General features: G+C 70.8%; 103 protein-coding genes, 4 tRNA genes and 1 other RNA gene (1 of these 108 running past the window's edge). 30 read left to right on the top strand and 78 right to left on the bottom strand.

Features of this window, described 5'->3' with window-relative positions; all coding sequences use genetic code 11:
* From FFA01_RS03950 to FFA01_RS03845, 22 genes are all read right to left on the bottom strand, one after another.
* Nucleotides 1-477: the 5' end (the start) of a primosomal protein N' family DNA-binding protein gene (locus FFA01_RS03950; RefSeq protein WP_146853217.1), read on the bottom strand. It extends 1,569 nt beyond the left edge of the window; only the first 477 of its 2,046 coding nucleotides appear in the window; its start codon is at nt 475-477; its stop codon lies beyond the left edge, outside the window.
* 32 nt (nt 478-509) lie between these two features.
* Entirely contained in the window at nt 510-1,736 is a 1,227-nt protein-coding gene (gene metK / locus FFA01_RS03945; RefSeq protein ID WP_146853273.1) for a methionine adenosyltransferase, read from the bottom strand.
* Between the two features lie 162 nt (nt 1,737-1,898).
* Nucleotides 1,899-2,165: a DNA-directed RNA polymerase subunit omega gene (gene rpoZ, locus FFA01_RS03940; protein WP_146853215.1), complete on the bottom strand. Its 267-nt coding sequence runs from the start codon at nt 2,163-2,165 to the stop codon at nt 1,899-1,901.
* A 73-nt stretch (nt 2,166-2,238) separates the two neighbouring features.
* Nucleotides 2,239-3,153: a guanylate kinase gene (gmk, locus tag FFA01_RS03935; protein WP_146853213.1), complete on the bottom strand. Its 915-nt coding sequence runs from the start codon at nt 3,151-3,153 to the stop codon at nt 2,239-2,241.
* Nucleotides 3,141-4,013: an orotidine-5'-phosphate decarboxylase gene (pyrF, locus tag FFA01_RS03930; RefSeq protein WP_146853211.1), complete on the bottom strand. Its 873-nt coding sequence runs from the start codon at nt 4,011-4,013 to the stop codon at nt 3,141-3,143. The genes gmk and pyrF overlap by 13 nt, the downstream gene beginning before the upstream one ends.
* Nucleotides 4,010-7,285, bottom strand: a complete 3,276-nt coding sequence (carB, locus tag FFA01_RS03925) for a carbamoyl-phosphate synthase large subunit (protein WP_146853209.1) — start codon at nt 7,283-7,285, stop codon at nt 4,010-4,012. Before carB ends, pyrF begins: the two co-directional genes overlap by 4 nt.
* Nucleotides 7,285-8,454 carry a glutamine-hydrolyzing carbamoyl-phosphate synthase small subunit gene (gene carA, locus FFA01_RS03920; RefSeq protein WP_146853207.1) on the bottom strand — a complete coding sequence of 390 codons (1,170 nt, stop codon included), beginning with the start codon at nt 8,452-8,454 and terminating at the stop codon, nt 7,285-7,287. Before carA ends, carB begins: the two co-directional genes overlap by 1 nt.
* Entirely contained in the window at nt 8,451-8,969 is a 519-nt protein-coding gene (locus FFA01_RS03915; protein WP_146853204.1) for a PH-like domain-containing protein, read from the bottom strand. Before FFA01_RS03915 ends, carA begins: the two co-directional genes overlap by 4 nt.
* A complete protein-coding gene (locus tag FFA01_RS03910; RefSeq protein WP_146853202.1) occupies nt 8,966-10,333 on the bottom strand; it encodes a dihydroorotase in 1,368 nt (455 codons plus the stop codon). The genes FFA01_RS03915 and FFA01_RS03910 overlap by 4 nt, the downstream gene beginning before the upstream one ends.
* On the bottom strand, nt 10,330-11,286 hold the full coding sequence (locus FFA01_RS03905; RefSeq protein WP_146853200.1) for an aspartate carbamoyltransferase catalytic subunit: 957 nt from the start codon (nt 11,284-11,286) through the stop codon (nt 10,330-10,332). The genes FFA01_RS03910 and FFA01_RS03905 overlap by 4 nt, the downstream gene beginning before the upstream one ends.
* Nucleotides 11,283-11,855 (bottom strand): bifunctional pyr operon transcriptional regulator/uracil phosphoribosyltransferase PyrR, encoded by a 573-nt coding sequence (gene pyrR, locus FFA01_RS03900; RefSeq protein ID WP_146853198.1) that lies wholly within the window; start codon nt 11,853-11,855, stop codon nt 11,283-11,285. Before pyrR ends, FFA01_RS03905 begins: the two co-directional genes overlap by 4 nt.
* Before the next feature lie 104 nt (nt 11,856-11,959).
* Entirely contained in the window at nt 11,960-12,370 is a 411-nt protein-coding gene (gene nusB, locus FFA01_RS03895; protein WP_146853196.1) for a transcription antitermination factor NusB, read from the bottom strand.
* An 18-nt stretch (nt 12,371-12,388) separates the two neighbouring features.
* The gene (efp, locus tag FFA01_RS03890) at nt 12,389-12,949 is read right to left on the bottom strand and encodes an elongation factor P (protein ID WP_146853194.1); all 561 of its coding nucleotides are present in this window, start codon (nt 12,947-12,949) and stop codon (nt 12,389-12,391) included.
* Nucleotides 12,950-13,034: 85 nt separating this feature from the next.
* Nucleotides 13,035-14,123, bottom strand: a complete 1,089-nt coding sequence (aroB, locus tag FFA01_RS03885; RefSeq protein WP_146853192.1) for a 3-dehydroquinate synthase — start codon at nt 14,121-14,123, stop codon at nt 13,035-13,037.
* On the bottom strand, nt 14,120-14,635 hold the full coding sequence (locus FFA01_RS03880; RefSeq protein ID WP_146853190.1) for a shikimate kinase: 516 nt from the start codon (nt 14,633-14,635) through the stop codon (nt 14,120-14,122). The genes aroB and FFA01_RS03880 overlap by 4 nt, the downstream gene beginning before the upstream one ends.
* The gene (gene aroC, locus FFA01_RS03875; protein ID WP_146853188.1) at nt 14,632-15,837 is read right to left on the bottom strand and encodes a chorismate synthase; all 1,206 of its coding nucleotides are present in this window, start codon (nt 15,835-15,837) and stop codon (nt 14,632-14,634) included. The genes FFA01_RS03880 and aroC overlap by 4 nt, the downstream gene beginning before the upstream one ends.
* 73 nt (nt 15,838-15,910) lie before the next feature.
* Entirely contained in the window at nt 15,911-17,203 is a 1,293-nt protein-coding gene (gene mltG, locus FFA01_RS03870; protein ID WP_146853186.1) for an endolytic transglycosylase MltG, read from the bottom strand.
* 3 nt (nt 17,204-17,206) lie between these two features.
* Nucleotides 17,207-17,716: a Holliday junction resolvase RuvX gene (gene ruvX / locus FFA01_RS03865; RefSeq protein ID WP_146853184.1), complete on the bottom strand. Its 510-nt coding sequence runs from the start codon at nt 17,714-17,716 to the stop codon at nt 17,207-17,209.
* 7 nt (nt 17,717-17,723) lie between these two features.
* On the bottom strand, nt 17,724-20,393 hold the full coding sequence (gene alaS / locus FFA01_RS03860; protein WP_146853182.1) for an alanine--tRNA ligase: 2,670 nt from the start codon (nt 20,391-20,393) through the stop codon (nt 17,724-17,726).
* Between the two features lie 61 nt (nt 20,394-20,454).
* Nucleotides 20,455-20,643 (bottom strand): hypothetical protein, encoded by a 189-nt coding sequence (locus FFA01_RS03855; RefSeq protein WP_146853180.1) that lies wholly within the window; start codon nt 20,641-20,643, stop codon nt 20,455-20,457.
* A 141-nt stretch (nt 20,644-20,784) separates the two neighbouring features.
* Nucleotides 20,785-21,414, bottom strand: coding sequence for a 30S ribosomal protein S4 (gene rpsD, locus FFA01_RS03850; RefSeq protein WP_146853178.1), 630 nt, complete (start codon nt 21,412-21,414; stop codon nt 20,785-20,787).
* A 231-nt stretch (nt 21,415-21,645) separates the two neighbouring features.
* Nucleotides 21,646-23,040, bottom strand: a complete 1,395-nt coding sequence (locus FFA01_RS03845; RefSeq protein ID WP_146853176.1) for a replication-associated recombination protein A — start codon at nt 23,038-23,040, stop codon at nt 21,646-21,648.
* A gap of 91 nt (nt 23,041-23,131) precedes the next feature.
* Between FFA01_RS03845 and FFA01_RS03840 the strand changes: the two genes are divergently transcribed.
* The 3 genes from FFA01_RS03840 (at nt 23,132) to FFA01_RS03830 (ending at nt 25,882) form a co-directional block, all read left to right on the top strand.
* A complete protein-coding gene (locus tag FFA01_RS03840) occupies nt 23,132-23,920 on the top strand; it encodes a peptidylprolyl isomerase (protein WP_146853174.1) in 789 nt (262 codons plus the stop codon).
* 90 nt (nt 23,921-24,010) lie between these two features.
* Nucleotides 24,011-25,243, top strand: coding sequence for a DUF349 domain-containing protein (locus FFA01_RS03835; protein ID WP_146853172.1), 1,233 nt, complete (start codon nt 24,011-24,013; stop codon nt 25,241-25,243).
* Nucleotides 25,244-25,327: 84 nt separating this feature from the next.
* The gene (locus FFA01_RS03830) at nt 25,328-25,882 is read left to right on the top strand and encodes a type IV toxin-antitoxin system AbiEi family antitoxin (protein ID WP_146853170.1); all 555 of its coding nucleotides are present in this window, start codon (nt 25,328-25,330) and stop codon (nt 25,880-25,882) included.
* 57 nt (nt 25,883-25,939) lie between these two features.
* Here the strand turns inward: FFA01_RS03830 and FFA01_RS03825 are convergent, their stop codons facing one another.
* From FFA01_RS03825 to FFA01_RS03755, 15 genes are all read right to left on the bottom strand, one after another.
* Nucleotides 25,940-28,087, bottom strand: a complete 2,148-nt coding sequence (locus FFA01_RS03825) for a RelA/SpoT family protein (RefSeq protein WP_244289685.1) — start codon at nt 28,085-28,087, stop codon at nt 25,940-25,942.
* A 237-nt stretch (nt 28,088-28,324) separates the two neighbouring features.
* On the bottom strand, nt 28,325-28,672 hold the full coding sequence (locus tag FFA01_RS03820; RefSeq protein ID WP_208720841.1) for a rhodanese-like domain-containing protein: 348 nt from the start codon (nt 28,670-28,672) through the stop codon (nt 28,325-28,327).
* Nucleotides 28,669-29,664, bottom strand: coding sequence for a protein translocase subunit SecF (gene secF, locus FFA01_RS03815; RefSeq protein ID WP_146853168.1), 996 nt, complete (start codon nt 29,662-29,664; stop codon nt 28,669-28,671). Before secF ends, FFA01_RS03820 begins: the two co-directional genes overlap by 4 nt.
* Entirely contained in the window at nt 29,664-31,427 is a 1,764-nt protein-coding gene (gene secD, locus FFA01_RS03810; protein WP_146853166.1) for a protein translocase subunit SecD, read from the bottom strand. The genes secF and secD overlap by 1 nt, the downstream gene beginning before the upstream one ends.
* Before the next feature lie 93 nt (nt 31,428-31,520).
* Nucleotides 31,521-31,940 (bottom strand): preprotein translocase subunit YajC, encoded by a 420-nt coding sequence (locus FFA01_RS03805; RefSeq protein WP_146853163.1) that lies wholly within the window; start codon nt 31,938-31,940, stop codon nt 31,521-31,523.
* 79 nt (nt 31,941-32,019) lie between these two features.
* Entirely contained in the window at nt 32,020-33,045 is a 1,026-nt protein-coding gene (gene ruvB / locus FFA01_RS03800) for a Holliday junction branch migration DNA helicase RuvB (protein WP_146853161.1), read from the bottom strand.
* Nucleotides 33,042-33,656, bottom strand: coding sequence for a Holliday junction branch migration protein RuvA (ruvA, locus tag FFA01_RS03795; protein WP_146853159.1), 615 nt, complete (start codon nt 33,654-33,656; stop codon nt 33,042-33,044). The genes ruvB and ruvA overlap by 4 nt, the downstream gene beginning before the upstream one ends.
* Nucleotides 33,653-34,243 carry a crossover junction endodeoxyribonuclease RuvC gene (gene ruvC, locus FFA01_RS03790; RefSeq protein ID WP_146853157.1) on the bottom strand — a complete coding sequence of 197 codons (591 nt, stop codon included), beginning with the start codon at nt 34,241-34,243 and terminating at the stop codon, nt 33,653-33,655. The genes ruvA and ruvC overlap by 4 nt, the downstream gene beginning before the upstream one ends.
* A gap of 9 nt (nt 34,244-34,252) precedes the next feature.
* Nucleotides 34,253-35,017: a YebC/PmpR family DNA-binding transcriptional regulator gene (locus FFA01_RS03785; RefSeq protein WP_146853155.1), complete on the bottom strand. Its 765-nt coding sequence runs from the start codon at nt 35,015-35,017 to the stop codon at nt 34,253-34,255.
* 37 nt (nt 35,018-35,054) lie between these two features.
* Nucleotides 35,055-35,681, bottom strand: a complete 627-nt coding sequence (gene pdxT / locus FFA01_RS03780) for a pyridoxal 5'-phosphate synthase glutaminase subunit PdxT (RefSeq protein WP_146853154.1) — start codon at nt 35,679-35,681, stop codon at nt 35,055-35,057.
* Nucleotides 35,671-36,585 (bottom strand): pyridoxal 5'-phosphate synthase lyase subunit PdxS, encoded by a 915-nt coding sequence (gene pdxS, locus FFA01_RS03775; RefSeq protein WP_146853152.1) that lies wholly within the window; start codon nt 36,583-36,585, stop codon nt 35,671-35,673. Before pdxS ends, pdxT begins: the two co-directional genes overlap by 11 nt.
* 24 nt (nt 36,586-36,609) lie before the next feature.
* Entirely contained in the window at nt 36,610-37,188 is a 579-nt protein-coding gene (locus FFA01_RS03770; protein ID WP_146853150.1) for an HIT family protein, read from the bottom strand.
* A 2-nt stretch (nt 37,189-37,190) separates the two neighbouring features.
* The gene (gene thrS / locus FFA01_RS03765; RefSeq protein ID WP_146853148.1) at nt 37,191-39,215 is read right to left on the bottom strand and encodes a threonine--tRNA ligase; all 2,025 of its coding nucleotides are present in this window, start codon (nt 39,213-39,215) and stop codon (nt 37,191-37,193) included.
* Nucleotides 39,216-39,317: 102 nt separating this feature from the next.
* Complete coding sequence (sufU, locus tag FFA01_RS03760; RefSeq protein ID WP_146853146.1) at nt 39,318-39,767, bottom strand: Fe-S cluster assembly sulfur transfer protein SufU; 450 nt, start codon at nt 39,765-39,767, stop codon at nt 39,318-39,320.
* Nucleotides 39,764-41,080: an aminotransferase class V-fold PLP-dependent enzyme gene (locus tag FFA01_RS03755; protein ID WP_244289681.1), complete on the bottom strand. Its 1,317-nt coding sequence runs from the start codon at nt 41,078-41,080 to the stop codon at nt 39,764-39,766. Before FFA01_RS03755 ends, sufU begins: the two co-directional genes overlap by 4 nt.
* Before the next feature lie 166 nt (nt 41,081-41,246).
* Here FFA01_RS03755 and FFA01_RS03750 point away from each other — a divergent pair, with 166 nt between their 5' ends.
* The gene (locus FFA01_RS03750; RefSeq protein WP_146853141.1) at nt 41,247-42,467 is read left to right on the top strand and encodes a cobalamin-independent methionine synthase II family protein; all 1,221 of its coding nucleotides are present in this window, start codon (nt 41,247-41,249) and stop codon (nt 42,465-42,467) included.
* 79 nt (nt 42,468-42,546) lie between these two features.
* Here FFA01_RS03750 and FFA01_RS03745 read toward each other — a convergent pair whose 3' ends face one another.
* The 4 genes from FFA01_RS03745 to FFA01_RS16070 form a co-directional block, all read right to left on the bottom strand.
* Nucleotides 42,547-43,350: an amino acid ABC transporter ATP-binding protein gene (locus FFA01_RS03745; protein WP_146853139.1), complete on the bottom strand. Its 804-nt coding sequence runs from the start codon at nt 43,348-43,350 to the stop codon at nt 42,547-42,549.
* A complete protein-coding gene (locus FFA01_RS16080; RefSeq protein WP_146853137.1) occupies nt 43,340-44,005 on the bottom strand; it encodes an amino acid ABC transporter permease in 666 nt (221 codons plus the stop codon). The genes FFA01_RS03745 and FFA01_RS16080 overlap by 11 nt, the downstream gene beginning before the upstream one ends.
* A gap of 2 nt (nt 44,006-44,007) precedes the next feature.
* Nucleotides 44,008-44,865: an amino acid ABC transporter substrate-binding protein gene (locus FFA01_RS16075; protein WP_146853267.1), complete on the bottom strand. Its 858-nt coding sequence runs from the start codon at nt 44,863-44,865 to the stop codon at nt 44,008-44,010.
* 134 nt (nt 44,866-44,999) lie between these two features.
* Nucleotides 45,000-45,746: an NRDE family protein gene (locus FFA01_RS16070; protein ID WP_146853135.1), complete on the bottom strand. Its 747-nt coding sequence runs from the start codon at nt 45,744-45,746 to the stop codon at nt 45,000-45,002.
* A gap of 195 nt (nt 45,747-45,941) precedes the next feature.
* Here FFA01_RS16070 and coaBC point away from each other — a divergent pair, with 195 nt between their 5' ends.
* Nucleotides 45,942-47,195: a bifunctional phosphopantothenoylcysteine decarboxylase/phosphopantothenate--cysteine ligase CoaBC gene (coaBC, locus tag FFA01_RS03725; protein WP_146853265.1), complete on the top strand. Its 1,254-nt coding sequence runs from the start codon at nt 45,942-45,944 to the stop codon at nt 47,193-47,195.
* 158 nt (nt 47,196-47,353) lie between these two features.
* Here coaBC and FFA01_RS03720 read toward each other — a convergent pair.
* The 3 genes from FFA01_RS03720 to FFA01_RS03710 all read right to left on the bottom strand — a co-directional run bounded on the left by FFA01_RS03720 (nt 47,354) and on the right by FFA01_RS03710 (nt 47,692).
* Nucleotides 47,354-47,425 (bottom strand) — tRNA-Val (locus FFA01_RS03720).
* Between the two features lie 56 nt (nt 47,426-47,481).
* A tRNA-Cys gene (locus FFA01_RS03715) sits at nt 47,482-47,555 on the bottom strand.
* A 65-nt stretch (nt 47,556-47,620) separates the two neighbouring features.
* Nucleotides 47,621-47,692, bottom strand: a tRNA-Gly gene (locus FFA01_RS03710).
* A gap of 174 nt (nt 47,693-47,866) precedes the next feature.
* Here FFA01_RS03710 and FFA01_RS03705 point away from each other — a divergent pair.
* Nucleotides 47,867-47,942 (top strand) — tRNA-Val (locus tag FFA01_RS03705).
* A gap of 54 nt (nt 47,943-47,996) precedes the next feature.
* On the opposite strand, the gene eat is transcribed toward FFA01_RS03705, so the two are convergent.
* Both eat and FFA01_RS03695 read right to left on the bottom strand, forming a co-directional pair.
* Complete coding sequence (gene eat / locus FFA01_RS03700) at nt 47,997-49,445, bottom strand: ethanolamine permease (RefSeq protein ID WP_146853133.1); 1,449 nt, start codon at nt 49,443-49,445, stop codon at nt 47,997-47,999.
* A 74-nt stretch (nt 49,446-49,519) separates the two neighbouring features.
* A complete protein-coding gene (locus tag FFA01_RS03695) occupies nt 49,520-50,620 on the bottom strand; it encodes a phosphotransferase enzyme family protein (RefSeq protein ID WP_167627277.1) in 1,101 nt (366 codons plus the stop codon).
* Nucleotides 50,621-50,954: 334 nt separating this feature from the next.
* Between FFA01_RS03695 and FFA01_RS03690 the strand changes: the two genes are divergently transcribed.
* The gene (locus FFA01_RS03690; protein WP_146853129.1) at nt 50,955-52,295 is read left to right on the top strand and encodes an aspartate aminotransferase family protein; all 1,341 of its coding nucleotides are present in this window, start codon (nt 50,955-50,957) and stop codon (nt 52,293-52,295) included.
* A 13-nt stretch (nt 52,296-52,308) separates the two neighbouring features.
* Nucleotides 52,309-53,112 (top strand): GntR family transcriptional regulator, encoded by an 804-nt coding sequence (locus FFA01_RS03685; protein WP_146853127.1) that lies wholly within the window; start codon nt 52,309-52,311, stop codon nt 53,110-53,112.
* Nucleotides 53,113-53,169: 57 nt separating this feature from the next.
* Here the strand turns inward: FFA01_RS03685 and FFA01_RS03680 are convergent, their stop codons facing one another.
* Nucleotides 53,170-54,453, bottom strand: a complete 1,284-nt coding sequence (locus FFA01_RS03680; protein WP_146853125.1) for an ammonium transporter — start codon at nt 54,451-54,453, stop codon at nt 53,170-53,172.
* 245 nt (nt 54,454-54,698) lie between these two features.
* Nucleotides 54,699-55,715: a cell division protein ZapE gene (gene zapE, locus FFA01_RS03675; protein ID WP_146853123.1), complete on the bottom strand. Its 1,017-nt coding sequence runs from the start codon at nt 55,713-55,715 to the stop codon at nt 54,699-54,701.
* Nucleotides 55,716-55,938: 223 nt separating this feature from the next.
* On the opposite strand from zapE, the gene FFA01_RS03670 reads away from it, so the two are divergent.
* Genes FFA01_RS03670 through FFA01_RS03660 form a run of 3 tightly spaced genes read left to right on the top strand, consistent with a single transcriptional unit; the run spans nt 55,939 to nt 58,033 of the window.
* Nucleotides 55,939-56,838, top strand: a complete 900-nt coding sequence (locus tag FFA01_RS03670; RefSeq protein ID WP_146853121.1) for a sulfurtransferase — start codon at nt 55,939-55,941, stop codon at nt 56,836-56,838.
* Complete coding sequence (locus tag FFA01_RS03665) at nt 56,835-57,278, top strand: SufE family protein (RefSeq protein WP_146853119.1); 444 nt, start codon at nt 56,835-56,837, stop codon at nt 57,276-57,278. Before FFA01_RS03670 ends, FFA01_RS03665 begins: the two co-directional genes overlap by 4 nt.
* A complete protein-coding gene (locus FFA01_RS03660; protein WP_146853117.1) occupies nt 57,275-58,033 on the top strand; it encodes a dihydrofolate reductase family protein in 759 nt (252 codons plus the stop codon). Before FFA01_RS03665 ends, FFA01_RS03660 begins: the two co-directional genes overlap by 4 nt.
* Here FFA01_RS03660 and FFA01_RS03655 read toward each other — a convergent pair.
* Nucleotides 57,948-59,192, bottom strand: coding sequence for an alpha/beta hydrolase family protein (locus FFA01_RS03655; protein WP_146853115.1), 1,245 nt, complete (start codon nt 59,190-59,192; stop codon nt 57,948-57,950). The genes FFA01_RS03660 and FFA01_RS03655 overlap by 86 nt on opposite strands.
* 121 nt (nt 59,193-59,313) lie before the next feature.
* Between FFA01_RS03655 and FFA01_RS03650 the strand changes: the two genes are divergently transcribed.
* The 4 genes from FFA01_RS03650 (at nt 59,314) to FFA01_RS03635 (ending at nt 64,622) form a co-directional block, all read left to right on the top strand.
* Nucleotides 59,314-59,910: a DUF3000 domain-containing protein gene (locus FFA01_RS03650; protein WP_146853113.1), complete on the top strand. Its 597-nt coding sequence runs from the start codon at nt 59,314-59,316 to the stop codon at nt 59,908-59,910.
* A 14-nt stretch (nt 59,911-59,924) separates the two neighbouring features.
* Entirely contained in the window at nt 59,925-61,220 is a 1,296-nt protein-coding gene (locus FFA01_RS03645) for an HRDC domain-containing protein (RefSeq protein ID WP_146853111.1), read from the top strand.
* Nucleotides 61,221-61,293: 73 nt separating this feature from the next.
* On the top strand, nt 61,294-62,499 hold the full coding sequence (locus FFA01_RS03640; protein WP_146853109.1) for a thiolase family protein: 1,206 nt from the start codon (nt 61,294-61,296) through the stop codon (nt 62,497-62,499).
* A complete protein-coding gene (locus tag FFA01_RS03635; protein ID WP_146853107.1) occupies nt 62,496-64,622 on the top strand; it encodes a 3-hydroxyacyl-CoA dehydrogenase NAD-binding domain-containing protein in 2,127 nt (708 codons plus the stop codon). The genes FFA01_RS03640 and FFA01_RS03635 overlap by 4 nt, the downstream gene beginning before the upstream one ends.
* An 84-nt stretch (nt 64,623-64,706) precedes the next feature.
* On the opposite strand, the gene dxs is transcribed toward FFA01_RS03635, so the two are convergent.
* From dxs to dut, 5 genes are all read right to left on the bottom strand, one after another.
* The gene (dxs, locus tag FFA01_RS03630) at nt 64,707-66,656 is read right to left on the bottom strand and encodes a 1-deoxy-D-xylulose-5-phosphate synthase (protein WP_146853105.1); all 1,950 of its coding nucleotides are present in this window, start codon (nt 66,654-66,656) and stop codon (nt 64,707-64,709) included.
* Nucleotides 66,657-66,776: 120 nt separating this feature from the next.
* On the bottom strand, nt 66,777-69,608 hold the full coding sequence (gene acnA / locus FFA01_RS03625; RefSeq protein WP_146853103.1) for an aconitate hydratase AcnA: 2,832 nt from the start codon (nt 69,606-69,608) through the stop codon (nt 66,777-66,779).
* A 156-nt stretch (nt 69,609-69,764) separates the two neighbouring features.
* On the bottom strand, nt 69,765-70,532 hold the full coding sequence (locus tag FFA01_RS03620; protein WP_146853101.1) for a DUF3159 domain-containing protein: 768 nt from the start codon (nt 70,530-70,532) through the stop codon (nt 69,765-69,767).
* Nucleotides 70,533-70,539: 7 nt separating this feature from the next.
* Complete coding sequence (locus FFA01_RS03615) at nt 70,540-71,256, bottom strand: DUF3710 domain-containing protein (protein WP_146853099.1); 717 nt, start codon at nt 71,254-71,256, stop codon at nt 70,540-70,542.
* Nucleotides 71,253-71,729 carry a dUTP diphosphatase gene (gene dut, locus FFA01_RS03610; RefSeq protein ID WP_146853097.1) on the bottom strand — a complete coding sequence of 159 codons (477 nt, stop codon included), beginning with the start codon at nt 71,727-71,729 and terminating at the stop codon, nt 71,253-71,255. Before dut ends, FFA01_RS03615 begins: the two co-directional genes overlap by 4 nt.
* A gap of 38 nt (nt 71,730-71,767) precedes the next feature.
* Between dut and FFA01_RS03605 the strand changes: the two genes are divergently transcribed.
* Nucleotides 71,768-72,223: a DUF3093 domain-containing protein gene (locus tag FFA01_RS03605; protein WP_146853095.1), complete on the top strand. Its 456-nt coding sequence runs from the start codon at nt 71,768-71,770 to the stop codon at nt 72,221-72,223.
* Here the strand turns inward: FFA01_RS03605 and FFA01_RS03600 are convergent.
* Entirely contained in the window at nt 72,198-72,488 is a 291-nt protein-coding gene (locus tag FFA01_RS03600) for a DUF4193 domain-containing protein (RefSeq protein WP_055798422.1), read from the bottom strand. The genes FFA01_RS03605 and FFA01_RS03600 overlap by 26 nt on opposite strands.
* Nucleotides 72,489-72,685: 197 nt before the next feature.
* Between FFA01_RS03600 and sepH the strand changes: the two genes are divergently transcribed.
* Entirely contained in the window at nt 72,686-73,849 is a 1,164-nt protein-coding gene (gene sepH, locus FFA01_RS03595) for a septation protein SepH (RefSeq protein WP_146853093.1), read from the top strand.
* Between the two features lie 38 nt (nt 73,850-73,887).
* Here the strand turns inward: sepH and FFA01_RS03590 are convergent, their stop codons facing one another.
* Complete coding sequence (locus FFA01_RS03590) at nt 73,888-75,024, bottom strand: alkaline phosphatase family protein (protein WP_146853091.1); 1,137 nt, start codon at nt 75,022-75,024, stop codon at nt 73,888-73,890.
* A 155-nt stretch (nt 75,025-75,179) separates the two neighbouring features.
* Between FFA01_RS03590 and FFA01_RS03585 the strand changes: the two genes are divergently transcribed.
* Nucleotides 75,180-77,726 (top strand): DNA gyrase/topoisomerase IV subunit A, encoded by a 2,547-nt coding sequence (locus tag FFA01_RS03585; protein WP_146853089.1) that lies wholly within the window; start codon nt 75,180-75,182, stop codon nt 77,724-77,726.
* Nucleotides 77,727-77,789: 63 nt separating this feature from the next.
* Here the strand turns inward: FFA01_RS03585 and FFA01_RS03580 are convergent, their stop codons facing one another.
* Nucleotides 77,790-79,886 (bottom strand): DNA gyrase/topoisomerase IV subunit B, encoded by a 2,097-nt coding sequence (locus FFA01_RS03580; RefSeq protein ID WP_146853087.1) that lies wholly within the window; start codon nt 79,884-79,886, stop codon nt 77,790-77,792.
* Nucleotides 79,887-80,112: 226 nt separating this feature from the next.
* On the opposite strand from FFA01_RS03580, the gene FFA01_RS03575 reads away from it, so the two are divergent.
* Complete coding sequence (locus tag FFA01_RS03575; protein WP_146853085.1) at nt 80,113-80,340, top strand: DUF7455 domain-containing protein; 228 nt, start codon at nt 80,113-80,115, stop codon at nt 80,338-80,340.
* Nucleotides 80,341-80,431: 91 nt separating this feature from the next.
* On the opposite strand, the gene FFA01_RS03570 is transcribed toward FFA01_RS03575, so the two are convergent.
* The 5 genes from FFA01_RS03570 to FFA01_RS03550 all read right to left on the bottom strand — a co-directional run bounded on the left by FFA01_RS03570 (nt 80,432) and on the right by FFA01_RS03550 (nt 86,230).
* Nucleotides 80,432-81,187 carry a type 1 glutamine amidotransferase gene (locus FFA01_RS03570; protein WP_146853083.1) on the bottom strand — a complete coding sequence of 252 codons (756 nt, stop codon included), beginning with the start codon at nt 81,185-81,187 and terminating at the stop codon, nt 80,432-80,434.
* Nucleotides 81,184-82,443, bottom strand: a complete 1,260-nt coding sequence (locus FFA01_RS03565; protein ID WP_146853081.1) for a MurT ligase domain-containing protein — start codon at nt 82,441-82,443, stop codon at nt 81,184-81,186. The genes FFA01_RS03570 and FFA01_RS03565 overlap by 4 nt, the downstream gene beginning before the upstream one ends.
* A gap of 4 nt (nt 82,444-82,447) precedes the next feature.
* Entirely contained in the window at nt 82,448-83,671 is a 1,224-nt protein-coding gene (locus FFA01_RS03560; RefSeq protein ID WP_146853079.1) for an RNA polymerase sigma factor, read from the bottom strand.
* A gap of 248 nt (nt 83,672-83,919) precedes the next feature.
* Nucleotides 83,920-85,260, bottom strand: coding sequence for an MFS transporter (locus tag FFA01_RS03555; protein ID WP_146853077.1), 1,341 nt, complete (start codon nt 85,258-85,260; stop codon nt 83,920-83,922).
* Between the two features lie 52 nt (nt 85,261-85,312).
* The gene (locus tag FFA01_RS03550) at nt 85,313-86,230 is read right to left on the bottom strand and encodes a proteasome assembly chaperone family protein (RefSeq protein ID WP_146853075.1); all 918 of its coding nucleotides are present in this window, start codon (nt 86,228-86,230) and stop codon (nt 85,313-85,315) included.
* Between the two features lie 86 nt (nt 86,231-86,316).
* Here FFA01_RS03550 and FFA01_RS03545 point away from each other — a divergent pair, with 86 nt between their 5' ends.
* The 3 genes from FFA01_RS03545 (at nt 86,317) to sucB (ending at nt 90,844) form a co-directional block, all read left to right on the top strand.
* Nucleotides 86,317-87,795 (top strand): leucyl aminopeptidase, encoded by a 1,479-nt coding sequence (locus FFA01_RS03545; protein ID WP_146853073.1) that lies wholly within the window; start codon nt 86,317-86,319, stop codon nt 87,793-87,795.
* 158 nt (nt 87,796-87,953) lie between these two features.
* Nucleotides 87,954-89,327, top strand: a complete 1,374-nt coding sequence (lpdA, locus tag FFA01_RS03540) for a dihydrolipoyl dehydrogenase (RefSeq protein WP_146853071.1) — start codon at nt 87,954-87,956, stop codon at nt 89,325-89,327.
* Nucleotides 89,328-89,383: 56 nt separating this feature from the next.
* Nucleotides 89,384-90,844, top strand: a complete 1,461-nt coding sequence (sucB, locus tag FFA01_RS03535; RefSeq protein WP_146853069.1) for a 2-oxoglutarate dehydrogenase, E2 component, dihydrolipoamide succinyltransferase — start codon at nt 89,384-89,386, stop codon at nt 90,842-90,844.
* An 11-nt stretch (nt 90,845-90,855) separates the two neighbouring features.
* On the opposite strand, the gene FFA01_RS03530 is transcribed toward sucB, so the two are convergent.
* Nucleotides 90,856-92,178, bottom strand: a complete 1,323-nt coding sequence (locus FFA01_RS03530; protein WP_146853067.1) for a protein kinase family protein — start codon at nt 92,176-92,178, stop codon at nt 90,856-90,858.
* 121 nt (nt 92,179-92,299) lie between these two features.
* Here FFA01_RS03530 and FFA01_RS03525 point away from each other — a divergent pair, with 121 nt between their 5' ends.
* A complete protein-coding gene (locus tag FFA01_RS03525; RefSeq protein ID WP_146853065.1) occupies nt 92,300-93,022 on the top strand; it encodes a DUF4191 domain-containing protein in 723 nt (240 codons plus the stop codon).
* A 98-nt stretch (nt 93,023-93,120) separates the two neighbouring features.
* Here the strand turns inward: FFA01_RS03525 and FFA01_RS03520 are convergent, their stop codons facing one another.
* The gene (locus tag FFA01_RS03520) at nt 93,121-93,567 is read right to left on the bottom strand and encodes an RDD family protein (protein WP_146853063.1); all 447 of its coding nucleotides are present in this window, start codon (nt 93,565-93,567) and stop codon (nt 93,121-93,123) included.
* 142 nt (nt 93,568-93,709) lie between these two features.
* On the opposite strand from FFA01_RS03520, the gene glnA reads away from it, so the two are divergent.
* Nucleotides 93,710-95,134, top strand: a complete 1,425-nt coding sequence (gene glnA, locus FFA01_RS03515; RefSeq protein ID WP_146853061.1) for a type I glutamate--ammonia ligase — start codon at nt 93,710-93,712, stop codon at nt 95,132-95,134.
* Between the two features lie 90 nt (nt 95,135-95,224).
* On the opposite strand, the gene FFA01_RS03510 is transcribed toward glnA, so the two are convergent.
* The 4 genes from FFA01_RS03510 to FFA01_RS15865 all read right to left on the bottom strand — a co-directional run bounded on the left by FFA01_RS03510 (nt 95,225) and on the right by FFA01_RS15865 (nt 99,951).
* Nucleotides 95,225-98,170, bottom strand: coding sequence for a bifunctional [glutamine synthetase] adenylyltransferase/[glutamine synthetase]-adenylyl-L-tyrosine phosphorylase (locus FFA01_RS03510; protein ID WP_146853059.1), 2,946 nt, complete (start codon nt 98,168-98,170; stop codon nt 95,225-95,227).
* Between the two features lie 12 nt (nt 98,171-98,182).
* Nucleotides 98,183-99,520 (bottom strand): glutamine synthetase family protein, encoded by a 1,338-nt coding sequence (locus tag FFA01_RS03505; protein ID WP_146853057.1) that lies wholly within the window; start codon nt 99,518-99,520, stop codon nt 98,183-98,185.
* Nucleotides 99,521-99,593: 73 nt separating this feature from the next.
* Nucleotides 99,594-99,764, bottom strand: a complete 171-nt coding sequence (locus FFA01_RS03500; protein ID WP_146853055.1) for an SPOR domain-containing protein — start codon at nt 99,762-99,764, stop codon at nt 99,594-99,596.
* Nucleotides 99,765-99,798: 34 nt separating this feature from the next.
* A complete protein-coding gene (locus tag FFA01_RS15865; RefSeq protein ID WP_167627276.1) occupies nt 99,799-99,951 on the bottom strand; it encodes a hypothetical protein in 153 nt (50 codons plus the stop codon).
* Nucleotides 99,952-100,074: 123 nt separating this feature from the next.
* Between FFA01_RS15865 and map the strand changes: the two genes are divergently transcribed.
* Together map and ppgK are read left to right on the top strand one after the other, a co-directional pair.
* Nucleotides 100,075-100,938, top strand: a complete 864-nt coding sequence (gene map, locus FFA01_RS03495; protein ID WP_146853053.1) for a type I methionyl aminopeptidase — start codon at nt 100,075-100,077, stop codon at nt 100,936-100,938.
* 34 nt (nt 100,939-100,972) lie between these two features.
* Nucleotides 100,973-101,734 carry a polyphosphate--glucose phosphotransferase gene (gene ppgK / locus FFA01_RS03490; protein ID WP_146853051.1) on the top strand — a complete coding sequence of 254 codons (762 nt, stop codon included), beginning with the start codon at nt 100,973-100,975 and terminating at the stop codon, nt 101,732-101,734.
* Between the two features lie 250 nt (nt 101,735-101,984).
* On the opposite strand, the gene rnpB is transcribed toward ppgK, so the two are convergent.
* The 7 genes from rnpB to FFA01_RS03455 all read right to left on the bottom strand — a co-directional run bounded on the left by rnpB (nt 101,985) and on the right by FFA01_RS03455 (nt 109,792).
* Nucleotides 101,985-102,366, bottom strand: an RNA gene (gene rnpB / locus FFA01_RS03485) — RNase P RNA component class A.
* A 72-nt stretch (nt 102,367-102,438) separates the two neighbouring features.
* Nucleotides 102,439-103,179, bottom strand: a complete 741-nt coding sequence (locus FFA01_RS03480; protein WP_244289680.1) for a zinc ribbon domain-containing protein — start codon at nt 103,177-103,179, stop codon at nt 102,439-102,441.
* 79 nt (nt 103,180-103,258) lie between these two features.
* Nucleotides 103,259-104,074 (bottom strand): Nif3-like dinuclear metal center hexameric protein, encoded by an 816-nt coding sequence (locus tag FFA01_RS03475; RefSeq protein ID WP_146853049.1) that lies wholly within the window; start codon nt 104,072-104,074, stop codon nt 103,259-103,261.
* A 9-nt stretch (nt 104,075-104,083) separates the two neighbouring features.
* Nucleotides 104,084-105,493: a hypothetical protein gene (locus FFA01_RS03470; RefSeq protein WP_146853047.1), complete on the bottom strand. Its 1,410-nt coding sequence runs from the start codon at nt 105,491-105,493 to the stop codon at nt 104,084-104,086.
* A 143-nt stretch (nt 105,494-105,636) separates the two neighbouring features.
* Entirely contained in the window at nt 105,637-106,314 is a 678-nt protein-coding gene (locus tag FFA01_RS03465; RefSeq protein ID WP_146853045.1) for an alpha/beta hydrolase, read from the bottom strand.
* A 108-nt stretch (nt 106,315-106,422) separates the two neighbouring features.
* The gene (locus tag FFA01_RS03460) at nt 106,423-108,915 is read right to left on the bottom strand and encodes an ATP-binding cassette domain-containing protein (RefSeq protein WP_146853043.1); all 2,493 of its coding nucleotides are present in this window, start codon (nt 108,913-108,915) and stop codon (nt 106,423-106,425) included.
* Nucleotides 108,916-109,042: 127 nt separating this feature from the next.
* Complete coding sequence (locus FFA01_RS03455) at nt 109,043-109,792, bottom strand: ABC transporter permease (RefSeq protein WP_146853041.1); 750 nt, start codon at nt 109,790-109,792, stop codon at nt 109,043-109,045.
* Between the two features lie 201 nt (nt 109,793-109,993).
* Here FFA01_RS03455 and FFA01_RS03450 point away from each other — a divergent pair, with 201 nt between their 5' ends.
* The gene (locus FFA01_RS03450) at nt 109,994-111,013 is read left to right on the top strand and encodes a putative endonuclease domain-containing protein (RefSeq protein ID WP_146853039.1); all 1,020 of its coding nucleotides are present in this window, start codon (nt 109,994-109,996) and stop codon (nt 111,011-111,013) included.
* Between the two features lie 24 nt (nt 111,014-111,037).
* On the opposite strand, the gene FFA01_RS03445 is transcribed toward FFA01_RS03450, so the two are convergent.
* The 3 genes from FFA01_RS03445 to FFA01_RS03435 form a co-directional block, all read right to left on the bottom strand.
* Nucleotides 111,038-111,640 (bottom strand): GIY-YIG nuclease family protein, encoded by a 603-nt coding sequence (locus tag FFA01_RS03445; RefSeq protein WP_244289679.1) that lies wholly within the window; start codon nt 111,638-111,640, stop codon nt 111,038-111,040.
* A gap of 127 nt (nt 111,641-111,767) precedes the next feature.
* Nucleotides 111,768-112,001 (bottom strand): PLDc N-terminal domain-containing protein, encoded by a 234-nt coding sequence (locus FFA01_RS03440; RefSeq protein WP_146853037.1) that lies wholly within the window; start codon nt 111,999-112,001, stop codon nt 111,768-111,770.
* A 65-nt stretch (nt 112,002-112,066) separates the two neighbouring features.
* Nucleotides 112,067-112,813: an SDR family oxidoreductase gene (locus tag FFA01_RS03435; RefSeq protein WP_146853035.1), complete on the bottom strand. Its 747-nt coding sequence runs from the start codon at nt 112,811-112,813 to the stop codon at nt 112,067-112,069.
* Nucleotides 112,814-112,938: 125 nt separating this feature from the next.
* On the opposite strand from FFA01_RS03435, the gene FFA01_RS03430 reads away from it, so the two are divergent.
* The 3 genes from FFA01_RS03430 to FFA01_RS03420 form a co-directional block, all read left to right on the top strand.
* Complete coding sequence (locus FFA01_RS03430; RefSeq protein WP_146853033.1) at nt 112,939-113,778, top strand: helix-turn-helix transcriptional regulator; 840 nt, start codon at nt 112,939-112,941, stop codon at nt 113,776-113,778.
* A 61-nt stretch (nt 113,779-113,839) separates the two neighbouring features.
* Nucleotides 113,840-114,862 (top strand): Gfo/Idh/MocA family protein, encoded by a 1,023-nt coding sequence (locus tag FFA01_RS03425; RefSeq protein WP_146853030.1) that lies wholly within the window; start codon nt 113,840-113,842, stop codon nt 114,860-114,862.
* Nucleotides 114,863-114,953: 91 nt separating this feature from the next.
* Nucleotides 114,954-115,343: Pr6Pr family membrane protein (locus FFA01_RS03420; protein WP_167627275.1), on the top strand; the 390-nt coding region annotated here is incomplete at its 3' end.

The raw sequence follows: 115,343 nt of genomic DNA, 5'->3' as shown, positions 1-115,343 counted from the left end.
CGCTTCGACGCGAGGCCGCTCCGTCTCGGCGGGGGCGTCGTCTCGAGCGGTCTCACCCGCCGACGTCTCGGACGGAGCAGCGGCCGCGGAACGGGCGAGCCAGGCCTTCTCGACGCGCACCTGCCGAGGAGGGACGGCGAGGCGGAGCACATCGCTGGCCGAGCCTCCGGCGCGATCGGCCACGGCGCGGGCGAGACGCCACACCTCGGGTGCGAGCACGGGGACCTTCGACACGACGTCGTCGACGTCGCTCAGCTCGCCGACGTGGTCGGAGTGCTCGACCACCTCGACGACGAAGCCGTCGGCGATGCGCCCGGCGGAGCGCAACGGCACCCGGACCCGGATGCCGGGTCGGACGAGCGCGACGAGGCGCGGTGGTACCGCGTAGTCGAAGAGGCGGTCGAGCTGGGGCAGCGGCGATTCGACGAGAACGCGGACGACGACCCTCGCCGCTCCGTTCGACTCCGTGATGCTCATCGCGACACCCGACCCCGACAGCGGGACACCGGTCAGAGCCCGGCGGCGGCCCGCAGCGCGTCGACGCGGTCGAGGGCCTCCCACGTGAAGTCGGGCAGATCGCGACCGAAGTGTCCGTAGGTCGACGTCGCGGCGTAGATCGGCCGCAGGAGATCGAGGTCGCGGATGATGGCCGCCGGACGGAGGTCGAAGACCGTGCCGATGGCGTCGATGATCGTCGCGTCGGAGACCCGACCCGTGCCGAAGGTCTCGACGTAGAGGCCGACCGGAGCGGCACGACCGATCGCGTAGGCGACCTGGAGCTCCAGACGGTCGGCCAGTCCCGCCGCCACGGCGTTCTTCGCGACCCAGCGCATCGCGTAGGCGGCCGAGCGGTCGACCTTCGACGGGTCCTTGCCCGAGAACGCGCCGCCGCCGTGGCGGCTCGCTCCCCCGTAGGTGTCGACGATGATCTTGCGCCCGGTCAGACCGGCGTCGCCCTGCGGGCCCCCGATCTCGAAACGACCGGTGGGGTTGATGATGAAGCGGGTGGCGGACGAGTCGAGCCCGGCCTCGTCGAGGACGGGGCGGATCACCTGGGCGATGACGTCGCTCTCGAGCTGGGCGCTCGAGACGCTCGGCGAGTGCTGGGTCGACAGGACGACGGTGTCGACGGTGACGGGGACCACGCCGTCGTAGCCGACGGTGACCTGGGTCTTGCCGTCGGGGCGCAGGTAGTCGAGCTGCCCCGATTTGCGGACGGACGCGAGTCGCTCGGCGAGACGGTGGGCCAGCCACACGGGCAGGGGCATGTACTGCGGGGTCTCGTTCGTGGCGTAGCCGAACATGATCCCCTGGTCGCCGGCACCCTGACGATTGAGGGCGTCGTCGTCGCCGCCCCGAGCCTCGAGCGCGGAGTCGACGCCCTGGGCGATGTCCGGCGACTGCGCGCCGATCGACACCTCGACGCCGCACGTGCGGCCGTCGAAGCTGACCGCCGAGGAGTCGTAGCCGATGCCGACGATGAGATCGCGCACGATCGTCGGGATGTCGACGTAGCCCTTGGTCGTGACCTCGCCGGCGACGTGGACGAGACCGGTCGTCACCATGGTCTCGACCGCGACCCGGCTGGCCGGGTCGACCGCCAGGAGAGCGTCGAGGATGCCGTCGGAGATCTGATCGCAGATCTTGTCGGGGTGCCCCTCGGTGACGGACTCGGAGGTGAACAGCCGGAGGCCGGTCGGAGTCGCGGTGCTCGTGCTGGCGGTGGCGTCGGTCAAGGTCAAGGGGATCCCCTCGTGAGCGGTGGGCGGTGCGACGGGTGCGTCGTGCCGATGGACGTGACGAGGCCCCGCGGGATGTCCTCCCGGGGGCCTCGTCGAGTCTATGACCGGCCACTGACAGTGGGTCGGTCTGTGACATGCCGCCTCGGCGGCGGGCGATCAGTCGGCCGGGGTCGCCAGCGGCTTGACCTCGAGCTTGTCCTCGTTGATCTCGTGCATCGCGACCGACAGCGGCTTGTCGTCGATCGTGCTGTCGACCAGGGGGCCGACGTTGTCGAACAGGCTGCCCTCGTGGAGGTCGGCGTAGTAGTCGTTGATCTGGCGGGCGCGCTTGGAGGCGAAGATGACGAGCGCGTACTTCGACTCGACCTTCGAGAGCAGCTCGTCGATGGGGGGATCGATGATGCCCTGGTTCTTGTCGGCCATGGTTACTCCTCGTTCGTGGGGCTGTGTCTCCGCGCGCCGACCGGGCGTGTGGAGGGGGAAGTCGTGGCGTCGATCAGTCGCGCGGACGCGCGTCGTCGGACGCAGTCATCAATTCTACGACCTCGCGGGCCGCTTCGGCCACGTCGTGGTTGACGACCTTGACGTCGAACTCGTCCTGGGCCGCGAGTTCGACCTTCGCGGTCTCGAGTCGACGCTGCTGTTCGGCCGCGTCCTCGGTGCCGCGACCGATCAGCCGACGCACGAGCTCGTCCCACGTCGGGGGCAGGAGGAACACGAGGACCGCTTCGGGCATGGCGACTCGCACGAGGCGCGCGCCCTGCAGGTCGATCTCGAGCAGGACGCTCCGGCCCTCGTGGAGAGCCGCGTCGATCGGCGGACGCGGGGTGCCGTAACGGTACGAGTTGTGCACCGTCGCGTACTCGAGGAGCTCGCGGTCGCGGATCATGCGGTCGAACTCGGCGTCGTCGACGAAGTAGTAGTGCACGCCGTCGACCTCCCCGGGGCGGGGCGACCGGGTCGTGGCGGAGATCGAGAGATGCACGTCGGGGTAGTTGTCGCGGATGTGGGCCGACACCGTCCCCTTGCCGACGGCCGTCGGACCGGCGAGGACGACCAGGCGCGAGCGGAGCCGTCCGCGGGCCTCGCGGTGCGCCAGCCAGTCCCCCAGCGTGCGCCGCTGACGGACGCCGAGGCCGCCGACCCGCTTGGACTCGGCGATGCCGAGGTCGGACATGACCCGCGCGGCACGGGTCGGGCCGATGCCGGGGATGCTCGTCAGGAGCTCGCGGACCCGCAGGGTGGCCTCGGGTGCCGTGGGTTCGCCCGCCCAGGCGCTCTCGGCGACGTCGAGAGCCTGGCGGCTCCGGTCGGCCACGGCGGACTTGACGGCAGCGCGGGCCCGGCGGGCCGCCACGGCCGCTCGTGCGGCGGCGGCCCGGTCGACCGGCGGCGGGGTCAGACGAGGCATCGACGCACCTCGTCGACGTCGCGGCGGACGGCCTCGGCGAGACCCGGTCCGCCGTGCGCCAGCAGCGCGCGGGAGGCCGAGACGATGACCGAACGCGAGGCCGGGCCGAAGACGGCGCGGATGTCGGCGTAGCGAGCGCCCTGGTGCCCGAAGCCGGGAGCGAGGACGGGAGTCGTGGTCAGACGGTCGAGGTCGACCCCGGCGTCGGCCAGGTCGACGGTCGCGCCGAGCACCAGCCCCACCGAGCCGAACCGGGAGTCCCCGGCGATCTGGTTGTCGTGCAGCACGTCGTCGACGATACCGCCCGCGACCGTCGACACCGTGCCGTCGTCCGAGGTGCGGCGTGCGGACTGCGTGACCCGTGCCTCGGGGTTCGACGTCGCGCCGAGCACGAAGACGCCGGCTCCGGCGGCCCGGGCCCGGGCGATGAGACCCGTCATGGAGCCGAGCCCGAGATACGGCGAGACCGTCAGGGCGTCGACGCGGAGGGCCGAGTCGGCGGCGAACCAGGCGTCGCCGTAGGCGTCCATCGTGCTGCCGATGTCGCCGCGCTTCGCGTCGCCGACCACGAGCAGGCCCGCCGCGCGCGCGGCCGCGAGGACGTCCTCGAGCGCGGCGAACCCGGCCGAGCCCCACCGCTCGTAGAAGGCGACCTGCGGCTTCACGATGCCCGCCCCTCCTCGGACCGTCTGCTCGACGACCCGGAGCCCGAAGTCGCGGACGCCGGACGCGCCCGCCGTCAGGCGCCACTCGTCGAGCAGATAGGGGTGCGGGTCGATGCCCACGCAGAGCGGCCCGAGCCGGTCGAAGGTCTCGCCGAGCCGTTCGCCGAAGGGACGCGTCGTCGACGGGTCGGTCACCGGCGGGCCGCCCGGGCGAGCCCGTAGTCCTGGAGGCTCGTGACCTCGAGCTCGCTCTGCACCGCCTCGATGGAGGCGACGGCGGCGCCCAGCTGCGCGATCGTGGTGAAGAGGGCCTTGTCGGCCGCCACGGTGGCCGCGCGGATCTCGTACCCGTCGGCGCGCGCGGTCGAGCCGCTCGGCGTGTTGATCACGATGTCGACCTCGTCGGCGTTGATCAGGTCGACGACCGAGTGGCCGCCGGCGCTGAACTTGGCGACGGTGTCGGCCTTGATCCCGTTGCGGACGAGGATCGTCGCGGTGCCCTCGGTCGCGAGGATGCGGAAGCCGAGCTGCTGGAGACGCAGCACCGGGAGGACGATGGCCCGCTTGTCGCGATCGGCCACGCTGACGAAGACCGTGCCCGAGGTGGGCAGTCCGCCGTACGCGGCCGTCTGGCTCTTGGCGAATGCGCGCGGGAAGTCCCGGTCGATGCCCATGACCTCGCCGGTGGAGCGCATCTCGGGGCTGAGCACGCTGTCGACGACCTGGCCCTCCTTCGTGCGGAAGCGCTTGAAGGGCAGCACGGCCTCCTTCACCGAGATGGGCGAGTCGAGGGGCACGTCGGAGCCGTCCTGCGCCGGCAGCAGACCGCTGTCGACGAGGTCGCGCACGCTCTGCCCGACCATGATCAGCGACGCCGCCTTGGCCAGCGGGATGCCGAGCGCCTTCGACACGAACGGCACCGTGCGGCTGGCGCGGGGGTTCGCCTCGATGACGTAGAGCACGCCGGCGGCGATGGCGAACTGGACGTTCAGCAGGCCGGACACGCCGATGCCGCGCGCGATGGCGAGCGTCGCCTCGCGCACGCGGTCGATCTCGCCTCTGCCCAGGGTGACGGGGGGAAGCGTGCAGCTCGAGTCACCCGAGTGGATGCCCGCCTCCTCGATGTGCTCCATGATGCCGCCGACGTAGAGCTCGGTGCCGTCGTAGAGCGCATCGACGTCGATCTCGACCGCGTCGTCCAGGAAGCGGTCCACGAGCAGCGGGGCGTCCGGGCCGATGATGGCCTGGTCGCTCACCCGGACGAAGTAGTCGGCCAGCGAGGGGCTGTCGTAGACGATCTCCATGCCGCGGCCGCCGAGGACGTACGACGGGCGGACGAGCACCGGGTAGCCGATCTCCTCCGCGACGGCGACGGCGCTCTCGTAGTCGGTCGCGGTGCCGTTGCGCGGTGCCAGCAGCCCCGCCTCGTCGAGGATGCCCTGGAAGAGCCCCCGCTCCTCGGCGGAGTCGATGGCGTCGGGAGTCGTGCCGAGGATCGGGACGCCGGCGGCCTCGAGGCCCTTCGACAGACCGAGGGCCGTCTGGCCGCCGAGCTGCACGACGACGCCGACCAGCTCGCCGCTGGCGCTCTCCGCGTGCACGACCTCGAGGACGTCCTCGAGGGTGAGCGGCTCGAAGTAGAGACGGTCGCTCGTGTCGTAGTCGGTCGAGACCGTCTCGGGGTTGCAGTTGATCATGATGGTCTCGAAGCCGGCGTCGCTCAGGGCGAAGCTGGCGTGCACGCACGAGTAGTCGAACTCGACGCCCTGACCGATGCGGTTCGGACCGGAGCCGAGGATGATGACCTTGCGGCGGTCGCTCGCGACGACCTCGGTCTCGGTGTCGTAGCTCGAGTAGTGGTAGGGCGTCAGGGCCGGGAACTCCCCCGCGCAGGTGTCGACGGTCTTGAACACCGGGCGCACGTCGAGCTCGTGGCGGCGATCACGCACCTGCTGCTCGGTGAGAGCGCGGAGCTCGCCGATCTGGGCGTCGCTGAAGCCGTGGTCCTTCGCGAGCCGGAGGACGTCGGCGTCGAGCTCGGCGGCGGCGGCGACCTCGTCGGCGACCTCGTTGATCAGCACGATCTGATCGATGAACCACGGGTCGATCTTCGTCGAGTCGAACACCTGCTCGGCGGTCGCGCCGGCACGGAGGGCCTGCTGGACGGTGACGATGCGGCCGTCGGTCGGCGTGTGCGCCAACGCGAGGAGCGCCTCCTGGTCTCCGGGCTCGCCCTGCCAGTGGAAGCTCGACCCGCGCTTCTCGAGCGAACGGAGCGACTTCTGCAGGGCCTGGGTGAAGTTGCGGCCGAGGGCCATCGCCTCGCCGACGCTCTTCATGGTGGTGGTCAGCGTCGTGTCCGCCGCCGGGAACTTCTCGAACGCGAAGCGCGGCACCTTGACGACGACGTAGTCGAGGGTGGGCTCGAAGGAGGCGGGGGTCACCTTCGTGATGTCGTTCGGGATCTCGTCGAGGCGGTACCCGAGGGCGAGCTTCGCGGCGATCTTGGCGATCGGGAAGCCCGTGGCCTTGGAGGCCAGGGCGCTCGAGCGGGAGACGCGCGGGTTCATCTCGATGACGATCACCCGGCCGTCCGCCGGGTCGATCGCGAACTGGATGTTGCACCCGCCGGTGTCGACGCCCACCCGGCGGATGATGTCGATGCTGATGTCGCGCAGGTTCTGGTACTCGCGGTCCGTCAGGGTCAGCGCCGGGGCGACGGTGATCGAGTCGCCGGTGTGCACGCCGACCGGGTCGACGTTCTCGATCGAGCAGACGACGACCGTGTTGTCGGCCGTGTCGCGCATCATCTCGAGCTCGTACTCCTTCCAGCCGAGGATGCTCTCCTCGAGCAGGACCTCGGTGGTGGGGCTCTGGTGCAGGCCGTCCGTGACCATGCGGACCAGCTCGTCGCGGGTGTAGGCGAAGCCGGACCCGAGTCCGCCCATGGTGAACGAGGGGCGGATGACGAGCGGGTACCCGAGGTCCTCGGCGTACTCGACGGCCTGGTCGACGGTCGTGGCGATGTACGACTTGGCGACGTCGGCGCCGGACTCGAGGACGAGCTTCTTGAAGAGCTGGCGGTCCTCGCCCTTCTGGATCGCCTCGACCTTCGCGCCGATCAGCTCGACGCCGTGCTTGGCGAGGATCCCCTCCTCGTCGAGGGCGATGGCGGCGTTGAGCGCCGTCTGCCCGCCGAGCGTCGGCAGGATCGCGTCGGGGCGCTCCTTGACGATGATGGCCTCGAGCACCGCCGACGTGATCGGCTCGATGTAGGTGGCGTCGGCGAAGTCGGGGTCGGTCATGATCGTCGCCGGGTTCGGGTTGACGAGGATGACGCGGACGCCCTCCTCACGCAGCACGCGGCAGGCCTGGGTGCCCGAGTAGTCGAATTCGGCCGCCTGGCCGATGACGATCGGACCGGAGCCGATCACGAGGACGGAGTTGATGTCGGGGCGCTTGGGCATCAGTTGCTGCTTTCGATGTCGGAGCCGAAGTCGACGGCCTGGCCGTTCGTGCGGGCGACGACCGCCTCGCGGAAGCGGTCGAAGAGGTGGTTGCTGTCGTGCGGGCCGGCGGCGGCCTCGGGGTGGTACTGCACCGAGAAGGCCGGGATGTCGAGAGCGCGGAGACCCTCGACCACGTGGTCGTTCAGGCTGTAGTGGCTGACCTCGACGCGGCCGAAGCCGGCGGGCGAGTCGAGCACGCCCTCGATGGGGGCGTCGACGGCGAAGCCGTGGTTCTGACTGGTGATCTCGACGCGGTTGGTCGTCTTGTCGAGCACCGGCTGGTTGATCCCGCGGTGTCCGAAGGGCAGCTTGTAGGTGCCGAACCCGAGGGCCCGACCGAAGAGCTGGTTGCCGAAGCAGATGCCGAAGTACGGCAGGCCGTCGCGCAGCGCCCCCTGCAGCAGCTCGACCTGGGCGTCGCTCGCCGCGGGGTCGCCGGGGCCGTTCGAGTAGAACAGGGCGTCGGGGGCGAGCGCACGGAGCTCGTCGAGCGTCGTGGCCTGGGGCAGCACGTGCACCTCGAAGCCCCGCTGGGCGAGGTAGCGGAGGGTCGACGTCTTCACGCCGAGGTCGAGCACGGCGACCGAGCCGATGCGCTCGCCTTCGGCCGGCAGCACGTACGGCTCGACCGTCGACACCCGGCTCGAGAGGTTCAGGCCGCGCATGTCGTCCCCCGCGGTGACGAGGGCGAGCTGCTCGGCCGGGTCGAGATCGGCGTCGGGGCCGCTGAACACGCCGCCCTTCATCGAGCCGGCCTCTCGGAGGCGGCGGGTCACGGCGCGCGTGTCGATGCCGCGGATGCCGACGATGCCGTCGGCGACCAGCTGATCGTCGAGGCTGCCCTGGGCCCGGTGGTTCGACACGACGCGGCTGGCGTCGCGGACGACGTAGCCGGCGACCCAGATGCGGCGCGACTCGGGGTCGGTGTCGTTCACCCCCGTGTTCCCGATGTGGGGTGCGGTCATGACGACGATCTGCCCGGCGTACGAGGGGTCGGTGAGGGTCTCCTGGTAGCCGGTCATGCCGGTGGCGAAGACCGCCTCGCCGAGGGTGCGTCCGACCGCGCCGTAGGCGAGGCCGGTGTAGCGGGATCCGTCTGCGAGGACGAGGACGGCTTTTTCGGTCACGGGTTCTCTCCTGTGCTGGTTGCGGCCCGAGGGGCCGCGGGCATGAGTGCGCGGATCTGGTCGACGACGGCGGTGGGGTCGTCGGTGATGCGCAGGTAGGTGTCGACGTCGGTGTCGCCGAGGGACCAGGCGACGAGCACCAGCCCGCCCTCTTCGACGACGCGGTCGATGGTCCAGGTCGCCCGCCCGACGTCTCGGATCGAGGAGGCGCGGATCAGCTTGGCCGGTTCGCCCGCGATCTCGAGACGGACGCCCTCGGCGTGCACCGACACGACGGCGCGACCTCGGAAGCCGAGCCCGCCGATGACGATGCGGTCGAGCGGGTCGTCGGCGCGACTCGTGGCGACGTAGAAGCCGTCGGTCTCGACGAGGGCCGGGCCCAGGTCGTCCGGTGCGGCCTCGGGGAGTGCGATGTCGGCCTGACGGCGGCCGCGAGCCCGCCAGGACCGGGCCATCTGCCAGATCAGCAGCGCGAGCAGGACGAGGATGCCGAGTCCGATCCACCAGTAGATCACCGGCTCGTCGCCTCCGCCTGGTCGAGCGACCGGTGCGCCTGCACGGAGGCGGCCGCTCGTCCGATCGTCTCGGTGTCGACGACGGCGCCGTCGAGGACGGTCGCGTAGCCCTGATGGAACGTCGCCTGGACACGGCCCGGGAGCGTGCGCCCGAAGAAGGGCGAGTTCCGGCTCTTGCCCGCGAGGTGGTCGGGCGAGAAGGTGCGGGTCACATCTCGATCGTAGAGGGTGAGCTCGGCCGGCTCCCCCACGGCGAGCGGGCGCCCCTGGCCGGAGACCTGACCGATGGCGGCGGGGCCGCTCGACATGACGCGGGCGACGTCGTCCCAGCCGATGAGACCCGTCTCGACCATCGTGTGGTGCACGATCGACAGCGCCGATTCGAGACCCACCATGCCGTTGGCGGCGGCGTCCCATTCGCAGCACTTCGCCTCGGACGTGTGCGGGGCGTGGTCGGTCGCGACGATGTCGATGGTGCCGTCGGCCAGCGCCGCCCGCAGGGCGTCGACGTCGTCTCCGCCGCGCAGCGGCGGATTGACCTTGTACAGCGAGTCGTAGGTGGCGACGAGGTCGTCGGTGAGGAGCAGGTGGTGCGGGGTGACCTCGGCCGTCACGGCGATGCCGCGGGACTTGGCCCAGCGGATCACCTCGACGCTGCCCGCCGTCGAGACGTGGCAGACGTGCAGACGTGCCCCGACGTGGTCGGCGAGCAGGACGTCCCGGGCGATGATCGCCTCCTCGGCGACGGCGGGCCAGCCGGCGAGTCCGAGCTCGGCCGAGAGGGCGCCCTCGTTCATCTGGGCGCCGATGGTCAGGCGCGGCTCCTGGGCGTGCTGGGCGACGACTCCGCCGAAGCCCTTCACGTACTCGAGGGCACGGCGCATGAGCAGCGGATCGCTGACGCAGTGGCCGTCGTCGGAGAAGACCCGCACCGCCGCCCGCGACCGGGCCATGGCGCCGATCTCGGACAGGTGGGTGCCCTCGAGGCCACGGGAGACGGCGCCGATCGGGCGGACCGTCACGTACCCGGCGCGGTCGCCGAGGGCCTGGACCTGCTCGACGACCCCCGCCGTGTCGGCCACGGGAGAGGAGTTCGCCATGGCGTTGACCGCCGTGTAGCCCCCTGCCGCCGCCGCCCGGGACCCGGTGAGGACGGTCTCGCTGCCCTCGCCGCCGGGTTCGCGGAGGTGGGTGTGCAGGTCGACGAGCCCGGGGAGCGCCAGCAGCCCGTCGGCGTCGTGCACGGTGGCGCCGACCGCGCTGAGGCCGGAGCCGAGCTCGGTCACGATCCCGTCGCGGACGACGACGTCGGTGCGCCGGCCGTCGATCGTCTCGACGGCGCGGATCAGATGAGTGGTGGTCACAGGGAGTCCTCCCGGTCGCCGGCGAGTGTGAGGTAGAGCACGGCCATCCGCACGGCGACGCCGTTGGCGACCTGCTCTCGGACGGTGGACCGCGGCGAGTCCGCGGCCTCGTCGCTGATCTCGAGCCCGCGGTTCATCGGGCCCGGGTGCATGACGACGGTCGACTCGGGCAGCGCCCGGAAGCGCGCCGCGCTCAGCCCCCAGGACCGCGCGTACTCGCGGGCGTTGGGGAAGAACGCCTCGTTCATGCGCTCCTGCTGGATGCGCAGCATCATGACGACGTCGGGCCGGACCCGGGCGAGGGCCTCGTCGAGATCGAAGTGGACGTCGACGCCGAAGCGGCTGATGTCGACGGGGAGCAGCGTGGGAGGTGCGACGACGGTGACCTGCGCACCGAGCGTCCGCAGCAGCCAGGCGTTCGACCGGGCCACCCGCGAGTGCAGGATGTCGCCGACGACGACCACGCGCAGCCCGTCGAGGTCGCGGCCCCGACTGGCCGGCCCGTGGATGCGGCGGCGCATCGTGAAGGCGTCGAGCAGAGCCTGCGTCGGGTGCTCGTGCGTCCCGTCGCCGGCGTTCACGATGCCCGCCTCGACCCAGCCGCTGTCGGCGAGCACCTTGGGCGCACCGGAGGACGGGTGCCGGATGACGATGCCGTCGGCGCCCATGGCGGCGAGGGTCTGGGCGGTGTCCTTGAGCGACTCGCCCTTCGAGACGCTCGAGCCCTTGGCCGCGAAGTTGATCACGTCGGCGCTGAGCCGCTTCGCGGCGGCCTCGAACGAGATGCGGGTGCGGGTGCTGTCCTCGTAGAAGAGGTTGACGACGGTCGTCCCCCGGAGGGTGGGAAGCTTCCTGACCTCACGGGTGGAGACGTCGGCCATGTCCTCGGCGATGTCGAGGATGCGGAGGGCGTCCTCGCGTGAAAGGTCGGCCGCGCTGAGCAGGTGCCTCATGCGACGCCTCCGTCCGCCGACCCGTCGACCGGGTCCGCGCCTCCTTCGATGGCCACGAGCTCGTCGGCGTCCACTCCGGCGACGCGCACGAAGATGCGCTCGGAGGTCGACGTCGGCAGGTTCTTGCCCACGAAGTCGGCCCGGATCGGCAGCTCGCGGTGCCCGCGGTCGACGAGGACGGCGAGCCGGACGGCCCGGGGCCGGCCGAGGGAGCTCAGGGCGTCGAGCGCAGCCCGGATCGTGCGGCCCGAGTAGAGGACGTCGTCGACCAGGACGACCGTCTTGCCGTCGATCCCGTCGGCGGGCAGCGAGGTCGGGCGGGAGGCGCGGGTGGGCTGCCGACGCAGGTCGTCCCGGTACATGGTCACGTCGACCGACCCGAGCGGGACCGCCGTGCCCGAGATCGCCGTCAACGTCGCGGCGATGCGTTCGGCGAGGACGACGCCGCGGGTCGGGATGCCAAGGACGACGAGGTCGTCGGCCCCGCGGTTCGACTCGAGGATCTCGTGCGAGATGCGCGTCAGAGCGCGCGTGATGTCAGCCTGACTCAGCACGGTGCGGGTGCTCAATCGGACCCCCTTCCCCGCCTCTCTGGACGGAATTTAAAGGATGTCGGATGTCATGTCGTGCGAGGTCGGGCCCGATGGGCGACGGCCACGCGACGGGCCTCAGCCTAGCTGCTCGCGGCGATGCGACCGAGCAGACCGTTGACGAAGGTCGCCGAGTCGTCGGTGCTGAGCGACTGGGCCAGCTCGACCGCCTCGCTGATCGCGACGTGGTCGGGGATCTCGTCGTTGTGTCCGAGCTCCCAGATGCCGATGCGCAGGATGGCGCGATCGAGCGTGGGCATGCGGTTCAACGACCAGCCCTGGGAGTAGGTCTCGATCAGCTCGTCGATCTCGGACCGGTGGTCGATGACGCCCTGGACGATGTCGCGGGCGTAGCCCCAGCTCGAGTTGCGTTCCGGCTGGGCCATCGCTCGCGTCGTCTCCATGACGAGGGCGTCGGTCATGCTGATCTCGCGGATGTCGGCGACGTAGAGGACGTCGAGGGCGCGCTTACGCGCTTTGGTGCGGGCACTCACTGCGGTCGACGACCCCGACTAGCTGACGCGGCCGAGGTAGCTGCCGTCGCGCGTGTCGACCTTCACCTTGGTGCCGTTCTCGAGGAAGAGGGGCACCTGGATCTCGTAGCCGGTCTCGACCGTCGCGGGCTTCGTGCCGCCCGTCGAGCGGTCGCCCTGGAGGCCGGGCTCGGTGTACGTGACCTCGAGGATGACCGAGGCGGGGAGCTCGATGTAGAGCGGCGTGCCGTCGTGGAGCGCCATCTGCACGTTCTGGTTCTCGAGCATGAAGTTCTTGGCGTCGCCGACCACCGTGGCGGGCACGTTGATCTGGTCGTAGTCGCTGGTGTCCATGAAGACGTACCCGTCGGCCTCGGCGTAGAGGTACGTGTACTCGCGGCGGTCGACGTTCGCGAAGTCGATCTTCGTGCCGGCGTTGAAGGTCTTGTCGACGACCTTGCCCGACATGACGTTCTTCATCTTCGTGCGGACGAACGCGCCACCCTTGCCCGGCTTGACGTGCTGGAACTCGATCACGTTCCAGAGCTGGCCGTCGAGGTTGAGGACGGCACCGTTCTTGATGTCGTTGGTAGTCGCCATGCGCGCGTGATCCGTTCGGAGTCAGGAAGTGGACGGCCCGAAAGAGGCCATCGTCGAGTGTAGCGGACGCCCCGACGGGGTCGACCTAGGAGCCGATCTCCTGGTAGGCGGCGAAGAGGAGGCTCTGATCGGGCCCCTGGAGCACGACCGGCTTCCCGATCTCGTCGAGCACGATGAACCGCAGCATGCCGGCCCGCGCCTTCTTGTCGCGCTGCATGGTCGCGAGGAGGGTGTTCCAGCGGCCGAGCGGGTAGCTGACCGGCAGCGTGAGCGATTCGAGGATGCGACGGTGCCGGTCGACCGCCTCGTCGGAGAGGCGCCCCGTGAGGCGCGCGAGCTCGGCGGCGAACACCATGCCGACGGACACGGCCGCGCCGTGCCGCCACTGGTAGCGCTCGGCGTGTTCGACGGCATGACCGAGGGTGTGACCGTAGTTGAGGATCTCGCGCAGACCCTGCTCGGTGAGGTCCTCGCCGACCACCCGGGCCTTGAGGGCGATCGACAGCTCGACGACGCGGCGGAACTCCGCCGTCGCGGGGTCGGTGGCGCGGTCGACGTCGGCCTCGATGATGTCGAGGATCTCGGGTTCGGCGATGAACCCCGCCTTCACGATCTCGGCGAAGCCCGCGAGGATCTCGTTCTTCGACAGCGTGTCGAGGTGGTCGAGATCGGCCAGCACGGCGATCGGCGGGTGGAACGCGCCGACGAGGTTCTTGCCCTCGGCGGTGTTGATGCCCGTCTTGCCGCCGACGCTGGCATCGACCATGCCGAGCACGCTCGTCGGGATCTGCACCAGGGCGACCCCGCGCAGCCAGGTCGCCGCCACGAAGCCGGCGAGGTCCGTGATGGCTCCCCCGCCGAGGCCGAGCACGACGTCGGTGCGGGTGAAGTCGGCCTGACCCAGCACCTGCCAGCAGAACGCGGCGACCTCGACGCGCTTGGCGTCCTCGGCGTCGGGCACCTCGGCGATGATCGCCTCGTACCCCGCCTCGATCAGGGTCTCGCGGACGTCGTTCGCCTTGCGCCCGAGCGTCGGCGCGTGCACGATGAGCACCTTCTTCGCCTGCGGAGGCAGGAGCCCGGGGAGCTCGCGCACGAGACCGCGCCCGACGAGGACGTCGTAGGGGGCGTCGCCGCCGACCCGGATGGTCGTGGTGGGGGTCGCGTCGGTCATGCGGTGCCTCTTTCGGTGTCGAGCCAGGTGACGATGTCGTCGACGACGGCCGAGACCGGCCGGTGGGACGTGTCGACGACGACCGAGGCGAGCTCTCGGTAGACGGGGTCGCGGTCGGCGGCGATCGCGCGCCACGCGTCGATCCCGCCGCGCTGGAGGAGCGGACGGGAGCTGCCGGCCAGGCGCGCCTCCACGGCCTCGGGCGAGACCGTGAGGAGCACGACCGGGAGAGGAGCCAGGGAGGCGCGGGTCGTCTCGTCGAGGACCGCTCCCCCGCCCAGCGACACGACGCCGTCGGAGGCGAGGGCGTCGGCGACGGCGTCGCGTTCGAGTTCGCGGAAGTGCTCCTCGCCGTGGCCGGCGAAGAGATCGGCGATGGGCCCGTGGCGCTGCACCACGATGCGATCGCTGTCGCGGAACGCGACGCCGAGACGTCGGGAGAGCTTCTTGCCGATGCTCGTCTTGCCCGCGCCCATCGGGCCGATCAGGACGACCGGGCCCGGGGAGGTCACTGGTCGGCGGACGCCGGCTGAGTCCGCAGGTTCTCGGGGATCGCGGCGAGGTAGCCCTGCAGGTTGCGTCGGGTCTCGCCGAGCGAGTCGCCGCCGAACTTCTCGAGCACGGAGTTGGCGAGCACGAGCGCGACCATCGCCTCGGCGACGACGCCCGCCGCCGGGACGGCGCAGACGTCGGAACGCTGATGATGCGCCTTGGACTCCTCGCCGCTGGTGACGTCGATGGTGGCCAGGGCACGGGGGACGGTGGCGATCGGCTTCATTCCGGCGCGGACGCGGAGCACGGTACCCGTGCTCATGCCGCCCTCGGTGCCGCCGGCACGGTCGGTGTCGCGTGAGATGACCCCGCCGGTGCGGTGGAGCTCGTCGTGGGCGACGGACCCGCGCCTCCTGGTGGTCTCGAAGCCGTCGCCGACCTCGACCCCCTTGATGGCCTGGATGCCCATGAGCGCCGCCGCGAGCTGCGAGTCGAGTCGGCGGTCCCAGTGGACGTGCGATCCGAGCCCCGGGGGGACGCCGTAGGCCAGCACCTCGACGACGCCGCCGAGCGTGTCGCCGTCCTTCTTGGCCGACTCGACCTCGTCGACCATGCGCGCGCTGGTGGCCTCGTCGAAGCAGCGCAGCGGATCGTCATCCAGCCGGTCGACGTCGGAGGGGACGGGGACGGGCGCGCCCTCGGGCACGCGGACCGGCCCGATCGACAGGGTGTGGCTGACCAGCTCGATGCCGAGCTCGGCGAGGAACGACCGGGCGACGGCGCCGAGGGCGACGCGCGCGGCGGTCTCTCTGGCGCTGGCGCGCTCGAGGATCGGCCTGGCCTCGTCGAAGTCGTACTTCTGCATGCCCACGAGGTCCGCGTGACCCGGACGCGGGCGCGTGAGGGGCGCGCTGCGCCCCCGCGACGCCTCGCTGACCTCGACGGGCTCGGGGTTCATGACCTCGACCCACTTCGGCCACTCGGTGTTGCCCACCCGGATGGCCACGGGGCTGCCCATCGTGAGTCCGTGACGGACGCCGCCGGACAGGTGCAGCTCGTCCTGCTCGAACTTCATGCGGGAGCCGCGACCGTAGCCGAGCTTGCGGCGCGCGAGATCCGCGCGGAGGGCGTCGATCGAGACGGGCACCCCCGAGGGCAGCCCCTCGAGGACGGCGATGAGCTCGGGGCCGTGCGATTCCCCTGCGGTCAACCAACGAAGCATGGGGACAATCCTCCCACAGCGTGAGCGCGCCCCCGGTCGTCGACCGGGGGCGCGCTCACGGCGGTGCGATCGCCTACTGGTACTCGGGGTGCTCGCGCATCCAGGCCTGCCACTGGGCGACGGCCACCTGATGCTCGGCGAAGGTCGTCGAGAACGTGGTCTCGCCCGAGTCGAGGTTCACCGTGACGAAGTACAGCCAGGTGCCGTCGGCGGGGTTGACGGCCGCGTTGAGCGCCAGGTCGCCGGGGTTCGAGATCGGCCCGACGGGCAGCCCCTCGTGCACGTAGGTGTTGTAGAGGTTCGAGGCGTCGCCGCGCTCCTCGTCGGTCGTGGTGACCCGATGGGTGTTGCCCGTCCCGTACGCGACCGTCGCGTCCGACTGCAGGAGCATCCCGTCGTCGAGGCGGTTCTGGAAGACCCGGGCCACCTTGGGGTAGTCGGCGGCGAGTCCGGCCTCCCGCTGGACGATGGAGGCGAGGGTGATGACCTTCTCGTAGTCGGCCGGCTGGACGCCGAGTGCCGTCAGTCGTGCCACCTGGGTGTCGACCATCAGCTGCAGGTATCCGTGCGCGTCGAGCGTCGGGTCGAGGTCGTAGGTGGCGGGGAACAGGTACCCCTCGAGGGAGGTGGCGGACGCCGGCAGCCCGAACGAGGCGGGATCCTGCGCTGCGGCGGTGATCTGGTCGACGGGGATGTCGGTCGCCTGGGAGAGCAGACTGTAGATGTCGACCGCAGCCGTCCCCTCGGGGATGACGAGGCGGTTGACGATCCGATTCGCGTCGTCCTGCAGGGCGTCGATCGCGGACTGCGCGCTCATCTCCTGCTGCAGGGAGTAGGTGCCGGGCTGGAACGTCAGGGTGGTGTCGGCGAGGAGGATCGCGTACGCCGCCTCGTAGCTCTTGGTGACGCCGCTGTCGGCGAGGTTCGCCGCGATGTCGGAGCCGACCTGGCCGTCGACGATCGCGAAGTCGACCTCCGTGCCGTTGCCGCCACCGGTGAAGTCGGCGGGGGCGTCGTCGCCCGTGATCTTGGCGACGAGGGGCGCGACGGCGCCCCAGGCGGCCACGACGCCGGCCGTCCCGCCGGCGAGGACGACCACCAGGATCGACACGAGGATGATCGTGCCCCGGTGACGGCCCTTCGGACGGGGCTCGTCGGATCCGCGTCCACGGCGGGTGCGCGGCTCGCGCTCCGCTCGGGGAGCGGGCGTCCGCTCGCGCTCACGCTGCTCGCGCCGGGTCGAGGCGACCTGCCGGTCGACGGGCGGCGCCTCGTCCGTCGGAGGATCCGCGTCCGCGGAGCGTCTCGGCGGGTCGGTGCTCGGCTGGGACGAGAAGATGTCGTCCCATTGGGGGTCGTCGGCCACGAATCAACGTCCTTCGTCGGTGTCGGGTTCGGCTCCGCCGCCCTCATCGGCGTCGGGGGCGCTCACGAGCTGACCGGGTGGGCGACCACTCGATCGCTCGAGGTCGAGCGCATGCTGGACGATGATAACAGCGGCCACTTGATCGATGACGGATCGTTGTCTCCTGCCCTTGCGTCCGGAGGCGCGGAGTGCACCCTGGGCGCTGACGGTAGACAGGCGCTCGTCCACCAGGCGGACGGGGACGGACGAGGCCGCGGCCAGGGCGTCGGCGAAGTGCCGGGCGTCCGCCGTCGACGGCGTGTCGCGTCCCGACAACGACAGCGGGAGCCCGACCACGATCTCGACGGCCGCGAGCTCGACGGCGTGGCCGACGATCGTCGCGACGTCGTCGGATCCCGAGGAGGCGCGGGGCACGGTCTCGACGGGCGTCGCGATCATCCCGTGCGGGTCGGTCCGGGCGACGCCGATGCGGGCCCTGCCCACGTCGACGCCGATCCGGACGCCTTCTCGCATGCGGGACTCAGCCCCGCAGGGCGGCGACGATGCCGGCCAGCGCCTGCGGGATGGCTCCGACGTCCGAACCGCCGCCCTGGGCGAGGTCGTCCTTTCCGCCTCCGCCCCCGCCGAGCACGGCGGCCGCGCCCTTGGCGAGCTGACCGGCGCGAGCGCCGGCACCTCGTGCGGACTCCGTCGTGGCCACGATCACCGCGGGCTTGCCCGAGACGTCGGCGGCCAGCGCGACGACCGACGCGGAGTGGGAGCCGAGTCGCTCACGGACCGACGTCACGAGGGAGCGGAGGTCGTCGGTGGAGCGGAGGGCCCCGACGGTCTGCGCCACGACCGTGAGGTCGCCGATCGTCGTGGCGGTCTCGAGGAGGGCGGGCACGCGGGTGGACAGCTGGGCGCGCTCGAACTCGGCGATCCGCTTCTCGGCCGACTTGAGGTTGGCGACGAGGTCCCCGACGCGATCGGCGAGCTGCTCGCGCGGCGCCCGCAGCGATGACGTCAGCTGCGCCACGATGGCCCGCTCGCTGGCGAACTCCCGGAAGGCGTCGAGCCCGACCAGCGACTCGACGCGACGGTTGGTCGAGCCGACCGACGTCTCGCTGATGAGGTTGATGAGTCCGACCTGCGAGCTCGAGCCGACGTGGGTCCCGGCGCAGAGCTCGCGAGACCAGGGGCCGCCGATGTCGACCATGCGGACGGTCTCGCCGTACTTCTCGCCGAAGAGCGCCATGGCGCCCATCGACCGCGCCTCGTCGAGGGCCAGTTCCCGGGTCACCACGGGCAGGTCGTCGCGGATGGCGTTGTTCGCGATCTCCTCGATCTCTCCGCGCGTGGCCGGGCTGAGCGCCTGGTTCCAGTTGAAGTCGAGGCGCATGTAACCGGCCTTGTTGTACGAGCCGGCCTGGTGCGCCTCCGGTCCGAGGACCTCGCGGAGCGCGGCGTGGATGAGGTGGGTCGCGGAGTGCGCCTGCGTCGCTCCTCGTCGGTAGACGGGGTCGACCACGCTGGTGGCGGAGTCGCCCACCCCCACCTCGCCGGAACGGACCTGGACCCGGTGGCTGATCAGCCCCTTGACCGGCTTCTGCACGTCGAGCACCTCGAGGTCGAAGCCGGCCCCGACGATGGTGCCGGCGTCGGCGTCCTGGCCGCCGGACTCGGCGTACAGCGAGGTCTCGGCGAGGATGACCTCGGCGATGTCGCCCGCGACGGCACGATCGGCGGAGACGCCGTCGACGATGATGCCGAGCACCCGGGTGGGCGTGTCGAGCACGTCGTAGCCGGTGAAGACCGTCTCACCCTTGGCGCGGAAGTCGCTGTAGACGCTGAGATCGGCCAGCGCCACCTTGCGCGACTTGGCGTCGGCCTTGGCGCGGGCCCGCTGCTCGGACATGAGCGAGTCGAACGCCGAACGGTCGACGTCGAGTCCGTTCTCCGCGGCGATCTCGAGGGTGAGGTCGATCGGGAAGCCGAACGTGTCGTGCAGCAGGAACGCGGTGTCCCCCGCCAGGCGCGGTGTCGCCCCCGTGGACGACGCACGGGTCGTCACGACCGCCTCGTCGAGGATGGTCGTCCCGGCGGCGAGCGTCCGGAGGAAGGTCTCCTCCTCGGCGTAGGCGAGACGGGAGATGCGGTCGAAGTCGGTCTCGACCTCGGGGTACGCCGACTTCATCGCGTCACGCGACTCGGGGAACAGCTGCGGGAACGTCGCCCCTTCGACTCCGAGCAGGCGCATGGAGCGCACGGTGCGACGGAGGAGCCGGCGCAGGATGTAGCCGCGACCCTCGTTGGACGGTCGGACGCCGTCGGACATCAGCATGAGGGAGCTGCGGACGTGGTCGGCGATGACGCGCATCCGCACGTCGTCGTCGTGGACCGCTCCGTACCGGCGACCGGAGAGCTCGGCCGCCTTGTCGAGCACCGGCCGGACCTGGTCGATCTCGTACATGTTGTCGACGCCCTGCTTGAGGAACGCGACGCGCTCGAGGCCCATCCCGGTGTCGATGTTCTTGTTCGGGAGCTCGCGGACGATGTCGAAGTCGACCTTCGATCGCACGTTCTCGATCTGGTACTGCATGAACACGAGGTTCCAGATCTCGACGTAGCGGTCGTCGTCGGTCGCCGGTCCCCCGTCGGCGCCGAACGCCGGACCGCGGTCGAAGAAGATCTCGGAGCACGGGCCGGCCGGGCCCGGCTGCCCGGTGTGCCAGTAGTTGGTGTCCTTGCCGAGCCGCTGGATCCTCTCGTCGGGCAGGCCCGCGATCTTCTTCCAGAGGGCGATGGCCTCGTCGTCCTCCTCGTAGACGGTCACCCAGAGGTCGGCGGGGTCGAAGGCCAGCCCCCCGGCCTCCTCGCTCGACGTCAGGAGCTCCCAGGCGTACCCGATCGCCTCCTCCTTGAAGTAGTCGCCGAACGAGAAGTTGCCGTTCATCTGGAAGAACGTGCCGTGGCGGGGCGTCTTGCCGACCTCTTCGATGTCGTTGGTGCGGATGCACTTCTGGACGCTGGTCGCTCGGGGGTACGGGGTCGGGACGAGACCGGTGAGGTACGGGATGAACGGGACCATGCCCGCGACCGTGAAGAGCAGGCTGGGGTCGTCGCTGACGAGGGAGGCGGAGGGGACCACGGTGTGGCCTCGGTCTCCGAAGTAGTCGAGCCAACGGCGGCGGATCTCGGCGGTCTGCATGGTTCTCCGGGTGGGTGATCGAGGTGGTGGGGCGACGAGGAGGCGCGGAGCGAGCGGGCGGTCAGCTCGCGTCGTCGGAACGCAGCTCGGCCTCCCGGGCGCGGTACCCGTCGACGACGGCGGCGCGGAACGAGGTGAGGCTGCCGTCGAGCCCGCCGAAGAAGCGGCGGCCGCTGGGCGTCTTGTTGTACTGGTGCGCCAGGGCGAAGCCGGCGACGACGCCGACGGTCAGCAGGATCAGGCTCTTCACGGGGACTCCTCACGGATGTCGTGCGGACGGCGCACGGGACGACACGTCAGCTTACCCGCCTGCGCGGCACGGTCCGCCGACGACGAAGGGAGCGCGCCACGGATCGTGGCGCGCTCCCTCGGAGTGCTGTCGTGCGGGTGACTAGCGGGCGGCGTAGTACTCGACGACGAGCTGGACCTCGCAGGTGACGGGGACTTCGACGCGCTTCGGGCGTCGCACGAGGCGGGCCTGCAGCTTGTCGATCTCGACCTCGAGGTAGCCGGGGACCTTGGGCAGGACGTCGACGTGACCGCCGGCGGCTGCGACCTGGAAGGGCTCCATCTTCTCGCTCTTGGCCGCGACGTGGATCATCTGACCGGGCTTGACGCGGAACGAGGGACGGTCAACGAGCTTGCCGTCGACGAGGATGTGACGGTGCACGACCATCTGGCGGGCCTGGGCCGTGGTGCGGGCGAAACCGGCACGCAGGACCAGCGCGTCGAGACGCGTCTCGAGGAGCTCGACCAGGTTCTCACCGGTCAGGCCGGAGGCCTTGCGAGCCTCGTTGAAGACGATCTTGAGCTGAGCCTCGCGGATGCCGTACTGGGCGCGCAGGCGCTGCTTCTCACGCAGACGGACGGCGTAGTCGCTGTCCGCCTTGCGCTTGGTGCGACCGTGCTCGCCCGGAGCGTACGGACGCTTCTCGAGGTAGCGTGCGGCCTTCGGGGTCAGGGCGATGCCGAGGGCACGCGACAGACGGGTCTTGCTGCGGGTACGTGACTTGGTGGACACTTGTTCCTTTTTCTTGTCGGAGGTTCGTCATGGACCGCCCCAGCGCGCGAGCGCCGAGCGGCGTAACAAGAGGGGTGAGTGCCGCGGTGGCGACCGGCTACAGGTCGGCTCACCTTGATCGGGTCGTCGTCAGCAGCCGCGCGTCGACGCCCGAGAACAGGCAACCCCACGAGCATACAGGACGAACCGGGCCCATGCGAAGCGCCTGGAGGACGCGTGTCGCGACCGGGATCAGTGGCCGCGGGTGATGCGTCGGAGCTTCTCGAGTCGGGCGGCGACGTCGCGCTCGTTCCCGTTCGCGGTGGGATCGTAGTACTCGTGCCCGACGAGCTCGTCGGGCAGGTACTGCTGCTCGACCACGCCGAACTCCGAGTCGTGCGCGTAGCGGTAGCCCTTGCCGTGCCCGAGGCGCTTCGCCCCCGGGTAGTGCGCGTCTCTCAGGTGCTTCGGCACCCGGCCGGCCTTCCCGGCCCGGACGTCGGCGATCGCGGCGTCGAGCGCGGAGTACGCCCGGTTCGACTTGGGGGCGGTCGCGAGGTAGACGACCGCCTCGGCGAGCGGGATGCGGCCTTCGGGCATCCCGATCATCTGGACGGCCGTCGCGGCGGAGACGGCGACCGTCAGGGCGTTCGGATCGGCCATGCCGATGTCCTCTCCGGCCGAGACGATGACCCGTCGACAGATGAAGCGCGGGTCCTCCCCCGCCTCGATCATGCGGGCGAGGTAATGGAGAGCGGCGTCGACGTCGGAGCCCCGGATCGACTTGATGAACGCGCTGATGACGTCGTAGTGCTCGTCGCCGTTCCGGTCGTAGCGCAGCAGCGCCCGGTCGACCGATTGCGCGACCGTCTCGGCGGTGATGATCGGGCGGGCGTCGTCGGGATCGTCGTCGTACTCGGCGTCGGGATCGTAGTCGGCCCCGGCGTCCGCCCCCTGCTCGGACGGAGGTCGCAGGCTCGCGGCCGCCGCCGACTGGGCGGAGGCCTCGAGGGCCGTCAGCGCACGGCGCGCGTCGCCCGAGGCGAGTCGCACGATCGTCGCGAGGGCCTCGTCGTCCAGGACGACGGTGTCTCCGAGCCCGCGCGGGTCGTGCACGGCTCGTCGCACCAGGTCGCCGAGATCGTCGTCGCTGAGCTGCTCGAGGGTCAGCAGCAGCGACCGGGACAGCAGAGGCGTGATGACCGAGAACGAGGGGTTCTCGGTGGTCGCGGCGATGAGGATCACCCAGCCGTTCTCGACGCCGGGCAGCAGGGCGTCCTGCTGCGCCTTGGTGAACCGGTGGATCTCGTCGAGGAAGAGGACGGTGGTGGTGCCGTAGAGGTCGCGGTTGGTCAGCGCCTTCTCCATCACCTGACGGACGTCCTTCACCCCGGCCGTGACCGCGGAGAGCTCGATGAACTGCCGGCCCGAGCTGTGCGCGATGGCCTGGGCGAGGGTGGTCTTGCCGGTGCCCGGAGGCCCCCACAGGATGACGGAGACCGCACCCTGCTCGCCCGAGACGTCGGAGGCCAGGGTGACGAGGGGCGATCCCGGGCGGAGGAGGTGCCGCTGCCCGGCGACCTCGTCGAGGCTGGTGGGGCGCATGCGGACCGCGAGTGGGGTCGAGCTCTGCGGGAGCGGGCTCATGGGGACCCATGCTAGACCGGGCCACCGACGACGACCCCCGTCGAGGCTCCGATACAGTTCGGTTCGAGATCGATACGGGCATGGAGGACACGTGGCACCGAGCAGAGACGACCGTGAGGCACGCGACAGGCTTCGGCGGTACAACGCCCGACAGAAGGTCCACTCCGCGCAGGTGGGCCGCCGCCGCCGGGACAACGTGATCGCCTCCGCGGCGGTCCTCGTCGTGATCGCGCTGGCCGTCGTCACCCAGGTCGTCTACACGACCTCCGGGCCGGGCGCCCCCGAGGCGTCCTCCTCGCCCACCCCCTCCCCCAGCGCGTCGGCGACCTCGACGGGAGACGTCCCCAGCTCGGACATCGCGGAGGATCGCGTCTGGACGGGCGAGCTCGACCTCAACGACGACGTCGAGCTCGCCATCAGCCTCGACGGCGAGAAGGCCCCGCAGGCCGCCTCCGTCGTCATCGATCTGATCCAGCAAGGCTTCTACGACGGCACCGCCTGCCACCGGCTGAGCGACGCCGACTCGGCCGAGTTCCTCCAGTGCGGGTCGGCGAACGGCGACGGCACGGGCGACGCCGGGTTCACCTTCGGGCCCCTCGAGAACGTGCCGAGCGACGGCCTCTATCCCGCCGGGACTATCGCCATGGCCCGGGGCAGCGACCCGAACTCGCAGTCCACCCAGTTCTTCATCACCTACGGCGACACGTATCTCGACGCCTCGACCGGCGGCTACACGATCGTCGGCTCGGTGACGGACGGACTCGACCAGCTCGTGGCGAACGTCGCCGACGCCGGGGTGGTGCAGCCCGAGGGCGCCTCGCAGACCACCGACGGAGCACCCGTCGTCGACACGACCATCACGGCGGCGTCCATCGAGTAGGCCGCGGTCGTCGACCGTGCAATAGGCTGGGGACCCATCGCCGAGACCCGTCCTGGGCTCTGTGACGAGCACATCCAGCAAGGGACAACAGTGGCTACTGACGATCAGGCACCCTGGGGCCGCGTCGACGACGACGGCACCGTCTACGTCCGCGAGTCCGACGGCGAACGCGCCGTCGGTCAATACCCCGACGCGACGCCCGCCGAGGCGCTCGCCTACTACGAACGCAAGTACACCGAGCTGAACGGGCAGGTCACGCTGCTCGAGCAGCGCGTGGCGCGCGGCGCCTCCGCGTCCGACGTCAGCAAGACGGTGAAGCACCTGAAGGAGCTCCTCATCGAGCCCAGCGCCGTCGGCGACCTCGAGAAGCTGCGGACACGCGTCGGCGCGCTCGACTCGACGGTGGGCGAGCTGACGCAGAAGCAGAGCGCCGAGGCCCAGGAGGCGCTGGCCGAGGCCGTCGCCGTGCGCACGGCCCTGGTCGTCGAGGCCGAGACGCTCGCCGCCCAGGACCCGGCCCGGGTGCAGTGGAAGCAGGTCACCGCGACCATCGACGACATCTTCTCGCGGTGGCAGAAGCATCAGCAGGACGGCCCTCGCATCCCGAAGGGCGAGGGCAACGAGCTCTGGAAGCGCTTCCGTGCCGCACGGTCGACCATCGATCAGAACCGCAAGGCCTTCTACGCCGAGCTCGACTCGACGCACCGTGAGGCGCGTCAGCGCAAGCAGGCCCTCGTCGACTCCGCCGACGCCCTCGCCGGCAAGGGCGCCGACGGCATCCCCGAGTACCGCCGCCTCCTCGACGACTGGAAGCGCGCGGGACGCGCCGGCAAGAAGTACGACGACGCCCTCTGGGCGCGCTTCAAGCGCGCCGGAGACGTCCTCTACGCCGCGAAGAGCGAGGTCGCCGCGCAGGACAACGTCGAGTACGAGGCGAACCTCGCCCAGAAGCTCGAGCTCCTCGACGAGGCCGAGAAGATCCTCGCCGTGACCGACCGGGTCCCCGCTCGCGAGGCCCTCACCTCCATCCAGCTCCGCTGGGACGAGATCGGCCGGGTTCCGCGCGAGCAGCTGCGCTCGGTCGAGGACCGACTGCGCAAGGTGGAGTCGCACGTGCGCGTCCTCGACGAAGAGCACTGGCAGAAGAACAACCCGGAGCGCAAGGCCCGCTCCGAGGGCCTCGCCAGCCAGCTGCAGGACGCCATCACCAAGCTCGAGGACGAGCTCGCCGCCGCCGAGGCGACGGGTGACGCCCGCAAGGTCAAGGACGCCCGCGAGGCGCTCGACGCCCGCAAGGTCTGGCTCGACGCCCTCGGCGCCTGACCCGCGATCGACCGGACCGCCCGTCTCTCCACAAGGAGAGGCGGGCGGTTCGTCGTCGCGGTGACCGTCGGCCAGGCTGTCAGCGTGCATCCGTCTCCTCTCCGGCTCCTGACCACCGCCGACCTGCCCGAGGTCGATCTCCGCGCCGCGACCCTCGACGGCGACCTCTACGCCGTCGGGGACGCCTGGGCCGAGATCGCGACCGTCGACGACCCCCGCATCCGCGCCTCCTCGGTGACGGTGCTGTTCGAGCGGCACGTCGTGGCGGCCCGTGACACCGCGGCGTGGATCTGGATGGCGTCAGGCACGGCACCGTGGCGCCATCACGGGATCGTGCCCCCTGACGCACGACACCGGGACAGGACCTCGAGGGTCGCGATCAGCGAGATGGTCATCGCGGACGACGAGGTCGTCGACCTGGCGGGCATCCGCGTCACGACCCCCTGCCGCACGGCGCTCGACATCGCGAGGTCGTCGACCTGGACTCCCCTCGACGAGCGTCGCGTGCGTCATCTGATCCGGGCCCACGCGATCAGCGCACCGCAGCTCAGGCGGCTCATCGACCGCCATGCACGGCTGCCGAACAGGGTGCGCGCGTGGGCACGACTGCGGTCGGTCGTCGATCCCCTCGGACCGTGACGATCCGGGCCGCCGGGCCGTGACGAGACGTCCCGGTGGCACCACGGAGCGTCCGCGTCAGCCCGCGCTCACCCGGTAGACGTCGTAGACGGCATCGATGCGACGCACGGCGTTCAGCACCCGGTCGAGGTGGGTGGTGTCGCCCATCTCGAACACGAAGCGGCTGAGGGCCAGCCGCTCGTCGGAGGTGGAGACGCTCGCGGACAGGATGTTCACGTGGTGCTCGCTCAGCACGCGCGTGACGTCCGAGAGGAGTCCGCTGCGGTCGAGGGCCTCGATCTGGATCTGCACGAGGAAGACGCTCTTGGACGAGGGCGCCCATTCGACGTCGATCATGCGCTCGGGTTCGTTCATCAGGCTCTGGACGTTGTGACACGTCGCCTGGTGCACGCTGACACCCTGTCCGCGTGTGACGAAGCCGACGATCTGGTCGCCGGGAACGGGCGTGCAGCACTTCGCGAGCTTGACGAGGATGTCCGGTGCGCCGCGGACCAGCACGCCGGAGTCGCTGTTGCGGAGCGGCCGAGTGGCGCCCTTGCTCGGGAACTCGAACTCGCCCTCCTCGACCTCCGTCTGCTGCTGGACGGCCGACAGGATCTTCTCGATGACCGACTGCGTCGACAGGTGCCCCTCGCCGACCGCCGCGTAGAGGCTCGACACGTCGTCGTACCTCAGGAGGGCGGCCACCTCGGCGATGCTGTCCTGGTTCATCAGCTTCTGCAGCGGGAGATTCTGCTTCCGCATGGCCCGCGCGATGGCGTCCTTGCCCTGCTCGATCGCCTCGTCGCGACGCTCCTTGGTGAACCACTGACGGATCTTGTTCCGCGCGCGCGGGCTCTTGACGAACGTGAGCCAGTCCTGGCTCGGACCGGAGTCCGGGTTCTTCGAGGTGAACACCTCGACCACGTCGCCGCTCGAGAGAGCGCTCTCGAGCGGGACGAGGCGGCCGTTCACCTTCGCGCCCATGGTCCGGTGACCGACCTCCGTGTGCACGGCGTAGGCGAAGTCGACGGGTGTCGCTCCCGACGGCAGGCCGATGACCTTGCCCTGCGGGGTGAAGACGTAGACCTCCTTCGCACCGATCTCGAAGCGCAGGCTGTCGAGGAACTCGCCCGGGTCGGCCGTCTCGGCCTGCCAGTCCGAGATGTGGGCGAGCCAGGCCATGTCGGTCTCGGTCCGAGCGCCCGGTGCCGAGTCGTCCCGACCGCCGTTCATCCGCTGCTTGTACTTCCAGTGCGCCGCGACGCCGAACTCGGCTCGCTGATGCATCTCGTGCGTCCGGATCTGGATCTCGACCGGGCGCCCCTTCGGACCGATGACCGTCGTGTGCAGCGACTGGTACAGGTTGAACTTCGGCGTCGCGATGTAGTCCTTGAACCGGCCGGGGATGGGGTTCCATCGGGCGTGGATCGACCCGAGAACGGCATAGCAGTCACGGAGGGAGTTCACCAGGACGCGGATGCCCACCAGGTCGTAGATCTCGTCGAACTCGCGCCCTCGGACGATCATCTTCTGGTAGATCGAGTAGTACTGCTTCGGGCGGCCGACGACGTCGCCGCGGATCTTCGTCGACTTCAGGTCCGACTTCACGGCGTTGATGACGTTCTGGACGAACTGCTCGCGCTGAGGCGTGCGCTGCTTGACCAGATTGTCGATCTCGACGTAGAGCTTCGGGTGCAGCACCGCGAAGGAGAGGTCCTCCAGCTCCCACTTGATGGTCTGGATGCCGAGCCGGTGGGCGAGGGGCGCGTAGATCTCGAGCGTCTCGGTCGCCTTGCGCGTGGCCGAAGCGCTCTCGACGAAGCCCCAGGTGCGGGCGTTGTGGAGGCGGTCGGCCAGTTTGATGACCAGCACGCGGATGTCCTTCGACATCGCGACGACCATCTTGCGGACGGTCTCGGCCTGGGCGCTGTCGCCGTACTTCAGCTTGTCGAGCTTGGTGACGCCGTCGACGAGCATCGTGATCTCGTCGCCGAAATCGTTCTGCAGCATGGCGAGCGTGTAGTCGGTGTCCTCGACGGTGTCGTGGAGCAGCGCGGCCGCGATGGTCTTCGAGCCGATCCCGAGGTCGGCCAGGATCTGGGCCACGGCGACCGGGTGGGTGATGTACGGCTCCCCGCTCTTGCGGAGCTGACCGCGATGGGCCTTCTCGGCCACCGAGTACGCGCGCTCGATGACGACGAGGTCGGCCTTCGGGTGATGCATCCTCACCGTCTTGACCAGGCGGTCGACCGCACCGGCGGGTTGGCTGCGCGAGAACAGCCGGGGCAGGAGCGTGCGGAGAGTGGCGGTGTTGCCGGCGGGCTCCGGCGAGGCGGCGTTCTTGCTCGTGGTGATCTCGGTCACAACCGACCCTCGCTCTCGTGCTGACGGACTGCTCCCCCGGACGTTCGGCTGCACCGTGCCCGGCGGGGTCGCCCGGGCAACGCTACTCGCTCTGGATCAGTCGACCGACGCGGGGGCGCCGGTCTCGCTGACCAGCTCCCCCTCGGCGTCGCGCCAGGCCAGCATGCCGCCCTCGACGTTGACCGCGTCGATGCCGGCCCGTCGGAGTGCGGCCGTGGCGCGAAGAGAGCGCATCCCGGCGTGACACACGATCAGCACCTGTTCGTCGGTGGGGACGTCGTCGACGCGGTCGCCCAGTTCGGAGAGCGGGATCAGCTGCGCAGCGGGTGCGTGTCCGGCGTCCCATTCGGACTGCTCCCGGACGTCGATGAGGCGGGCGCCGGAAGCGACGCGGCTCACGGCTTCGGCGGCGGAGATCCCGGGGAGGTCGTCGCGGGCGTTCACGATGCGTCCACGAGGGCGTTCTCGGCCGCTTCGCGCTTGCGGGCGTCCCGCTTGGCGATGTCCGGCTCCCGCAGACGCAGGGTCGCGTAGAGGGGCGACGCGATGAAGATCGTCGAGTACGTGCCGACGAGGATGCCGATGAACAGGGCCAGGGAGATGTCACGCAGGGTGCCGGCCCCGAGGACGAAGGCTCCGATGAACAGGATCGCCGCGACCGGGAGGAGCGCGACCACCGACGTGTTGATCGAGCGGACGAGCGTCTGATTGATCGCGAGGTTGATGGACTGACCGAACGTCCGCCGGGACCCCTCGCCGTCCTCGGCGGTGTTCTCCCGGATCTTGTCGAACACCACGACGGTGTCGTAGAGGGAGTAACCGAGGATCGTCAGGAACCCGATGACGGCGGCCGGTGTGACCTCGAAGCCGACGATGCCGTAGATGCCGGCGGTCAGCACGAGGTCGTGGAGCAGTGCGGCCATGGCGGCGAGCGACATCTTCCAGGTCCGGAAGTAGAGGGTCATGCCGATGGCGGCGAGGATCAGGAAGATCACGAGACCCTTGATCGCCTGACCGGTGATGTCCGCACCCCACGACGCGCCGATGAACGACGAGGTGACGCGGTCGTCGGGGACGTCGTAGGCCGTGGCCAGCGCCGCCGCGACGTCGTTCGTCTGCGACGCCTCGAGCTGAGACGTCTGCACCCGGATCGTGTCGGTGCCGACCTGGGTCACCCGCGGGTTGGAGTTCGGGACCACCTCGTCGACGGTCTGAGCTGCGAGGTCCTGGTCGAGCTCGGCGGGCTGGGCGATCTGGAACTCCGAGCCGCCGGTGAACTCGATGCCGAAGTGGAAGCCGCCCCGGAGGAACGGCACGGTGACCGAGATGAGGATCACGAGAGCAGCGATCCAGTACCAGGTCCTGCGTCGACCGACGATGTCGTAGGACCGCGCCCCCGTGTAGAGGTCGTTGCCGAATTTCGAGAAACTGGCCATCAGGAGTTCTTCCCTTCGTCGCGAGTCGACTCGTCGACCGGGCGGGTGTTCTTCTCGGCGGCCTTGCGCTCGGCGATCGTCTGCCTGATGACCGCCTCGCGTCCGCCGGCTCTCTTCCGACCGGAGGCGACCACCGGCTCGCGGAACTGGGCGCGACCTCGGTAGACGGCTCCGAGGGCCTTGGGGTTCAGACCGCTGAAGGAGTGGCCCTCCCCGAAGAACCGGGTCCGCGCGATGAGCTGCAGCATCGGGTGGGTGAACAGCGACACGACGATCAGGTCGATCACCGTCGTGATGCCCAGCGTGAGGGCGAAGCCCTTGACGTTGCCGACGGCGAGGATGAAGAGCGTGATGGCGGCGAGGAAGTTGACCGTGTCGGAGGCGACGATCGTTCGGATCGCGCGCTTCCAGCCGGACTCGACCGCGTTCTCCAGGATCCGCCCGTCACGGAGCTCGTCGCGTATTCGTTCGAAGTAGACGATGAACGAGTCGGCGGTGATGCCGATGGCGACGATCAGACCCGTGACCCCGGCCAGCGAGAGCCGGTAACCCTCTCGCCACGAGAGGATCGCGATCACCAGATAGGTGAGGACCGCCGCGATGACGAGGGAGAGCACCGTGACGAACGCGAGGGCGCGGTACTGGATCAACGAGTAGACGACGACCAGGATGAGCCCGATGAGGCCGGCGATGAGCCCGCTGACCAGCTGCGTCTGACCGAGGGTGGCGGTGATGGTCTCATTGCTCTGAACCGAGAAGCTGAGGGGCAGGGCGCCGAACTTCAGCTGGTCGGCGAGGGACTTCGAGCTGTCCTGAGTGAACTGACCGGTGATCTGGGCGCGACCGTCGGTGATCGCGGCGTTGGCGGACGGAGCCGTGATGACCTGGTTGTCGAGCGTCACGGCGAACTGGTTCTGCGGAGCCTGGAGCGACACCAGCCGCGACGTGACCTCGGCGAACTGATCGCTGCCCTGACCGTTGAATTCGAGGTTGACGGCCCAGGTGTTCGTCGAGTTGCCCTGGGAGTCGGTGGCGAGGCCGTTCGTGGCGTCGCTGATGTCGCTGCCCTGGACCTCGACCGGGCCGAGGATGTACTTCGAGGTGCCGTCGGTCGAGCAGGTGACGAGCGGCTCGTCGTCGGGGGCCGTGGCGAGGTCGTTGTCGGCCGCGCAGTCGTAGTTCTCGTAGACGTCGGCCAGCTGAGGCGTGATGTAGGCGAGGTCGGACCCGTTCGTGGGCGACGTCGTCGGCGTGCTCTCGAGGTCGGGGTTCGGGGTGTACGGCGTCGCGCTGGGGCTGGCCGTCGCACCGTCGCCCTCGCCTCCGACCGCCGCGGTCGATGCCGCGCCCGTGAACAGGACCGGGCGGAACGAGAGCTTCGCCGAGGCCTCGATGCGCTCGAGCGTCGCGTTGTCGGGACGGCCCGGGATCGACACGACGATGTTCTGGGTGCCCTGCTTCGTGATCTCGGACTCCGAGACCCCGGCCGAGTCGATGCGCTGACGGATGATCGTGACGGCCTGGTCGAGTTGCTGGCTGGACACCGTCTCGCCGCTCTGCAATTGAGCGGCGAGGGTGATCTGCGTCCCGCCCTGGAGGTCGAGGGCCAACTCGGGCACCCAGCTCGCGCCGTTCCACCAGCCCTCACGGCCCGAGTCGTTCAGCAGGGTCGCCGTGCCGTTCAGCGCGGTCAGTCCGGCGATGATGACCAGAAGCCAGGTCAGCGAGCGGATGGCTTTCTTCACCGGGGTCGAACGTGCCACGGAGGAACTCAGCTTTCTCATGGGAACGCGCGCCCGGGAGGAGCGCGCGCGGGGTCGAGCCCGATCGTCAGATCACGATCGGGCGGACGGACATCAGGCGGTGGGCTTGTCGGACTCTTTGGAGGGCGTGGTGTCGATGCGGGGCTCGTCGACGCGTTCGCCGTAGGCCGGCGAGACGTCGGCGGCGTCGGCGGACGTCGCCACCGGTGCGTCGAGGGCGTCGTCGCGCTCGGAGTCGGCCGACTCGTCGACGACGGGGTCGACGACCCGACCGAGGGTCTGACGGTGGACCTTCACGATGGTGCCGGGGGCGACCTCGACCTCGGCCACGTTGCTCTCGTCGTCGATCGAGACCACGGTCCCGTAGAGGCCGAAGGTCAGCATGACCTCGACGCCGGGCACCATCTTGCGCTGGAGGTCGGCCTGCTGGCTGTCGCGCTTGCGCTTGTTGCGGAACATGAAGAAGACGAGGACCACCAGAAGGAGGACCATGATGATTGTTGTGGCGTCCATGCGGAACTGCCTTTCGAAACTCGTGGGGTGTGGGCGGCGGCGGCCTCGTTACTGCCTCGCGCCGACTGGCCTGCAGGAATTATAGGTCATCGCCGAACAGGGCCCCTGAATCCCGTGTCAGGCCGAAGTGCCGCCAGGCCTCGGGCGTCGCGATGCGTCCGCGGGGCGTGCGAGTGACCAGCCCGACCCGGACGAGGAACGGCTCGACGACGGACTCGATGGTGTCGGACTCCTCGCCGACCGAGACGGCCAGCGTGTTGAGGCCCACGGGTCCGCCGTCGAAGCGGCGCAGGATGGTCGACAGCACCTCGCGGTCGAGGCGGTCGAGACCGAGGTCGTCCACGTCGTAGAGGGCCAGCGCCTCACGCACGGTCCCGAGATCGGCCTCTCGACCGTGGACGAGAGCGAAGTCGCGCACCCGACGGAGGAGCCGGTTGGCGATGCGCGGCGTGCCGCGGCACCGGCCGGCGATCTCGGCGAGTGCCGCGCCGTCGATCCGGACGCCGAGAAGCGCCGCCGCGCGTCGGAGGACCTCGGTGAGCTCCGCCTCGTCGTAGAACTCGAGGTGGGCCGTGAACCCGAAGCGGTCGCGCAGCGGGTTGGGGAGCATGCCGCTGCGGGTCGTCGCGCCGACGAGCGTGAAGGGGGACAGCTCGAGCGGGATGCTCGTGGCTCCGGCCCCCTTGCCGACCATGATGTCGATGCGGTAGTCCTCCATCGCGAGATAGAGCATCTCCTCCGCCGAGCGCGCCATGCGGTGGATCTCGTCGATGAAGAGCACCTCGCCGGGGACGAGGGCCGACAGCACGGCCGCCAGATCGCCGGCGTGCTGGATGGCCGGACCGGAGGACATCCGCAGCGGGCGCGAGCTCTCGTGCGCGACGATCATCGCCAACGTGGTCTTGCCGAGCCCGGGAGGGCCGGCGAGGAGGATGTGGTCGGGGGTCCGACCCTGGATCGCGGCGGCCTTGAGCAGGAGCTCGAGCTGACCTCGGACCTTCTTCTGACCGACGAACTCGGCCAGCGACGCCGGTCGGAGGGCGCCTTCGAAGGCGAGCTCGGTGTCGGACTCCACCGTCGGCCGGGTGATGTCGTCGTCGCTCACGATCGCGCACCGAGCGACTTCTGCGGCCCGAGGTGACCGAGGGCCGCGCGGAGCAGCTGCGGAACCGCCACGGCGACGTCCGGTCCGCGGTCGGCCACCACGGTGTCGATGGCCGACTGGGCCTCGCGCTCGGACCAGCCCAGACCCACGAGCGCGACGAGGACGTCGGACGCGGTGGTGGAGGCGGCCGTCACCGTCGGAGCGGACGGCGCGACGTCGAGCTTGCCGGTGAGCGACAGCACGATCAGCTTGGCCGTCTTGGGACCGATGCCCGAGACGCGGCGGAAGACGGCGTCGTCCTCGTCGGCGACGGCCTGAGCGATCTGGGCCGGGCTGAGCGAGGCCAGCACCCCCTGCGCGGACTTCGGTCCGACGCCCGTCACGCTGCGCAGGAGTTCGAAGACCTCGAGTTCCTCGAGCTCGAGGAAGCCGAAGAGGGAGAGGTCGTCCTCGCGCACGATGAGCGTGGTGTGCAGCCGCGCGACGTCGCCGACCGACACCGTCAGGGCGACCTGGGGGGTCACGCCGACGCGGAGACCCACTCCCCCGACCTCGACGACGACGGACGTCCCGGAAGCGGACAGGACGGTGCCACGCACACTCGAGATCATGCACCCAGCCTAGGAGTGCGGAGGGACTTCTCGGCGTCCCGCCACGCCCGCTGCGCCGGGGTGAGACCGGCGGCCGCCGGACCCGCCGTCGACGACGCGCCCCCCAGCCCGTCACGACGCCAGGCGTGGCAGATGGCCAGCGCGAGCGCGTCGGCGGCGTCGGCGGGCTTCGGAGCCTCGCGCAGACCGAGCAGGCGCGCGACCATCGCACCGACCTGGGCCTTGTCGGCCGATCCGTAGCCGGTGACCGCGGCCTTGACCTCGGAGGGCGTGTGCAGGGCGACGGGGATGGACCGTTCGGCGGCTGCGCGCAGAGCCAGACCGCTCACCTGGGCCGTGCCCATGACCGTCCGCAGGTTGTTCTGGGCGAACACGCGCTCGATGGCCATCGCGTCGGGCCGGTGCTCGTCGACCAGCGCCTCGATGCCACGGCCGATGGTCAGGAGCCGCTGCTCGAGCGGAGAGTCCGCCGCCGAGCGGATGACGTCGACGGCGACCAGGGTCGCCCGTCGGGTCGAGTCGACCTCGACCACCCCGACGCCGCACCGGGTGAGACCGGGGTCGATGCCCAGCACCCGGAGCGACACGGGCGCCTGCTACTCGTCGTCGTCGTCGAGCGCCGACTGGACGTCGGCGGGGACGTCGTAGTTGGCGTAGACGTTCTGGACGTCGTCGTCGTCGTCGAGCGCGTCGATGAGCCGGAAGACCTTGCGCGCCGTGTCCAGATCGACCTCGATCTTGAGCCCGGGGACGAACTCGACGTCGGCCGAGTCGTAGTCGATGCCGGCCTCCTGGAGCGCAGAACGGGCCGGGACGAGATCGGACGCCTCGGTGACGATCTCGAAGCCCTCGCCGCGGTCGGTGACCTCTTCGGCTCCGGCGTCGAGGACGGCGGTCAGGACGTCGTCCTCGGTGAGGTCGCCCGTCTTCATGACGGCGATGACGCCCTTGCGGCTGAAGTTGTAGGCGACGCTGCCCGGGTCGGCCATCGTTCCGCCGTTGCGCGACATGACGGTGCGCACGTTCGCCGCGGCGCGGTTCTTGTTGTCGGTGAGGCACTCGATCAGGAGCGCGACCCCGTTGGGGCCGTAGCCCTCGTACATGATGGTCTGGTAGTCGACGCTCTCGCCGCTGAGACCGGCACCGCGCTTGATCGCACGGTCGATGTTGTCGTTGGGGACCGAGGTCTTCTTGGCCTTCTGAACGGCGTCGACCAGGGTCGGGTTGCCCGACATGTCGGCCCCGCCCTGCTTGGCCGCGACCTCGATGTTCTTGATGAGCTTGGCGAACGACTTGGCACGGCGGCTGTCGATGACGGCCTTCTTGTGCTTGGTCGTTGCCCACTTGGAATGCCCGGACACGGTGCTCCTTCGACTGCTGACGGGGGTCTGGACGAGTCTACCGTGACGCCCAGGCGCGGGCCTTGTCGAGGAAGTAGGCGTGGAACCGGTAGTCGTTCGTCACCTCGGGGTGGAACGACGTGCCCATCAGGTTGCCCTGCTCGACAGCCACGACACGGCCGTCGTCGAGCACGCCGATGGCGGTGGCGGCGGGACCGACCTCGTCGACGACGGGAGCCCTGATGAAGACGGCGTGCACCGGGGGCTCGCCGATCACGGGCACGTCGACATCCGTCTCGAACGAGTCGGTCTGCGAGCCGAAGGCGTTGCGGCGGACGGAGACGTCGAGGCCGCCGAGGCTCTGCTGGCCGGAGATGCCGTCGACGATGCGGTCGGCGAGCATGATCAGGCCGGCGCAGGTGCCGTAGACGGGCATGCCGGAGGCGATGGCCTCGCGGAGCGGGTCCGCGACATCGAACATCCGGGAGAGCTTGTCCATGACGCTCGACTCCCCGCCGGGGATGACGAGACCGTCGATGTCGTCCAGCTCGGTTGCTCGTCGGACGGGCACGGCCTCGGCGCCCAGGGCCGTGAGCACGGCGAGGTGCTCGCGGAAGTCCCCCTGGAGGGCGAGGACGCCCACCCGGGGCGTGCGTGCCTCCGGCGTCGTCGCGTTACCAGCCACGCTCGGCGAGGCGGTGCGGCGCCGGCAGGTCGGGCACGTTGATGCCGACCATGGCCTCGCCGAGGCCGCGCGACGCGTCGGCGACGACCGTGGGGTCGTCGAAGAACGTCGTGGCCTTGACGATGGCCTTCGCGCGCTCCGCCGGGTTGCCCGACTTGAAGATGCCCGAGCCGACGAACACGCCGTCCGCGCCGAGCTGCATCATCAGGGCGGCGTCGGCCGGGGTCGCGACGCCGCCGGCGGTGAAGAGGACGACGGGGAGCTTGCCGGTCTCGGCGATCTCCTTGACGAGCTCGTAGGGGGCCTGGAGCTCCTTCGCGGCGACGTAGAGCTCGTCGGTCTTGAGGCCCCGCAGCTGCGCGATCTCCTTCGAGATCGTGCGGATGTGCTTGGTCGCCTCGGAGACGTCGCCGGTGCCGGCCTCGCCCTTGGAGCGGATCATGGCCGCACCCTCGGTGATACGGCGCAGCGCCTCGCCGAGGTTGGTCGCACCGCAGACGAAGGGCACAGTGAAGTTCCACTTGTCGATGTGGTTGACGTAGTCGGCCGGGCTCAGCACCTCGGACTCGTCGATGTAGTCGACGCCCAGGGTCTCGAGGATCTGCGCCTCGACGAAGTGGCCGATGCGGGCCTTGGCCATGACCGGGATGGACACCGCCGCGACGATCTCGTCGATCATGTCGGGGTCGCTCATCCGGGCGACGCCGCCCTGCGACCGGATGTCGGCCGGGACGCGCTCGAGAGCCATGACCGCGACGGCCCCGGCGTCTTCGGCGATCCTCGCCTGCTCGACGTTGACGACGTCCATGATGACGCCGCCCTTGAGCATCTCGGCGAGACCGCGTTTGACGCGGCTCGAGCCGGTGGTGGAGGACGAGGAGGAGGCGGGGGTCGTGTCGCTCATGATGCCTTCCATTCTAGGGCCGGTTCAGGGTGCGGGGGACGCCGTCGCCGACGACGCCGACGAGGCCGTCGGCCAGGCCTCGGCGACCGCGTCGCGCACGTCGCCGAGGAGACGCGTCACGGCCTTCGTCTCGGCGATGATCGGGAAGAAGTTCGAGTCGCCGCCGTAGCGCGGCACGACGTGCTGGTGCAGGTGCTCGGCGATGCCCGCTCCCCCGACGCGCCCCTGGTTCATGCCGATGTTGAAGCCCTGGGCGCGCGACACGTCGGTCAGGACCCTCATGGCCGTCTGCGTCAGGTGGGCGATCTCGACGATCTCGTCCGGCGTGGCCAGGTCGTACGTGGCGACGTGCCGGTACGGACAGACCAGCAGGTGACCGGGGTTGTACGGGAACAGGTTCAGGACGACGTAGGCGTGGCGCCCCCGGGCCACGATCAGCGCCTCGTCGTCCGACCTGGTCGGAGCGCTGCAGAAGGGGCAGTCGTCGTCGTTCGCCGACTGGCCCTGGCCGACGTAGACGGCGCGATGCGGGGTCCACAGCCGTTGGAACGCGTCGGGCACCGCGGCGAAGTCGGCGGAGGACTCCGCCGCGGTGTCGTCCATCGTCAGACCTGGGCCTTCGTCTCGATGGCGGTGAGGATCTTGGCGATCGCATCGGCGACCGGAACGCCGTTCTCCTGCGATCCGTCGCGGTACCGGAAGCTCACCGCTCCCGCCGCGCGGTCCTCTTCGCCCGCGATGAGCTGGAAGGGCACCTTCGACTTCGTGTGCGTGCGGATCTTCTTCGGGAACCGGTCGTCGCCGTGGTCGACCCGGGCACGGACGCCCTTCGCCCGCAGCTGGGCGACGACCTCGTCGAGGTAGTCGCCGTACTCCTCGGCGACCGGAATCGCCACGACCTGCTCGGGCGAGAGCCACACCGGGAACGCCCCGGCGTAGTGCTCGGTGAGCACGCCGAAGAACCGCTCGATCGACCCGAACAGAGCGCGGTGGATCATCACGGGCCGTCGCCGCGATCCGTCGGCCGCCGCGTACTCGAGCTCGAAGCGCTCGGGCAGGTTGAAGTCGAGCTGGACCGTGGACATCTGCCAGGTGCGGCCGATCGCATCGCGGGCCTGCACCGAGATCTTCGGGCCGTAGAACGCGGCTCCGCCCGGATCGGGGACCAGCTCGAGACCGGACTCGCGGGCCACCTCGGCCAGGGTCTCGGTCGCCTCAGCCCAGACGTCGTCATCGCCGACGTACTTCTCGGGGTCTTTCGTGGAGAGCTCGAGGTAGAAGTCGTTCAGCCCGTAGTCGCGCAGCAGCGAGAGCACGAAGTTCAGCGTGCCCGTGAGCTCGTCCTTCATGCGCTCGCGCGTCGTGAAGATGTGCGCGTCGTCCTGGGTCATGCCGCGGACCCGGGTGAGCCCGTGGATGACGCCGGACTTCTCGTTGCGGTAGACGGTGCCGAACTCGAACAGCCGCATCGGCAGGTCGCGGTACGACCGGGGCTGCGACCGGTACGCCAGGATGTGCATCGGGCAGTTCATGGGCTTGAGGTAGTAGTCGGCGCCCTGGCGGGTCACCTCGCCCTCGTCGTTGCGGGCCTCGTCGAGCTTCATGGCCGGGAACATGCCGTCGGCGTACCAGCCGAGGTGGCCGGAGGTCTCGTAGAGGTTCGACTTCGTGATGTGCGGCGTGTAGACGAAGTCGTAGCCCTCGACCTCGTGGCGCTTGCGCGAGTAGTCCTCCATCTCGCGACGGATGATGCCGCCCTTGGGGTGGAAGATCGCCAGACCCGAGCCGATCTCGTCGGGGAACGAGAAGAGGTCGAGCTCGGCTCCGAGCTTGCGGTGATCGCGCTTCGCGGCCTCCTCGAGACGGGCCTGGTAGGCGCGCAGGTCGTCCTTGGTGGGCCAGGCGGTCCCGTAGATCCGCTGGAGCTGCTTGTTCTTCTCGCTGCCGCGCCAGTAGGCGGCGGCGACGCGCATCAGCTTCGTCGCGTTGCCGAGGAGGCGCGTGCTCGGGACGTGAGGACCGCGGCAGAGGTCGAACCAGATCACCTCGCCGGTCTTCGGGTCGACGTTGTCGTAGACGGTCAGCTCGGCGCCGCCGACCTCGACGGACTCCCCGTCGTCGCCGATGGAGCCGGACGCACCGCCTTTCAGGCCGATCAGCTCGAGCTTGTAGGGCTCGTCGGCCAGCAGCTCGCGCGCCTCGTCGTCGGTCACGACACGGCGCTGGAAGCGCTGGCCCTGACGGATGATGCGGTCCATCCCCTTCTCGATCGCCTTGAGATCCTCGGGGGTGAAGGGCTCGGCCACGTCGAAGTCGTAGTAGAAGCCGTCGGTGACGGGCGGGCCGATCCCGAGCTTCGCCTCGGGGTTGATCGTCTGCACGGCCTGGGCCATGACGTGCGCCGCCGAGTGCCGGAGGATCGAGAGGCCGTCGGCCGAGTCGATCGTGACCGGGTCGACGACGTCGCCGGCGTGCAGCTCGGCGGCCAGGTCGCGGAGCTCGCCGCCGACCCGGATCGCGACGACGGTGCGATCCGTGAACAGCTCGAAGCCGGTCGTCGTCTCGGTCACCTCGACGGTCTGAGGAGCGGCGGGCGAAGCGGATTCGGCGGGGGCGGGCTGATCTGTCACGGTCGTGAGGTTCCTAACGTGGGAGGGGCCCCGCCAGTTTAGACGGGCGCGAGGGGCACGACGGCCTGGCACCGCGCCTCCTCGGCTCGTCCCCCCGGCGGGTCAGCGGGCGAGGAGCTCCGTCGCGCAGGCCTCGGCCGCGACCCAGGCGAGCATGCCGCACTTGACCCGCATGACGAACTTCGAGACCCCGTGGAAGGCGACGGCGTCGCCGAGCACCTCGTCGTCGGGCTCCCCGGCGCCGCGCGAGCGCATCATCGTGCGGAACTCGCCCACCAGCTCGCGGAGCTCGTCGAGCGTGCGACCCGGGGCCAGCTCGCTCAGCACGGAGGCCGAGGCCATGGAGATCGAGCAGCCGGCGCCCTGCCAGCGGAGCTGGTCGATCCGGCCCGAGGCCGCGTCGAGGGTCACGCGCACGGTGATCTCGTCGCCGCAGGTGGGGTTCCGCTCGAAGTGCTCGGCGTCGGCGGACGGGAGCTCGCCGTCGCCGTGCCGCGTCTTCGCGTGATCGAGGATCACCTGCTGGTAGAGCGAGTCGAGCGCGGTCGTCATCGTGCCTCCTGATCGGCCCCGAAGTACGCACGCACTCGGGAGACCGCGTCGAGGAGCCGGTCCACCTCGGAGCCGGTCGTGTAGAGGTAGGTGCTGGCGCGCGTGGTGGCCGTCACCCCGAGGCGACGGTGCAACGGCTGGGCGCAGTGGTGCCCGACCCGGACGGCGATCCCCTCGGCGTCGAGGTACTGGCCGACGTCGTGCGCGTGCACGCCGTCGACGACGAAGCTGGCGAGACCCGAACGAGGGACCCCGGCGGGCGGGCCGACCACGCGGACGCCGGGGAGGGCGGCGAGACCCGCGACGAGCCGCTCGGCGAGCTCCTCCTCGTGGGCGCGGACGCGGTCCATGCCGACGGCCTCGAGATACCTCACGGCCTCGGCCAGGGCCACCGCCTGCGAGACCGGCTGCGTGCCCGCCTCGAACCGCTGCGGGGCGGGGAGGAAGTCGGACCCCTCGAGGGTGACCGTCGTGATCATCGATCCGCCCGTGCGGAAAGGCGGCAGCGCGTTCAGCAGGTCGGCCCGGCCGTAGAGCACCCCGATGCCGGTCGGTCCGAGCATCTTGTGACCGGAGAACGCCGCGAAGTCCACGCCGAGGGCCGGGAGGTCGACGGGGCGGTGCGGTGCGGACTGGCAGGCGTCGAGCACGACGAACGCGCCGACGCCGTGCGCGGCCTCGACGAGCACCTCGACCGGCGCGATCTGACCCGTGACGTTCGAGACGTGCGCGAACGCGACGACGCGGGTGCGGTCGCCGATCAGAGCGAGGGCGTCGTCGACGGACCACACGCCGTCGTCGTCGAGGGGCACGAAGCGGAGGACGGCGCCGGTCGTCGCGGCGACCTCCTGCCAGGGGACGAGGTTCGCGTGGTGCTCGGCCTCGGTCAGGACGATCTCGTCGCCGGGGTCCAGCGCGAAGCGGCGCGCGGCCGCGCCTCCGCGCCCGTGCGTGGCGTTGGCGAAGCCGTACGCGACGAGGTTGAGGGCGTCCGTCGCGTTCGCGGTCCAGACGATCTCGTCGACCGAGGCGCCGACGAAGCCGGCCACCGTCGCCCGGGCGTCCTCGAAGGCCTCCGTGGCGAGAGCGGCCAGGGTGTGCGCGCCGCGGTGGACCGCCGAGTTGACCGTCTCGAGGAACGCGCGCTCGGCGTCGAGCACGCTCGTCGGCCGCTGGGCCGTCGCCCCGGAATCGAGGTACGCCAGGGGTTCGTCGCCCACGCTCTGACGGAGGATCGGGAAGTCGGCGCGCAGGCGGACCGCCTCGTCGTCGGAGAGTCGGGCCGGTGTCGGGTCTGTCGGAGTCTGGGTCACGGTGTCCTTTCGCATCGATCTTAACGAGAGCGGATCGACGGCACCTGAAGCCAACGGCGCCGCGCCACGGCGTGTTCCCGATCGGTGCGCGGATGACCCCGCGTGACGCATGACCCCGCATGACGGAGCGCTGGCGGTCCCCGTCCCGAGCGAGCAGCATGGCCGCATGACGTCAGAGCGCATCGAGACCACCCACGCCGGCAGCCTGCCCCGCACCCCCGAGCTGATCGCCGCCAACGACGCCCGTCGGTTGGCGGACGACGGCTTCACCCTCGAGCGGACCCCCGAGTTCGACGCCCTGCTGACCGACGCCGTCGTCGATCTGGTGGCGCGACAGGAGGCGCTGGGCATCACCATCGTCGGCGACGGCGAGTACGGCAAGGCCATGACGAGCGCCGTCGACTACGGGGCCTGGTGGTCGTACTCGTTCCAGCGCGTCGGAGGACTGTCGCTGACCGGATCGGACATCTTCAGCCAGGAGCCCGTGCGCTCCTCCCCCGGCGACGTGCGGCTCACGTCGTTCCCCGACCGCCGCGACTGGCAGACCTTCCACGACGCCTACACCGACCCGACGTCGGGCATCGGGACGGGCTCGGGCGCGACGCCGTTCCCCAGCACGACCGGCCCGCTCGAATACGTCGGGCAGGCCGCCATCGCCTCCGACATCGCCAACCTCACGGCGGGTCTCGACGCGGCAGGAACGTCGTCGGCGTTCATCACCTCGCTCTCCCCCGGCAGCGGTGCGCGCATCGCCAACGACTTCTACGCCAGCGACGAGGAGCACATCTGGGCCTGGGCCGAGGTGCTGCGCGAGGAGTACCGCGCCATCGTGGACGCCGGGCTCATCGTGCAGATCGACGACCCCTCGATCGCCGAGAACTGGGACCAGATCAACCCCGAGCCGAGCATCGACGACTACCGGGCGTTCACCCGCATCCGCGTCGAGGCGCTGAACCACGCCCTGCGCGGTCTGCCGCCCGAGCAGGTGCGGTTCCACCTGTGTTGGGGCTCGTGGCACGGTCCGCACACGACCGACATCGAGTTCCGTCACATCGCCGACCTGATGCTCGAGATCGACGCGGGCTCGTACTCGTTCGAGGCGGCGAACGCGCGCCACGAGCACGAGTGGAAGCTCTGGCGCGACCTCGAGCTCCCCGCCGGCAAGAAGATCGTCCCCGGCGTGGTCGGTCACGCCACGAACGTCGTGGAGCACCCCGAGCTGGTGGCCGACCGCATCGAGCGGTTCGCGCAGGTGGTCGGCCCCGACAACGTGATCGCCTCGACCGACTGCGGTCTCGGCGGGCGCATCCACCCGCAGATCGCGGTCGCGAAGCTGGCCTCGCTCGGCGAGGGGGCGCGCATCGCGTCCCACCGCCTGTTCGGCTGACGCGTCCGCGGGCGCGACGACCCGCGCCTCCCGGTCGTCGGGCCGAGGAGGCGCAGGTCGCCTGGCAGGGGACGACCGGTCAGTCGTCGAGCGGCTTGAGGACTCGACGGAGGAACTGCTGCGTGCGCGCCTCCCGAGGCCGGGACAGCACGTCGGCGGGCGCTCCGCGCTCGACGACGGCCCCGTCGGCCATGAAGACCAGCTCGTCGGCGACGCGACGTGCGAACTCGAGCTCGTGGGTGACGACGATCATCGTCCAGCCGTCGTCCGCGAGCTCCTTCACCACCGTCAGGACGTCGCCGACCAGCTCGGGGTCGAGTGCGGAGGTCGGCTCGTCGAAGAGCAGCAGCTCGGGACGCAGCGCCAGGGCGCGCACGATCCCCACCCGCTGCTGCTGGCCGCCCGACAGCTCCGACGGGTAGGCGTCGGCCTTCTCGGCGAGGCCCACCCGCGCGAGGAGCGTCTCGGCCTCGGCCCGCGCCTCCCTCGGGTCCCGCTTCTGCACCCGGACCGGGCCCTCGACGACGTTCTGCAGCACCGTCAGGTGCGGGAACAGGTTGAAGTGCTGGAACACCATCGACGAGCGGTCGCGCAGAGCCGTGAGGTCGCGCTTGCCGACCGTCGCCCCGAAGTCGATCGTGCGACCGTCGGACAGGGTGACGGTGCCGGCGTCGGGCACCTCCAGGCTGTTGAGCGACCGGAGCACCGTCGTCTTGCCCGACCCCGACGGCCCGATGATGGCGACGACGCGACCGCGGCGGACGTCCAGGTCGATGCCGCTCAGGACCTCGTTCGACCCGAACGACTTGCGCAGCCCCCGGACGGAGAGGACGGGGGCGTCGGACCCGTCGGCGGAGCGGGGCGGGGTGACGTCAGCGGGCAACGTGACGGTCCAATCTCTTCTCGAGCGCGTCCTGCCCGAACGACAGGATGAGGCAGATCCCCCAGTAGACCAATGCGGCCTCGAGGTAGATCAGCAGGAACTGGTTCGAGACCGTGGCGATCTGCTCCGCCTGACGGAAGAGCTCGACCACGAGGATCACGCTCGCGAGGGAGGTGTCCTTCACGAGGCTGATGAAGGTGTTCGACAGCGGGGGCACCGAGACGCGGGCGGCCTGCGGCAGGATGATCCGCCGGAGGGCGAGCCCGCGCGACATGCCGATCGTGTGCGCGGCCTCCCATTGGCCCTTGGGCACCGAGAGGATCGCGGCCCGGATGACCTCGGCGGCGTACCCGCCGACGTTGAGCGAGAACGCGATGATCGCGCTCGGCCACGGGTCGAGCCGGATGCCGATCGACGGCAGGCCGTAGAAGACGACGAACAGCTGGACGAGCAGCGGCGTCCCGCGGATCACCGAGGTGTAGAAACGCGCGATGCCCGACAGCCACACCTGGCCCGACAGACGCATCAACGCGATGACGACGGCGATCACGAGGCCGATCGCCATGGACGCGAAGGCGAGCGGGATGGATGCGACGAGCGCCCCCGACACGATCGGCCAGAGCGACCGCCAGAAGAGGTCGAGGGAGGACTGCACGCCTACTCGCTGACGTCCTGGCCGAAGTACGTGTCGGAGATCCGAGCGAGGGTGCCGTCGGCCTTCAGCTCGGCCAGGGCCTCGTCGATCGCGTCGACGAGGTCGTCGCTCCCCTTGGTCGTGGCGAAGGCCGATCGCGAGACGTCGTCCGTCTCGGCCGCGATCTTGATGCCGTCGGCCTGGTCGGGGTTGGTCTTGACGTAGTCGAGGAAGGTCAGCTCGTCGTTGACCGTGGCGTCGATGCGGCCCTGCTCGAGCAGCGCGACCGACTGGGCCCAGCCGTCGACGATCTGGACGTCGGCGCCGGCGTCCTTCGCGGTGGTGTAGAAGTTGCTCGACTGCGACTGCGCGGTCGTCTTCCCCGCCAGGTCGGCGACGGAGGTGATGTCCGAGTCGTCGGCCGCGGTGATCACGACGCCCCGGCTGACCGTGTACGGCGTCGAGAAGTCGTAGGTCGCCTCGCGCTCGTCGGTGATCGAGATCTGGTTGGCCACGAGGTCGAAGCGGCCCGCGGTCAGCCCGGCGAGGAGCGCGTCGAACTGGGTCTCCTCGAACGTCGGGGTCACGCCCAGCTTCTCGGCGACGGCCGTCGCGACGTCGACGTCGTAGCCGACGAGGTCGCCCGAACCGCCCTCGTGGTAGGTGAAGGGCTGGTAGGTGCCCTCCGTGCCGATGACGATCTCGCCCGCGTCCTGGATGTCGCTCAGGCTCTTCGCCGCGCTCGTGTCGGCGGTCGCGTCGCCGGTCCGGGTGACGACGCCGTCGGTCGAGGCGGGTGCGCACGCGGTCAGGGCCAGGGCGGCGGCGACGACGACGCCGGCGGCGGCGGAGAGGCGACGGACGGAGCGGGGAGCGGTGATCTTCACGGGAATCCTTTGCGGCGGCTCGGGGGTCGGACGAGCCACCCGACCCTAACGCCGCGGGCGGCGGCGTGATTCCCGATGACTCCCGATGACTTTCCCGTCGGACGCCCTCCGGGTCGGCACGGGGATGCTCAGCGCCGGGCCAGGGCCGCCGTGACCGAGGGGGCGCCGTCGAGCCGGACGTGCCGATGGGCGACGCGGGCGTCCGAGACCGCCACGGCGCTGAGGGAGAGCGACGAGAACAGGTGCCCGTCGACCAGGTCGCTCCGGACGAGCGCGTCGTCGTCGTCCGCGGCCAGGCCGCTGCTCTCGCGGAGCAGATCGAGCCAGGCCGTCCAGGTGCCCTCGCCCTCCGTGCCCGGGGAGAGAGGGCCGGACGGAGGCGCGACGGCGCGGAACCGGGGCAGCCAGCGCTCGACCCGGGGCACGCGGCGATCGTCGGGGTCGGCATGGGTCAGGACGTGCACTCCGGGGTCGAGTCGCGTGGACCGGGTGGCCGAGCCGTCCCAGGTGGAGTGCATCGCGCCTCCTGCGTCCGCCGTCAGCAGATTGAAGGTGCGCGTGCGCTGCGGGCCGGTCGGCAGCGCGCCGTCGGCCGCGGCGCTCAGCGGGAGCGAACCGCGTGTGGACCACCCGCCCGCCGGCGGGGCGGGCTCCTCGTGACGATTGAGCACGACGCTCGCCCGGCTGGGGCCGGAAGCCACGGCGAGCCACGCGCCGCCGGCCTCGCGGTCGTGGACGCCGGTGACCCGTTCGCCGAGGTCGGGCCACCAGGCACCGGGCTCGTCCCACGGGCGGTCGGGCGACTCGTCGCGCAGACCGAAGAACACGACGGGCCACTCGGTGTCGGGCGCGATCGAGACGACGACGGTGCACATGGGGTACCTCCGGGCGGGGTGTCACCCGGTGGCGTTCAGACGGGCGGCCACGAGATGCGGCATCGTGGAGCTGCAACGCTACCGATTCCGCACCGGATCGGCCGACCGTCCGCATCGATCGACAGGGCACCCTCCGTGACGCACGACTCCACCCCGCACTCCCCGACTCCCTCCGCGGGCGGCGCCGGCGACCGTCTGACCGTCGTCGTCGGCGTCTCGGGCGGGATCGCCGCGTACAAGGCCGTCCAGGTCGTGCGCGAGTTCGTGCTGCTCGGGCACGACGTGCACGTCGTCCCCACCGAGGCCGCTCTGCGCTTCGTCGGCGCACCGACGCTCGAGGCGATCAGTCGCAATCCGGTGCACGCATCGGTGTTCGACGACGTCGCCCAGGTCCGTCACGTCGCCCTCGGACAGCAGGCCGACCTGATCGTCGTCGCGCCCGCCACGGCCCACACCCTCGCGAAGATCGCCCACGGACTGTCGGACGACCTGCTCGGCACCACGATCCTGGCCAGCACGGCGCCGCTGGTCGTCGCCCCCGCGATGCACACCGAGATGTGGCGGAACCCCGCGACGACGGCGAACGTCGACCTGCTCCGCTCGCGCGGCGTCACGGTCGTCGGCCCCGCCGACGGTCCGCTCACCGGGGGCGACGTCGGCCCCGGCCGGCTGAGCGAGCCGTCCGACATCGTCGCCGCCGCCCTGGCCGTCGCGCGTGGCGACCTCCACAGCGACACGGCGATCGTCGAGGAGGCACGGGTCGCCGATCTGGACGGCGTCCGGCTGGTCGTCTCCGCCGGCGGCACCCGCGAGCCGCTCGACCCGGTCCGCTTCGTCGGCAACCGCTCGACGGGCAAGCAGGGCGCCGCGATCGCGCTGTCCGCCGCCCGCCGCGGCGCCTCCGTCACCCTGGTCGCCGCGGAGCTCGACGGCGCCGTGCTCCAGTCGGTCGTCGCCGAGTCGGCGGTGCGCGTCGTGAGCGTCTCGACGGCCCTCGAGCTGCAGTCGGCCATGTCGGTCGAGTCCGCGTCGAACGACGTGGTCGTGATGACGGCCGCGGTGGCGGACTACCGCCCGGCCGAGGTCGCCGACGGCAAGATCAAGAAGGACGACGCGGGCGACGAGCTGATCGTCCGACTCGTCCGCAACCCCGACGTGCTCGCCGGACTCGTCGCCGTCCGTCGGGCGGGTCAGCTCGTCGTCGGGTTCGCGGCCGAGACCACCCACGATCGCGCCGAGCTGCTCGCGCTCGGTCGGACGAAGCAGCGCCGCAAGGGCGCGGACCTGCTGGTGCTGAACTCCGTGGGCTGGACGGCCGGATTCGGCAGCGACGACACCGAGGTCGTCGTGATCGACGCCGAGGGTCGCGAGGTCGCGGAGGCGCGGGGCTCGAAGCACGAGGTCGCCGACGCGCTCCTGGACGCCATCGCCGCGCGGCTGGCTCGGTAGAGGCGTCGCCGTGACGTCTCGCCGGTGATGCGTCGTCCGTGACTCGTCACCGGCGGCGTCTCGCCGATGATGTCTCGGGCGCTGTTCCTCGGCCGCGGCACCGGCACGCGGGGCCGGAGATGACGAAAGCCCCGGCGACTGCCGGGGCTTTCTCTGTGTGAGCGATACTGGGATCGAACCAGCGACCTCTTCCGTGTCAGGGAAGCGCGCTACCGCTGCGCCAATCGCTCAAACTTTTTTCAATTGTGATTCACTGCATCGATTCTAGACCTGGGTCGAGATCGAATGGAGGTGGAGACGGGATTTGAACCCGCGTGAACGGCTTTGCAGGCCGGTGCCTCGCCTCTCGGCCACTCCACCATACGAGTAGCCACCAGACGATGGCCACCAGTCGGTGGACCACCCTCTGGTGAGCATTACACTCGAGCGGATGACGAGATTCGAACTCGCGACCCTCACCTTGGCAAGGTGATGCGCTACCACTGCGCCACATCCGCATTTCGCTTTGCATTTCTGCGTGCAAAAGAACAATACCCACACCCGGCACCAGAAACCAAATCGAGTCACCCTCGTGTCTTACGGGTCCTCTCACGCCCTCCCGCAAGCCGCATGGGTCGGGGCTCGAATGGCGCTCGAGCCCGCCGATGCACTAGCATCGACGAGTCCCACTGGGGCGATTGGCGCAGTTGGTAGCGCGCTTCCTTCACACGGAAGAGGTCATCGGTTCGAGTCCGGTATCGCCCACCAGAACGACACGAAGGGCCCTGCGCATGCAGGGCCCTTCGTGCGTCCGAGGGTGACCTAGCGGAGCTCGGCCTCCGCGCCCGCCAGATGGGCGAACTCCTCCTCCGGCGCGCCCCCGACGAGGTGGTGTCTGCTGTGGAGCCAGAAGTAGAGCAGCCCGACGACGAAGATCCCCGCCGTCACGGCGGCGGCCTGCACGTCGACGACGAACGTCGCCACCACGGCCACGAGCGACAACACGAGCCCGACACCCGTCGTGACGATGCCGCCCGGCGTCCGATACGGGCGGTCGAGATCCGGTTCCCGCAGCCTCAGCACGATGTGCGACAGATTGAGCAGCACGTACGACACCGCGGCGCCGAACACCGCGATGTTGATCAGCTGATCGCCGTCCCCGACGACCGTCGCCAGGACGAAGCCGACCGCCCCGGGCACGACGAGCGCCCAGGTGGGCGTCTTCCTGGCGCTGGTCCGACTGAGCCAGGTCGGCAGGTAGCCGGCGCGGGACAGGGCGAACAGCTGCCGCGAGTAGGCGTACACGATCGAGAAGAAGCTGGCCACGAGTCCGGCCAGCCCCGCGTAGTTGACGAACACCGCCAGACCGTCGGCGCCGACCGCGCGGAGGGCGTCGGGCAACGGGCTGCCCGAGGTGCTCATCAGCGCGCTCCCGGCGCCTCCGGGAGCGAGCAGGAGCACGGAGGCGCCCGTGACGACCAGCACGGCCATCGCGACGATGATCCCGCGGGGCATGTCGCGCTTCGGGTCGCCCGCCTCCTCCGCCGCGAGCGGCACGCCCTCCACGGCCAGGAAGAACCAGATGCCGAAGACCAGGGCGCCGATCATCCCGCCCACCCCGTTCGGCAGGAACGCACTGGCGCCGAACGCCTGCGACACGGGCTGATCGAAGAGATTGGCCGCCTCGAAGTGCGGGATCATGCCGACCGCGAAGACCACGAGCGCGACGAGGGCGATGGCGGTGATGACGAACATCGCCTTGAGCGCCTCGCCCACCCCGATCAGGTGGATGCCGACGAAGAGCGCGAAGCAGACCAGGTAGACCGGCCAGGCGTTCGTGATGCCGAAGAGCCCGAGGCTCTCGACGTACCCGCCGATGAAGACCGCGATGGCGGCGGGCGCGATGGTGTACTCGATCAGGATGGCCAGGCCGGTCGCGAAGCCGCCGAGCCTTCCGAGGGCCCGCCGTGCGAAGCCGTAGCCGGCACCGGCGACGGGCAGCGACGACGACATCTCGGCGAGCCCGAAGACCATGCACCCGTACATCACCCCCATCGCGACGAAGGCGATCAGCAGCCCGCCCCATCCTCCGGCGGCGAGGCCGAGGTTCCAGCCCGAGAAGTCTCCCGAGATGACGTAGGAGACGCCCAGCCCGGCGAGCAGCAGCCATCCGGCCGCGCCCCTCCTCAGCGTGCGTTGCTCGAAGTAGGCCTGCTCGGCGACGCGGGCGTCGCTCGAGGTGGTGCCGTGACTCTCGGTGAGGCGTGACATGAGTGCTCCCAGGGTGTGGTGGTGCGCGGGTCGGACGGAGGTGTCGGGCCGGGTGCCGACGGGATCGGGGCGGATCAGTCGAAGAGCCAGGTGGGCGAGGCGAGGTAGCGCTCGGCGACGGCGACCGTGCCGCTCGTCTGCGCGTTCCAGACCGCCGGCGGCAGCGCATCCTCACGGTGGGTCGTGGTCCAGCCGAGCATCTGCAGGCGGCGGATCATGCTGAGGGCCGCCGCGTGCGCCAGATCAACGTCGGCGAGGGGCCGGACCGTCCGGTAGCCGGCGACCCAGCTCTTCGCGACGTCGGGCGCGTACGCCTCGTGCTCGACGAACGACAGCGCCGAGGCGAAGTCGTAGAGCAGCCAGCTGAAGCCGCAGTCGTCGAAGTCGATGACGGTGAGGGCGCCGTCGGCGATCATGATGTTGGACGGGCGCAGGTCGGCGTGCACGAGGCCCCACGTCGGCCCCTCGGTCGGCAGCGACGAGACGACGGCCAGGGCGACCGCCTCGGCCCGTTCCAGCACGGCCGCCTCTCCGGGGGTGAGGGAGGCGCCGCGCCAGTCCCCCCACCGACTCCCCTCCCCCACCATGTCGGCCGGCGTCCAGGAGAACCGGGTGAAGGCCGCGTCCCGGGCCCAGTCCCGCTGGTGCTCATGCAGCGCGGCGGTCGTCGCGCCGATCTCCGCGGCGAACGGCCGAGGGTCCGTGATGTCCTCGAGGATCTCGCCGACCACCCAGCCGAAGGAGACGCAGTGCCAGTCGGCGCCGCCGTCGTCCGAGAAGGTGTGCACGAGACGACCGTCGACCGTCGGGACGACCTCGGGCACCCTGACCCGCGCCTCCTCGGCGAGGGCACGCAGCCAGGTCAGCTCGCCCTCGATCTGACGCGGATCGGCCACGTAGCCGGGCCGGTGCACGCGCAGCACGGCGACGGGGGCTCCGTCGACGTCGACCCGGAAGGTCGCGTTCTCGGAGACCGCGATGAGGACGATGGAGGCGCGGGACGGGTCGAGCCCCCAGGCCCCGGTCACCGGCGCCGCCAACCAGGACGGGGCCGGAGCGCCGCGGGTCAGCGCGTCGAACGCCGCCAGAGGAGACGTCCGAGGGCGGCTCGACGACGCGAGCGGCGGTTCGCCCACGGGTGACGGGGCGGCTGCGGAGGTGACGGTGGTGTGCACGGGGACTCCTCGGGGAGAGGAGGGCTGGGCCCGCGACGAGCATGGCACGCGCCGCGGGACGACGCGATGGTCCCGAGCGTCGTTTTACCTGCTGGTAACGCCCGGTGCGCTCCGAAACAAACCGTTTCGCTCGGGCGCCCGTTTCGTAACGTGCGCGAAACGCCCGGGCCGCCACGCGCCTCCCGGGGTCGCCAGACTTGTGGTGTCCATCACCACCGCCTCGAGGGTTGGGCCCCGAACGGCACACAGGACACCGGCATCGCACGCACCCTCGCCGATCCATCGAGACCGGACCACGACGTCAGCGCACCACCCGCACCACCGAGAGGACCCCATGGCCACCCGATCGACGATCATGGACACCAACTCGTTCCGCCCGGACGACGCCGCCGCGCTCGATCCGGCGACCCGTGACCTCACGGCACGACGCGACGAGGTGCTCGGCGCGTCGTACCGGCTCTTCTACCGCAGGCCGGTGCACCTGGTGCGGGGCGAGGGCCAGTACCTCTGGGACGTGGACGGCCGCAAGTACCTCGACATGTACAACAACGTGGCGAGTCTGGGGCACTGCCATCCGGCCGTCGTCGCCGCCGTCCACGATCAGATGCAGCGGCTCAACACGCACACGCGCTATCTGCACGAGACGATCCTCGACTACACCGACGACCTGCTGTCCACCCTGCCGGTCGAGCTCGACAAGGCCATGTACATGTGCACGGGATCCGAGGCGAACGACCTGGCGATCCGGGTGGCCCGGGCGTCCAGCGGCGGTGAGGGGATCATCGCGAGCCGCGAGGCCTATCACGGGACGAGCGACCTGACCTCGGGGGTCTCCCCCGCGCTCGGCTCCGGTCAGCCGATCGCTCCGTCGGCCCGCCTCGTCGACGCGCCGGACGCGTACCGGGTGGACGCCCCCGACCTCGGCGCCTGGTTCGCGGACCGGGTGCGTGCCGCCATCGCCGACATGGAGGCCCACGGGACCCGGTTCGCCGGTCTCATCCTCGACTCGATCTTCTCGTCCGACGGCGTGCTGCCCGGACCGGCCGGCTACCTGCGCGAGGCGGTCGACGTCGTGCACCGGGCCGGGGGCGTCGTCATCGCCGACGAGGTGCAGCCCGGCTTCGGTCGCACCGGCGAGGCGTTCTGGGGCTTCCAGCGGCACGGGATCGTCCCCGACGTCGTGACGTTGGGCAAGCCCATGGGGAACGGGATCCCCGTCTCCGGCCTCGTCGCCCGAGCCGACGTCCTCGCCGCCTTCAGCGACACCGTGCCGTACTTCAACACCTTCGGCGGCAACCCGGTCTCGATGGCCGCGGCGCAGGCCGTGCTGACGACGATCCGCGACGAGGGGCTGCAGCAGCACAGCGCCTCCGTCGGCGCCTTCGCGCTCGACGAGCTCAGGGGGCTGATGGCCACCCACGAGACCGTCGGCGACGTCCGAGGCGCCGGACTCTTCATCGGGTTCGAGCTCGTCCGCTCCCGCGACGGACGCGAACCCGATCGCGCCCTCGCTCTCGCCCTGCTCGAGCAGCTCCGCGACCGCGGCGTGCTGACGAGCGTCGCGGGCCCGCACGGCAACGTCCTCAAGCTCCGGCCGCCGCTGGCCTTCCAGGCGGCCGACGTCGACTGGCTCGTCGGGGCCCTCGACGAGTCGTTGACCGCGCTCGGTGCCTGACGGGCGCACGGGCATGCACCGGGACGTCCCGCACGCGGAGCCGACGGCCGGCGAACTCGCCCTCGCGGCCCTCCTCCGGTACTGCCGGGACGAGAGGTTCCACCCCGGCGAGGCGCTGGGCAGCGAGCGTGCGCTGGCCGAACGTCTCGGCGTCGGTCGGACCGTGCTCCGGCAGGCCCTCGACGTGCTGGAGGCGCGGGGCACGATCCGTCGCGCCCTCGGGCGGTCCGGCGGGCTGTTCTTCCACGACGGACGGATCCAACGCCATCTGAACACGGTGGAGGGGGTGCCCGCCATGGTCCGCCATCAGGGTCGGACCATCGCCACGCGCGTGCTGCGCGCCGAGCTGGCGCTCGCCGAGGCCGACGAGAGACGGGGCCTGCGTCTGACCGGGCCCGACCCGGTCTATCGGATCGAGCGCCTCCGGCTCGTCGACGGCGTGCCGTGGTCGCTGGACGCCTCCGTGCTGCCCGCGGCGCGGTTCCCCGGCTTGCTGCGGAGCGATCTCACGGGGTCCCTCTACGCGCTTCTCGCCTCCGGGCACGGAGTGGAGCTCGACCGCGCGGACGAGACCGTCGAGGCGGTGCCCGCCACCCCGGACCAGGCCCGTGCGCTCGACGTCGGCGTCACGGCGGCCCTGCTCGAGATCCGCCGCGTGGCCTGGGACGTCGACGGCGTGCCGGTCGAGTACGCGCACGACTTCTTCCGGGCGGATCGCACCCGGGTGCACATGCAGAGGTACGGGACCAACTGGAAGCGCTCCGCACGACTCGAGCGCGGAGCGCACGGCCCGACGAGGGAGCGGCCGGAGCGCTGACGCACGAGAACGGCCCCGGTCGAGAGGACCGGGGCCGTTCTGCGGAGCGGGTGACGACTACTGGCGCGAGTTCTCCAGCACGTAGCCCTCCTCGCCGTGGATGGCGAGGTCGATGCCCGCGACCTCGTCCTCGTTCTTGACCCGGAAGCCGATCGTCTTCTCGATCACGAAGCCAATCACGTAGGCCAGCACGAAGGAGTAGACCATGACGGCCAGGGCCGAGATCGCCTGGATGCCGAGCTGCTCGAACGAGCCCGAGAAGATCAGGCCGCTGCCGTTGGCGAAGAAGCCGAGGTAGAGCGTTCCGATCAGACCGCCGACGAGGTGGATGCCCACGACGTCGAGCGAGTCGTCGAAGCCGAGCTTGAACTTCAGGTCGATCGCCAGGGCGCAGACCGCACCGGCGACGACGCCGAGCACCATGGCCCAGAACGGGGTCAGGGCGGCGCAGGCCGGGGTGATGGCGACGAGTCCGGCGACGGCGCCCGAGGCGGCGCCGATCGACGTGGCCTTGCCGTCCTTGATCTTCTCGACGACCAGCCAGCCGAGGATGGCGGCGGCGGGAGCGGCGATCGTGTTGAGGAACGCCAGGGCGGCGACGCCGTCGGCCGCGAGCTCGGAGCCGGCGTTGAAGCCGAACCAGCCGAACCAGAGCAGACCGGCGCCGAGGAGCACGAAGGGCGGGTTGTGCGGCTTGTCGGCGCCCTTGGCGAATCCGACCCGCTTGCCGAGCACGAGAGCCAGGGCCAGCGCCGCGGCACCCGCGTTGATGTGGACCGCCGTGCCTCCGGCGAAGTCGATCACGCCCATGCTGGCGATCCAACCGCCGTCCACCACCGAGCCGTCCTCGCCGAGGGTGAAGTTGAAGACCCAGCTGGCGACCGGGAAGTAGACGATCGTGGCCCAGACGCCGGCGAAGATCATCCACGCGCCGAACTTGGCGCGGTCGGCGATGGCACCCGAGATGAGGGCCACCGTGATGATCGCGAACGTCGCCTGGAAGGCGGCGAACGCGATGGTCGGGTACGCCCCGGCCGGGTCCTGGCTGTCGACGAAGAGCGAGTTCAGGCTGAACATCGAGGGATCGAAGCCGAAGACGCCGTCCCAGCCGATGTACGTGTCGGTGCCGGCGGGCCCCTGGGGGCCGTTCGAGAACGCGATCGAGTATCCGAAGAGGACCCAGAGCACGGCGATGAGGCCCATCGCCCCGAAGCTCAGCATCATCATGCTGATCACGCTCTTGGCCTTGACGAGGCCGCCGTAGAAGAACGCCAGGCCGGGGGTCATGAGCAGCACCAGGGCTGCTGTGATCAGCATGAAGGCGGTATTGCCTTGATCCATCTGTGAGTCACCTCTCGATTCGGGAGCCAGGGGCACCGGTCCGTCGTCCGACCGTGATCTTCACGCGCTGTGAGTCCGGACGGGACCGAGGTGCGGCTCTCAGTGTCGTGGCGAGAGGTTTCCATACGTGTGCACGGATGTTTCGGGAATGTAACACGATTCGGCGGCATGTAAACAACGTGTTTCCCCGCGACCGACGCTCGCTGGGACCGCGCTCCGAACTCGCCCGGCGGACGGGGCGCGCGTCATATCGAGGTGAGCGCGACGAGCCGTGACACGGCGCGGAGGTACTTCTTGCGGTAGCCGCCCGCGAGCATCTCGTCGCCGAACACGGAGTCGAGCGGGGTGCCCGACGAGACCACGCGGATCTGCGCGTCGTAGAGACGGTCGACGAACGCGACGAACCTGAGGGCGTCCGTCTGGCTGGCGAGCGGCCGGACGTCGCGGAGGCCCACGGCCGCGAGGCCGTCGACGAGCTTGACGTACCGGCTCGGGTGCACCGTCGAGAGGTGCGCCACCACGGCGTCGAACGAGTCGACCGACCCGGGCCCGTCCCCCGACGCGACGGCGGCGTCGACGTCGTCGACGACCCGGGCGTGCGCCTCCACCTCGCGGCGGCGGTAGTCGTTCCCGTCGATGCGCAGAGTGCGGAAGCGGTCGGACAGCCCCTGGATCTCGCGGAGGAAGTCGGCGGCGGCGAATCGCCCCTCGCCCAGGGCGTTCGGCGGGGTGTTCGAGGTCGCGGCGACCCGGGTGCCGTCGTCGGCGAGGTCGCCGAGGAGGCGGGTCATCATCATCGTGTCGCCGGGATCGTCGAGCTCGAACTCGTCGATGCACACCAGCGACGCGCCCTTGAGCTGGGCGGCCGCGCCGGCGTAGCCCACGGCCCCGACCAGCGCGGTGTACTCGATGAACGTGCCGAAGTAGCGCCGACCCGTGCTGCGGTTGAACAGCGCGGCCAAGAGGTGCGTCTTGCCCACGCCGAAGCCGCCGTCGAGGTAGAGACCGGGCAGGACCGCCGGCGACTCCGGACGACGACGGAAGAAGCCGCGTCGCGCGGCCCCGGCCGAGGCCCCGTCGAAGCCGCGGACGGCCTCGACGGCCTCCTGCTGCGAGGGGAAGTCGGCGTCGGGGCGGTAGTTCTCGAGCGAGGCCTCCACGAACTGCCGTGGAGGCACGAGCGCGGCGACGATCTCGGCCCCGGTGATGGAGGGGGTGCGGTCGACCAGGGACACGACGTGCGCGGTGGGATCGGGTGACATCGGGGCGGCCTCACGGTCGGTCGGGCGGCGGGGCACGACGAGATCGTCGGCGGACGTCGAGCGATCTGTGGAAGAGTCTCAGGGGTTCCCGGGCGAGGCCGCGACACGGTGCGTAGCCTCGACGGGTCGTGCGGACACGAGTTTAGTGCGCACCGACAACCCGATCGCCCGCCGTCGACGGCGGCTCTCCGCCCCGCGGAGCGACACACCCGGAGGTAATCCCATGGTCGTCGAACACGACACGTCCGCCCGCTTCAGCGAGTACGCCCACCCCGAGCGCCTGGTGAGCACCGACTGGCTCGAGGAGCACCTGGGCGCTCCGGGCCTCGTCGTGGTCGAGTCGGACGAGGACGTCCTCCTCTACGAGACCGGCCACATCCCCGGAGCCGTCAAGATCGACTGGCACCTCGACCTCAACGATCCCGTCCAGCGCGACTACATCGACGGCGAGGCGTTCGCCCGACTCATGTCGAGGAGCGGCATCGACCGCGACACGACCATCGTGGTCTACGGCGACAAGAACAACTGGTGGGCCGCCTACGCGTTGTGGGTCTTCTCGCTGTTCGGTCACGACGACGTCCGGCTGCTCGACGGCGGACGCGCCGCCTGGGAGGCCGAGGGCCGCGAGTACACCACCGTCGCCCCGGAGCCCGCCGCGAGCGACTACCCCGTCGTCGAGCGGGACGACTCGGTGATCCGCGCGTACAAGGACGACGTCCTCGCGCACCTCGGCGAGCCCCTCATCGACGTCCGCTCCCCCGAGGAGTACTCCGGCGAGCGGACCACCGCACCGGCCTACCCCGACGAGGGCGCGCTCCGCGCCGGCCACATCCCGTCGGCGGCGAACGTGCCCTGGGGCAGGGCCGCAGCCGACGACGGGCGTTTCCGCGGCGTCGCCGAGCTCGACGCCATCTACCGCGACGGCGCCGGCCTCTCCGAGGGCGACGACGTCGTGGCCTACTGCCGCATCGGCGAGCGGTCGAGCCACACCTGGTTCGTGCTGCACCACCTCATGGGCTTCGAGAAGGTCCGCAACTACGACGGATCGTGGACCGAGTGGGGCAGCGCCGTGCGCGTGCCGATCGTCCAGGGCAGCGAGCCGGGAGAGGTCCCGGCCCGGTGACCGGAGCGAGCCTGCCCGCCGCGCTGGTCGAGATCCGCGAGGAGTTCCTCGCCCTCGACGTCCGGAACCGCCTCCAGCTCCTGCTCGAGTTCTCGAACGAGCTCCCCGAGCTGCCCGCGCGCTACGCCGACCACCCGGATCTGCTCGAGCGCGTCGTCGAATGCCAGTCGCCGGTGTTCCTGTTCGTCGAGGTCGCCGACGGCCGCGTCCACCTGCACGCGACGGCGCCCCGCGAGGCGCCGACGACCCGCGGCTTCGCCTCCATCCTCGCCCAGGGGCTCGACGGACTGACCGTCACCGAGGTCCTCGACGACGTGCCCGACGACTACCCGCAGACCATCGGTCTCACCGAGGCCGTCAGCCCGCTGCGGATCCGGGGCATGACGGCCCTGCTCGGTCGGGCGAAGCGCCAGATCCGCGAGAGGACCGCCGTCGCGTGACCCTGCGGGTGCTGCACACGACCGAGCGGCCCGCCGACACGGGTCTCGAGCTCGACATCGAGCACGAGGACACACCGGCCCGTCTGCGTGGGCTCTACGCGCCTCCTGCACCCGTCTGGTTGCGACTCAACCTGATCGCGGCCGTGAGCGGCGATGCGGCCGGGTCGGACGGCACGTCGGAGACCCTGAGCAACGCGACCGACCGGATGATCCTCTCCGCGATCCGCACCGTCGCCGACGGAGTGCTCGTCGGGGCGGCGAGCGTCCGCGCCGAGGGCTATCGCGTCCCGAAGACCTCGCGCCTCGTCGTCGTCACGTCGTCGGGCGATCTGACCGGGCATCGGATGGATCCCGAGCAGGCCGAACGGGTCGTCGTCGTGTGCCCCGAGTCCGCCACCGGCGCCGTCCGCCGCACGCTCGGCGACCCCGTCTGGCGGGCCGCGTCCGTCGTGACCTGTCCCGACGACGACGGTCTGCTCGAGCCCGCCGCCATCCTCGACGGCCTGCGCGAGCACGGTCTCGACTCGCTCGTCTGCGAGGGCGGGCCGTCGCTCGCCGGGCAGTTCCTGCGCGACGGTCTCGTCGACGAGCTCTGCCTCTCGACCTCGCCCGTCGTCATCGGGAGCGGACTGCCGGTGTTCGGGCGCGAGCGCTTCGACCCGTCGCGCCTCACCCTCCGTCAGCTGCTGATGGACGAGCAGAGCGCCCTGTATGCCCGGTGGCTCGTGGAAGACGGTCCAGCCAGTCGCCGATGACCCGGTCGAACCGCTCGGGGTCGTAGTTCCAGAGCTTCGTGTGACGCGCCTCGTGGAACACCTCCAGCTGCACGAGGTCGGGGCGGGCCGCGGCCAGCGCGTGCGAGGCCGTCGACGGGACGAAGCCGTCGTCGTCGCTGTGCAGGACGAGCACGGGCACGTCCAGCTCGTCGGCGCGACGGGCGAGATCGAGCCGGTCGAAGTCGATCGGCCCGCGACGGCCGCTCAGGCGCGACAGCGTCGGGGACTGCAGGAGGCGCAGCACGAGATCCTGCACCGGCGCCGGGACGTGCATGGCCGCGCCCTGGTACCGCAGCGTGGTGCGCCAGTCGACGACGGGCGACTCGAGCACGACGCCGGCGACGCGACGGCCGAGGGACGACCTCGTGAGCGCCTGCAGCACCACGGCTCCACCCATCGACCACCCCATCAGCACGATCGAGGTCGCGCCGTTCTCCACGGCGTAGCGCAGGGCCGCCTCGACGTCCTCCCACTCGGTGTCGCCGAGGGCGTACCGGCCGTCGGGCGACGGCGGCGCCTCGCCGTCGTTCCGATACGAGACGAGGAGCGACGTGTAGCCGGCACGGCGGAACACGGGAACCGCCCGGATGGTCTCGGCCCGCGTGACGCCGCGACCGTGGACCCCGATCATCCAGGGCCCGCGCGGGCCGTCGTCGGCGGCGGCCAGCCAGGCGGGAGCCGGACCGACCGGGGTGGTGATCCGCACCTCCTCGGCGGGCAGTCCCGCGTCGGCGGGACTCGACCAGAGCCAGCCGCCGATGCGGCCCGAGCGGGCGACGGCGAGGTCGCCGCGGTCGACGCCGTCGACCCGTCGGACGACCACCCGCCCGTCGTCGGACAGGACCTCGCCGACGCGCGCGTGACCGGCCCCGCGGTCGAACCAGAGGCTGTACCGACCAGGGAGGCGCGTGTCGGCGTTCGAGGAGACGGTCACCCTCGCCTCGGCGTCGTCGAACCCCTCGATGCGCACGTCGTCGGTCCGTCGGCGCTCGGGCGTGACGATCTTTCGCATGATCGCGACGACTCCGCCGACCGTGGTCAGCAGAGCGGCGGTCCCGGTCGCCGCCACGACGATCGCGGTGACGAGGGCCGCCCTCGACGGGGGCGACGACGCGGTGGCGGACGGCGGGACGGTCATGACGGCCTCCGGACGGTGGAGCGGGTGGGATGCCGACCGGAGGGATGCGAGGCCCGCCGCGGTGCGGGACCTCGCGGCGTGCCGCCTTCCTGACGGTCTGCTCGGAGCCTAGTCTGCAGAGGTGTCCGACAATCCCCCGACGCCGTCGCCCCCGTCCGCGTTCACCGCGGCGACCGACTCCGTCCGCCGCGCGACCGCGCGCGACGACCTCGCGGTCACCGAGATCCCCGCTCCGTCCGGCCTGGCCCCGTTCTCCCTGGCGCTCGCCGGCGACGTGGTGGGCGCGAACGGCCGCGCGGACGCCGATCTCGGCACCGGACGCTTCATCCTGCTCCACGACGCGGACGAGCCGGAGGCCTGGGGCGGCCCGTTCCGGGTCGTCTGCTTCGCCCAGGCGCCGCTCGAGACCGACCTCGCCCTCGATCCCTTCGTGGCCGACGTGGCCTGGTCGTGGCTGGTCGACTCGCTCGACGCCCGCGGCGCGTCGTACGACGCCGCCTCGGGTACCGCCACGAAGGTCCTGTCGACCGGCTACGGCGAGCTCGCCCGCCATGGCGACGGCGCGCAGCTCGAACTGCGCGCCTCCTGGAGCCCCACCAGCACCGACCTCGCCCCCCACATCGAGGCCTGGAGCGAACTGATCTGCACGCTGGCGGGACTCCCGCCCACCGTCGAGGGCGTCACCCTCCTCGCGTCGCGGCGGGTCGGTCGAGACTGACCCAGAAGGACGACATGAACGCCGCCGCATCAGAACCCTCCCGGGACGAGACCTCCCGCGACCCCGTCGTGACCGTCTCCCCCGTCGTGGTGACCACCGCAGACGACTCCCACGGGCGCGTCGACGTCATCGACGACCGGGACGGATACCTCGCCGCCGTCGACGCGATCCGCGCCGGGACCGGCCCGATCTCGATCGACGCCGAGCGCGCCTCCGGCTTCCGCTACTCGCAGCGCGCCTATCTCATCCAGGTCTTCCGCCGCGGGGCGGGCGTCTTCCTCTTCGACCCGCCCGCCATCGGCTCGTTCGCCGAGCTGCAGGAGGTCATCGGTCACGAGGAGTGGGTCCTGCACGCGGCGAGCCAGGACCTCGCCTGCCTCCGCGAGGTGGGACTCGACCCGGAGACCGTGTTCGACACCGAGCTCGGCGCACGGATCGCCGGGCTGCCCAAGGTCGGCCTCGGCGCGGTCGTCGAGCAGCTGCTCGGCGTCCACCTGGCGAAGGAGCACTCGGCCGCCGACTGGTCCACCCGCCCGCTCCCGCAGAGCTGGCTGGTCTACGCGGCCCTCGACGTCGAGCTCCTCGTCGACCTCCGGGATGCGATGGAGGAGCGGCTCGAGGCCGCGGGCAAGCTGCAGATCGCGCGACAGGAGTTCGCGGCCACCGTGGCGCGCGAGGCCAAGCCGCCCAAGGCCGAGCCGTGGCGACGACTGACCGGGCTGCACACGATCCGCGGGGCGCGTGGCCTGGCCGTCGCCCGCGAGCTCTGGCTGGCCCGCGACGACTACGCCCGGCAGATCGACACCGCCGCCGGTCGACTCGTGCCGGACTCGTCGCTCGTCGCGGCGACCAAGGCGATGCCCCAGGACAAACGCGCCCTCGCGGGCATGAAGGAGTTCGTCGGTCGCGCCAGCCGCAGCGAGCTCGACCGCTGGTGGAGCGCCATCGAGCGGGGACTCGCGACGGACGACCTGCCGTCGACGCGCGGCCCCGCCGGCGACACCCTCCCTCCGCCCCGCAGCTGGGCCGACAAGAACCCGATGGCCGACGCCCGGTACCGCTACGCCCGGCCGCGCATCACGGAGATCGCCGACTCGCTCGACATGCCGGTCGAGAACCTGCTGACGCCGGAGCACCTCCGCCGGCTCGCCTGGGAGCCCCCCATCCCGTTCGAGGCCGACGCCGTCGCAGCGGCCCTGGCGGTGCTCGGCGCCCGCCCGTGGCAGATCGACGCGGTGGCCGGCCCCCTGACCGACGCGTTTGTCGACGCCCACCAAGAGCCCGAGGACGGCGACGGCACGCCTTCGTAGACTTCCGCGAAGGATTCTCTCCCGGCCCGCCCCTCTCCCTAGGATCGGACCAGATCCGAGCACTGGAGGCAATGTGGCCGAGAGAACAGAAGTCGTCTTCGTCGACGGGGTCCGCACCCCGTTCGGCAGGGCCGGCGACAAAGGCATGTACTGGAAGACCCGCGCCGACGACCTCGTCGTCAAGGCCATGAAGGGCCTGCTCGAGCGCAACCCGTCGCTGCCGCTCGACCGGGTCGACGACGTGGCCATCGCCGCGACCACCCAGCAGGGCGACCAGGGGCTCACCCTCGGGCGCACCACCGCCCTGCTGGCCGGACTGCCCCGTTCCGTGCCGGGGTTCGCCATCGACCGGATGTGCGCCGGCGCCATGACGAGCGTGACCACGCTGGCCGGCGGCATCGCCTTCGGGGCCTACGACGTCGCCATCGCCGGCGGCGTCGAGCACATGGGGCGGCACCCGATGGGATTCAACGCCGACCCCAATCCCCGGTTCGTCGCCGAGAAGCTCGTCAGCGGCGAGGCCCTGAACATGGGCAACACCGCCGAGCGGATCCACGACCGGTTCCCTCGGCTCACCAAGGAGCGGTCCGACCGTTTCGCGATGCGGTCGCAGCAGAAGCTCGCCGCGGCCTACGATGCCGGCCAGATCCAACCCGATCTCGTGCCCGTCGCCATAGCGACCGACGAGGGCTGGGGTCTGGCCACTCGCGACGAGGCGCCCCGTCCCGAGACGACCATGGAGGGGCTCGCGTCGCTCCGCACGCCGTTCCGGCCCCACGGTCGTGTCACGGCCGGCAACTCGTCGGGCCTCAACGACGGTGCCACCGTCAGTCTGCTCGCCTCGAGCCAGGCCGCCGACGAGCTCGGGCTCACCCCGAAGATGCGCCTCGTGAGCTTCGCCTTCGCGGGCGTCGAACCGGAGATCATGGGCATCGGTCCGGTTCCCTCCACCGAGAAGGCGCTCCGCAAGGCGGGCCTGACCATCGCCGACATCGGGCTCTTCGAGCTCAACGAGGCGTTCGCGGTCCAGGTGCTGTCGCTGCTCGACCACTTCGGCATCGACGACGACGATCCGCGCGTCAACCCCTGGGGCGGTGCGATCGCCGTCGGACACCCTCTCGCCTCGAGCGGCGTCCGCCTCATGATCCAGCTCGCCCGCCAGTTCGAGCAGCGCCCCGACGTCCGCTACGGGCTGACGGCCATGTGCGTCGGCCTCGGGCAGGGCGGCAGCGTCATCTGGGAGAACCCGCACTACTCGCGAAAGGCGGCCCGGTCATGACGACGGCCCTCGAGACCCTCACCGCACTGTCCGCCGACGAGGTCGTGACGCACTCGTACGTCCGAGACGTGCCCTTGCCCTCCGGCGGGGTCCTCGCCCTCGTCACTCTCGACAACGGCCGCGACCACACCCGCCCGAGCACGCTCGGACCCGCGACGCTCGCCGAGTTCGGAGCGACTCTCGACGGACTGCGCGAACGCGCCTCCCGGGGGGAGATCGCGGCCATCGCCGTCACCGGCAAGCCGTACTTCCTCGCCGCGGGCGCGGACCTCAGCAAGGTCAGCCAGATCCCCAGTCGCGAGGTGGGCCTCGAGCTGGCGCGTCAGGGCCACGCGGTGCTGGGCAAGCTGCACGACGCCGGCGTGCCCACGTTCGTCTTCGTCAACGGACTCGCCCTCGGCGGCGGCGTCGAGATCGGCCTGCACGCCGACTACCGCACGGTGGACTCGTCGGCGGCCGCGATCGCCCTGCCCGAGGTCTTCCTGGGGATCATCCCCGGCTGGGGCGGCGCCTGGCTGCTGCCCAATCTGATCGGCATCGAGAACGCGCTCCGCGTCATCGTCGAGAACCCGCTGAAGAACAACCGCACGCTGAAGCCCGCGCAGGCCCTCGAGCTCGGGATCGTCGACGTGCAGTTCGGTCCGGCGGCCTTCCTCGAGGACAGCATCCGCTGGGCGGACGGCGTCATCTCCGGACGCATCTCCGTCAAGCGGCCCAACGCACCCGGCAGGATCGAGCGGGCCGTCAAATGGGACGCCGCGATCGGCATCGCCCGGAAGTCCCTCGAGTCGAAGATCGGCACGGTCGCGAAGTCGCCCTACGCCGCACTCGAGCTGCTGAGAGCGGCCAAGAGCACCGACCGCGCGACGGGCTTCGCCGCCGAGGACGAGGCACTCGCCGATCTCGTGTCGGGCGATCAGTTCCACGCCAGCATGTACGCCTTCGACCTGGTGCAGAAGCGAGCGAAGAAGCCGGCCGGCGCCCCCTCCCCCGAGCTCGCCCGGAAGATCGGCAAGGTCGGAGTCGTCGGCGCCGGACTGATGGCGAGTCAGTTCGCGCTGCTCTTCGTGCGTCGACTCCGCGTCCCCGTCGTCATCACCGATCTCGACCAGGGCCGCGTCGATGCCGGCGTCGCCCGGATCAAGAGCGACATCGTCGAGCTCGCGGCCAAGGGACGCATCTCCGCAGACGAATCCAACCGGCTGGAGGCGCTCGTCACGGGCACGACGGACCTCTCGGAGTTCGCCGACTGCGACTGGGTGATCGAGGCGGTCTTCGAGGAGCTCTCGGTCAAGCAGTCGGTGTTCGCCGACGTCGAGAAGGTCGTCGCCGACACGGCGGTCCTGGCGACGAACACGTCGTCGCTGAACGTCGAGGCGATCGGGGCCCGCCTCGAGCACCCCGAGCGGCTCGTCGGGTTCCATTTCTTCAACCCCGTCGCGGTGATGCCGCTGATCGAGGTGGTGAAGACGCCGAACACCGACGAGGCGACCCTGAGCACCGCCATGGTCACGGCGAAGGCCCTGCGGAAGAACGCCGTGATCACGGCTGACACGCCGGGCTTCGTGGTGAACCGCATCCTCGCGAAGGTCCTCGGCGAGGCCATGCACGCCGTCGAGACCGGCACCCCGTTCGATGTCGTCGACCGCTCCATCGACCCGTTCGGCCTGCCGATGACGCCGTTCGAGCTGCTCGAGCTGGTGGGTCTGACCGTCGGGGCGCACGTGCTCGACACGCACCATGCGGCCTTCCCGGAGCGGTTCCACGCGAGTGAGGCTCTCCACCGTCTGGCCGACCACGGTCGCATCTACGAGCGCGACGCCAAGGGCCGCATCAAGGGCTTCGACAAGAAGGCGGTCGCCCTGGCTGCGGGTGAGGGCACGGCCCTGTCCGGTGACGACCTCCGGCGCCGGGTCGAGGACGGACTCGCCGACGAGGTCGGTCGGATGCTCGACGACCACGTCGTCGCGGCGGCGGAGGACATCGACCTCTGCCTGATCCTCGGAGCGGGGTACCCGTTCCAGATGGGCGGTCTGACGCCGTATCTCGACCGGGTCGGAGCGTCCGAGCGGGTGCGGGGACGCACCTTCCACACGCCGCCGATCCGCGGCGTGGCGGGCTGAGCCCCGCTCACGACGGCGCCCTCGCCTCCTTCCGGTGGCGAGGGCGCCGTGGTCTGGTGCCGAGACCAGGAGTCGGCTCAGGGATCAGTCGTGGCGACGGGCATCCAGGGAACGGTCGGACGCCGGGTCGTCGGACAGCGGGCGGGCGACCGGGATCTTGCTCCCGAGGACCTGAGCCACGACGTCGCGCGCGATGGCCTGGGGGGTCAGACCGACCTCCTCGAGGATCTCCGCCCGTGATCCGTGGTCCAGGAACTCGTCCGGGAGCCCCAGCTCGGTGACGGCGGTGTCGACGCCGGCCTGGCGGAGGTCCTGGCGGATCCGGGTCCCGATGCCGCCCACGCGGACGCCGTCCTCGATGGTGACCACCAGCCGGTGCGTTCGCGAGAGCTCGATCACCGAGGACGCGACGGGCACGACCCAGCGCGGATCGATGACGGTGGCCCCGATCCCCTGGTCGGCGAGCCGGGCGGCCACGTCGAGACCGACGCTCGCCATCGGGCCCACGCAGACGAGGAGGACGTCGTCGCGCTCACCCCGGTGGAGCACGTCGACTCCGTCGTCGAGACGCGCGAGAGCCTCGTGCTCCGTTCCGACGCTGCCCTTCGAGAACCGGACGACCGTGGGGGCGTCCGAGACGGCCACGGCCTCGCGCAGCTCCTCTCGGAGACGGGAGGCGTCGCGCGGGGCGGCGAGGCGGATGTGCGGCACGATCTGCAGCAGGGCGAGATCCCACATCCCGTGATGGCTGGGACCGTCCGGACCCGTCACTCCTGCTCGGTCGAGCACGAACGTGACCCCGGCGCGGTGCAGCCCGACATCCATCAGGACCTGGTCGAAGGCCCGGTTGACGAACGTCGCGTACAGGGCGACGACCGGATGCAGCCCGCCGAAGGCCAGTCCGGCGGCGCTCGTGACGGCGTGCTGCTCGGCGATGCCGACGTCCAGCACCCGCTTCGGGAACCTCTCCGCCAGCTTGTGGAGACCCACCGGACGCAGCATGGCCGCGGTGATGCCGACGATCTTCTCGTCGTGTTCGGCGATGGAGACGATCTCGTCGGCGAAGACGGAGGTCCACGACGGAGCGTTGACGGTCTCGAGGGGCTCACCCGTCTCGGGATCGATCTGGCCCACGGCGTGGAACTGGTCGGCGACGTCGGCTCTCGCCGGATCGTATCCACGGCCCTTCTCGGTGATCGCGTGCACGATCACCGGGGTGCCGTAGTTCTTGGCCTGACGGAGCGCCTCCTCCATGGCGTGCTGGTCATGACCGTCGACGGGGCCGACGTACTTGATGTCGAGGTTCGAGTAGAGGGCCTCGTTGTTGGTGAATCGACTCAGGAACCCGTGCAGCCCGCCACGGACGCCGCGGTAGAAGGCGCGACCCGGGTGGCCGAGCCTGTCGAAGACCGCCCGGCTGCCCCGGTGCATGTCGCGGTAGGTGCTGCGGGTGCGCACGGTGTTGAGGAATCGCGCCATGCCGCCGATGGTGGGTGCGTACGAGCGGCCGTTGTCGTTCACCACGATGATGAGCCGGCGGTCGTTGTCGTCGCTGATGTTGTTGAGCGCCTCCCACGTCATGCCACCGGTCAGGGCGCCGTCGCCCACCACGGCCACGACGTGCCGGTCGGACTGCCCCGTGACCTGGAACGCCCTCGAGATGCCGTCGGCCCAGGAGAGGGAGCTCGACGCGTGGGAGCTCTCGACGATGTCGTGCTCCGACTCGGAACGCTGAGGGTACCCGGCGAGACCGCCCCGCAGCCGCAGCCTGCTGAAGTCCTGTCGCCCGGTCACGAGCTTGTGGACGTACGACTGGTGGCCGGTGTCGAAGACGATGGCGTCGTGCGGCGAGTGGAAGACCCGGTGCAGGGCCAGCGTCAGCTCGACCACACCGAGGTTCGGCCCCAGGTGCCCGCCGGTCTTGGAGACCTCGTCGACGAGGAAGCGCCGGATCTCGGCGGCCAGGTCCACCATCTCGTCGTCGGTCAACCGGTCGAGGTCTCGGGGACCCCTGATCGTTTCGAGCAGGCTCATACCGGCTTCCCTTCCACGCCCCGGAGGGCATCTGTTCAGTGTAGGCACCACCGGGTGCGGAACGTCAGAAGACCCCCGGCCCGCGCGTCTCGGCGGGGCGGGGGTCGTCCGATGGTCGGGTCAGACCAGGCTGCGCAGCACGTACTGCAGGATGCCGCCGTTACGGTAGTAGTCCGCCTCGCCCGGGGTGTCGATCCGCACCACGGCGTCGAACTCGACGGCCGTCCTGCCCTCCGACGAGTGCTCGGTCGGGCGCGCCACGACGTGCACGGTCTTGGGCGTGACGCCGTCGTTCAGAGCCTCGAGACCCGTGATGCTGATGGACTCCGAGCCGTCGAGGCCCAGGGTCTCCCAGCTCTCGCCTGCCGGGAACTGGAGCGGGACGACACCCATGCCGATCAGATTCGAACGGTGGATGCGTTCGAAGCTCTCGGTGATGACGGCCTTGACTCCGAGGAGGCTGGTGCCCTTCGCGGCCCAGTCGCGAGAGGAACCGGATCCGTACTCCTTACCGCCGAGGATGACCAGGGGCGTGCCCTGCTCCTGGTACCGTGCGCTCGCGTCGTAGATGAACGACTGGGGGCCGTCCGCCTGGGTGAAGTCGCGCGTGTAGCCGCCCTCGACGCCGTCCAGCAGCTGGTTCCGGAGACGGATGTTCGCGAACGTGCCGCGGATCATCACCTCGTGGTTGCCTCGACGCGAACCGTAGGAGTTGAAGTCCTTGCGATCGACGCCGTGCTCGGCCAGGTAATGACCGGCCGGGCTGTCGACCTTGATCGATCCGGCCGGGCTGATGTGGTCGGTGGTGACCGAGTCGCCGAGCTTGGCCAGCACGCGGGCGTCGAGGATGTCGGCGACAGGCGTCGTCTCGATGGTCATGCCGTCGAAGTACGGGGGCTTCCGCACGTAGGTGGACTCGTCGTCCCACTCGAACGTCGCTCCGGTGGGCGTGGGCAGCGAACGCCAGCGCTCATCACCGTCGAAGACACCGGCGTACTCGTGGGTGAACATGCCCGTGTCGATCGACTCGTCGATGGTCTTCTGCACCTCGGACGCCTCGGGCCAGATGTCGCGGAGGAACACCTCGCTGCCGTCGTCGGCCGTGCCGAGGGCGTCGTTCTCGAAGTCGAAGTTCATCGAGCCGGCCAGCGCGTACGCGATGACGAGCGGCGGGCTGGCCAGGTAGTTCATCTTCACGTCGGGGTTGATCCGACCCTCGAAGTTGCGGTTGCCGGACAGGACCGCGGTGACGGCCAGGTCGTTGTCCTGGACGGCGGTCGAGATCTCGTCGATCAGAGGTCCCGAGTTGCCGATGCAGGTCGTGCACCCGTAGCCGACGGTGTAGAAGCCGAGATCCTCGAGGTAGCTCGTGAGGCCGGCCTTCTCGTAGTAGTCGGTGACGACCTTCGAGCCCGGCGCGAGGGTCGTCTTGACCCACGGCTTCGCCTTCAGGCCCTTCTGGCTCGCGTTGCGGGCGAGCAGTCCCGCCGCCAGCATGACGGAGGGGTTCGACGTGTTCGTGCACGAGGTGATGGCCGCGATGGCGACGGCACCGTGGTCGAGGGTGAAGTGCTGACCGTCCTCCAGGGTGACCGACGTGGGCTTCGAGCTCTTGGCCGGTGCGTGGGAGGTGTGGCTGTGGCTGGCCGCGTGGGAGGACTCCTCGTCCTGCGGGGTGAGTCCGACGGGGTCCGAGGCGGGGAACGTGCCTTCGACGGCGGCGTCGACCCCGGAGTGGTCGGTCGTCGTGTACGAGCCGAGGTCCACCTCGAACTGGGACTTCGCCTCGGTGAGCTCGATGCGGTCCTGAGGACGCTTCGGCCCGGCGATCGAGGGGACGACGGTGGCGAGGTCGAGCTCGAGGTACTCGCTGAAGACCGGCTCGGTCGAGGGGTCGTGCCAGAGGCCCTGGAGCTTGGAGTACTTCTCGACGAGCTCGATCTGCTCGTCGCTGCGTCCCGTGAGGCGCAGGTAGTCGAGAGTGACGTCGTCGATGGGGAAGATCGCGGCCGTCGAACCGAACTCGGGGCTCATGTTGCCGATCGTCGCCCGGTTGGCCAGGGGCACCTCGGCGACGCCCTCGCCGTAGAACTCGACGAACTTGCCGACGACGCCGTGACGGCGCAGCTGCTGCGTGATGGTGAGGACGACGTCCGTCGCGGTCACGCCCGTCGGGATGGCGCCGCTGAGCTTGAAGCCGACGACGCGCGGGATGAGCATCGACACGGGCTGGCCCAGCATCGCGGCCTCGGCCTCGATGCCGCCGACGCCCCAGCCGAGGACTCCGAGGCCGTTGACCATGGTGGTGTGCGAGTCCGTGCCGACCAGCGTGTCGGGGTAGGCCTGCACGACCGTTCCGCCCTCGGCGGACGCGACCTCGCGGCTGTAGGTGACCCGGGCCAGGTACTCGATGTTCACCTGGTGGACGATGCCCGTCCCCGGCGGGACGACCTTGAAGTCGTCGAAGGCCGTCTGGCCCCACCGCAGGAACTGGTACCGCTCGCCGTTGCGCTCGTACTCGATCTCGACGTTGCGCTCGAGGGCGTTCTCGCTGCCGAAGAGGTCGGCGATCACCGAGTGGTCGATGACGAGTTCGGCCGGGGCGAGCGGGTTGATCCTGGTCGGGTCGCCGCCGAGGGCGGAGACGGCCTCGCGCATGGTGGCCAGGTCGACGATGCAGGGCACCCCCGTGAAGTCCTGCATGACGACGCGAGCCGGCGAGAACTGGATCTCGGTGTCCGGTTCGGCCGTCGGCTGCCAGGAGCCGAGGGCGCGGATCTGGTCGCCCGTGACGTTGGCGCCGTCCTCGGTGCGGAGCAGGTTCTCGAGGAGGACCTTGAGACTGAAGGGGAGCTTGTCGGCTCCGGGCACCGCGTCGATGCGGTAGACCTCGTAGTCGGTGTCGCCGACCCTCAGTGAGTCCTTCGAACTGAAACTGTTGATTGCAGACACGTGCCGTCTCCCTTGCTGACTTCGTCGTCATCATGGTCACTGGGCGAGGTCCCGCACCAGCGAGGCAAGCCTAAGTCCGAAGACCGGTGATGGGCCGACGTCGTCGATTTATCTCGATGTCGAGATAAAGCTACCACCGGCGGGGTGGTCCGATGTTCAGGCGTCGCCGGACGAGGTCGAGCCGGCTGCGGCGTCGGCGTTCTGGCGCCCGCGGTAGACGGTCCGCACGAGGAGCCAGGTCACCCAGAGCACCATGGCGTACAGGGGAACGCCCATCAGCAGCTTCGTGGTCGCGAGAGCCGTGATCTCTCCCGAGAAGAACAGCGGCAGCTGCACGGCCAGTCGAGCGGCGAAGAGCAGGCACCAGAGCCCGGTCGTCAGCTGGAGCACCCGCCGCTTGGCCCGGTCGGCTCGCCAGGCGGCCCCCTCGTTGGTGAGCAGGCCCACGATGACGCCGATCAGGGGCCAGCGCACGACGATGCTCACGACGAGCGCCAGGAGCGACACCGCGTTGATGACGAGCCCGGGGACGAAGTTCCCCTCCGCCCGACCGCTGAGCAGCGCGATCGCCGCGGAGATCGCGATTCCGAACACGCCGGCCAGGGCCTGGGCGATCGGGCCGCGCTGCACCGCGCGGGCCACGACGAACAGGACCGCGACGCCGACCGGGATCAGCACGGACGGCAGCAGCTGTCCGGTCAGCGCGTAGACGACGACGAAGCCGAGCCCCGGGAGGATCGACTCGGCGAGACCGCGGACCCCGCCGATGGCCGCCAGGAGGGCGGACGCGGTCGGCACCTCGCCCGGAGCCACCTGGCCGATCCCGGCCCGACCGGCGGCGACCCGCAACTGCGCCGCCAGCGAGACCCGAGGGTCGTCGAGCGAGGACTCGGAGGCGGACGTCGGGCGGTCGTCGTCGGACATGTCGTCCCTAGACCTGCGAGGGCGTCGCGCCCGGGCCGTCGGTGGGCCCCGCCTTGGGCATCGTCAGCGGGATCAGGTCGCGGGGCGCCATCGGGTTCGTGCCGCGGACCACGACGACGCTGCGGAAGAGCTCCTCGATCTTCTCGGCGGCCTCGTCGTCGACGGTGGCGTCGCCGGCGATGACACCGCGCAGGAACCAGCGCGGGCCGTCGACCCCGATGAAGCGGGCGAGGCGCGTCATGCCGGCGTCGCCGCCCATGACCGGGATCTCGGCGCGCACCTCGGGACCGAACGGACCGTCGACCTCGGAGGTGGCGCCTCCCTGGCGTTGGATCTGCTCGGAGATCTGGCCGCGGATCTCGTTCCAGAGACCGGCGCTGCGCGGGGCGGCGAACGGCTGCACCTGCAGTGTCGACTTGGCGAAGTCGAGGCCGACCGCGACGACGCGCTTGCTGCCCTCCTCGACCTCGAGTCGGAGGTGGAGGCCCTCACGCGGGACGATCTTGACGCCGCCGAGGTCGACGTAGGGGCGGACGGGATTCGCCTCGGTCTCGTCGAACGGGCCCTCGTCGGCTCGATCCGCGGGAGCGGACTTCGAGTCGTCGAAGACCTCGACGTCCGATTCCGCCTCGTCGGGGATCGCGACGTCGACGTCGTCCCCGTCGACCTGCTCGACGTCGATCTCGACCTCTGCCGCCTGCTGGGCGCGTTTGGACTTCCTCATGCTGATGCCATTCCTGAGTTGTGTGCGTATCCGGTCGAGCCGAAACCGCCGACGCCGCGGACGCTCTCGGGGAGGACGTCGACCGGGACGAAGGTCGCGCGGACGACCGGCATGATGACCAGCTGCGCGATCTTGTCGCCGACGGCGATCTCGTGGTCGGCATCGATGTCGGTGTTGAGCAGGGTGACCTTGATCTCACCCCGGTAACCCGAGTCGACGGTGCCCGGGCTGTTGACGACGGTGATGCCGTGCTTGGCCGCCAGGCCGCTGCGCGGGACGACGAAGGCCGCGTATCCGTCGGGGAGGGCGATCGCCACGCCCGTCGAGACGAGGGCCCGGTGCCCGGCGCGCAGGGTCAGCGCCTCGGTCGACACGAGGTCCGCGCCGGCGTCGCCGGGGTGCGAATAGAGAGGAGCGGAGACGGAGCCGTCGGCCTCGGCGGCCGCGATCAGGACGTCGAGGGTCTGAGTCACGTGTCGAGGGTAGTGCAGAAGTCTGATCGAATGGACCCATGAACCACTACCGCGAGCGGCTCGTGCCGCCGGTCACCGTCTTCGTCGCCTCGGCCCTGCTGCTCCCCGCCACGCTGCTGGTGTTCCTTCCGATCAACCCCACCGTGGGCGTCGTCATGGCGGTCCTCTTCTACGCCGCGGCCGTGCTCGCCCTCGTGTTCGGATCCCCGGTGCTCACGATCGACGACGAGGGGTTCTCGGCGGGCAGGGCCCGCCTCTACCCCCACGAGATCGGTGAGATCACCGCGCACCGTGGCGCAGCCGCCACAGCGGAAAGAGGGCCCCTGCTCGATGCTCGAGCCTGGACCCTCTTCAGAGGTTGGGTGAAGCCGGTCGTGAAGATCACGCTCGCCGACGAATCGGACCCGGCTCCTTACTGGTTGGTGTCGACCCGTCGTCCGGACGAGGTCGTCGATCGCCTGGAAGCGCTCAGGCGGCGCATTCCCGGCAGATAGCGCCGAGCTTCGTCTCGTGGTCGAGTTGCGAGCGGTGCTTCACGAGGAAGCACTCGACGCACGTGAACTCGTCCACCTGAGGGGGCAGCACGACGACGTCGAGGTCGAGGTCGGAGAGATCCTGACCGGCGAGCTCGAACGAGCCCGGGTTGTCGGCGTCGTCGTCGACGACGCCGGTCATCTTGTCGGGGACCCGCTCCTTGAGCCCCTCGATCGACTCCGAGTCGTCGTCGTTCTTGCGAGGTGCGTCGTAGTCGGTTGCCATGCCCATCCAGTTCTGTTTCGTTCGTGTACCCAATTCGGCGCGCACAGTTTGCATCACTCGTTGCCGAATAGCAAACCGGTCGGCAGGGCCTCCCGGGCGCCTCGAGAGAACTGGCGGCACGCCCGTTCTATTCCCGGCCGCAGGCCCCTGAGCGTGCGAGTCTTACGGGCGAATCACGACGGCGAAAGGCGTGGGACATGCAGGATCTGAGGGTCATCGGAGTCGAGAGCGGTGCGCTGCTCGTCGCGACCGACGGCGGGAGCGAGTACCGCCTCCCGGTCACGCACTCGCTCCACACGCAGCTCCGCGCTGCCGCCCCCGACGGGACGCCCGTCGAGCGCAAGGCCCCGCCCCGCGAGATCCAGGCGCACATCCGCGCCGGCCTCTCGTCGGAGGACGTCGCGTCCGTCACCGGTGCCGACCTCGCGTACGTCCGCCGCTTCGAGGGTCCCGTCCTCGCCGAGCGCTCGTTCGTGCTCGAGACCGCCCGTGCGGTGCCCGTCACCGTCGCAGGCGACAGCGACACCGATTCCGAGACGACCACCTTCGGTGGGGTCATCGAGAGTCGCCTGGACTCCGCGGACGCCACCGACCGTGACTGGACGAGCTACAAGGACGCCGAGCAGGGCTGGGTCGTCCACGTCTCCTACGTCACCCACGACGTCGAGCGGGACGCCACGTGGCGCTTCGACCCGAAGAAGCTCGTCCTGGCTCCGTCGGGCGGTGACGCCCACATCCTCTCGCAGCACAAGGAGGACATCGGCCCCCTGACCCCGCGCCTCCGTGCCGTCGATCGCGAGCACGAGACCTCGAGCCGTTTCGACAGCGGCGCGTTCGTCGTCGACTCGCCGGCCTCCGTCGAACCCGACCCGGTGGTGGAGCCCGCACCCGAGCGCCTGCGAAGCGACGCGCGCTCCGCGGCCTCGGTGGCGGCGACGAACCGGGCTCCCGACCCGGCGTCGTCGCACAACCAGACGGCCGATCTGCTGGAGGCGCTGCGTCGACGTCGAGGCGAGCGCGAGTCCGCCCGCTTCACCGACGACGAGACCGATCGGCACCCGTCGACGGCCTCCATCCGCGTGATCGACGTCCCCCTCGACGACTTCGACCTCCCGGAGGGAGCCACCAAGCCGACTCCGGTCGCGCCGGGTCCGGACGAGACCACGCGCGCCGACACCGCCGGGGCGCCGTTCTCCATCGGCGGGGGCAACCGGCCCGGACGGACGAGACGGGCCGGGACGACACCCCCCTCCCCCGTCGCACCGCTCTCGGCGGGAGGCAAGAAGGCCCGTGGCCGCGCCTCCATGCCCAGCTGGGACGAGATCGTCTTCGGGGCGCGCTCGGACGACGACCCGTCCTGACGCGCGAGGCCCGTCGTCGGACGGCCTCGCGGCCGAGCTCACGAGGAATAGGCGCCGAAGCGTTTGAGAGGCACCTGAGTCTCCTCGGAGGACCAGCTGCCGTGCTGGCCGATCATGGAGCCGGGCGCGCCGCCCGTGTCCCGGCCGTCGTAGTACACGACACCGCGCCGCGCGGCCACGAGGACGTCTCCGATCCGGGGCATGACCACGGGGTCGACCTCGCCGAACCAGCCTGCCGACACGGCCTCGTCGCGGGTGACCACCCAGGCGCGGTCGGCCTCCGCCGCTCGCCAGGCGGCCAGCGTGGCGTCGCGGAGGTCCGCCGGCGCGTCGGTGTCGAAGTGGAGCTGGAGGCACCGGGGCTCCCCCGCGACGTGACGGATCCCGTCGACGAGCTCCGATCGGTCGCCGAACACGATGCGCTTCCGCTCGCCGACGTCGATGATGCCGTGGTCGGCCGTGACGAGCAGTCCGACGTCCGACGGGAGCCGATCGACCAGGCGACGCACCTCCCCGTCGAGCTCCTCGAGGGCGGCCGTCCATTCGTCGGACTCCCAGCCGGCCCGGTGCGCGATCATGTCGAGCTCGGGGACGTAGAGATAGACCAGGGAGGCGCGGGCCGACTCGGCCACCTCTCTCGCCCGATCGAATCGGTCGCCGAGTCGCTCGGCGGATTCGTATCGGGCACCGGAGAGGATCGCCTCGGTCAGTCCAGAGGACGAGTAGCGCTTGGGCCCGACGGCGATGCTCGTCACCCCGTGCTCGGCCGCACGCTCGAAGACGGTGCTGCTGCGCTGCCAGGTGTCCGGACGCATCCCGGCGTCCCAGCCGGACAGCTGCTTCACGACGCGGTCCCGGTCGCCGTCCAGGACGGAGTAGCCGACGAGACCGTGCTCGCCGGGCAGCACGCCGGTCGTCAGGGTCGTCAGTGCGGACGCCGTCGTGGTCGGGAACCCGGACCAGAGGCTGCCGGGTCTGCCGGCGAGGGTGCGTGCGTGACCGCGGCGGGCTCCGAGGGACGAGCTGCCCAGGCCGTCGACGAGCAGGACGATCGCGGAGCGGGCCGGTCCGAGACCGAGGGCGTTGGGGGCGCCTGACAGGGACGCGACACACGACGGCATCACGTCCGCCAGAGTCACGGCCTGCGGGGGGCGCCCCGGTACGATGGACGTCATCGTCACCAGTCTGACACAGCGGATCGACCCGTTCGCGCCCCGTCTCCGACGGCGACCGTCGGCGGCTCCCGTCGGCGACGACGCCCTGTCGGCCAGGTGACCGAACAGACCCCGTCCATCCGAGGTGCACCGTGCCTCCTGCCCGTGAGAAGCGCATGACGACGACCGACACCCTCTCCAACGCCGACGACGGCGAACGCATCGAAGACATCGACGTCTCGCTCGAGATGCAGGGCTCGTTCCTCGAGTACGCCTACTCGGTCATCTACTCGCGCGCCCTGCCCGACGCCCGTGACGGTCTCAAGCCGGTGCAGCGACGGATCCTCTACCAGATGTCCGAGATGGGTCTTCGCCCCGATCGCGGTCACGTCAAGAGCGCCCGCGTCGTCGGCGAGGTGATGGGCAAGCTGCACCCGCACGGCGACACGGCGATCTACGACGCGATGGTCCGTCAGGCCCAGCCCTTCACCATGCGGGTGCCGCTGATCGACGGCCACGGCAACTTCGGCTCCCTCGACGACGGACCGGCCGCGCCGCGCTACACCGAGGCTCGGCTGGCGGAGGCGTCGTTGGCGATGACGCAGGGGCTCGGCGAGGACGTCGTCGACTTCGTGCCGAACTACGACAACCAGCTGATGCAGCCCGAGGTGCTCCCGGCGGCCTTCCCCAACCTGCTCGTCAACGGCGCCAGCGGCATCGCCGTGGGCATGGCGACCAACATGGCCCCGCACAACCTGATCGAGGTGGTCGGGGCCGCACGTCATCTGATCGACCACCCCTCGGCGAGTCTCGACGACCTGATGGCGTTCGTCCCCGGCCCCGATCTCCCCACCGGGGGGACGATCTCCGGCCTGGCCGGGATCCGCGACGCATACGCGACCGGTCGGGGCAGCTTCAAGACCAGGGCGAGGGTCTCCGTCGAGAGCATCACCGCCCGGAAGAACGGACTCGTCGTCACCGAGCTCCCCTACCTCGTGGGTCCCGAGAAGGTCATCGAGAAGATCAAGGACGGCGTCCAGGCCAAGAAGCTGACGGGCATCACCGACGTCACCGACCTCACCGACCACAAGCACGGGCTCCGTCTGGTCATCGGCATCAAGACCGGCTTCAGCCCCCAGGCCGTGCTCGAGCAGCTGTACCGGTACACGCCCCTCGAGGACGGCTTCAGCATCAACAACGTCGCCCTGGTCGAGGGTCAGCCGCGCACGCTCGGGCTGAAGGAGATGCTGGAGGTCTACGTCGCGCACCGGGTCGAGGTGGTCACCCGGCGCAGCCGCTACCGGCTCGCGAAGAAGGAGGACCGCCTCCACCTCGTCGAGGGTCTGCTGATCGCGATCGTCGACATCGACGAGGTGATCCAGGTGATCCGCTCGAGCGATGACACGGCGGCGGCCCGCGCGCGGCTGCGCGAGGTGTTCGACCTCAGCGAGATCCAGGCCGAGTACATCCTCGACCTGCAGCTCCGTCGACTCACGAAGTTCAGTCGCATCGAGCTCGAGGCCGAACGGGACGACCTGCTCGCCGCCATCGCCGATCTCCGAGCGCTGCTGGCCGACACCAGTCGGCTCCGAGCCCTCGTCTCCACCGAACTCGGCGAGATCGCCGACCAGTTCGGAACCCCGCGTCGCACGCTGCTCACCGAGGCGGCGCCCAGCATCGCGACCACCGGCCGAGGAGCCAGGAAGGCGCCCGTCCTCGAGATCGCGGACACCCCCACCCGGGTCTTCCTCTCGACGACCGGACGGATCCTCCGGGTCGACCATCAGGACCCCGAGTCGGGCGCCCCGACTCCCCCGGCCCGACGGACCAAGCACGATGCGATCCTGTCCTCCATCGACACGACCAGCCGGACGGAGATCGGGGCCGTGACCACGCACGGCAGACTCGTCCGTCTCACCCCGGTCGATCTCCCCTCGGTCCCGCCGACGTCGGTCCAGCTGGGCGCCGGAGTGCCGGTGCGCGACTACATCGGTCTCACCGACAAGACGGAACGCGTGCTGGCCCTCGTCTCGCTGACCGCCGACCGGACGATCGCGCTCGGAACCGCACGCGGGATCGTCAAACGCGTCACCCCGGGTCAGTACCCGTCGAAACCGGACTTCCCCGTCATCGGGCTGAAGAAGGGCGACACGGTCGTCGGCGTCGCACAGGGGACGGACGACGACGAACTCGTCTTCGTCACGTCGACCACCCAGCTGCTCCGCTTCCCGGCGTCGTCCGTGAGACCTCAGGGCCCGGCCGGCGGCGGTGTGGCGGGGATCAACCTGCTCGAGACGTCGAGGGTCATCTTCTTCGGAGCCGTCCCGGCCGGACACGGGGCCGTCGTCGCGACGATCTCGTCCAGCGCGTCGACCATCCCGGGGACGGACCCGGGACGCGCGAAGGTGAGCGCCTTCGACGAGTACCCCGCCAAGGGCCGTGCCACGGGCGGCGTCCGATCGCATGCCCTGCTGAAGGGCGAGGACGGCTTGTCGCTCGCGTGGGTCGGGCCCGCCCCCGCTCGCGCGGTCGGCATCGACGGCGCGGTGCGGGACCTGCCGCTCGAGCTGTCGCGACGCGACGCCTCGGGGACGCCGCTGGAGGCCGAGATCGCCAGCATCGGCGCGTCGGTGGCGCACATCGCCGACTCCGCGACCGGGGTCGAGGCCGGTTCCGACCCGGAGACCGCCCCGGGAACGGCGCCCTCCGAACCGACCTCGTGACCGTGGGCGCCCGGCCCTCCGACGGTCCGGGCGTCTCGTGGGGGCGGAGGGGCCGCCGCGTCGTCAGACGTCGATGCGGTCGCGGCTGAGACCCGCTCCGTCGATGATGAACTCTTTTCTCGGGGCGACGTCGTTGCCCATCAGCAGCTCGAACACGCGTGCCGCGTTCTCGGCGTCGTCGACCTTGACGCGGCGCAGCATGCGGTGCTGTCGCTCCATCGTGGTGGTGCGCAGCTGCTCGGCGTCCATCTCGCCCAGACCCTTGTACCGCTGGATCGGGTCCTGGAACTTCTTGTTCGTGCGCTTGAGACCGGCCAGCACCCCGTGGAGCTCCTTCTCGGAGTAGGTGTAGATGGTCTCGTTCGGCTTGCTGCCGGGATGCATCACCACGACCCGGTGGAGGGGCGGGACGGCCGCGAAGACACGTCCGGCCTCGATCATCGGCCGCATGTAGCGGAAGAACAGAGTCAGCAGCAAGGTCCGGATGTGCGCCCCGTCGACGTCGGCGTCGCTCATGATGATGACCTTGCCGTATCGACTCGCGTCGAGGTCGAAGGAGCGACCGGAACCGGCGCCCAGCACCTGGATGATGGAGGCGCACTCGAGGTTGGAGAGCATGTCGCTCACCGAGGCCTTCTGCACGTTGAGGATCTTGCCCCGGATCGGGAGAAGTGCTTGGAACTCGCTGTTGCGGGCCAGTTTCGCCGTGCCGAGGGCGGAGTCCCCCTCCACGATGAACAGCTCGCTGTTGGCGACGTCGTTCGACCGGCAGTCGACGAGCTTCGCAGGCAGGGACGAGTTCTCGAGGGCGTTCTTCCGCCGCTGGGTCTCCTTGTGAGCCCGTGCCGCGATGCGCGACTTCATCTCGGCGACCACCTTGTCGAGCACGAGAGCCGTCTGGGCCTTGTCTTCGCGCTTGGCGGACCCGAAGCGCTCGGCGAACTGGGACGCGACGACGTTCGCGACGATCGCCCGCACGGCCGGCGTGCCGAGGATCTCCTTCGTCTGGCCTTCGAACTGGGGCTCCGGGAGGCGCACGGTGAGCACCGCCGTCAGCCCGGCGAGGACGTCGTCCTTCTCGATCTTGTCGGTTCCGGCCTTGAGACGACGTGCGTTCTGCTCGACCTGCTGGCGCAGGAACTTCAGCAGACCGGTCTCGAAGCCGGCCTGATGCGAACCGCCCTTGGGCGTGGCGATGATGTTGACGTAGCTGCGGAACACCGTCTCGTAGCCGCTGCCCCAGCGCAGGGCGATATCGACCTCGCACTCGCGCGTCAGCTCGGTGGCGACCATGGCGCCGCCGTCGGTCAGGACGGGCACGGTCTCGGTGTACGTGCCCGACCCCGTCATGCGCCAGGTGTCGGTGACGGGGGCGTCGGGCGCGAGGAACTCGACGTACTCGCTGATGCCGCCGTCGAACCGGAACGTGCTCTCGAGCGGGAACCCGCCGTCGGTCAGCGAGCCCGGCCGCTCGTCGCGGATGCGCAGCGTGAGTCCGGGGATGAGGAACGCGGTCTGGCGCGCCCGGCTCGAGAGGTCCTCCGGCTGGAAGGCCGCGCCCTCGGTGAAGATCTGGCGATCCGCCCAGTAGCGGATCCGGGTGCCCGTGACGCCGCGCTTGACCTTGCCGACCTCCCGCAGCACGCTGCCGGAGACGAAGGGCGTGAACGGCGAATCGGGTGTCGGATCGCCGGCGTCGGCGAACGTGCCGGGCTCTCCGCGCCGGAAGGACATGGCGTAGGTCTTCCCGTTCCGGTCGACCTCGACGTCGAGCCGTTCGGAGAGGGCGTTGACGACCGAGGCACCCACGCCGTGCAGACCGCCCGACGACGCGTAGGACCCGCCGCCGAACTTCCCCCCGGCATGCAGCTTGGTGAAGACGACCTCGACGCCGGTGAGACCGGTCTTCGGCTCGATGTCCACCGGGATGCCGCGAGCGGTGTCGCGCACCTCGACGCTGTCGTCGGCGTGGAGCAGGACGTCGATCGAGTCGCCGTGCCCGCCGAGCGCCTCGTCGACCGAGTTGTCGATGATCTCCCAGAGGCAGTGCATGAGACCGCGGGAGTCGGTGCTGCCGATGTACATGCCCGGCCGCTTGCGGACCGCCTCGAGCCCCTCGAGGACGGACAGATGACGGGCCGAGTAGTCGGACGTGGCCAATGGGTGCTCCTGACGCGTGCTGAGTGACCACCGTCCGAGGGAATTCCCGAGCCGAGGGTCGGGTTCCATGGTATCGAGGGCCGCCGACACGGCCGGCCCCGACACTCTCTCGTCATCGAGCAGCTACGCGATGAGCGAAATACAGCCGAATGTCGCACGATCGAAACGTCGGCGTGTTTTGATGAGTGTCACGTATCCACAGCACCACCGTCAGGAGGAGCACCCCATGACTCAGATGGCCACCGACCAGACCGCCGTCGACGAGCTCGGCTCCCGTTACCAGTTGAGTGCGGCCGACCGCTGCGACAGCTGCGGAGCCCAGGCGTACATCCGTGCGACCCTGGCCACCGGCGAACTCTTCTTCTGCGCCCACCACGGCGCGAAGCTGAAGGACAAGCTGCAGCCGACCGCCATCGAATGGCTCGACGAGAGTTCCAAGCTCACCGAGCACTGACTTCCGTCCCGCGCCTTGCGGAGGCACCGGCGGGTCGCGACGACGAAGGGCCCGTATCCATCTCGGATACGGGCCCTTCGACGTGAGCCGGTCACATGGCCTTGAACGAACGCTCCAGGTTGTCGGCGATGACCCGCTGAGCGGCGGCCGCGTAGCGGTCGAGCTTCTCATGGGCGTCGGTCGTCCCGTACGAGATGCCCCGTCGGGACAACGCCGCTCGGAGCACCCGATCGGTCAGGGCCGGGTTGAGCGGAAGCAACGGGCCCTTCAGCTGCGTGCCGAAGGAGGTCCCGCGGACCACGCCCTCGAGCCCGTCCGAGCCATTGCCGCCGCCATGGACGACGTGGGCGAACGCCTGAGCGTCGGAGCCGAGTTCGAGGTGGGTCGCGTGGTCCTCGAAACCGTAGAGGGTGAGCTCGTCGCCCCCGTACGTCGTCGTGAGCTGGAAGTAGTTCGTCCGTCGGGGTGCGCCACGACGAAGGAGGGCATCGAAGAAGCCGACTCCCTCGACGGTGTCGCCGTCGACCGTGACGACGCCACGGCTGAGGAGTTCGAGTCCGCCGCCGACGGCGACCACGGGGACGCCGGACGCGGCGAAGCCCTCGAACGCGTCACGAAGCCGACGGGCGTCGTCGCTCACGGCCCGGACGCCGGAGAGCGGCCCGTGTCCGAGGACCACCGCATCGGCGACGGTCGGCACGGCATCGCCCACCCGGTACTCGGTGACGCTCGACTCGATGCCCGCACGACGGGCCCGTTCGACGAGAGTCGTCACGTTCCCGCGGTCACCGCTCACCCCGAGCTCCTCGGGATACAGATGGACGATGCGAAGGGTGTCGTCGCTCACGCGCTCTTCTCCAGATCAGGGTGCCCGAGAATGCGGCGGGCCAACATCATCTGCTCGTAGTTCGTCACGAAGTGCTTCGTGTGGTCGCTCGGCGACGGCAGCGCCCGCATCAGGCGGATCGCCTTCGAGATGTCCTCCTCGATGACGTGGACGGGGATCCCGTCGTGCTCGAGTCGCAACGCGAGCTGCCATGCCTTGGCGCCGGCGAGGACGTCGACGTGGTCGAGATGCGAGAAGTCGATGTCGTAGATCCACGAGATGTCGGGCGTGCCCTCGTCGATGGCGAGCATGACCTGCTCGACGTCCTGGGGCAGAGCGTCGAGGTTCATCTGGAGGCTCGCGGCGTTCTTGAACATGATGAACTCGGCTTCGTCGGCGCCGAGGCTCATCCGCTCGCCCCGCCCGTACGCGGGTTTCATCCCGTCGAAGGCACGGGCGACGGCGACCGGATCGATGCGGCCTCCGAGGACCACGGACGCCGTCTCGATCGCCGCGGCGGCGTCGACGGCGTAGTGCAGGCCGCGCGCGGGCAGGCGGATGTCGACCGTCGTCTCACCCACGCGGATGCTCGCCCCGTCGCCGTTCACCGCGACGACCTCGGTCTGGGCCTCGAGGGTGCCGTCGGCCCGCCGGGTGAAGTCGTTGGCGTTCTGGAGCCCGTTCGGAGAGGCGGCGACGATGTCGGCCGCGGCCCCGAACCGGGTGACGGACTGCCCCTCCCGCGCCTCGTAGGGACCGAGGTGCTGGTCGTCGCGGTTCGTCACGACGGCCGTCGACGCGAGCGCCGCCGTGTCGGTCATCATCGTGCCGACCCGCTCGGTCTCGAAGAAGCGGTAGAGCTGGTCGACCTGGACGTTCAGCATGAGCACCGTCGAGGGCTTCAGCGATCTGGTCAACTCGACCGCGAACGCCTCGTCGACCTCGATGACGCCGATGTCGTGCCGGACGTCGCCCATCGGGGTGACCTCGCGGAGGAACGCGGACGCGATGCCCTGGGGCAGGTTCGCGCCCGTCGGGTTCGTGAACACCGAGAGACCGTGGGCCCGCAGGGTCTCGGTGAGCATCATCGTGGTGGTCGACTTGCCGTTCGAGCCGAGGACGAACACGACGCCCCGCTCGAACTGCGACGAGACGTGGGTGAGGAAGTCGGGTGCGAGGGCCAGGACGGTGCGCCCGGGGTAGGCCGATCCCCCGCCCCTCAAGCGGGCGAGGGCACGGACCATCCGACCCGCCAGGACGGGGATGACGTACTTCACGGGCCTACTCGAGGTAGTCGCGGAGCGACTGCGAACGGGACGGGTGGCGCAGCTTGGCCATCGTCTTGGACTCGATCTGACGGATGCGCTCGCGCGTCACGCCGAAGGTGTCGCCGATCTGGTCGAGGGTCTTCGGCATCCCGTCGCCCAGGCCGAAGCGCATGCGGATGACACCGGCCTCGCGCTCGGACAGGCTGTCGAGGAGGGACTCGAGCTGCTTCTGCAGCATGGTGAAGCCCACGGCGTCCGCCGGGACGACGGCCTCGGTGTCCTCGATGAGGTCGCCGAACTCGCTGTCGCCGTCTTCACCCAACGGGGTGTGGAGCGAGATGGGCTCGCGACCGTACTTCTGGACCTCGACGACCTTCTCGGGCGTCATGTCGAGCTCGCGCGAGAGCTCCTCAGGAGTGGGTTCGCGACCGAGGTCCTGGAGCATCTGCCGCTGCACCCGTGCGAGCTTGTTGATGACCTCGACCATGTGCACCGGGATCCGGATGGTACGCGCCTGGTCGGCCATGGCCCGGGTGATCGCCTGACGGATCCACCACGTGGCGTAGGTGGAGAACTTGAAGCCCTTCGTGTAGTCGAACTTCTCGACCGCGCGGATGAGCCCCAGGTTGCCCTCCTGGATGAGGTCGAGGAACTGCATGCCTCGGCCCGTGTAGCGCTTGGCCAGGCTGACGACGAGACGGAGGTTCGCCCCCAGGAGGTGGCTCTTGGCCCGCTGACCGTCACGGGCGACCCAGCGCAGCTCGCGCTCGAGGTCCTTGCTCAGACCGGTGCTGGCCGCCAGTTTGTCCTCGGCGAACAGACCCGCCTCGATGCGCATGGCCAGCTCGACCTCTTCGGCCGCGTTCAGAAGGGCGACCTTGCCGATCTGCTTCAGGTAGTCCTTGACGGGGTCGGCCGTGGCGCCCGTGATCGTCGTCGAGTAGACGGGCATCTCGTCGTCGTCGTCCTGCGAGATGACGAGCGCACCGGTCGGGAGCACCTCGGGCGCCTTCTCGGTCGTCTCGCCGTCGGCGTCGGCCTCGGTGTCGGCCGGAGCGTCGGTGGCCTCGACCTCGTCGTCGGCCGCGGCGTCCGATGCCTTGGCGGCCTTGGACGGAGCCTTCTTGGCCGCGGCGCGCTTCGCGGGGGCCTTCTTGGCGGGGGCCTCGGTGGCGGCGGCCACCTCGTCTGTCACGGTCTCGTCGGCGACCGTGGTCGCCTTGCTGCGAGTAGCCATGCGAACACCTTTCACTTCTCGTTTGCTCCGGTCCGGGCGCGTATCACGCGGTATCGGTGTCCGCGGGTTTCGGACGTCGACCGGCAGAGGAGTGCGTCGGTCGATTTCGGGCAGTACTAGGACCCATGTCAAGTCTCTGTGCGACAGCCACGCCCCGAGAGGTGGTGGAAGCCATAGAGACACGAACGGGTCCGTGATCCATTATTGCACGCCCACCGCGCCGGCGCCGACACGGCCGCGCACGTCGCTCAGTCGGATCCGCCTCGCGTCGATCGCCACCGTCTCGCGAGGGCCACCCAGATCGGCGCCACCTCGATCCCCTCTTCGCGATGAAGCCCGTACCTGGTCCGCCGACGCTCGACGATCAGCCCGACGACCCCGGCGCCCACGACGAGGTACTGCACCAGGAACGCGACACGGAACGACTCGAAGGAGAAGATGTCGCTGGGCCTCCCGGACGCGATGCGGGCGGCGTCGAGCTGGTCGAGCACCACTCCGATGAGGAACATCATGACGAAGCTGGCGAGGAAGCCGCCGACGTTGACGATGCCGTTCGCCACCCCGAGGCTCCGCAACGGGTTGAACGTGCGGGCGAAGTCGAACCCGATGATCGACCCGGGTCCGCCCACCCCGATGACCACGACGAGGACGACCGCGAGCCAGACGGGTGGCGTGCCAGGCCAGGCCAGGACCACGGCCCAGGTCAGGCCCATCCCCGACACGATGCCGAGCACGAGGTTCGACCGGCGCAAGGGGAATCGAGCCACGAGGAGTCCCAGGATCGGCCCGGCGACCACCCCGGACGCGACGAGCACGGCGAGCATGCCCGAGGCCCCGGCGGACGAGAACCCGAGACCGCCGACGAGGAACGGGACACCCCAGAGCAGGCTGAACACCGTGCCGGAGGACTGCGTGACGAAGTGCGACCAGAAGCCGAGCCTGGTGCCCGGTCTCCGGGCGCTCTCGACGAGTTGACGGCCCGCGGCGCGCCAGGTGGCCGTCCCGGCCGACGCCGTGCGCCCCTCCGGGGACTCCGACACGACGAGGACGACGACGACGACGGCGACGACCGACAGCGACGCGGCGCTGACGAAGGCCGGCGACCAGCCGGAACCGTGCAGGATGAGCGACAGCGGCACCGCGGAGAGGATCTGACCCAGCTGACCGACATTGCCGGTCCACTGCGAGACCTGGGGCAGGATCGGCCCGCGGAACCACGACGGGAGCAGTCGGATGACGGAGATGAACGTCATGGCGTCGCCGGCGCCGACGAACACGCGACCGACGATGGCCACTCCGATCACGGGCGGCGAGAAGGCGACGACGAACTGGCCCAGGGCGAGCAGGACCCCGCCCGTGACGATGAGCGCCTTCGGACCGACCCGGTCGAGCATCACCCCGACCGGGATCTGCAGACCGGCGTAGACGACCAGCTGGACGACCGCGAGGGTCGACAGGGTGGACGCCGACACGTCGAAGAGGTGACGGGCCTCGACGCCCGAGACCCCGAGGGACGAGCGCTGGAGCACGGCCACGACGTAGGCGAAGACGGCGGCGCCCCAGACGAGCCAGGCGCGCGACGAGTTCACCCGTCGAATCTACCCGAGCGGGATCGGGCCGCGGACGTCGAGGAGGCGCGGGTCAGCTCGCCGGGTCCCCGTCCGAGCGACGCGCGAGGAACTTCTCGAGCTCGGCTGCGAGGGCGTCGGCCGTCGGGACGCGACCGTCCTGGTCGGTCAGGGGCGACGGAAGCGGATTGCCTTCCATGTACGTGTCGTGGCGCTCTTCGAGAGTGGAGACCAGGCGGGAGAGCTCGGTGTTGCCGTGCACCTGCTCCTCGACCTTGTTCAGGAACTCCCGCCCCTCTTCACGGAGCCGGTCGGTCGGGAAGATGAGCCCCGTGGCGGCGCTGATGCTCGACAGCGCGGCCACCGCGGCGTCGGGGAACTCGGTGTCGGCGAGATAGTGAGGGACGAGCAGCACGAATCCGGCCGTGGGATGCCCCTCCTCGCCGAGACGATGCTCGATGAGGTGCAGGGCGTTCGCGGGCGCCTGGGTGACGGGCTTCCAGACCGAGAGCGACTCGATGAGGTCGGCCCGGTTGCCGCTGACGGTGACGCCGATCGGACGGGTGTGCGGGACGGGCATCGGGATCGAGTGGACCCAGGTCGTCGTCGACACCCGATAGCGCTCGACCAGTTGCAGGACGGCCGCCGTGAAGCGGTTCCACTGGAAGTCGGGCTCGAACCCGGAGAGGAGGAGGAACGGCTGACCGATGTCGTCGTGGACCAGGTGCAGCGACAGCCGCGCGACGGCGACCTCGCTCACGTGGTCGTGATCGAACGTGAAGACGGGGCGTCGGGCGCGGTAGTCGAGCAGCTCGTCGGTGTCGAAGGACGCCACGAGCGTGTGGTCGAGGGTCTCGAGCATGTAGTCGGCGAGTTGACTCACCGCCGAGCCGGCGTCGGCGAAGCCGGTCAGACCGGCCACCAGCGGCAGCCCGTCGGGCACCTCCGAGGCGTCGGAGGAGAGGTCGTAGAGTCCTGCGGGGTCGTGCATGGCTCAAGCCTAGGCATGGCCGGTCCGGTCCAGGGGCTCGCGCCACGTGCCGAGAGCGAACAGGCGTCCTGGCTACGATCGTGGTCATGACGGATCTCACGCTGACCACCTCCACCACCGCCGCGATCGGCATCGACGGCGACGTCCTCGTCGTGGGCGTCCGGAAGACCCCGGACGGCCCCCAGCTGACGACCGACCTGGCCGGCGTGGCCGACTCCCTGAGCGCGGTGGGCGTCTCCGGCGCTCGTGACGAACTCGTCCGGCTCCCCGGTTCCGGCGTCTCCGCCACGAGCATCGCCCTCATCGGCCTCGGCGACGCCGTCGACGCCGAGGCCCTCCGCTACGGCGCCGGCTCCGCCGTGCGTCAGCTCACCGGCGTCGACCGGGTCGTCCTGGCCCTGCCCGTGTCCACCGCCGAGGAGGCGCGGGCCGCTCTCGAGGGCGCCGCCATCGCCTCCTACGAGTTCGACTCGTTCCGCTCCGCGTCCGCTTCCGCGACCCGGCGGCACGCCCGTGACATCGTCCTCGCCACCGACACCTCCGTCGACGAGTCCGTCGTCCGTGCGGCACGCGCCGTGGCGACGGCCGTGCACACCGTCCGGGACCTCTCGAACACTCCCCCGCAGCAGATGTACCCCCAGGCCCTGGCCGACATCGCCGTCTCGCTGGCCGAGGGCACCGATCTGACCGTCACCGTCCTCGCGGAGGACGAGCTCCGCGCCGGTGGCTACGGAGGCATCCTGGGCGTCGGTCAGGGATCGTCCCGCGGGCCCCGGCTCGTGAAGGTCGAGTACTCCCCCGCCGGCGCCGCCAAGCACCTCGCCCTCGTCGGCAAGGGCATCACCTACGACACGGGCGGACTCTCGCTCAAGCCGGCCGGGTCGATGCTCGGGATGAAGGACGACATGACCGGCGCCGCCACGGTCCTGGCCGTCACGGTCGCCGCAGCCGAGCTCGCCCTCCCGGTCAGGCTGACGGCCTGGCTCTGCATCGCCGAGAACATGCCCAGCGGCACGGCCATCCGACCGGACGACGTCCTGACGATCCGGGGCGGCACCACGGTCGAGGTGACCAACACCGACGCCGAGGGACGGCTCGTCATGGCCGACGGCCTCGTCGCCGCCAGCGAGGAGCAGCCCGACGCGGTCATCGACGTCGCGACCCTGACCGGAGCCCAGGTGGTGGCGCTCGGCATGCGCACCGTCGGCGTCATGGGCAACGACGACCTCGCCTCGCGGGTCGTGGAGGTGGCCGACTCGGTCGGCGAGACCTTCTGGCGCATGCCGCTGCCGGGCGAGCTGAAGGCGCGCCTCTCCTCGGACGTCGCCGACCTGGTCAACGCCACACCGGGCAACACCGCCGCCGGGATGCTCCTCGCCGGGGTGTTCCTGAACGAGTTCGTCGGCAAGCGCGAGGGGTCGGAGGAGGCGCTTCCCTGGGTGCACCTCGACATCGCGGGACCGTCCAACAACAAGGGCTCCGGGTACGGCTACACCGGCAAGGGCTCGACCGGGGTTTCCGTGAGAACCCTGCTAGAGCTGGCCTCGGAGTTTTCGGCCGCGTAGTAGGGTCGACGAGGCGGGAGAATCCCGCCGATCACGGTCCCGTACGCCGGTCGCCCTCCTCACCACGACGGAGGCAAGCCTGGCGACGCGTCGACGTCACCACGCCGACGCCGAGTCTCCCGGCGGGGGAACCTCCGAACGCACGAGGGAGTTGCTGGGTGTCGGAACAGAATTTTGACCTGGTCGTGCTCGGCGGCGGCAGCGGTGGATACGCTGCCGCCCTCCGGGCGAGCGAGCTGGGCCTCAACGTCGCACTGGTCGAGAAGGACAAGGTCGGTGGCACCTGCCTCCACCGTGGCTGCATCCCCACCAAGGCGCTGCTGCACTCGGCCGAGGTGGCCGACGTCTCCCGCGAGTCGGCGAAGTACGGAGTCCACACCGACTTCCACGGCATCGACATCGCCGCGGTGACCTCGTACCGGGAGGGCGTCGTCGCCAGCAAGTACAAGGGCCTCCAGGGACTCGTGAAGGCCCGGGGCATCACGACCATCGAGGGCGAAGGCCGACTCACCTCCCCGTCGACCGTTCAGGTCGGCGACGTCACGCTCCGCGCGAAGAACGTCGTGCTCGCCACGGGGTCGTATTCGCGCAGCCTCCCCGGTCTCGACATCGGAGGCAAGGTCATCACGAGCGAGCAGGCCCTCGCCCTCGACCACGTGCCGAACAAGGTCGCCATCCTCGGCGGCGGCGTCATCGGCGTCGAGTTCGCGAGCGTCTGGAAGTCCTTCGGCGCCGACGTGACCATCATCGAGGCCCTCCCCCACCTCGTCCCCAACGAGGAGGAGTCGATCAGCAAGCAGTTCGAGCGCGCCTTCCGCAAGCGCGGCATCGGATTCTCGCTCGGTGTCCGCTTCCAGGGCGTGACCCAGAACGACGACGGCGTCGTCGTCACGCTCGAGGACGGCACCACCGTCGAGGCGGACCTGCTGCTCGTGGCCGTGGGCCGCGGACCGTCGACCGCCGGACTCGGGTTCGAGGAGGTCGGCATCACGATCGACCGCGGCTTCGTCATCACCAACGAGCGACTGGCCACGAACGTCCCCGGCGTCTACGCCGTGGGCGACATCGTCCCCGGACTGCAGCTGGCCCACCGGAGCTTCCAGCACGGCATCTTCGTCGCCGAGGAGATCGCGGGCCTCAAACCCCAGATCATCGAGGACGTCAACATCCCCAAGGTGACCTACTCCGACCCCGAGGTCGCCTCCGTCGGACTCACCGAGGCGAAGGCCTCGGAGAAGTACGGCGCCGACAAGGTCTCCAGCTACGACTACAACCTGGCCGGCAACGGCAAGAGCCACATCATCGGCACCTCGGGCTCGGTCAAGGTCGTGCGCGTCGTGGACGGCCCCGTCGTCGGAGTGCACATGATCGGCGCTCGCGTCGGCGAGCTCATCGGCGAAGCTCAGCTGGCCGTCAACTGGGAGGCGTACCCGGAAGACGTCGCGCCGCTGATCCACGCGCACCCCACCCAGAACGAAGCACTCGGGGAGGCGATGCTCGCCCTGGCGGGCAAGCCCCTCCACGCGATGTAGTCGCACTTTTTCCTGCACACACAAAGACACACAATGTCGTCAAAGGAGTTCCACAGATGAGCGAATCCGTCAACCTCCCGGCACTCGGTGAGAGTGTCACCGAGGGTACGGTCACCCGCTGGTTGAAGAATGTCGGTGACCGCGTCGAGGTCGACGAGCCGCTGCTCGAGGTCTCGACCGACAAGGTCGACACCGAGATTCCGTCGCCCGTGGCCGGCGTGATCGAAGAGATCCTCGTACCGGAGGACGAGACCGTCGAGGTCGGAACCGCGCTCGTCCGGATCGGCGACGGCAGCTCGAGCGACTCCGGCGAGCCCGCAGCCGACGAGCAGGCCGAGTCCCCCGCCGAGGCCCCGTCGGAGCCGGAAGCCGAAGAAGCCGAGGTCCCGTCGTCCGCGGCTCCCGCTCCGGGTGAGGAGTCCGCCGAGACCGCCCCCGAGCCCGCACCGGCGGCGGACCCTGCTCCCGCGGCCCCCCAGGCCGCAGCGCCTGCGGCAGCCCCCGCGGCCGCTCCCGCCGCGGCGGCACCGCCTGCCGCTGCCCCCGCGGCCCCGGCTCCCGCCGCACCCGCAGCCTCGGCCCCCGCCGCGTCGGCTCCGGCGACGGACTCCGGTTCGGTGGCGGGTTACGTGACGCCTCTGGTCCGCAAGCTCGCGAACGAGAAGGGCGTCGACCTGTCGACCGTCTCGGGCAGCGGAGTAGGCGGACGGATCCGCAAGGAGGACGTGCTCGCCGCGGCCGAGTCCGCCGCGTCCAGCGCGACGACCGAGGCACCCGCTGCCGCTCCGATCGAGGTGTCGCCCCTCCGCGGCACCACGGTCCCCATGACCCGTCTCCGCAAGGTCGTCGCCGAGCGCGCCGTCCAGTCGATGCAGGCCATGGCGCAGCTGACCAGCGTCGTCGAGGTCGACGTCACCGCCGTCGCGTCGTTCCGCGACGCGAACAAGGCCGCCTTCCTCGAGAAGACGGGCAACAAGCTGTCGTTCCTTCCGTTCTTCACGCTGGCGGCCGCCGAGGCGCTGCAGGCCCACCCCAAGCTGAACGCCACCGTCGACGGCGACTCGATCGTCTACCCCGACCACGAGAACATCAGCATGGCCGTGGACACGGAGCGCGGACTCCTCACCCCGGTGATCAAGAACGCGGCGGACCTCGATCTGGCGGGCATCGCCGGCGAGATCGCCGACCTGGCCCAGCGCACGCGCGACAACAAGCTGAAGCCCGACGAGCTCGCAGGCGGCACCTTCACGGTCACGAACACGGGTTCGCGTGGAGCCCTGTTCGACACCCCCGTGGTGTTCCTCCCGCAGGTGGCCATCCTCGGCACCGGTGTCGTCGTGAAGCGTCCGGTCGTCGTGAAGGTCGACGGCGGCGAAGCCATCGCCGTGCGATCCATGGTCTACCTGGCCCTGTCGTACGATCACCGCATCGTCGACGGTGCCGACGCCGCTCGATTCCTCGTGGCGGTCAAGACCCGTCTCGAGGCGGGCGACTTCTCGGCCAAGCTCGGAATCTGATCGCGGGCCCGCTAGCGGCGGGCCTCGATCTCACGCAGACGCCAACCGGCCTCGGTCCTCACCACGAGGACCGAGGCCGGTTCGTCGTGCGCGGTGAACGCCTCGAAGAGGACGCTCTCGCCGAGCCGCTGCTGCTCGTCGCCGAGTCGGATCGGGAGGACCAGCGTCTCGACGACGCCGGGATCGGCGAGTGCGGCGGCATCCGCGACGGCGAGAGGGGAGCCGGCGTGGTCGACGGCGGACAGGCACGACACCGTGACGTCTCTCAGGCACCCGACCCGCGCCTCCAGCAGGACCGCCGTCGCCGCCGCGGCGTCGTCACCGCGCACGAGGGTCTCGGACGGCGGGGGCGGCTCGACCGACGGGGAAGGCGCCTCGCGCTGAGGCGAGGGGGATCCCTCGGCGACCTCGGGGTCCGGTGACGGCCCCGCGGAGCCGTCCGCCGGAGCCGGGGTCCGGTCCGACGAGGCGGAGGGGGTCACGGTATCCGAGCCGGCCGGCAGGAGCACCGCCGCCCCGACGAGGGAGAGCGCGCAGAGACCCGCCATGACCCGGAACCGCGGACGGACCGCGCGGACTCGATCGAGGATCGTCGTCGACGACCGGGTGGCCCACCATTCCAGAGCACGCTCGACGAGCTCGCTCTCGGGCAGGATGCGCGTCCAGGCGGGCAGGACACGCTCGACGGCGTCCCCTGGCACGGTCGCGCCGGTTCGCTCGTCGGGGGCGAAGACGGTCGGGAGGGGCGTGGGCTCACCGAGGTCATGGGCCCACTCGAGGAGCTCGTCGACCGTCGTCGGGGGCGAGGCCGACCACGACGAGCCCTCGAGCCGATCCGCGACGAGTCGCCGGAGATCGCCTGCCGCCGGAGACGGATCGCCCGCCCGAGGGCGCGCGGAGGCCGGCCCCGACAGCCCGAGGAGCACGGGTGCGCCGCGGGAGTCGATCCCGATGTCGTGCGGCTCGATCGCGAGGGGTGCGAGTCCGCGAGCCTCGAGGTGAGCGAGGGCCGAGGCCAGCGGGACGACGAGCGTGACCGCCTCGCCCCTGCTGATCGTCCCCCGTTCGGACAGCCACCGATCGAGACGGACCGCGGGGATCCCGGCCGTGACGACGACCGGCGTGTGCTCGTCGTCGTGGAAGACCTCGACGACGTGCGGATGATCGGCCCTGTCGAGCGCCACCGCCTCGATCACCACGTCACGGCCGTCGCCGGCGGACGCGGCGCGGAGCAGCACGGGTCGTCCGTCGCCGTCGGTGGACTCCCACCAGCGTCGCGTCGAGGGTCCGTCGACGGGTACGGCCTCGTAGGGCCCGATACGGAGCTTCGGCATCGCCCCAGGGTGCCCCGATCGGCGCGCCGGGACCCGGCCCGGGATCGCCGCTGGGGAGCCGTTCGTCGACGGCGGACACGGGGAGGACTCACGAGACGAGCCGACCCCGTATCCTGTGTGCATGGCACGACGTACGTCTTCGGAGAACACGACCCCGAAACCGCCCAAGGAGCCGGGCCGTTTCAAGCAGATGTGGCAGGTCTTCCAGATGACCCGCCGCATCGACAAGACGGCTCTGCCGCTGATGCTGACGGTGCTGATCCTGCCGATCCTGCTCGGCGTGCTGGCCGGGCTCCTGCTCTCGCAGGGCAACGTCCTCGCCCTCGTCCTCTACATCATCGTGGGACTGATGCTCGGCATCCTCCTGCTCCTGATCGTGCTGGGGCGGCGTGCGGAACGAGCCGCCTACTCGCAGATCGAGGGGCAGCCCGGTGCCGTCGGCGCCGTCATGAAGAGCGGTCTCCGCCGAGCCTGGCGGGCCAACGAGATGCCGGTCGCCGTCCAGGGTCGCAGCCAGGCCGCGATCTACCGCGCCGTCGGCAAGCCCGGAGTGGTGCTCATCGCCGAGGGATCGGCCGGTCAGACCAAGCGGCTGGTCGACGAGGAGCGACGCAAGGTCGCCCGGGTGCTGCCGAACGTCCCCATCACCGTGCTGCACGTCGGCCCCGACAGCGACGCCGTGCCTCTGCACAAGCTCGCCGGCCGCATGAACAAGCTCAAGAAGGCGATCAACCGCAACGAGGTCCTCGCCGTCGGCAACCGCCTCCAGTCGCTCGGCCAGAACGGCCTGCCGATCCCGAAGGGCGTCGATCCGTTCAAGGTCCGCGCCGGCCGACCTCGCTGACCCCTGGTCCGACGCCTCGGCGACGAAGACGACGAAGCCGCTCCCCCGTTCTCGGGGAGCGGCTTCGTCGTCTTCCGGACCGGGCGGCGGGTGCGCCGTCAGACGCGGACGAGGACGGTTGCGGCGATGCGGTCGTGCAGGCCACGCTGGTCGAGGTCCCAGACGACGGCGGGGATCACCACGGCCACGAGCAGCGTCCGCACGATGGGACGCCAGACGCCCAGCGGACCGCCCTGCATCGGGACGACCCGCATCCGGAGCGCGAGGTGGCCGATGGTCCCGCCCAGGGTGATCAGGAAGACGATCTGGATCAGGACGAAGACGATCGTGATCGCGATCCCCTCGCCCTGGAAGAAGGCGAACGCCACGATGTAGGCCAGCGCCCAGTCGATGGCGATGCCGCCGACCCGGCGACCGATGCGCGCGATCGACCTCGGACCGTGCTCGGGGAGGCCGAGTCTGCGGCCCGGCCAGGCCTGAGGGCCGCTCGCCGCGCCTCCTGCCGCATCGGGGCCGGGGGGAGGTGTGCGAGGCGTGTCGGGCATGCCCCGAGCCTACCGATCGAGCCAGCCGTAACATGCCGGAAACATTGGGGACACTGCGTCGAAACGGCCCCTCAATAGCCTCGACAGAGGCTGCGCCCGTGGCCGATCCGATCCAGCCAAGCCCATTGGAGAGACATCTAGCATGTTCACTGATTCTTCCGAGGTGCTGAAGTTCATCAAGGACACCGACGTCAAGTTCCTTGACATCCGCTTCACCGATCTCCCCGGTGTCCAGCAGCACTTCAACATCCCCGCCTCCACGGTCGACGAGGAGTTCTTCTCCGTCGGACAGCTCTTCGACGGATCGTCCATCCGTGGCTTCGCCTCGATCCACGAGTCGGACATGCAGCTCATCCCCGATGTGACCACCGGCTACGTCGACCCGTTCCGCGTCGAGCGCACCCTCATCCTCGTCTTCGACATCTTCAACCCGCGCAACGGCGAGCTCTACAGCCGCGACCCGCGTCAGGTCGCCAAGAAGGCCGAGAAGTACCTCGCGTCGACCGGCATCGCCGACACCGCGTTCTTCGCCCCCGAGGCCGAGTTCTACATCTTCGACGACGTCCGCTACGAGGTGAAGCAGAACGCCAGCTTCTACAGCGTCGACAGCGAAGAGGGCGCCTGGAACACCGGCCGTGTCGAAGAGGGCGGCAACCTCGCCAACAAGACCGCCTACAAGGGCGGGTACTTCCCGGTCAGCCCGGTCGACAAGACCGCCGACCTCCGCGACGACATCAGCCTCAAGCTGATCGACTCCGGCCTCGAGCTCGAGCGTGCGCACCACGAGGTGGGCACCGGCGGCCAGCAGGAGATCAACTACAAGTTCGACACGATGGTGCACGCCGCCGACGACATCCTGAAGTTCAAGTACATCGTCAAGAACACCGCCGAGCTCTGGGGCAAGGTCGCGACCTTCATGCCGAAGCCGCTCTTCGGCGACAACGGCTCGGGCATGCACACCCACCAGTCGCTCTGGAACGACGGCAAGCCGCTGTTCTACGACGAGAACGGCTACGGCGGCCTCTCCGACCTGGCGCGCTGGTACATCGGCGGTCTGCTGAAGCACGCCCCCGCGGTGCTCGCCTTCACGAACCCGTCGATCAACTCGTACCACCGTCTGATCCCGGGCTTCGAGGCTCCCGTCAACCTGGTCTACTCGGCCGGCAACCGGTCCGCCGCGATCCGCATCCCCATCACGGGGACGAACCCCAAGGCCAAGCGCATCGAGTTCCGCGTCCCCGACGCCGCCTCGAACCCGTACCTGGCCTTCGCCGCCCAGCTGATGGCGGGCCTCGACGGCATCCAGAACCGGATCGAGCCGCACGAGCCGGTCGACAAGGACCTGTACGAGCTGCCCCCCGAGGAGGCGAAGAACATCCCCCAGGTCCCGGCCTCGCTCGACGGCGCCCTCGACGCCCTCGAGGCGGACCACGAGTTCCTCACCAAGGGCAACGTCTTCACCGAGGACCTGATCGAGACCTGGATCGCGTACAAGCGCGAGAAGGAGATCCTGCCCATGGCACAGCGTCCGCACCCCTTCGAGTTCGAGCTCTACTTCGGCGTCTGAGCCGTCGGCACCGCCCGGACCACGAGAGGCCCGCATCCCCGAGGGGTGCGGGCCTCTCCGCGTGAGCGGGGCCGGTCCGGGCGATCCGCCTCAGGCGGTCGGCTCGGGGGCCTCGTCGAGGCCGTAGAAGCCGCGTTCGAAGACGGCGCGGGATCGACGCGTGGCCGCAAGGTAGTCCTCTTCGAGGCGGGTCGCCGAACCGGGCGGATACTCCATGAGGCGGGCGACCCCCTCGAGGAGGCGCCGGTCGGTCGGCAGGACGTCGGACGTCCGCGAGGTCCACAGCACCACGGCGGACCGCGCCCTCGACGCGATGGTCCACGCCTCGCGGAGCTTCCGGGCGTCGTCCGATCCGAGGAGACCCGCCTCGGCGGCCGCGGCGAGGGCCTCGATCGTGGAGGGCGTCCGCAGGCCGAGCACCTCGTGCGCGTGCTGCAGCTGGAGCAGCTGCACGTACCACTCGACGTCGCTCAACGAGCCGCGGCCGAGCTTGAGATGGCGTGACGGCTCGGCGCCCTTGGGCAGCCGTTCGGCCTCGACCCGGGCCTTGATCCGCTTGACCTCGCGCACCTCCTGGTCGGAGATGGCCGTCGGATAGCGGACTCCGTCGGCCACGGCCATGAAGTCGTCCGCCAGTGCGGGATCGCCGGCGACCGCGCGCGCCCGGAGGAGCGACTGGGCCTCCCAGGTCAGCGACCACCGCGCGTAGTACGCCCGGTACGACGCGAGCGATCTGGCCACGGTGCCGTTCTTGCCCTCCGGCCGCAGACCGCTGTCGAGGTCGAGGGGGACGAGCGCGTCGGACGTCAGGCGATTGAGCTCGGAGACGACGGCGAGGGCCCGGCGGTGCGCCGTGTCGTCGTCGTCCGCCGCACGGTAGACGTAGAGCACGTCGGCGTCCGACCCGAAGCCGAGCTCGCGTCCGCCGTAACGCCCCATCGCGATCACCGCGAACTCGAGGTCGCCCGCGTCCCGCCGAGCCAGCGACAGCGCTCCGGCGATCGTCGCCGTCGTCACGTCCGAGAGCCCGAGGGCGAGCTCGTCGATGCTCAGCAGACCGAGGATCCCGCCCATGGCCAGGCGGAGGATCTCGCGCCGGCGTGCCTGGCGGAGGACCCCGGCGGCGGCGTCGACGCTGCCGTGCCGAGCCACGGTGGCCCTGGCCTCGTCGAGCAGGCTCTCGAGCGGGCGGGGCCTCAGCTCGTGGTCGTTCTCGAACCAGGCCGCGGATTCCGGGATGCGGTCGAGGAGATCGGCGACGAAGCGCGAGCTGGAGAGGACGGTCGTCAGCCGATGCGCGGCGCCGGAGGAGTCGCGGAGCATCCGCAGGAACCAGTACGACTCGCCGAGCCCGTCGCTCAGCCTCCGGAAGGCCAGGAGGCCGAGGTCGGGATCGGTCCCGTCGGCGAACCACTGCAGCATCGCCGGCAGGAGGTGCCGCTGGATGCTGGCACGCCGCGAGACCCCCGCGGTGAGCGCGGCGATGTGCCCGAGGGCGCCCCGGGGATCCGCGAAGCCGATGGCGGCGAGCCGGGCCGCCGCCTGATCCGAGCTGAGGGCGAGGTCCTCCTCGGGGCGCGCGGCGACGGCGGAGAGCAGCGGACGGTAGAACAGCCGCTGGTGCAGGGTGCGGACGCGACGTCGGACCTCGTGCCAGGTCGCCACGAGCTCCGCCGAGGTCGCACCGAGCCGGCTGGACCGTGCGAGCACGCGGAGGGCGCCCTCGTCGATCGGCATGAGGTGCGTCCGCCGGAGACGCGAGAGCTGGATGCGGTGCTCGAGCAGGCGCAGGAGGCGGTAGTCGCGATCGAACTCGGCCGCCTCGGCCCTGCCCACGTACCCGCGGCGGGCGAGGGCGCCGAGGGCGTCGAGGGTCGCCCGCTGGCGGACGCCCTCGTCGGATTGACCGTGGACGAGCTGGAGGAGCTGGATGGTGAACTCGATGTCACGGAGCCCGCCCGGCCCGAGCTTGAGCTGCCGATCGACCTCGTCGGCGGGGATCAGATCGGTCACGCGTTCGCGCATGCGCTGCACGGACTCGACGAAGTTCTCCTGCGCCGCCGCCTGCCAGACGAAGGGCGACACCCGGTCGACGTAGCGCTCCCCCAGCTCGCGATCGCCGGCCAGGGGCCGGGCCTTGAGGAGCGCCTGGAACTCCCACCCCTTCGCCCATCGCTCGTAGTAGGCGACGTGGGACTCGAGGGTGCGGACCAGGGCGCCGGCCTGCCCCTCGGGCCTCAGGTTGGCGTCGACCTCCCAGAGCTCCGTCTCGAGCGACAGCTCGGAGACCACCCGCACGGCGTGCACGGCCAGTCGGGTGGCGATCTCCACGGCTCTCCCGTTGTCGAGGCCGTCGGCACCCTCGGCCACGTAGACGACGTCGACGTCGCTGAGGTAGTTGAGCTCCCGTGCGCCGGCCTTGCCCATCCCGATGACGGCCAGCCGGGTGCGCTCGACGTCCGCCGCGGGGAACGCGACCTCGCGCCGCGCGACGTCGAGAGCGGCCTCGAGCGCGGCCCCGGCCAGATCGGCCAGGGCGGTGGCGACCACGGGGAGGACGGCGATCGGGTCGGCGGAGTCGAGGTCGAAGGACGCCAGCTGCAGGAGGTGACGGCGGTAGCGCACCCGGAGCGCGACCCGGGCGTCGTCGCCGACGAGACCGTCGACCGTGCGGCGGAGATCGTCGACGTACTCGGCCTCCGACGGCGGGGTGACGAGGGCCGTCCGGAGAGCGTCGAGCTCGGAGGGACGCCGGACGAGGAAGTCGGCGAGGCCCGAGGAGGCGCCCAGCACAGTGAGCAGGCGCGGACCGAACCCGTCGTCGAGCAGTCCGACGACGACGTCGCGATCACGGTCGATCAGGCGGGCGAGGAGCGACAACGCCGCGTCCGGATCGGCGCAGGCGGCGAAGGCGGGAAGGAGCTCGCCGATCGCCGGGGTGGCGGAGGCGAGCTCGGCGAGACGGTCTCTCGACTCGCCGAGCTCGGAGAAACCCAGCCGTGCCAACTCGGACAGAGCGGTGGCAGGACGGGGCATGGCGATCTCGGGTCAGAGGATCTCGAGGTTCGAGCGCAGCTCGAACGGCGTGACCTGGGCCCGGTAGGCCTTCCACTCCTGACGCTTGTTCAGCAGCACGTAGTTGAAGACCTGCTCGCCGAGGGTCTCGGCGACCAGCTCGCTGTCCTCCATGATCGACAGGGCGTGATCGAGACTGGCGGGCAACTGCTTGTAGCCCAGGGCGCGACGCTCGGCGTCGCTCATGCCCCAGACGTTGTCCTCGGCCTCGGTGGGGAGCTCGTAGCCCTCCTCGATGCCCTTGAGCCCGGCCGCGAGCATGAGCGAGAACGCCAGGTACGGGTTCGCGGCGGAGTCGATCGCCCGGTACTCGACACGGCTCGAGTTGCCCTTGTTCGGCTTGTAGAGCGGGACGCGGACGAGCGCCGAACGGTTGTTGTGCCCCCACGTGACGAAGCTCGGCGCCTCGTCACCGCCCCAGAGCCTCTTGTAGCTGTTGACGAACTGGTTCGTGACGGCCGTGATCTCGGGAGCGTGGCGCAGCAGGCCCGCGATGAACTGCCGGCCGATGGTGCTCAGCTGGTACTCGGCGCCCGCCTCGTAGAACGCGTTCGAGTCGCCCTCGAACAGCGACATGTGGGTGTGCATGCCCGATCCGGGGTGCTGACTGAACGGCTTGGGCATGAACGTCGCGTAGACGCCCTGCTCGATCGCGACCTCTTTGATGACCGTGCGGAAGGTCATGATGTTGTCGGCCGTGGTCAGGGCGTCGGCGTAGCGGAGGTCGATCTCGTTCTGTCCGGGGCCGGCCTCGTGGTGGCTGAACTCGACGGAGATCCCGAGGTCCTCCAGCATCCGCACCGAGCGGCGTCGGAAGTCGTGGGCGGTGCCGCCGGGCACGTTGTCGAAGTAGCCGGCGGAGTCGACCGGCTGCGGCCCCTGCTCGCCGACCTGGGCGCTCTTGAGGAGGTAGAACTCGACCTCGGGGTGTGTGTAGAACGTGAACCCTCGCTCTCCGGCCCGGGCCAGCGTGCGCTTGAGCACGTTGCGCGGGTCGGCGACGGCGGGCTGGCCGTCGGGCGTCGTGATGTCGCAGAACATCCGCGCCGTGGGGTCGATCTCACCACGCCAGGGCAGGATCTGGAAGGTCGTCGGGTCCGGCTGGGCCAGCACGTCGGCCTCGTACGACCGGGTCAGGCCCTCGATGGCCGAGCCGTCGAAGCCGATGCCCTCGGCGAACGCGCCCTCGACCTCGGCCGGGGCGATCGCGACGGACTTGAGCGTGCCGATGACGTCGGTGAACCAGAGGCGGATGAACTTGATGCCCCGCTCTTCGATCGTTCGAAGAACGAAGTCTCTCTGCTTGTCCATTCACGGCCTTTCTGCTCGCTGATCAGGCTAGTGGACGCGCGCCGCGCGGGCGTCGCACCCGGCGGTGCGGCGCTCAGTCGTCGGCGGCCTCTTCCGCGTCGAGTCGGGCGTTGCGGGCGCGGATGGTCTCGATGGCCTGAGCGGCCTCCTCGCGGGTCGCATACGGCCCCGCCCGGTCGACGGCCGGCGAGACCTTGCCCTCTTCCACTTCGTGGGTCTTCGTGTTGAACCAGAAATCTGCCATGCGGGCAGGCTACTGCGCGGGCGGCGGCAGCGGGTCAGCGACGACGGGGCGCCACGGCGACGGGTGCCCGACCGGCGGACCGACGTGCCGTCAGCGACGAGACGAGCGGGGCGAGCAGCATGACGAGGATGCCGAAGATGACGACGAGCGAGCCCACGACCATGAGGGCGATGACGAATGCGACCATGCGTTGATTCTCCCCCGCCCGCCCGATCCCGGCAAGGACGCCGACGGGTGCGTCCTCGGATCCGGGCGATGGTCAGCTGGCCGCGGGCGCCCGGCGGGCGACGCTCCCCCTAAGCTGGACCGCATGCCCCGGGACACCCACGGAATCCTGACCCCCGGCCGGATCTCAGCGCAGCGTCCGGTCCCGGCGTCCATCCCCCGCCCCGAATACGTCGGCAAGGCCGCTCCCGCTCCCTACACCGGCGGCGACGTCTACGACTCCGCGACGATCGAGCTGATCCGCGAGAGCGGCCGGATCGCCTCGCGCGCCATCGACGCGGTGGAGGCGGCCCTCCGTCCGGGAGTCACGACCGACGAGCTCGACCGGGTCGCGCACGAGTACCTCGTCGCCCACGACGCCTACCCGTCGACCCTCGGCTACCGCGGGTTCCCGAAGTCGGTCTGCACCTCGGTCAACGAGGTGATCTGCCACGGGATCCCCGACGACACCGAGCTCGTCGACGGCGACCTGATCAACATCGACATCACCGCGTTCGCGAACGGCGTCCACGGCGATCTGAACCGCACGTTCGTCGTCGGCGAGGGGTCGACCGAGACGCACGATCTCGTCGACCGCACGCGCGAGGCGCTCCGCAGGGGCATCAAGGCGGTGGCCCCGGGCCGCGAGGTCAACGTGATCGGCCGGGCGATCGAGTCGTACGCGAAGCGGTTCGGCTACGGCGTCGTCCGCGACTACACGGGGCACGGCGTCGGTCGCGCGTTCCACTCGGGGCTCATCATCCCCCACTACGACGCTCCGCAGTACGACGACGTCATCGAGGTCGGCATGGTGTTCACCATCGAACCCATGCTCACGCTCGGCGGGATCGAGGCCGACATCTGGTCCGACGGGTGGACCGTCACCACCCGTGACAAGAGCCGCACCGCGCAGTTCGAGCACACCCTCGTCGTCACCGAACGCGGTGCCGACATCCTGACCCTGAGCTGACGCTCACCACGCGACCCCAAGGAAGGATGCACCCATGGCACAGAAGGCAGTGGGCATCGACATCGGCGGCACCGGCATCAAGGGGGCGATCGTCGACCTCGAGACCGGCGAGCTGCTCACCGACCGGCTCAAGAAGAGCACCCCGGAGGGCGGCGAGCCCGACGACATCGTGGCGGTGGTCAAGCAGATCGTGGACGAGCTCGGCATCGACGACGACACCATGCCCGTGGGAGTCTGCTTCCCCGCCGCCATCATGGACGGCAAGACCCTCTCGGCCGCGAACGTCTCGAAGAAGTGGATCGGGTTCGAGGCCGAGAAGCTGTTCGAGACCACGCTCGGCCGCGACATCCACTTCGTCAACGACGCCGACGCCGCCGGCTACGCCGAGACCCGCTTCGGCGCCGCGAAGGGCGTCGACGGACTCGTCATCATGACGACCCTCGGCACGGGCATCGGCACGGCGCTGATCAACGACGGCGTGCTCATCGTGAACGCCGAGCTCGGCCACCTCGAGATCGGCGGCAAGGACTACGAGACCAAGGCCTCGTACGCGGCCAAGGAGCGCGACGACCTCAGCTGGAAGCACTGGGCGAAGCGGCTGCAGAAGTACTACTCGCACCTCGAGGCGCTGCTCTACCCGCGCCTGATCATCGTCGGCGGCGGCGTCTCGAAGCACCACGCCGAGTTCCTGCCGCTCCTCGACCTCCGGGCCGAGATCGTCCCGGCGACGCTGCGGAACAACGCGGGGATCATGGGCGCCGCCGCCCTCGCCGCGTCGTCGAACCCGGCGGTCTGACCCGACCCGCGCCTCCCGACCCGCGCCTCCCGGGGTGTGCACATCGCGACCGCCCGAGGTCGACACGCCGCTCACATCCACGGGGAGGCGGCGTGTCGCGGGCCTCGGGTCGGGTTCGGCACACGAGACACCGGCGGACCGGTCGCGATCGGCACACGTCGGGTCCCCGACAGCACGGGCAGCCGGACCGGACGTGACGATGCCCTGCTGCAGGAGGCGCGCCTCCGGCAGCAGGGCATGTCACGTGGGGCGAATGGGCCGGCTGCTACGCCGGGTTCTGTCTCGATGCTCGCGCACCGTGGACGGCCATCTCTCTCGGAACTACGTTGCCGCAGCTCTCTAGCGGTCTACCCGAGGACTCGGCGAGCAACCTCGACGCCCTCTGTCTGACCTTGCTCCGGGCGAGGTTTACCTAGCCGGTCGGTCACCCGAACCGCTGGTGGTCTCTTACACCACCGTTTCACCCTTACCCCGGCCGTGCCTCGCGGCGACGACCGTGGCGGTCTTCTCTCTGTTGCACTGTCTCGCGGGTTGCCCCGGGTGGGTGTTACCCACCGCCCTGCTCTGTGGAGCCCGGACGTTCCTCGGCGGCCCGGGCGGACCCGTGCCGACGCGACCGTCTTGCCGACCCATTCGCGCTCCCCAGCCTACCGGCGGACGCCGGGCGCCGCGTCACGGGCCCGGCGTCGAGTCGGAGCGTCGGGTCAGATGCCCGATTCGTAGGTGCGGACGAGCACGGCGTTGCTGTCGGGGCAGAGGACGACGTCGTAGGCCGACGCGGCCCGGACGGCGGCCAGGTCGCTGCCCGTGAGGGTGACGCCGCTGGCGCTCGAGACGCCGCCGCGCAGCAGGGACGCCCCGATGCCGTAGCGCTCGCGCTGACGCTCGTAGAGGGCGAGGAGGTCGGCGGGGACGCGGGCCGCGATCGTGGCCCGGTCCGCGGCGACCTGGGCCCGTTCGAGCTCGAGGCCGGCCAGCGACTCGTCGCGCGAGGACGTCGCCTGTTCGCGTCGATCGTCGATCTGGTCGAGCTCGCTCTGCGTCAGACGGACGACGGCGCCGAGGCTCTCGACCCGCTCCATGACGTCGATCTGCATGTCCTCGAGGTCGGAGGTGCGCTTGGCCAGGGCCGTGAGCTCCCCCTCGAGCGCCTGGACGTCCTTCACCGACGACGTCGCCGCCAGCCGCTGCTGGTCGCGGGCCACGCGGGCCTCGACGACGGCGACGTCGGACTCGATCCGGGCGAGCTCGGCCGCCGCGTCCTCGTAGGCGCCCTGCTCGGAGGCGAGCCGGCCCCGCAGGCGGGCGGCGTCGCCGTCGATGGTCGCGAGCACCGCGATCTCGGGGAGGTTGCGGGCCTTGTGGGCGAGCTGCTGCAGGGTCGTGTCGAGCTTCTGGAGGTCGAGCAGCAGGGCCTGGTCGTCGGGGCTGGCGGTCAACGGCATTCGTGGCCTTCTTCGTGTCGGTGCGGTTGTTCGGAGAGGGGAGGGCCGAGGAGGCGCGATCCCCTCGGATGGTCGGGTGTCACTGGACGACGGTGAAGTCCCAGGGGTCGGTCCGGAGATCGCTCAGCGTGACCTCTATGTCGTCGAGGGCCTCGCGGAGCTGGGCCGCCGCCGTGTCGAGCCAGAGCCATTCGCTCGCCCAGTGCGAGACGTCGATCAGGGCGGGTCCTCGACCGAGCAGCATGAGCTCCCGGGCGTCGGAGGCGGGGTGGTGGCGGAGGTCGCTCGTGAGGTACACGTCGGCCGCCCGCACGGCGGGGTCGTCGAGCAGCGAGTCGCCGGCGCCGGCGCAGAGCGCCACCGTCTCGACGCGACGGTCGGCCTGCCCGGCCACCCGGATGCCGGACGCCGTGGGCGGGAGGATGTCTCGCAGCTGGGTCGCCAGCGCCACGAGCGAGACCGGTTCGGGCAGGCGGCCCACGATGCCGAGGCCGGTCGTCGGCGTCCGCCCGGGCGTGATCGGCCGTTGGTCGACGAGCCCGAGCTGGTGGGCGAGCACGCGGGAGGTGCCGGTCTCGACGACGTCGGCGTTGGTGTGAGCCGCCACGAGGGCGCAGTCGCCGCGCACGAGACGGGCGATCAGCGCGCCCTTGGTGGTGTCCTCGGAGACCGTGGTGACGCCGCGGAAGAGCATCGGATGGTGCACGAGCAGGAGGTCGGCACCCAGACCGACGGCCTCGTCCACGGTGTCGAGCACGGCGTCGACAGCCAGGTGGAGGTGCCGGACCGGGCGTTCGGGGTCACCCACGACCAGGCCCGGGGAATCCCACGACTCGGCGCCGGAGAGGGGCCAGAGACGTTCGACGACGGAGGTGACGGAGGCGAGGGTGGACACCTCGACAGCCTAGTCGCGAGCGGAGGAGCGGACCCCGGTGACGAGAACGGCCACGACGAACGCCACGACGGCCGAGGCGACGAGCGCCAGAGGGACGGCGACGCCCGAGCCGAGGCCGGACGCGCCCACCGACGCGGCGAGATAGCCCTGCCAGCCGAGGGCGGCGACCACGGGCGACAGGATCCCGAAGCCCGCGCCGGAGGCGACGACGACCGCGGCCACGACGGCGCTCGGGCCACGGCGGTCGAGCACGGTCGACGGGGAGGTCGCGCGCCGGACCGAGACCGCCACGAGGGCGCCGGTGCCGGCGAGCCCGCCCAGGAGGGGGACGGCGAGCGTCGCCACGACGGCCGTGGCCAGGGACTCGCCGTCGACGCCGGCGAGGACGAGGGCGGCGACGACCACGGCGAGGGACGCGCCCACGACGAGGCGGACGGGCAGGGTGGTCCGAGCGAGGACGCCGGCGAGGCCGGACGCCTCGTGGCCGGACGCCTCGTGGCCGGACGCCTCGTGGTCGGACGCCTCGTGGCCTTGGGGGGCGACGCCCGTGGACGAGGGGGTCTCGTCGACGGGAGCCGGCGGGGCCTGCCCGGCGACCGTCGGCCCCCGGAGGGCCGCCGCGGGCTCGGCGCCGTCGATCGTCGCCGCGTCGACGACGACCGGACCGGAGCCCGTCCGCTCGATCTCGGCCTGGCGGGCGGACTCGCGCCGGAGCGCCAGGTCGGCGGCGACCTCCTCGGGCGTGACGATCGGGATCAGGTTGGTGTCGGAGTCGTCGAGGTCGTCGGGACTCGCGGCGGTCTGCGTCGTGTGGGTGATCGGCAGCGCGCCGACGACGTCGATGACCCCGGTGAATCGGAGTCGGGTCCGGGCGAGGACCTGGGCGGCCTCGTCGGTGCCGACCCGGCTGATCTCGTTCTCCCAGCGGGCGAAGCGAGCGGCCTCGGCCCGCCGGGCCAGCATCTGGGCCTGCACGACGGCCATGAGATCGACCGTCGCCGTGTCGTCGAACCTCTCGCCGACGAGGCGGGCCAGCACGTCGTCGTCGAGCGTGACCCGCTCGGGCGGCTGCGGGAGGTCGGGAGCGACCGGCACGGCGAAGACGGGCAGGGTGATGGCCGAGGTGTCGACGGAGTGACGGGGGACGCTGAGCGGCCGGACGTCGGTGACCTCGTTGGCGACGACCTCCGCTGCGGGGACGTCGGCACGGTGGGACGGGACCGAGGAGGGGCGCGGCGCGAGGCTGGGGCGTGCCTCCGGGGCGAGGATCTGTGACACGGGGTGGTGCTCCTGCTGGGTCGGCGCCGCGGAGGGCGCCGGGGTCGGGGTCGGCTCGACGAACGTCGAGCGGAACCGGTTCACGGGGAACTCGGCGGGCGCGTCGGCGTCCGTCCGCAAGAGGTCCGTGTCGTCGGTCATGCGTGGATGGTACGTCCCGGCGACGCCCGGACGAGGGCGGCTCGCCGGGCCGACCGGGACAAAACCCGATCTCGATGCCGGATCGGGGGTCGATGGCGCCCGCCGCCGTCCTCGCACCCCGGGGGCCTGGGTCGCGCCGGCGCTCAGGTCTCGCGCGGCGGACGGGTCGCGAAGGCGTCGACGACGACGGGGCCGTCGCTCCGTTGCCGCTCGAGGAACAGCACGAGCGACGCGGTGACGGTCCTCGCGTGCACGCCCGTCACGACGTCGTGCCCGCCGTGCTGCACGATGCGGACGGCTCCGCGCGGCAGGTCCGAGGCCCAGCCGACCGCGTCGGCGACGTCGGTGACCTCGTCGCCGTCGCCGTGGAACACCAGGCTCGGCAGGGTCAGGGCCCGGGCCGGAGGCAGCCGCAGGCCCGACGGCAGAGCCGGGGTGCCGGACGACTCGGAGGGCGGGTCGCCGAAGGGACGGCCCATCGCATGGGGCGCGCTGCGCCGCGACCGCACCGTCACGAGTCCGGCGAGGACGACGGCGTCGAGCCCCGCCGGGAACTCCGCCGCCACCGAGGCCGCCAGGGTGGCGCCGACGTCGGATCCGAGCAGGACCCGCGGAGACGGCAGCCCCGGGTCGCCGAGCAGCCGGCGGACGCCGGCCCGGACCGCGCCCACGTCGACGGTCACGTCGTCGAAGAGCTCGACCCGGTAGCCGTCGAGCACGAGGCGCTCCGTGAGAGGGCCGAAGTCGTCGATGCGCTCGCCCTGGCCCGCGAGCACGACGACCGTGCCGCGGACCTCGATCTCCGACGGGATGCTGACCATCACCCCACGATGCCGCGACGAGGCCCGACCGCGCGGAGCATGTCGCCGCGGGTCGAACCGTGACCGATTGTGACGCGCGACGGCGCCGACGAGCCGAGGAGGCGCGGGTCAGCCGGCCAGCGCCGCCGCGAGATACGGGGCGGTGCGGCTGCCCGGCGCCTCCGCCACCTGCTCGGGCGTGCCGACGGCCACGACCCGGCCTCCCGCGTCTCCCCCGGCGGGGCCCATGTCGATCACGTGGTCGGACGCCGCCACGACGCCCATGTGGTGCTCGACCACCACGACGGTGTTGTCCGCGTCGACGAGTCGCTGCAGCTGGGCCACGAGCAGCTCGACGTCGGCGGGGTGCAGCCCCGTGGTCGGCTCGTCGAGCAGGTAGAGGGTGTGTCCGGTCCGGGCGCGCTGCAGCTCGGTGGCCAGCTTGATGCGCTGCGCCTCGCCGCCCGAGAGCTCGGTGGCGGGCTGACCGAGGCGGAGGTAGCCGAGACCGACCTGCCGCAGCGTCTCGAGGGCCCGGGAGGCGAGGGTCACCTCGGAGAGGGACGTCGCCGCCTCGTCGACCGTCATCGCGAGCACGTCGGCGACGGTGACCCCGTGCCAGGTCACTTCGAGGGTCTCGTCGTTGTAGCGGCTGCCGTGGCACTCGGGGCAGGGAGCGTAGCTGCCGGGCAGGAAGAGCAGCTCGACGGAGACGAACCCCTCGCCCTGGCACACCTCGCAGCGCCCGCCGGCGACGTTGAACGAGAAGCGCCCGGCCGTGTAGCCGCGGGCCCGGGCCTCGTCCGTCGAGGCGAAGGCCGTGCGCACAGCGTCGAACAGGCCGGTGTAGGTCGCGAGGTTCGAGCGCGGCGTGCGGCCGATGGGCTTCTGGTCCACCTGGACGACCCGGTCGACCCGGTCGTGGTCGGTCGCGCGCTCGGCGAGCACGGCGCCGACCAGCGTGGACTTGCCCGACCCCGACACGCCCGTCACCGCCGTGAGCACGCCCAGGGGCACGTCGACGTCGACTCCCTCGAGGTTGTGCCGGGTGACGCCGCGCAGCTCGAGGGCGTCGACGGGCCGACGGCGGGCGGCGGGGTCGGCGCCGGTGGCGGGCGCGGGGTCGAGGAACCGGCGCGTGACCGACTCGGCGACCCCGGAGAGGCCCGCGACGGGCCCGCTGTAGAGCACCGCGCCTCCCTGGCTCCCGGCCCCCGGGCCCACGTCGACGACCCAGTCCGCGCGTCGGACGATGCCCATGTCGTGCTCGACGACGAAGACCGAGTTGCCGCTCGCCCGCAGCTGCTCGAGCACCACGACGAGCGGCTCGGCGTCGGCGGGGTGCAGGCCGGCGCTGGGCTCGTCGAGGACGTACACGACGCCGAAGAGACCCGATCGGAGCTGGGTCGCGATGCGGAGGCGCTGCATCTCGCCGGGCGACAGGGTGGGCGTGGCGCGGCCGAGGCTGAGGTAGCCGAGTCCGAGATCGTCGAGCACGGAGGTGCGCGCGAGGAGGTCGGCCGCGATCCGCACGGCGACCTCGGTGACCTCGCCCGACGAGGCGTCCGAGACCGCGGCCGTCGCGGAGGCGAGGGTCGCCGTCGGACGCAGCACCTCGCCCAGCTGCGCGATCGGCAGGGCGTTGAGCTCGGCGATGGTCCGGCCGGCGAAGGTCACGTCGAGGGCCGCGCGGGTCAGACCCGTGCCGCCGCAGAGGGAGCACGGGCCGCTCTCGACGTACTGGAGCACCTTGGTCCGCTGACTCTCGCTCTGCGAGTCGGCGAGCGTGTGCATCACGAAGGCGCGGGCGCTCCAGAACCGGCCCTTGTAGGGCTTGGCGACCCGGTCGCGCTGCGGGCGCACCTCGACGACGGGCTGCTCGTCGGTGAAGAGCAGCCAGTCGCGGTCGGCCCGGGGCAGGTCGCGCCAGGGACGGTCGATGTCGTGGCCGAGCACCGCGGTGACGTCGCGGAGGTTCTTGCCCTGCCAGGCTCCCGGCCACGCGGTGATCGCGCCCTCGCGGATCGTGAGCCGCGGGTCGTGCACGGCCGACGACTCGGTCACCTCGTGCGCGATGCCGAGTCCGTGACAGCGCGGGCAGGCTCCCGCGGCGGTGTTCGGCGAGAACGAGTCCGACTCGAGCCGTGCCGCTCCCGCGGGGTAGCTGCCGGCCCGCGAGTAGAGCATGCGCATCGAGTTCGAGAGCGTGGTCAGCGTGCCGACGGTGGAGCGCGAGCTGGGCGCACCCCGCCGCTGCTGCAGCGCGACGGCCGGCGGCAGGCCGGTGATCTCGTCGACGTGCGGGTTGCCTCCCTGGGCGATCAGCCGGCGGGCGTACGGGGCCACCGACTCGAAGAACCGGCGCTGAGCCTCGGCGAAGATCGTGCCGAACGCCAGCGACGACTTGCCCGACCCCGAGACTCCGGTGAACGCGACGATGCTGTCGCGCGGCACGTCGACGTCGACGTCGCGCAGGTTGTTCTCCCGCGCTCCGCGGACGCGCACGAAGCCACGGGCGCGGACGTCCGCGGGGCTCGACGCGGCTGCCGACTCGGGGGCGGAGTCGTGCCCGGGGCGGGGAGCGGCATCTGGTCTCTCGGCGTGAGGCTTCGTTCCGGGCATCCGGGCGATGGTAGGTGGTCCGGCGGGTCCGTGTCACCGACGGCGGATCGACTGAGGCCCGCCGCCGGTGCCGTCGACCCGCCGCCCGGAGTCGCTGATCGCGGCCCGTTCCCCCTGGAGGAGCGGGTCAGGTGAGCGGCGTCTGCTCCGTGGGCAGGGTGCGCGGCGCCCCGAACCGCCACGAGACGCCCGCGACGGCGAGGGCGCCGGCCGCCAGGATGCTCGCCAGCACGACGAGCTGGAACGCGGCGGCCTCGAGCGGAGACGCCCCGGCGAAGACCGCGCCGACGAATGCGCCGGGGAGCGTGACGATGCCCGTCGTGCGGGTCTGGTCCGTCGACGGCAGGATCGCGGACGAGGCCGACGCCCGCACGCTGCGACGGGCTGCGACCCGAGACGGCGCACCGAGCGCGAGCCAGCCCTCGATCTCTTCGCGGTCGCTCACCAGGGCGGCGCCGAGCAGCCTGCCCGAGAGGGTCACCACGGCCATGACGTTGCCGACGACGATGCCGGCCAGCGCGAGTACGAACCGGGGGCTCGCCTCGACCGCTCCCGTCCCGAGCGCCACGGCCACGGGGACCGCCGCGGCGGCGGCCACGACGACGATCACGAACGGCAGGAGGCGCCAGGCCAGCCCGAGACGGGACCGCACCGTCCACGACGCGGCCAGGACCATCGCGCCCAGGAACACGCCCACCCAGACGGGATCGCCGATGGCGCCCGCGAGGACGAGGCTCAGCAGACCGAGCTGCACGGTCGCGCGGACGATCGCCCAGGGCTGCAGCCAGGCCTGTTCGAGGCCCAGACCCCGGACGACGCCGAAGGTCAGACTCGCCAGCACGAGGACGGCGACGAGGGTGGGCAGGAGGGTCGTCACGCGTCGACGGTACCGGGACGGGAGCCGTGCCGACCGGGCGGCCGAGCGGCCGAGCGGCCGAGCGGCCGAGCGGCCGAGCGGCCGACGGCACGGTGCCACGGGGCGGTGCCTCGGGGCGCTCGGACGGGATGGTGCGTGCGACCCCGGGATCGGGCCCGCTCGCGACGAGGCGATGTCGGAGGTCGGTCGTACCGTGACCGCATGCCCGAGCCGATCGACCGCTGGTGGGCGCGACGTCAGACGTCGCGCGGCGTCGTCGTGCCCTACCCCGTCGGCACCTACCGACAGGCCTGGGCCTCGTTCCCGGTGCTCGTGCGCCAGTACCGGCCCGAGCACAACGGCGGCATCGTCCTCAGTCAGATCCCGCCCGCGGCGGACGTCTTCCTCTGCTGGCTGTGCGACGCCGGCCACCTGTTCGTCGCGACCCCCGACGAGCAGCGGCACCGGCCCGGCCGCGAGCGTCGGCGGTCGTCGTGGTGTCCCGACTGCAGCGAGTCGGCGAAGCCGCGTGCCCTGCCGATGCGGCCGGCGATGGCACCGGCGGCGGTCGTCCGCGCCCGGGCCGCGGAGCTCGCCCCCCGTGAGGCGCCGACCGTCCGGTCGGACGCGCAGGCCGCCCTGCGCCCACCGCCCGGCCCACGGCGGCCTCTCCCCCAGCCGGCCCGTTCTCAGCAGGCGCCGCCCCCGCCCGCTCCGCCCCCGCCGCCCCTCGTCCGGCGCCCGCGGAGCCCTAGGCCGACCCGCGACACCCGGCCGGTCTGCGGTCGGACGCCGACGGTGCCGACGGGGACCCCGTTCACCAGCGCCTGCGCGCCGAAGCCGGCCTCGGCGGTCGAGGCCAAGCTCCGCGCCCGTCTCGCCGAACGACTCGAGTTCGAGCCGGGCCTGAACGCCGTGCGCATCGCACGACCCTTCTTCGACCACCTCGAGGTCTGGCCCGACATCGTCCTGCCCGAGCTGCGGGTCGCGATCGAGTACGACTCGACCGGGCGTCACGGGCTCGAGCACGTCGGCGATCGCGAGACGTCCGACCGCCGCAAGGACGCGGCTCTCCGAGCCGCCGGCTGGGAGATCGTGCGCCTCCGCACAGGACGGCTCCCGCTGCTCGGACCGCACGACCTGCAGCTCTCCGGGCTGACGAGGCAGACCGTGCCGCGCCTCCTCGACGAGCTGCGAGCCATCCGCGGCCCCCTGTTCGTCGACGCCTACCTGCGCGACTGACGCGCCGGATCGGCCGGACCGCGTTCAGGCGCCGAGGGCCAGGGCCTCGCTGCGCCAGCGCGCGTACCGCTGCCACGGGTCGTCGACGCCGGCGGCGAGGGCCGACGTGTGGGCGTCGAGCTCGGCGCTCGCAGCGAACCACTCGGTGCGCCCGAACCGCCAGGCGCCGAACTGCTCGTGCCGCCGCCCCTCGACGCCGCGGTCGCCCCGCTCGAAGGCCAGCAGCTCGTGATGCCAGAGCCGTCCGAGCCGCTGCCGGGGGTTCGCCGTCGTGCCGATCTTGATTCGGTCGTCGAAGCGGATGTAGTAGACGACGTCGACCCGGGGAGGCGCGAGGTCGGCGTCGGGGACGTCGCCGAGCCGCCACTCGCAGACCGCGCACAGCCACCCCGACGGCCACCGCACCCCCAGCCGGGAGCCGCAGGCCGGGCAGGGCGTGGGCAGCAGATCCGTCAGGCCGTCCGGATGCTCCTCGCGCCCGGCGAGCCAGTCGGCGACGAGCGCCAGGTGGCGATCGCAGAGCAGCACGGGGGCGGACCCGGCCACGGCACCGGCGCACGGTGCGTCGCCGACGCGACCCGCGCCTCCTCGGCAGGTGTCGATCGTGGCCGTCTCGAGATCGTGCATGCTCGCACGCTAGACGCCACCACCGACGGTCGAACCGGCGGGACGGGGCCGTCGAGGGGGCGGGACGCGCCGTGCCGGCCCGCACGGCGCGGCAGGTCGAGACGCTCGGCGAGCGGGAGGGGCCGGGTCAGTCCTGCTCGTGATCGATGCGGAGCCCGAGCGGGTGGGGGCCGAGCAGCAGCCAGACGGCGCCGGCGCCGATCGGGAACAGCACGACCGCGACGGTCCACACGGTGCGTTCGAGGGGTGTCGTGTCGACGCGGCGACGCACCGCCCGCACGATGCTCACGACGATCGTCACGTAGACCGCGACCGCCACCACCGCGAGCACGACCGTGCCCCACTCACCCCAACCGCTCATGCCGCCAGCCTACGGGTGGCCCCGTCTCGCCCGCTGGTCGACCTCCACGGCGCGGACGCCGCCGCTCAGTGGCCGCCGCTCAGGACGGCCAGGACGTCGGCGTACCGCCCCTCGGCCTCGGCGTTCCGCAGGAACTTCACGCGTTCGACCAGGATCTCGTGGGCGTCGGGCTGTGACTCGAGCAGGGCCATCGTCTCGTCGAGGTACTCCTCCAGCGGCATGGCCGACGGATCGTCCTGCTGGCCGAGCAGGGTGGTCCGCACGGCCGGGGGCACGAGCTCGACCACCTGCACGCTCGTGCCGGCGAACTGCACCCGGACGCCCTCGCTCAGCGAGTGGATCGCCGCCTTCGTCGCGTTGTAGGTCGGCGTGATCGGCAGCGGCACGCTCGCCAGCCCCGAGGACACCGTGACGAACGCGGCCGACGGTCGGGACTGCAGGAACTCCGTCCAGGCCGCGAGCAGGCGGATCGGTCCGAGCAGGTTGGTCGTGACGATCGACTCGGCCGTCTCGAGGAAGCCCCCGGTCAGGACGTCCTCGGGCTGCATGATTCCGGCCATCGCGACGACGACGTTCGTCTCGGGCCAGCGCCGCTGGACCTCGGCCGACACCGCCACGACGGCGTCGGGATCGGTCGTGTCGAGGACGATCGACTCGATGCCCGGGTGATCGCGCACGATCTCGTCGAGCAGAGCGGCCCGTCGGCCCGCGACGACGACGGTGTTGCCGGCCGCCTGCAGTCGCAGGGCGAGACCCAGGCCGATGCCCGACGTGCCGCCGGGGATGAACACGGTGTTGCCGGTGATCTTCACGTGATGCTCCTTCGTAGGGGGTGGTGGTCCCACTCTGAACCGAGGAGGCGCGGGCCGGCAGAGTCCGCTCGTCCAGGGATCGGCGGTCCCTGGCCCGGCGGGTCCGCGGCTGACAGCATGGGGCGATGGACCGCGCCGAGCTCGCCGACTTCCTCCGCCACCGCCGCGAGGCGCTCCGGCCCTCCGACGTGGGCCTGCCCGAGGGCGAGCGCCGCCGCACCGCCGGTCTCCGCCGGGAGGAGGTCGCCGGGCTCGTCGGCATGTCGACGGACTACTACGCCCGCCTCGAGCAGCAGCGGGGGCCCCAGCCGTCCGAGCAGATGGTGATCGCCCTCACCCGGGGGCTGCGGCTGAGCCTCGACGAGCGCGATCACCTCTACCGCCTCACCGGCCACCACCCGCCGCGACGGTCCCGGGGCGGCGAGCACGTCAGCCCCGCCCTCATGCGGGTGCTCGACCGACTCGACGACACCCCGGCGCTGGTGCTCAGCGACCTGGCCGAGACCCTCGCCCAGAACCGCCTCGCGACCGCGCTGCTCGGCGACCAGACCCGTCACGAGGGGTGGGCCCGCAGCGCGTTCTACCGGTGGTTCACCGATCCGGCCGAGCGCGCCTCCTACCCGGTGGAGGATCACCCCCACCAGCTCGAGCTGCAGGCCTCCGGGCTGCGAGCCGCCCTGAGCATGGCCGGCGGCGGCGGCCGAGCCCGCGATCTGGTGGAGACGCTGCTGACGTCGAGCCCCGAGTTCGAGACCCTCTGGCGACGGCACGCCGTGCACCAGCGGTTCGACGACCGCAAGACGCTGGTGCACCCCGAGCTGGGCCGCATCGAGGTCGGCTGCCAGGCCCTGTTCACCGAGGACCAGTCGCAGACCCTGCTCGTGCTGACCGCGACGCCGGGCTCGCCCGACGCCGAGAAGCTGCGACTGCTCGGCGTGATCGGCACGCAGGAGTTCGCGGGCTGAGCGCTGTCGCCGCGACGGCCGCGGCATGATGGAGGCACGACGACGTGACCGAGGAGCCCGCATGACCAGCCTCATCTTCCCCACCGCCACCACCACCCCGTTGCGGGGCGGCCCGACGCTCCGGTGGGGCGTCATCGGCCCGGGAGAGATCGCCGGGGACTTCACCGACGCCCTGCACGCGCACACCGATCAGCGGGTCGTCGCGGTGGCGTCGCGCAGCCTCGACCGGGCCGAGGCCTTCGCCCGAGGGCACGGAGTCGACTCGGCCTTCGACAGCGCGGAGGCGATGGCGGCCTCCCCCGACGTGGACGTCGTCTACGTCGCCACGCCGCACACCCGGCACCTGCCGGACGCGCTGACCGCGATCGCCGCGGGGAAGCACGTCCTGATCGAGAAGCCGCTCGCGACCACGACCGCCGAGGCCGACGAGATCGCCGCCGCGGCCGAGAGCGCGGGGGTCCTCGCCATGGAGGCGCTCTGGACGCGCTACCTCCCGCACACCACCGTCATCGCGCAGCTGCTGGCCGACGGCGCGATCGGCGACGTCCGCCTGGCGACCGCCGACGTCGCCTGGGCCAACGACCTCTCGGCCCCCGGCCGCATGACCGACCCCGCCCTGGGCGGCGGGGCCCTGCTCGACATCGGCGTCTACGCCTTCTGGTTCACCCAGTTCGCCGCCGGTCACCCGGTCGAATGGCGGGCGACGGGGTCCACGCGCGCCGACGGGGTCGACCTCGACGCGGCCGTCGTGACGCGCACGGCCGACGGGGTGCTCGCTTCGGCGGCCACCAGCCTGCTCGCCACCTCGCCGGGCCTCGGGACGATCGCCGGATCCGCCGGCTCGATCCGGACGCTCGAGAACCTCGTGTTCCCCGCCTCGTTCGAGCTCGCCACCGCCGACGGCACAGCCGTCTGGAGCGACCCGACCGTGCCGGCCGGGCGCCGGGGTCTCGCCTACCAGGCCGCCGCGCTGTCGTCGTTCGTCGCTCAGGGCCTCCGCGACTCGCCCCTGCACTCGCTGGCGGACTCGCGGTCGCTGCTCGCGACGATCGAGGCGACCCGCGCCTCCCTGACCGTGGTCTGAGGCACCGCGGAGGCACAGTGGCGGCCCGGTCGTCGGCGGCATGTCGCGCGGGATCGACGGGGCGTCGACCCGTGCTCACTAGGCTGACCGGATGACGCGCGCTCAGCTGATGGTCCCCTACCGACTCGTCTTCGCCGCGATCGGACTCGTGGCCGTCGGCTACCAGTTCGGAGTGACGCTGACCAACGGCTACAGCGTCGTCAACTTCTTCTCGTACTTCACCAACATCAGCAACCTCGTCGCGGTCGTCGTCTTCGTCGTCGGGGCCGTCCGCACGCTGCGGAAGCGACCCGGCAGTCGCACCTGGGACGTCGTGCGGTTCGTCTCGGTCGTCGACATGGTGTTCGTCGGCCTGGTGTTCAACACGCTGCTGACCGGCGTCGGCGGGGGCGTCATCCCCTGGGTCAACGTGATCGTCCACATGCTGATGCCCGTGGCGGTGCTCGTCGAGTGGCTCGTGCTGCCCGTCGGACGCCGCCTG

It is taken from the genome of Frigoribacterium faeni (assembly GCF_007988805.1).
Taxonomy (GTDB): domain Bacteria; phylum Actinomycetota; class Actinomycetes; order Actinomycetales; family Microbacteriaceae; genus Frigoribacterium; species Frigoribacterium faeni.
The sequence above is the reverse complement of the archived record's forward strand: the minus strand, read 5'-3'. Positions and strand labels throughout refer to the sequence as shown.

Bases quoted from the DNA above. Each gene is read 5' to 3' on its own strand.
- rpoZ (WP_146853215.1), bottom strand. From the start codon at position 2,165: ATGGCCGACAAGAACCAGGGCATCATCGATCCCCCCATCGACGAGCTG.
- gmk (WP_146853213.1), bottom strand. From the start codon at position 3,153: ATGCCTCGTCTGACCCCGCCGCCGGTCGACCGGGCCGCCGCCGCACGA.
- carB (WP_146853209.1), bottom strand. From the start codon at position 7,285: ATGCCCAAGCGCCCCGACATCAACTCCGTCCTCGTGATCGGCTCCGGT.
- FFA01_RS03905 (WP_146853200.1), bottom strand. From the start codon at position 11,286: ATGAGGCACCTGCTCAGCGCGGCCGACCTTTCACGCGAGGACGCCCTC.
- efp (WP_146853194.1), bottom strand. From the start codon at position 12,949: ATGGCGACTACCAACGACATCAAGAACGGTGCCGTCCTCAACCTCGAC.
- aroB (WP_146853192.1), bottom strand. From the start codon at position 14,123: ATGACCGACGCGACCCCCACCACGACCATCCGGGTCGGCGGCGACGCC.
- aroC (WP_146853188.1), bottom strand. From the start codon at position 15,837: ATGCTTCGTTGGTTGACCGCAGGGGAATCGCACGGCCCCGAGCTCATC.
- ruvX (WP_146853184.1), bottom strand. From the start codon at position 17,716: ATGCGAGAAGGCGTCCGGATCGGCGTCGACGTGGGCAGGGCCCGCATC.
- alaS (WP_146853182.1), bottom strand. From the start codon at position 20,393: ATGCAGACCGCCGAGATCCGCCGCCGTTGGCTCGACTACTTCGGAGAC.
- FFA01_RS03845 (WP_146853176.1), bottom strand. From the start codon at position 23,040: ATGAGCCCGCTCCCGCAGAGCTCGACCCCACTCGCGGTCCGCATGCGC.
- FFA01_RS03825 (WP_244289685.1), bottom strand. From the start codon at position 28,087: ATGCATCACCCGAAGGCCGACCTCGTCGTCATCGAGCGCGCGTACTCG.
- secF (WP_146853168.1), bottom strand. From the start codon at position 29,664: ATGGCCAGTTTCTCGAAATTCGGCAACGACCTCTACACGGGGGCGCGG.
- FFA01_RS03805 (WP_146853163.1), bottom strand. From the start codon at position 31,940: ATGGACGCCACAACAATCATCATGGTCCTCCTTCTGGTGGTCCTCGTC.
- ruvA (WP_146853159.1), bottom strand. From the start codon at position 33,656: ATGATCTCGAGTGTGCGTGGCACCGTCCTGTCCGCTTCCGGGACGTCC.
- pdxS (WP_146853152.1), bottom strand. From the start codon at position 36,585: ATGAGCGACACGACCCCCGCCTCCTCCTCGTCCTCCACCACCGGCTCG.
- FFA01_RS03770 (WP_146853150.1), bottom strand. From the start codon at position 37,188: ATGGACGACACCGCGGCGGAGTCCTCCGCCGACTTCGCCGCGGTGCCC.
- sufU (WP_146853146.1), bottom strand. From the start codon at position 39,767: ATGACGACCGCGCTCGACTCGCTCTACCAGCAGGTGATCCTCGATCAC.
- FFA01_RS03750 (WP_146853141.1), top strand. From the start codon at position 41,247: ATGACGTCAGAGCGCATCGAGACCACCCACGCCGGCAGCCTGCCCCGC.
- FFA01_RS16070 (WP_146853135.1), bottom strand. From the start codon at position 45,746: ATGTGCACCGTCGTCGTCTCGATCGCGCCCGACACCGAGTGGCCCGTC.
- eat (WP_146853133.1), bottom strand. From the start codon at position 49,445: ATGTCACGCCTCACCGAGAGTCACGGCACCACCTCGAGCGACGCCCGC.
- FFA01_RS03690 (WP_146853129.1), top strand. From the start codon at position 50,955: ATGGCCACCCGATCGACGATCATGGACACCAACTCGTTCCGCCCGGAC.
- FFA01_RS03685 (WP_146853127.1), top strand. From the start codon at position 52,309: ATGCACCGGGACGTCCCGCACGCGGAGCCGACGGCCGGCGAACTCGCC.
- FFA01_RS03680 (WP_146853125.1), bottom strand. From the start codon at position 54,453: ATGGATCAAGGCAATACCGCCTTCATGCTGATCACAGCAGCCCTGGTG.
- zapE (WP_146853123.1), bottom strand. From the start codon at position 55,715: ATGTCACCCGATCCCACCGCGCACGTCGTGTCCCTGGTCGACCGCACC.
- FFA01_RS03670 (WP_146853121.1), top strand. From the start codon at position 55,939: ATGGTCGTCGAACACGACACGTCCGCCCGCTTCAGCGAGTACGCCCAC.
- FFA01_RS03655 (WP_146853115.1), bottom strand. From the start codon at position 59,192: ATGACCGTCCCGCCGTCCGCCACCGCGTCGTCGCCCCCGTCGAGGGCG.
- FFA01_RS03645 (WP_146853111.1), top strand. From the start codon at position 59,925: ATGAACGCCGCCGCATCAGAACCCTCCCGGGACGAGACCTCCCGCGAC.
- FFA01_RS03635 (WP_146853107.1), top strand. From the start codon at position 62,496: ATGACGACGGCCCTCGAGACCCTCACCGCACTGTCCGCCGACGAGGTC.
- dxs (WP_146853105.1), bottom strand. From the start codon at position 66,656: ATGAGCCTGCTCGAAACGATCAGGGGTCCCCGAGACCTCGACCGGTTG.
- FFA01_RS03620 (WP_146853101.1), bottom strand. From the start codon at position 70,532: ATGTCCGACGACGACCGCCCGACGTCCGCCTCCGAGTCCTCGCTCGAC.
- FFA01_RS03615 (WP_146853099.1), bottom strand. From the start codon at position 71,256: ATGAGGAAGTCCAAACGCGCCCAGCAGGCGGCAGAGGTCGAGATCGAC.
- FFA01_RS03605 (WP_146853095.1), top strand. From the start codon at position 71,768: ATGAACCACTACCGCGAGCGGCTCGTGCCGCCGGTCACCGTCTTCGTC.
- FFA01_RS03600 (WP_055798422.1), bottom strand. From the start codon at position 72,488: ATGGCAACCGACTACGACGCACCTCGCAAGAACGACGACGACTCGGAG.
- sepH (WP_146853093.1), top strand. From the start codon at position 72,686: ATGCAGGATCTGAGGGTCATCGGAGTCGAGAGCGGTGCGCTGCTCGTC.
- FFA01_RS03590 (WP_146853091.1), bottom strand. From the start codon at position 75,024: ATGACGTCCATCGTACCGGGGCGCCCCCCGCAGGCCGTGACTCTGGCG.
- FFA01_RS03585 (WP_146853089.1), top strand. From the start codon at position 75,180: ATGACGACGACCGACACCCTCTCCAACGCCGACGACGGCGAACGCATC.
- FFA01_RS03575 (WP_146853085.1), top strand. From the start codon at position 80,113: ATGACTCAGATGGCCACCGACCAGACCGCCGTCGACGAGCTCGGCTCC.
- FFA01_RS03560 (WP_146853079.1), bottom strand. From the start codon at position 83,671: ATGGCTACTCGCAGCAAGGCGACCACGGTCGCCGACGAGACCGTGACA.
- FFA01_RS03550 (WP_146853075.1), bottom strand. From the start codon at position 86,230: ATGCACGACCCCGCAGGACTCTACGACCTCTCCTCCGACGCCTCGGAG.
- FFA01_RS03545 (WP_146853073.1), top strand. From the start codon at position 86,317: ATGACGGATCTCACGCTGACCACCTCCACCACCGCCGCGATCGGCATC.
- sucB (WP_146853069.1), top strand. From the start codon at position 89,384: ATGAGCGAATCCGTCAACCTCCCGGCACTCGGTGAGAGTGTCACCGAG.
- FFA01_RS03530 (WP_146853067.1), bottom strand. From the start codon at position 92,178: ATGCCGAAGCTCCGTATCGGGCCCTACGAGGCCGTACCCGTCGACGGA.
- FFA01_RS03525 (WP_146853065.1), top strand. From the start codon at position 92,300: ATGGCACGACGTACGTCTTCGGAGAACACGACCCCGAAACCGCCCAAG.
- FFA01_RS03520 (WP_146853063.1), bottom strand. From the start codon at position 93,567: ATGCCCGACACGCCTCGCACACCTCCCCCCGGCCCCGATGCGGCAGGA.
- glnA (WP_146853061.1), top strand. From the start codon at position 93,710: ATGTTCACTGATTCTTCCGAGGTGCTGAAGTTCATCAAGGACACCGAC.
- FFA01_RS03510 (WP_146853059.1), bottom strand. From the start codon at position 98,170: ATGCCCCGTCCTGCCACCGCTCTGTCCGAGTTGGCACGGCTGGGTTTC.
- FFA01_RS03505 (WP_146853057.1), bottom strand. From the start codon at position 99,520: ATGGACAAGCAGAGAGACTTCGTTCTTCGAACGATCGAAGAGCGGGGC.
- FFA01_RS03500 (WP_146853055.1), bottom strand. From the start codon at position 99,764: ATGGCAGATTTCTGGTTCAACACGAAGACCCACGAAGTGGAAGAGGGC.
- FFA01_RS15865 (WP_167627276.1), bottom strand. From the start codon at position 99,951: ATGGTCGCATTCGTCATCGCCCTCATGGTCGTGGGCTCGCTCGTCGTC.
- map (WP_146853053.1), top strand. From the start codon at position 100,075: ATGCCCCGGGACACCCACGGAATCCTGACCCCCGGCCGGATCTCAGCG.
- ppgK (WP_146853051.1), top strand. From the start codon at position 100,973: ATGGCACAGAAGGCAGTGGGCATCGACATCGGCGGCACCGGCATCAAG.
- FFA01_RS03480 (WP_244289680.1), bottom strand. From the start codon at position 103,179: ATGCCGTTGACCGCCAGCCCCGACGACCAGGCCCTGCTGCTCGACCTC.
- FFA01_RS03470 (WP_146853047.1), bottom strand. From the start codon at position 105,493: ATGACCGACGACACGGACCTCTTGCGGACGGACGCCGACGCGCCCGCC.
- FFA01_RS03465 (WP_146853045.1), bottom strand. From the start codon at position 106,314: ATGGTCAGCATCCCGTCGGAGATCGAGGTCCGCGGCACGGTCGTCGTG.
- FFA01_RS03460 (WP_146853043.1), bottom strand. From the start codon at position 108,915: ATGCCCGGAACGAAGCCTCACGCCGAGAGACCAGATGCCGCTCCCCGC.
- FFA01_RS03450 (WP_146853039.1), top strand. From the start codon at position 109,994: ATGCCCGAGCCGATCGACCGCTGGTGGGCGCGACGTCAGACGTCGCGC.
- FFA01_RS03445 (WP_244289679.1), bottom strand. From the start codon at position 111,640: ATGCACGATCTCGAGACGGCCACGATCGACACCTGCCGAGGAGGCGCG.
- FFA01_RS03440 (WP_146853037.1), bottom strand. From the start codon at position 112,001: ATGAGCGGTTGGGGTGAGTGGGGCACGGTCGTGCTCGCGGTGGTGGCG.
- FFA01_RS03430 (WP_146853033.1), top strand. From the start codon at position 112,939: ATGGACCGCGCCGAGCTCGCCGACTTCCTCCGCCACCGCCGCGAGGCG.
- FFA01_RS03425 (WP_146853030.1), top strand. From the start codon at position 113,840: ATGACCAGCCTCATCTTCCCCACCGCCACCACCACCCCGTTGCGGGGC.